Source organism: Demequina aestuarii, assembly GCF_000975095.1.
GTDB lineage: Bacteria > Actinomycetota > Actinomycetes > Actinomycetales > Demequinaceae > Demequina > Demequina aestuarii.
Genome location: NZ_BBRD01000001.1, coordinates 1,892,613 through 2,006,817, shown reverse-complemented (window position 1 = coordinate 2,006,817; position 114,205 = coordinate 1,892,613). Strand labels below are relative to the sequence as shown.

The 114,205-nt window shown below is 69.1% G+C and carries 100 protein-coding genes, 3 tRNA genes and 1 pseudogene (2 of these 104 only partly in view); 49 read left to right on the top strand and 55 right to left on the bottom strand.

Going from position 1 to position 114,205, the window contains the following annotated elements:
* Positions 1-504: the 5' portion of a GTP pyrophosphokinase gene (locus AOP72_RS09365; protein WP_238581653.1), read on the bottom strand. The gene continues 300 nt to the left of window position 1, outside the view; the window shows 504 of its 804 coding nt (coding positions 1-504); it begins with the start codon at positions 502-504; its stop codon lies beyond the left edge, outside the window.
* 126 nt (positions 505-630) lie between these two features.
* Positions 631-703: transfer RNA gene (locus AOP72_RS09360), tRNA-Arg, on the bottom strand.
* 201 nt (positions 704-904) lie between these two features.
* Between AOP72_RS09360 and AOP72_RS09355 the strand changes: the two genes are divergently transcribed.
* The 8 genes from AOP72_RS09355 to AOP72_RS09320 all read left to right on the top strand — a co-directional run bounded on the left by AOP72_RS09355 (position 905) and on the right by AOP72_RS09320 (position 12,357).
* Entirely contained in the window at positions 905-2,494 is a 1,590-nt protein-coding gene (locus tag AOP72_RS09355) for a GTPase domain-containing protein (RefSeq protein WP_062135450.1), read from the top strand.
* Positions 2,491-3,837 (top strand): GTPase, encoded by a 1,347-nt coding sequence (locus AOP72_RS09350; protein WP_062135447.1) that lies wholly within the window; start codon positions 2,491-2,493, stop codon positions 3,835-3,837. The genes AOP72_RS09355 and AOP72_RS09350 overlap by 4 nt, the downstream gene beginning before the upstream one ends.
* Complete coding sequence (gene proC, locus AOP72_RS09345) at positions 3,834-4,661, top strand: pyrroline-5-carboxylate reductase (protein ID WP_062135445.1); 828 nt, start codon at positions 3,834-3,836, stop codon at positions 4,659-4,661. Before AOP72_RS09350 ends, proC begins: the two co-directional genes overlap by 4 nt.
* 329 nt (positions 4,662-4,990) lie before the next feature.
* Complete coding sequence (locus AOP72_RS09340; RefSeq protein WP_062135442.1) at positions 4,991-6,577, top strand: serine/threonine-protein kinase; 1,587 nt, start codon at positions 4,991-4,993, stop codon at positions 6,575-6,577.
* Between the two features lie 76 nt (positions 6,578-6,653).
* On the top strand, positions 6,654-9,239 hold the full coding sequence (locus AOP72_RS09335; protein ID WP_062135440.1) for a metallophosphoesterase: 2,586 nt from the start codon (positions 6,654-6,656) through the stop codon (positions 9,237-9,239).
* A gap of 168 nt (positions 9,240-9,407) precedes the next feature.
* On the top strand, positions 9,408-9,917 hold the full coding sequence (locus AOP72_RS09330) for a single-stranded DNA-binding protein (protein WP_062135437.1): 510 nt from the start codon (positions 9,408-9,410) through the stop codon (positions 9,915-9,917).
* A 145-nt stretch (positions 9,918-10,062) separates the two neighbouring features.
* On the top strand, positions 10,063-11,745 hold the full coding sequence (gene ettA / locus AOP72_RS09325) for an energy-dependent translational throttle protein EttA (protein ID WP_062135434.1): 1,683 nt from the start codon (positions 10,063-10,065) through the stop codon (positions 11,743-11,745).
* A 132-nt stretch (positions 11,746-11,877) separates the two neighbouring features.
* Positions 11,878-12,357: an acyl-CoA thioesterase gene (locus AOP72_RS09320; RefSeq protein ID WP_062135431.1), complete on the top strand. Its 480-nt coding sequence runs from the start codon at positions 11,878-11,880 to the stop codon at positions 12,355-12,357.
* A gap of 182 nt (positions 12,358-12,539) precedes the next feature.
* Here the strand turns inward: AOP72_RS09320 and AOP72_RS09315 are convergent, their stop codons facing one another.
* The 6 genes from AOP72_RS09315 to AOP72_RS09290 all read right to left on the bottom strand — a co-directional run bounded on the left by AOP72_RS09315 (position 12,540) and on the right by AOP72_RS09290 (position 18,681).
* Complete coding sequence (locus tag AOP72_RS09315) at positions 12,540-13,460, bottom strand: glycine betaine ABC transporter substrate-binding protein (RefSeq protein ID WP_062135429.1); 921 nt, start codon at positions 13,458-13,460, stop codon at positions 12,540-12,542.
* A 143-nt stretch (positions 13,461-13,603) separates the two neighbouring features.
* Positions 13,604-14,542 carry an ABC transporter permease gene (locus AOP72_RS09310; RefSeq protein WP_062135426.1) on the bottom strand — a complete coding sequence of 313 codons (939 nt, stop codon included), beginning with the start codon at positions 14,540-14,542 and terminating at the stop codon, positions 13,604-13,606.
* Positions 14,542-15,816, bottom strand: a complete 1,275-nt coding sequence (locus AOP72_RS09305) for a quaternary amine ABC transporter ATP-binding protein (RefSeq protein WP_062135423.1) — start codon at positions 15,814-15,816, stop codon at positions 14,542-14,544. The genes AOP72_RS09310 and AOP72_RS09305 overlap by 1 nt, the downstream gene beginning before the upstream one ends.
* Before the next feature lie 421 nt (positions 15,817-16,237).
* On the bottom strand, positions 16,238-17,116 hold the full coding sequence (locus tag AOP72_RS09300; protein WP_062135420.1) for an acyl-CoA thioesterase: 879 nt from the start codon (positions 17,114-17,116) through the stop codon (positions 16,238-16,240).
* Between the two features lie 25 nt (positions 17,117-17,141).
* Entirely contained in the window at positions 17,142-17,597 is a 456-nt protein-coding gene (locus AOP72_RS09295) for a globin (RefSeq protein ID WP_084631658.1), read from the bottom strand.
* Between the two features lies 1 nt (position 17,598).
* The gene (locus AOP72_RS09290; protein WP_193746401.1) at positions 17,599-18,681 is read right to left on the bottom strand and encodes a mechanosensitive ion channel family protein; all 1,083 of its coding nucleotides are present in this window, start codon (positions 18,679-18,681) and stop codon (positions 17,599-17,601) included.
* Positions 18,682-18,773: 92 nt separating this feature from the next.
* Here AOP72_RS09290 and malQ point away from each other — a divergent pair, with 92 nt between their 5' ends.
* Complete coding sequence (gene malQ / locus AOP72_RS09285; RefSeq protein WP_152650330.1) at positions 18,774-20,906, top strand: 4-alpha-glucanotransferase; 2,133 nt, start codon at positions 18,774-18,776, stop codon at positions 20,904-20,906.
* On the opposite strand, the gene pepN (AOP72_RS09280) is transcribed toward malQ, so the two are convergent.
* From pepN (AOP72_RS09280) to AOP72_RS09270, 3 genes are all read right to left on the bottom strand, one after another.
* A complete protein-coding gene (gene pepN / locus AOP72_RS09280; RefSeq protein ID WP_062135415.1) occupies positions 20,903-23,449 on the bottom strand; it encodes an aminopeptidase N in 2,547 nt (848 codons plus the stop codon). The genes malQ and pepN (AOP72_RS09280) overlap by 4 nt on opposite strands.
* A 141-nt stretch (positions 23,450-23,590) precedes the next feature.
* The gene (gene pepN / locus AOP72_RS09275) at positions 23,591-26,179 is read right to left on the bottom strand and encodes an aminopeptidase N (protein WP_062135412.1); all 2,589 of its coding nucleotides are present in this window, start codon (positions 26,177-26,179) and stop codon (positions 23,591-23,593) included.
* 82 nt (positions 26,180-26,261) lie between these two features.
* Positions 26,262-26,735 carry a MarR family winged helix-turn-helix transcriptional regulator gene (locus AOP72_RS09270; RefSeq protein WP_062135409.1) on the bottom strand — a complete coding sequence of 158 codons (474 nt, stop codon included), beginning with the start codon at positions 26,733-26,735 and terminating at the stop codon, positions 26,262-26,264.
* Between the two features lie 124 nt (positions 26,736-26,859).
* Between AOP72_RS09270 and AOP72_RS09265 the strand changes: the two genes are divergently transcribed.
* The 3 genes from AOP72_RS09265 (at position 26,860) to AOP72_RS09255 (ending at position 30,447) form a co-directional block, all read left to right on the top strand.
* Entirely contained in the window at positions 26,860-28,224 is a 1,365-nt protein-coding gene (locus AOP72_RS09265) for an MFS transporter (RefSeq protein WP_238581652.1), read from the top strand.
* Between the two features lie 246 nt (positions 28,225-28,470).
* Positions 28,471-28,971, top strand: a complete 501-nt coding sequence (locus AOP72_RS09260) for a ClbS/DfsB family four-helix bundle protein (RefSeq protein ID WP_062135406.1) — start codon at positions 28,471-28,473, stop codon at positions 28,969-28,971.
* Between the two features lie 129 nt (positions 28,972-29,100).
* Positions 29,101-30,447 (top strand): carboxylesterase family protein, encoded by a 1,347-nt coding sequence (locus tag AOP72_RS09255; RefSeq protein WP_062135403.1) that lies wholly within the window; start codon positions 29,101-29,103, stop codon positions 30,445-30,447.
* Between the two features lie 30 nt (positions 30,448-30,477).
* On the opposite strand, the gene AOP72_RS09250 is transcribed toward AOP72_RS09255, so the two are convergent.
* The 5 genes from AOP72_RS09250 to AOP72_RS09230 are packed head-to-tail and all read right to left on the bottom strand — an operon-like array spanning position 30,478 to position 34,382.
* Positions 30,478-31,197, bottom strand: coding sequence for a polyamine aminopropyltransferase (locus AOP72_RS09250; protein WP_062135400.1), 720 nt, complete (start codon positions 31,195-31,197; stop codon positions 30,478-30,480).
* On the bottom strand, positions 31,194-31,691 hold the full coding sequence (locus AOP72_RS09245) for a tRNA (cytidine(34)-2'-O)-methyltransferase (RefSeq protein ID WP_062137110.1): 498 nt from the start codon (positions 31,689-31,691) through the stop codon (positions 31,194-31,196). Before AOP72_RS09245 ends, AOP72_RS09250 begins: the two co-directional genes overlap by 4 nt.
* 49 nt (positions 31,692-31,740) lie before the next feature.
* Entirely contained in the window at positions 31,741-32,406 is a 666-nt protein-coding gene (locus AOP72_RS09240; protein WP_062135397.1) for a pentapeptide repeat-containing protein, read from the bottom strand.
* 50 nt (positions 32,407-32,456) lie between these two features.
* Complete coding sequence (locus AOP72_RS09235; RefSeq protein ID WP_062135393.1) at positions 32,457-33,452, bottom strand: hypothetical protein; 996 nt, start codon at positions 33,450-33,452, stop codon at positions 32,457-32,459.
* 60 nt (positions 33,453-33,512) lie between these two features.
* Entirely contained in the window at positions 33,513-34,382 is an 870-nt protein-coding gene (locus AOP72_RS09230) for a CDP-alcohol phosphatidyltransferase family protein (RefSeq protein ID WP_062135390.1), read from the bottom strand.
* Between the two features lie 182 nt (positions 34,383-34,564).
* Here AOP72_RS09230 and AOP72_RS09225 point away from each other — a divergent pair, with 182 nt between their 5' ends.
* Positions 34,565-36,424 carry an ABC transporter ATP-binding protein gene (locus AOP72_RS09225; protein WP_062135387.1) on the top strand — a complete coding sequence of 620 codons (1,860 nt, stop codon included), beginning with the start codon at positions 34,565-34,567 and terminating at the stop codon, positions 36,422-36,424.
* A gap of 276 nt (positions 36,425-36,700) precedes the next feature.
* On the opposite strand, the gene AOP72_RS09220 is transcribed toward AOP72_RS09225, so the two are convergent.
* Complete coding sequence (locus tag AOP72_RS09220; protein WP_062135384.1) at positions 36,701-38,638, bottom strand: M13 family metallopeptidase; 1,938 nt, start codon at positions 38,636-38,638, stop codon at positions 36,701-36,703.
* A 133-nt stretch (positions 38,639-38,771) separates the two neighbouring features.
* Here AOP72_RS09220 and AOP72_RS09215 point away from each other — a divergent pair, with 133 nt between their 5' ends.
* Positions 38,772-39,221, top strand: coding sequence for a ribose-5-phosphate isomerase (locus AOP72_RS09215; RefSeq protein ID WP_062135381.1), 450 nt, complete (start codon positions 38,772-38,774; stop codon positions 39,219-39,221).
* A 95-nt stretch (positions 39,222-39,316) separates the two neighbouring features.
* Here the strand turns inward: AOP72_RS09215 and AOP72_RS09210 are convergent, their stop codons facing one another.
* The 3 genes from AOP72_RS09210 to AOP72_RS09200 form a co-directional block, all read right to left on the bottom strand.
* Positions 39,317-40,579, bottom strand: coding sequence for a GNAT family N-acetyltransferase (locus AOP72_RS09210; RefSeq protein WP_062135378.1), 1,263 nt, complete (start codon positions 40,577-40,579; stop codon positions 39,317-39,319).
* 90 nt (positions 40,580-40,669) lie between these two features.
* On the bottom strand, positions 40,670-41,941 hold the full coding sequence (locus AOP72_RS09205; protein WP_193746400.1) for a GNAT family N-acetyltransferase: 1,272 nt from the start codon (positions 41,939-41,941) through the stop codon (positions 40,670-40,672).
* An 89-nt stretch (positions 41,942-42,030) separates the two neighbouring features.
* Complete coding sequence (locus AOP72_RS09200; protein ID WP_202965655.1) at positions 42,031-42,540, bottom strand: CoA-binding protein; 510 nt, start codon at positions 42,538-42,540, stop codon at positions 42,031-42,033.
* Positions 42,541-42,657: 117 nt separating this feature from the next.
* Here AOP72_RS09200 and AOP72_RS09195 point away from each other — a divergent pair, with 117 nt between their 5' ends.
* Entirely contained in the window at positions 42,658-43,137 is a 480-nt protein-coding gene (locus AOP72_RS09195) for a Dps family protein (protein ID WP_062135372.1), read from the top strand.
* 312 nt (positions 43,138-43,449) lie between these two features.
* On the opposite strand, the gene cysE is transcribed toward AOP72_RS09195, so the two are convergent.
* Complete coding sequence (gene cysE, locus AOP72_RS09190; RefSeq protein WP_084631655.1) at positions 43,450-44,115, bottom strand: serine O-acetyltransferase; 666 nt, start codon at positions 44,113-44,115, stop codon at positions 43,450-43,452.
* A gap of 27 nt (positions 44,116-44,142) precedes the next feature.
* The gene (gene cysK / locus AOP72_RS09185) at positions 44,143-45,078 is read right to left on the bottom strand and encodes a cysteine synthase A (RefSeq protein ID WP_062135369.1); all 936 of its coding nucleotides are present in this window, start codon (positions 45,076-45,078) and stop codon (positions 44,143-44,145) included.
* Positions 45,079-45,445: 367 nt separating this feature from the next.
* Between cysK and AOP72_RS09175 the strand changes: the two genes are divergently transcribed.
* Entirely contained in the window at positions 45,446-45,916 is a 471-nt protein-coding gene (locus AOP72_RS09175; RefSeq protein ID WP_062135363.1) for an SRPBCC family protein, read from the top strand.
* Positions 45,917-45,975: 59 nt separating this feature from the next.
* Positions 45,976-46,395, top strand: a complete 420-nt coding sequence (locus AOP72_RS09170; protein ID WP_062135360.1) for a DUF1761 domain-containing protein — start codon at positions 45,976-45,978, stop codon at positions 46,393-46,395.
* 103 nt (positions 46,396-46,498) lie between these two features.
* On the opposite strand, the gene AOP72_RS09165 is transcribed toward AOP72_RS09170, so the two are convergent.
* A tRNA-Gly gene (locus AOP72_RS09165) sits at positions 46,499-46,572 on the bottom strand.
* A gap of 99 nt (positions 46,573-46,671) precedes the next feature.
* Here AOP72_RS09165 and AOP72_RS09160 point away from each other — a divergent pair.
* Positions 46,672-46,745, top strand: a tRNA-Pro gene (locus AOP72_RS09160).
* Positions 46,746-46,783: 38 nt separating this feature from the next.
* On the opposite strand, the gene AOP72_RS09155 is transcribed toward AOP72_RS09160, so the two are convergent.
* Positions 46,784-47,011: an RNA-binding S4 domain-containing protein gene (locus AOP72_RS09155; protein WP_062135358.1), complete on the bottom strand. Its 228-nt coding sequence runs from the start codon at positions 47,009-47,011 to the stop codon at positions 46,784-46,786.
* A gap of 183 nt (positions 47,012-47,194) precedes the next feature.
* On the opposite strand from AOP72_RS09155, the gene AOP72_RS09150 reads away from it, so the two are divergent.
* A complete protein-coding gene (locus tag AOP72_RS09150) occupies positions 47,195-49,894 on the top strand; it encodes a cation-translocating P-type ATPase (protein ID WP_062135355.1) in 2,700 nt (899 codons plus the stop codon).
* A gap of 49 nt (positions 49,895-49,943) precedes the next feature.
* On the opposite strand, the gene AOP72_RS09145 is transcribed toward AOP72_RS09150, so the two are convergent.
* Positions 49,944-52,580 carry a cation-translocating P-type ATPase gene (locus AOP72_RS09145; protein WP_062135353.1) on the bottom strand — a complete coding sequence of 879 codons (2,637 nt, stop codon included), beginning with the start codon at positions 52,578-52,580 and terminating at the stop codon, positions 49,944-49,946.
* Positions 52,581-52,830: 250 nt separating this feature from the next.
* On the opposite strand from AOP72_RS09145, the gene tig reads away from it, so the two are divergent.
* Positions 52,831-54,186, top strand: coding sequence for a trigger factor (gene tig / locus AOP72_RS09140; RefSeq protein WP_062137102.1), 1,356 nt, complete (start codon positions 52,831-52,833; stop codon positions 54,184-54,186).
* Positions 54,187-54,293: 107 nt separating this feature from the next.
* Here tig and AOP72_RS09135 read toward each other — a convergent pair whose 3' ends face one another.
* The 3 genes from AOP72_RS09135 to AOP72_RS09125 all read right to left on the bottom strand — a co-directional run bounded on the left by AOP72_RS09135 (position 54,294) and on the right by AOP72_RS09125 (position 55,862).
* Positions 54,294-54,827: a DUF4190 domain-containing protein gene (locus tag AOP72_RS09135; protein ID WP_062135350.1), complete on the bottom strand. Its 534-nt coding sequence runs from the start codon at positions 54,825-54,827 to the stop codon at positions 54,294-54,296.
* A 118-nt stretch (positions 54,828-54,945) separates the two neighbouring features.
* Entirely contained in the window at positions 54,946-55,449 is a 504-nt protein-coding gene (locus AOP72_RS09130; protein ID WP_062135347.1) for a DUF4190 domain-containing protein, read from the bottom strand.
* 101 nt (positions 55,450-55,550) lie between these two features.
* Positions 55,551-55,862 (bottom strand): hypothetical protein, encoded by a 312-nt coding sequence (locus AOP72_RS09125; RefSeq protein WP_152650329.1) that lies wholly within the window; start codon positions 55,860-55,862, stop codon positions 55,551-55,553.
* A 147-nt stretch (positions 55,863-56,009) separates the two neighbouring features.
* On the opposite strand from AOP72_RS09125, the gene AOP72_RS09120 reads away from it, so the two are divergent.
* The 4 genes and pseudogenes from AOP72_RS09120 (at position 56,010) to AOP72_RS13635 (ending at position 59,246) form a co-directional block, all read left to right on the top strand.
* Positions 56,010-56,627 carry an ATP-dependent Clp protease proteolytic subunit gene (locus AOP72_RS09120; protein ID WP_084631650.1) on the top strand — a complete coding sequence of 206 codons (618 nt, stop codon included), beginning with the start codon at positions 56,010-56,012 and terminating at the stop codon, positions 56,625-56,627.
* 17 nt (positions 56,628-56,644) lie between these two features.
* Positions 56,645-57,298, top strand: a pseudogene (locus tag AOP72_RS09115) (ATP-dependent Clp protease proteolytic subunit); the annotation flags it as partial.
* A 399-nt stretch (positions 57,299-57,697) separates the two neighbouring features.
* On the top strand, positions 57,698-58,960 hold the full coding sequence (gene clpX / locus AOP72_RS09110; RefSeq protein WP_062135340.1) for an ATP-dependent Clp protease ATP-binding subunit ClpX: 1,263 nt from the start codon (positions 57,698-57,700) through the stop codon (positions 58,958-58,960).
* Between the two features lie 127 nt (positions 58,961-59,087).
* Positions 59,088-59,246 carry a hypothetical protein gene (locus AOP72_RS13635; RefSeq protein ID WP_193746399.1) on the top strand — a complete coding sequence of 53 codons (159 nt, stop codon included), beginning with the start codon at positions 59,088-59,090 and terminating at the stop codon, positions 59,244-59,246.
* 68 nt (positions 59,247-59,314) lie between these two features.
* On the opposite strand, the gene AOP72_RS09105 is transcribed toward AOP72_RS13635, so the two are convergent.
* The 4 genes from AOP72_RS09105 to AOP72_RS09090 all read right to left on the bottom strand — a co-directional run bounded on the left by AOP72_RS09105 (position 59,315) and on the right by AOP72_RS09090 (position 64,742).
* A complete protein-coding gene (locus AOP72_RS09105) occupies positions 59,315-60,244 on the bottom strand; it encodes an endonuclease domain-containing protein (RefSeq protein ID WP_152650328.1) in 930 nt (309 codons plus the stop codon).
* Between the two features lie 203 nt (positions 60,245-60,447).
* Entirely contained in the window at positions 60,448-63,225 is a 2,778-nt protein-coding gene (gene valS / locus AOP72_RS09100) for a valine--tRNA ligase (protein WP_238581651.1), read from the bottom strand.
* Positions 63,226-63,366: 141 nt separating this feature from the next.
* Positions 63,367-64,110 carry an anti-sigma factor gene (locus tag AOP72_RS09095; RefSeq protein WP_062135331.1) on the bottom strand — a complete coding sequence of 248 codons (744 nt, stop codon included), beginning with the start codon at positions 64,108-64,110 and terminating at the stop codon, positions 63,367-63,369.
* A gap of 2 nt (positions 64,111-64,112) precedes the next feature.
* Positions 64,113-64,742, bottom strand: coding sequence for a sigma-70 family RNA polymerase sigma factor (locus tag AOP72_RS09090; RefSeq protein WP_084631907.1), 630 nt, complete (start codon positions 64,740-64,742; stop codon positions 64,113-64,115).
* 239 nt (positions 64,743-64,981) lie between these two features.
* On the opposite strand from AOP72_RS09090, the gene AOP72_RS09085 reads away from it, so the two are divergent.
* The 4 genes from AOP72_RS09085 to AOP72_RS13630 all read left to right on the top strand — a co-directional run bounded on the left by AOP72_RS09085 (position 64,982) and on the right by AOP72_RS13630 (position 67,601).
* The gene (locus AOP72_RS09085) at positions 64,982-65,398 is read left to right on the top strand and encodes a carboxymuconolactone decarboxylase family protein (RefSeq protein ID WP_193746398.1); all 417 of its coding nucleotides are present in this window, start codon (positions 64,982-64,984) and stop codon (positions 65,396-65,398) included.
* 65 nt (positions 65,399-65,463) lie between these two features.
* Complete coding sequence (locus tag AOP72_RS09080; RefSeq protein WP_062137092.1) at positions 65,464-65,859, top strand: phage holin family protein; 396 nt, start codon at positions 65,464-65,466, stop codon at positions 65,857-65,859.
* Between the two features lie 126 nt (positions 65,860-65,985).
* The gene (locus AOP72_RS09075) at positions 65,986-67,446 is read left to right on the top strand and encodes an NAD(P)/FAD-dependent oxidoreductase (protein ID WP_062135324.1); all 1,461 of its coding nucleotides are present in this window, start codon (positions 65,986-65,988) and stop codon (positions 67,444-67,446) included.
* An 11-nt stretch (positions 67,447-67,457) separates the two neighbouring features.
* Complete coding sequence (locus AOP72_RS13630) at positions 67,458-67,601, top strand: hypothetical protein (protein ID WP_193746397.1); 144 nt, start codon at positions 67,458-67,460, stop codon at positions 67,599-67,601.
* 42 nt (positions 67,602-67,643) lie between these two features.
* On the opposite strand, the gene AOP72_RS09070 is transcribed toward AOP72_RS13630, so the two are convergent.
* Positions 67,644-69,266, bottom strand: coding sequence for a cation:proton antiporter domain-containing protein (locus AOP72_RS09070; protein ID WP_062135321.1), 1,623 nt, complete (start codon positions 69,264-69,266; stop codon positions 67,644-67,646).
* Positions 69,267-69,313: 47 nt separating this feature from the next.
* The gene (locus AOP72_RS13435) at positions 69,314-71,053 is read right to left on the bottom strand and encodes an alpha/beta hydrolase (protein ID WP_062135318.1); all 1,740 of its coding nucleotides are present in this window, start codon (positions 71,051-71,053) and stop codon (positions 69,314-69,316) included.
* A gap of 281 nt (positions 71,054-71,334) precedes the next feature.
* On the opposite strand from AOP72_RS13435, the gene AOP72_RS09060 reads away from it, so the two are divergent.
* Positions 71,335-76,248, top strand: coding sequence for an HtaA domain-containing protein (locus AOP72_RS09060; RefSeq protein WP_193746396.1), 4,914 nt, complete (start codon positions 71,335-71,337; stop codon positions 76,246-76,248).
* 137 nt (positions 76,249-76,385) lie between these two features.
* Here the strand turns inward: AOP72_RS09060 and AOP72_RS09055 are convergent, their stop codons facing one another.
* From AOP72_RS09055 to AOP72_RS09035, 5 genes are read right to left on the bottom strand one after another with little or no spacing between them, the layout of a single operon-like run.
* Entirely contained in the window at positions 76,386-77,159 is a 774-nt protein-coding gene (locus AOP72_RS09055) for a heme ABC transporter ATP-binding protein (RefSeq protein ID WP_062135313.1), read from the bottom strand.
* The gene (locus tag AOP72_RS13715; protein ID WP_202965653.1) at positions 77,156-78,220 is read right to left on the bottom strand and encodes a FecCD family ABC transporter permease; all 1,065 of its coding nucleotides are present in this window, start codon (positions 78,218-78,220) and stop codon (positions 77,156-77,158) included. Before AOP72_RS13715 ends, AOP72_RS09055 begins: the two co-directional genes overlap by 4 nt.
* Complete coding sequence (locus AOP72_RS09045; RefSeq protein WP_062135309.1) at positions 78,217-79,362, bottom strand: heme/hemin ABC transporter substrate-binding protein; 1,146 nt, start codon at positions 79,360-79,362, stop codon at positions 78,217-78,219. Before AOP72_RS09045 ends, AOP72_RS13715 begins: the two co-directional genes overlap by 4 nt.
* The gene (locus AOP72_RS09040) at positions 79,362-80,000 is read right to left on the bottom strand and encodes a biliverdin-producing heme oxygenase (protein ID WP_062135306.1); all 639 of its coding nucleotides are present in this window, start codon (positions 79,998-80,000) and stop codon (positions 79,362-79,364) included. The genes AOP72_RS09045 and AOP72_RS09040 overlap by 1 nt, the downstream gene beginning before the upstream one ends.
* Positions 80,001-80,056: 56 nt before the next feature.
* Complete coding sequence (locus AOP72_RS09035; RefSeq protein ID WP_062135303.1) at positions 80,057-81,313, bottom strand: arginine deiminase; 1,257 nt, start codon at positions 81,311-81,313, stop codon at positions 80,057-80,059.
* A 222-nt stretch (positions 81,314-81,535) separates the two neighbouring features.
* Here AOP72_RS09035 and AOP72_RS09030 point away from each other — a divergent pair, with 222 nt between their 5' ends.
* Positions 81,536-81,775, top strand: coding sequence for a hypothetical protein (locus AOP72_RS09030; RefSeq protein ID WP_062135301.1), 240 nt, complete (start codon positions 81,536-81,538; stop codon positions 81,773-81,775).
* On the opposite strand, the gene AOP72_RS13955 is transcribed toward AOP72_RS09030, so the two are convergent.
* Positions 81,669-81,989 carry a DUF8730 family Cys-rich protein gene (locus AOP72_RS13955; protein ID WP_500778344.1) on the bottom strand — a complete coding sequence of 107 codons (321 nt, stop codon included), beginning with the start codon at positions 81,987-81,989 and terminating at the stop codon, positions 81,669-81,671. The two genes, AOP72_RS09030 and AOP72_RS13955, sit on opposite strands and share 107 nt — an antisense overlap.
* A 203-nt stretch (positions 81,990-82,192) precedes the next feature.
* Between AOP72_RS13955 and AOP72_RS09025 the strand changes: the two genes are divergently transcribed.
* The 6 genes from AOP72_RS09025 (at position 82,193) to AOP72_RS09000 (ending at position 88,495) form a co-directional block, all read left to right on the top strand.
* Positions 82,193-83,569 carry an ABC transporter substrate-binding protein gene (locus AOP72_RS09025; RefSeq protein ID WP_062135297.1) on the top strand — a complete coding sequence of 459 codons (1,377 nt, stop codon included), beginning with the start codon at positions 82,193-82,195 and terminating at the stop codon, positions 83,567-83,569.
* A gap of 69 nt (positions 83,570-83,638) precedes the next feature.
* On the top strand, positions 83,639-84,535 hold the full coding sequence (locus tag AOP72_RS09020; protein ID WP_062135292.1) for a carbohydrate ABC transporter permease: 897 nt from the start codon (positions 83,639-83,641) through the stop codon (positions 84,533-84,535).
* Complete coding sequence (locus AOP72_RS09015; RefSeq protein WP_062135289.1) at positions 84,532-85,413, top strand: carbohydrate ABC transporter permease; 882 nt, start codon at positions 84,532-84,534, stop codon at positions 85,411-85,413. Before AOP72_RS09020 ends, AOP72_RS09015 begins: the two co-directional genes overlap by 4 nt.
* Positions 85,410-86,888: an FGGY-family carbohydrate kinase gene (locus AOP72_RS09010; protein WP_062135286.1), complete on the top strand. Its 1,479-nt coding sequence runs from the start codon at positions 85,410-85,412 to the stop codon at positions 86,886-86,888. Before AOP72_RS09015 ends, AOP72_RS09010 begins: the two co-directional genes overlap by 4 nt.
* Complete coding sequence (locus AOP72_RS09005) at positions 86,885-87,523, top strand: class II aldolase/adducin family protein (RefSeq protein WP_062135283.1); 639 nt, start codon at positions 86,885-86,887, stop codon at positions 87,521-87,523. The genes AOP72_RS09010 and AOP72_RS09005 overlap by 4 nt, the downstream gene beginning before the upstream one ends.
* Positions 87,524-87,532: 9 nt before the next feature.
* Entirely contained in the window at positions 87,533-88,495 is a 963-nt protein-coding gene (locus tag AOP72_RS09000; RefSeq protein ID WP_062135280.1) for a ketose-bisphosphate aldolase, read from the top strand.
* Here AOP72_RS09000 and AOP72_RS08995 read toward each other — a convergent pair.
* The 5 genes from AOP72_RS08995 to AOP72_RS08975 form a co-directional block, all read right to left on the bottom strand.
* A complete protein-coding gene (locus AOP72_RS08995) occupies positions 88,492-89,289 on the bottom strand; it encodes a DeoR/GlpR family DNA-binding transcription regulator (RefSeq protein ID WP_062135277.1) in 798 nt (265 codons plus the stop codon). The genes AOP72_RS09000 and AOP72_RS08995 overlap by 4 nt on opposite strands.
* Positions 89,290-89,467: 178 nt before the next feature.
* Entirely contained in the window at positions 89,468-91,114 is a 1,647-nt protein-coding gene (locus AOP72_RS08990; RefSeq protein WP_062135274.1) for a fucose isomerase, read from the bottom strand.
* An 11-nt stretch (positions 91,115-91,125) separates the two neighbouring features.
* Positions 91,126-92,598: an FGGY-family carbohydrate kinase gene (locus AOP72_RS08985; RefSeq protein WP_062135272.1), complete on the bottom strand. Its 1,473-nt coding sequence runs from the start codon at positions 92,596-92,598 to the stop codon at positions 91,126-91,128.
* A 241-nt stretch (positions 92,599-92,839) separates the two neighbouring features.
* On the bottom strand, positions 92,840-93,826 hold the full coding sequence (locus tag AOP72_RS08980; RefSeq protein ID WP_062135269.1) for a LacI family DNA-binding transcriptional regulator: 987 nt from the start codon (positions 93,824-93,826) through the stop codon (positions 92,840-92,842).
* An 89-nt stretch (positions 93,827-93,915) separates the two neighbouring features.
* Complete coding sequence (locus AOP72_RS08975) at positions 93,916-94,743, bottom strand: DeoR/GlpR family DNA-binding transcription regulator (RefSeq protein ID WP_062135266.1); 828 nt, start codon at positions 94,741-94,743, stop codon at positions 93,916-93,918.
* Between the two features lie 230 nt (positions 94,744-94,973).
* On the opposite strand from AOP72_RS08975, the gene AOP72_RS08970 reads away from it, so the two are divergent.
* From AOP72_RS08970 to AOP72_RS08940, 7 genes are all read left to right on the top strand, one after another.
* Entirely contained in the window at positions 94,974-96,263 is a 1,290-nt protein-coding gene (locus AOP72_RS08970) for an ABC transporter substrate-binding protein (protein WP_238581650.1), read from the top strand.
* An 88-nt stretch (positions 96,264-96,351) separates the two neighbouring features.
* Positions 96,352-97,359, top strand: a complete 1,008-nt coding sequence (locus tag AOP72_RS08965) for a carbohydrate ABC transporter permease (RefSeq protein WP_238581649.1) — start codon at positions 96,352-96,354, stop codon at positions 97,357-97,359.
* Between the two features lie 3 nt (positions 97,360-97,362).
* On the top strand, positions 97,363-98,259 hold the full coding sequence (locus tag AOP72_RS08960) for a carbohydrate ABC transporter permease (RefSeq protein WP_084631632.1): 897 nt from the start codon (positions 97,363-97,365) through the stop codon (positions 98,257-98,259).
* 52 nt (positions 98,260-98,311) lie between these two features.
* Positions 98,312-99,172 carry a ketose-bisphosphate aldolase gene (locus AOP72_RS08955; RefSeq protein WP_062135254.1) on the top strand — a complete coding sequence of 287 codons (861 nt, stop codon included), beginning with the start codon at positions 98,312-98,314 and terminating at the stop codon, positions 99,170-99,172.
* A 17-nt stretch (positions 99,173-99,189) separates the two neighbouring features.
* Entirely contained in the window at positions 99,190-100,422 is a 1,233-nt protein-coding gene (locus AOP72_RS08950) for an ADP-dependent glucokinase/phosphofructokinase (protein ID WP_062135252.1), read from the top strand.
* Positions 100,419-101,423 carry a class I mannose-6-phosphate isomerase gene (locus AOP72_RS08945; protein WP_062135249.1) on the top strand — a complete coding sequence of 335 codons (1,005 nt, stop codon included), beginning with the start codon at positions 100,419-100,421 and terminating at the stop codon, positions 101,421-101,423. Before AOP72_RS08950 ends, AOP72_RS08945 begins: the two co-directional genes overlap by 4 nt.
* 98 nt (positions 101,424-101,521) lie before the next feature.
* Positions 101,522-101,929 (top strand): ribonuclease E inhibitor RraB, encoded by a 408-nt coding sequence (locus AOP72_RS08940; protein WP_062135246.1) that lies wholly within the window; start codon positions 101,522-101,524, stop codon positions 101,927-101,929.
* A gap of 31 nt (positions 101,930-101,960) precedes the next feature.
* On the opposite strand, the gene AOP72_RS08935 is transcribed toward AOP72_RS08940, so the two are convergent.
* The 6 genes from AOP72_RS08935 to AOP72_RS13625 all read right to left on the bottom strand — a co-directional run bounded on the left by AOP72_RS08935 (position 101,961) and on the right by AOP72_RS13625 (position 105,917).
* The gene (locus tag AOP72_RS08935) at positions 101,961-102,194 is read right to left on the bottom strand and encodes a TM2 domain-containing protein (protein WP_062135243.1); all 234 of its coding nucleotides are present in this window, start codon (positions 102,192-102,194) and stop codon (positions 101,961-101,963) included.
* Between the two features lie 49 nt (positions 102,195-102,243).
* Positions 102,244-102,936 (bottom strand): alpha/beta fold hydrolase, encoded by a 693-nt coding sequence (locus AOP72_RS08930; protein ID WP_062135240.1) that lies wholly within the window; start codon positions 102,934-102,936, stop codon positions 102,244-102,246.
* A gap of 12 nt (positions 102,937-102,948) precedes the next feature.
* Positions 102,949-103,953 carry a LacI family DNA-binding transcriptional regulator gene (locus tag AOP72_RS08925; RefSeq protein ID WP_062135238.1) on the bottom strand — a complete coding sequence of 335 codons (1,005 nt, stop codon included), beginning with the start codon at positions 103,951-103,953 and terminating at the stop codon, positions 102,949-102,951.
* 60 nt (positions 103,954-104,013) lie between these two features.
* A complete protein-coding gene (locus AOP72_RS08920; protein ID WP_062137083.1) occupies positions 104,014-105,342 on the bottom strand; it encodes an MFS transporter in 1,329 nt (442 codons plus the stop codon).
* A gap of 122 nt (positions 105,343-105,464) precedes the next feature.
* Entirely contained in the window at positions 105,465-105,737 is a 273-nt protein-coding gene (locus AOP72_RS08915) for a hypothetical protein (RefSeq protein WP_062135236.1), read from the bottom strand.
* 39 nt (positions 105,738-105,776) lie between these two features.
* A complete protein-coding gene (locus AOP72_RS13625) occupies positions 105,777-105,917 on the bottom strand; it encodes a hypothetical protein (protein WP_193746395.1) in 141 nt (46 codons plus the stop codon).
* Positions 105,918-106,142: 225 nt separating this feature from the next.
* Between AOP72_RS13625 and AOP72_RS08910 the strand changes: the two genes are divergently transcribed.
* Genes AOP72_RS08910 through AOP72_RS08900 form a run of 3 tightly spaced genes read left to right on the top strand, consistent with a single transcriptional unit; the run spans position 106,143 to position 108,006 of the window.
* Positions 106,143-107,177, top strand: a complete 1,035-nt coding sequence (locus AOP72_RS08910; RefSeq protein ID WP_062135233.1) for a serine hydrolase domain-containing protein — start codon at positions 106,143-106,145, stop codon at positions 107,175-107,177.
* Complete coding sequence (locus tag AOP72_RS08905; protein ID WP_062135231.1) at positions 107,174-107,815, top strand: nucleoside/nucleotide kinase family protein; 642 nt, start codon at positions 107,174-107,176, stop codon at positions 107,813-107,815. Before AOP72_RS08910 ends, AOP72_RS08905 begins: the two co-directional genes overlap by 4 nt.
* Complete coding sequence (locus AOP72_RS08900) at positions 107,812-108,006, top strand: hypothetical protein (RefSeq protein ID WP_062135228.1); 195 nt, start codon at positions 107,812-107,814, stop codon at positions 108,004-108,006. The genes AOP72_RS08905 and AOP72_RS08900 overlap by 4 nt, the downstream gene beginning before the upstream one ends.
* A gap of 257 nt (positions 108,007-108,263) precedes the next feature.
* Here the strand turns inward: AOP72_RS08900 and AOP72_RS08895 are convergent, their stop codons facing one another.
* From AOP72_RS08895 to AOP72_RS08885, 3 genes are all read right to left on the bottom strand, one after another.
* Positions 108,264-109,187 carry a hypothetical protein gene (locus tag AOP72_RS08895; RefSeq protein ID WP_152650326.1) on the bottom strand — a complete coding sequence of 308 codons (924 nt, stop codon included), beginning with the start codon at positions 109,185-109,187 and terminating at the stop codon, positions 108,264-108,266.
* A gap of 161 nt (positions 109,188-109,348) precedes the next feature.
* Complete coding sequence (locus AOP72_RS08890) at positions 109,349-109,930, bottom strand: DUF6318 family protein (RefSeq protein WP_062135222.1); 582 nt, start codon at positions 109,928-109,930, stop codon at positions 109,349-109,351.
* Positions 109,931-110,048: 118 nt separating this feature from the next.
* The gene (locus tag AOP72_RS08885; protein WP_152650324.1) at positions 110,049-110,486 is read right to left on the bottom strand and encodes a hypothetical protein; all 438 of its coding nucleotides are present in this window, start codon (positions 110,484-110,486) and stop codon (positions 110,049-110,051) included.
* Positions 110,487-110,797: 311 nt separating this feature from the next.
* On the opposite strand from AOP72_RS08885, the gene AOP72_RS08880 reads away from it, so the two are divergent.
* Complete coding sequence (locus tag AOP72_RS08880; RefSeq protein ID WP_062135215.1) at positions 110,798-112,219, top strand: glycoside hydrolase family 32 protein; 1,422 nt, start codon at positions 110,798-110,800, stop codon at positions 112,217-112,219.
* Between the two features lie 326 nt (positions 112,220-112,545).
* Positions 112,546-113,190 carry a hypothetical protein gene (locus AOP72_RS08875; RefSeq protein ID WP_152650323.1) on the top strand — a complete coding sequence of 215 codons (645 nt, stop codon included), beginning with the start codon at positions 112,546-112,548 and terminating at the stop codon, positions 113,188-113,190.
* A gap of 103 nt (positions 113,191-113,293) precedes the next feature.
* Here AOP72_RS08875 and AOP72_RS08870 read toward each other — a convergent pair whose 3' ends face one another.
* On the bottom strand, positions 113,294-113,905 hold the full coding sequence (locus AOP72_RS08870; RefSeq protein WP_062135209.1) for a TetR/AcrR family transcriptional regulator: 612 nt from the start codon (positions 113,903-113,905) through the stop codon (positions 113,294-113,296).
* A 122-nt stretch (positions 113,906-114,027) separates the two neighbouring features.
* Here AOP72_RS08870 and AOP72_RS08865 point away from each other — a divergent pair, with 122 nt between their 5' ends.
* Positions 114,028-114,205, top strand: the start of a protein-coding gene (locus AOP72_RS08865) for an ATP-binding cassette domain-containing protein (protein WP_062135205.1). The gene runs 773 nt beyond the window's last position; the window shows 178 of its 951 coding nt (coding positions 1-178); the start codon lies at positions 114,028-114,030; the stop codon falls past the right edge of the window.

Sequence of the window (114,205 nt, the reverse complement as noted above, 5' to 3'; positions counted from 1 at the left end):
CAGGAAGACCGGCACTTGCACGATCAGATGCAGTGACCGGTAGCCGTTCGGCTTGGGCTCAGCGACGTAGTCCTTGACCGTCACGATGGTGAGGTCGGGCTGGTGCGCGAGCATGTCGGCGACCCAGTACAGGTCCGAGACGAACGTCGCGGTGATGCGAATGCCGGCGATGTCGGCGATGCTGGCCCGCAGCTCGTCGACAGTGGGATCGCAGCCGATGCGGTGTGCCTTCGCGATGATGCTGTCCACGCTCTTGAGCCGCGAACGCACGTGTTCGATGGGGCTGTACTCGTGGCTGCGCTCGAACTCCCGTCGCAGGATGTCGACCTTGGTGAGGACCTCGTCGATGCCGAACTGGTAGAGATCGCGCATGTGGGCGATCTCCTCCCGGGTGGCCTGAACTCCGTCGCCCGCGACGGACGTGGGGTCGCCCTCACCGGCGTCTCGTCCGGGGGCGGTCGATGCGCCGACGTCAGATCCGCCGATCTCAGATACGCGGTGCACGGGCGTGGCCTCCAGTCTGCGGCCACGGAATGGCCGCGGCGCTGCTGAGTGAACGCGTGACTCCTGGCAGGTGTGCCCGTGAGGATGCCGTGGGCGGCCCCAGGCGTGGGGAGGGGTCAGGAGGGGTGCCCCCGGCAGGACTCGAACCTGCAACCTACGGATTAGAAGGCCGTTGCTCTATCCATTGAGCTACGGGGGCGACGGGCGTGCGCGAGGCACGAATCCCCAGCGTACTGGCACCCTCGCCACCCGGAAAAGCGACCCCGCCCGCGCATCGGCCGTCCGTGCTCGCGTTATGGGGCGGAACCAGGCGTGACGATGTGAGGCTCGGGACGTGGGCACGGTAACCTGATCACTGCGCTCGCGGCACGCCTGCGCGAGGAGGAGGGACCATACCGGCATGACGATCCGGCCGATCAAGACATGGTCGCATCCCGGCGCGCTCCTCGACGCTCTTGTGGACACCCGTGACGTCGTGGCGGGCATCGAGCTGCCGATCCCGCTCGGCGACGCCGAGAGCACCAGAGAGCTGCGGGCACATATGCTCGACCAGCTCGATCACCACCTCATTCCGCGCGTGCGCGAAGAGGCGTCCCCCGCCATCGTGGTGGTCGCGGGGTCGACAGGCGCCGGCAAGTCCACCGTGGTGAATGCGCTGCTCGACGAGCAGTTGACCGCGTCGGGGGTGCTGCGACCCACCACGAAGGTGCCCCACGTCTTCCACCACCCCCTCGACGCCGACGTGCTGAGCTCGATCGCGCACGAGGCCAAGGTCATCGCGACCGAGGCCGTGCCGCGCGGGCTCGCGCTGATCGACTCACCAGATCTGGACTCGGTGCGGGGCGAGAACCGTCACGTCGCCGAGCAGCTGCTCGAAGCCGCGGACCTCTGGATCTTCGTGACCACCGCCGCCCGCTACGGCGACGCCGTGCCGTGGGAGGCCCTCCGGCGTGGTGCCGAGCGCGGGGCGTCCATCGCCATGGTGCTCAATCGCGTGACGGTCGACGTCGCGGCGCAAGTGCGGCGCGAGCTCGTGGACCGGCTCGCGAGCGAGTCTCTCGAGGCGCTTCCGCTGTTCGTGATTCCCGAGGACACCGAGGGCGGTGCGCGCCTGCCCCACGACGTCGTGGGCGGCCTGGGCCGGTGGCTCGAGGGCGTGGCGGCGGCTTCCGCCGCGACCATCGTGGAGCGCACCATGCACGGCGCCACCGAGTCTCTCAAGGAGTGGCTCGAGACCCTCGCCGAGCGCATGGACGACCAGGCGGCTGCGGCCAAGGAGGTCCGTTCCGAGGTGCGCCGCTGCGCGGCACGGGCCGAGGCCGCCGGCGGGGAGGCCTGGTACAAGGCCGTCCCCACGGGTTCTCTCGAGGCCCGTTGGGAGACCGCGTGCGCCGAGGGAGGTCCGCTCCACAAGCTGCGCAACAGCGCCTGGACCAAGCGTCGCAGCGCGCGCGAGCTGCGCGACGAGGCGCTGCGCGTGATCGAGATCGAGGTGATCGAGGCCGTCGAGGCGACCCTCGCTCGCGACGCCGACTCGGCGTCGGAGGCCATGGTCACGGCGCTCACGCACGGCGACGAGTCGCCCGGCCGGTGGCTCGCCGCCCAACGAGACCCGCGCGACGCCCGCGTGATGCGCGAGCGCCGCGCCGCCGACGCGACCCGCGCGTGGCTGTCCAAGATCCGTGAACAGGTGATGCGCCTGCCGGGCGCCTCCCGGGGCGCCGAGGTCCTCGGTGAGGACGGGCTCGCGGCGACCCTCGCATCGGCCGCGCTGGGCGTGGAGCCGGCGCGCATGCTGCTGGGCACCCTCGTCACCCCCAGCCTGGGCGACGTCCTCCACCTGTCGCGCGCGGAGCTCACCGGGGCACGCCGCTACTGCATCAACCGCGAGGCGCTCGACATGATGCGTCCCACCGACGTCACGTCGCTGCTTCCGGAGGCCTCGTCGTCGGTGCGCCTGCGCCGCGCTGAGCTCAGGGGACTGATGTGACCATCCAGTTCGAGCACGTCGAGCCGCCTTCCGAGACGACCGTGCTCGTCGAGCGGGTGGCGCGCCTGCGCTCGTCGATGGAGTGGGCGTCCGAGGCGATTCCCGTCGGCGTGCGCGAGGAGGTGCGCGCGACCATCGAGCGGTGCGACCAGCGGCTCGCGATGGGCGTCGACTTCACCGTGGTCGCGCTCGCCGGCGGCACGGGATCGGGCAAGTCCAGCCTGTTCAACGCGATCGTGGGCCGCGAGTTCGCGGTTCCCGGCGTCGCCCGCCCCACCACCTCGCACGTGAGCGCGGCAGTGTGGGGGGACAGGGCCGATGCGCTGCTCGATTGGCTGGAGGTGTCGCCTGATCGGCGGCTCGGGCGGGAGATCGACCAGCTCGACTCCGATGACGAGGCGACGCTGTCAGGAATGGTGCTCCTCGACCTGCCCGACCACGACTCGATCAATGCGGCGAACAGGGAGATCGTGGACCGCATCGTGCCGATGGCGGACCTGCTGCTGTGGGTGGTGGACCCGCAGAAGTACGCCGATCACGCGTTGCATCAGTTCTATCTGAAGGCTGCGTCCGAGCGCGACCGTCCGTCCCTGGTGGTCCTGAACCACGTGGACCGGCTGTCCACCGAGGACGCCTGGGCCGTGGCACGAGATCTGCAGCGTCTGCTCGCCGTCGATGGGCTCACGCAGGTGCCGGTGATGCCGGTGTCCGCGCGTACGGGGCACGGCCTGGACATCCTGCGGGCCGAGCTGGCGGGAGCGGTCTCCGCGCGCACCGTCGCCGCTGAGGCAGTGCGGTCAGACCTGGTCAGCGCCGGTCGCTCACTCGCGGGGGCGCTGGCGAAGGATGCCGACCCGCAGCTGCCCGATGTCGACGAGCTGATCGCCGCGCTCGCCCGTGCCGCAGGCGTGGATGCGAGGGCCGATGCGGCGGCCGCGCGTGCGCGAGGCGCTCACGGAGACCTGAGCAGCACGTGGCGTGCGCCGGTGCACACCGTCGAGCGCGAGCGCCTCGACTGGATCGACGCCGCGACGGAAGGACTTCCGGTCGCGTGGCGACAGGTGGTCTCGGAGGCCGTCGAGGGCGCCGCCGACCTGGCGCGCCGCATCGAGGAGTCGCTCGAGGACGCGCACTGGCCGACGATCGAGCCGGTGCACGGCTGGCGGGCGCTGTTCGGGAAGCCCGCCGCCGCATCGTCCGCGCGCAAGCGCACGCTCGAGGTGGGACGCGACGCGGTCAGGCGCGAGGTGCTGCCGGCTGTGCTGGAGCCCACCGAGACTATTCACCAGGCCTACCGGGCGCTCGACGAACTCACGGAACTGGACCAGGAGGGCGCCGCATGAGTCCGCGCCGCCGCGTGATTGCGGTGCTCGGCGCCGGCAACATGGCGGGCGCGCTGGCGCGTCGCTGGGCGACCGTTGAGCCCGCGCCCGAGCTGCGGCTCACCACGGGCTCGTCCCGTCCGGCGTGGGCGCAGGGGCTCCCGCACGTGTCGCATGTCGCAATCGCCGACACGCCGACCGCGAACGTGGACGCCGTGGCCGGGGCCGACGTGGTGGTGCTGGGCGTCAAGCCCCACGCGATCGTGGCCCTCGCGAACGAGATCGCCGATGCCCTCGCGCCGGGGACGCTCGTGGTGTCCGTCGCGGGCGGGGTGCGGCTTGCGGACCTTGCGCCGGTGCTTCCTGAGGGCGTCGCGCTGGTGCGCACGATGCCGAACACGCCCGTGGCGGTGGGGCGCGGGGTGACGGCCTTTGCGGTCGCGGCGGGGGCGCCGGAGGGGGCCGCTGCGCGGGTGCGAGAGATGTTCGCCCCGACGGGCGCCGTCGAGGCCCTGGACGAGGAGCTCATTGACGCCTTCTCTGCCGTCGTCGGCTCCGGGCCTGCCTATGTGTACGCCGTGATCGAGGCGCTGAGCGCGGCCGCGGTCTCTCAGGGGCTGTCGGCGGAGCAGGCGGCGCGCATGGTGCCCGCGATGATCGGGGGAGCGGTGGCGTACCTCGAATCGACCGGCCGCGACCCGGGCGACCTGCGCGACGAGGTCACGAGCCCGGGAGGCTCGACGGCGGCCGCGCTCGGGGCCTTCGCCGACCACGGGCTGGCCGAGGCGCTCGCCGCCGGGGTGGGCGCCGCGACCGCGCGTGCGCGCGAGCTCGGTCGCGGCTGAGTCCCGCACTGCGTCGCCTCGCCCTGCGACTCGCGGACACATGACTATTCCGTGAAAGTTTCATGACGGCGGACACCTGATCGCTACCTTCGGTGCGCTGACACGCCGCCCGAATACCACAGGGCGACCCCTGCAAAAGCCCAGGTAGGCCGTCACTTTCTCGTAACCTCGCGCGTTGCGTGTGTGACGGATCACACCTAGCGTTCCGGGTGTCGTCATCGCGTGTCATCCCCCCCCCGGCCGCGGTGCCGACTCACTTGTGATGGCGCGAGTCTCCCTGCGCCGGCGACCGTCCGCGCGGGCGGCTCGCACAAGGAGACAGGACCCTCATGCACCTTTCGAAGCGCTTCACAAGCGCCGCCGGCATCGCCGCCGGGCTTGTGTCACTCATCGGCCTGGGGGTCGGCGCGTCAGTCGCCGGCGCGAGCCCTTCGCCTTCGCCGACACCGGAGGTGACGGCCTCCGCCGCCCCCGTGGCGAGCCCCTCCCCGACCGCCTCCCCGGCGCTCGAGAGCGCGCTCGCTGCGCGCGCATCGGGCGTCCTGGCCGATGACGCAACGATGACGGTGGTGCTCGAAAGCGTGCACGCGCCCGGCAAGGCCGCCACGATCGCTGACGCGACCTGGCCCCTCGAGAGCCGCACCATCGGCGCCGACGCCACCACGCTCAGCGGGCAGGTGATCCACCTGCACGCGCTCGACGGCGAGGCCGACACGTTCGTGCTGGCCGACTCAGCCGGCCGCGTGCTGGCGCGGGTCGACGGCTCCCGGTCCCTGGAGGTGCTGGACCTCCCCGTGACCGAGGCCGCCGCGCTGCCGCGCGCGACCTGGATCGTCACCAGCAACGGCTCGGCGTCGAAGGTCGTCAACGGAGAGCCGCTGGACGGCGTCGACCAGGCGCTGGACCTCTACGACTGGTCCACCGCCGAGGGGGCCCGGATCGCGACATACGACGACAACGACTACGGCACCAACCAGTCCTGGCGAGTGCACACCCCGGTGGCGGTCGCGGACGCAGTGGGCGAGCTCGTCGCACCGGGCGCTGCCCCGCTGGTTCCGGATGCCATCACCGGCCGCTACGGCTGGGGCGCCACGGTCGAGCTCGCGGGCATCGACTGGGACCTGCCGTCCGCCTCGGCCTGGCAGAGCGATGGCGTGGTGGCCTTCACGGGCACCGCGACCGGTCTGCTCGGAGAAGAGGTGGTGGTCGAGGCCGAGTACACGGTCGGCACCGTGGGCGATGCCGTCCCCGCCACGATCGACAGCTTCGCCGGCGTGCGCGTCGAGTCGCTGCGGCTCGACGCCCCCACCCAGGTCCAGCGGCGGATCAGCGGCTCGAGCATGACGGTGACCGCTGACGTCGCGTGGGACTGGGACGCTCTCACGCCGGCGATGCTCGCCAACCCCGGCACCGTCACAGTCCACGCCGTCGCGGATCTCGGATTCGCCGCCACGCTCGAGATCACCCTCTCCGAGCCCGCCCGCTCCAATGTGCTGCGCGACACGAACGTGCGCGGCTGGAGCTTCTCCGCCAGCGACCCCAGGCCTGGCCTGACCGACGGCGACCTCACGGCCGAGGGCTTCGGCGACTGGAGGGCCGGGGGAGCGGCCAATCGCATCAACCCCAACTGGGTCGCGTTCTACTTCGACCAGCCGCGACAGCTCGATGCGGCGGCGATCTACGAGATGTCGTCGGCGGACAACATCGGGGCGGTCACCTTCCAATACCGGACCATGGGCGGCGGCTGGGTCGACACCTCAGCCGGAACGGTGCAGAACACCGGCGGTCGCCTGGTGCTCGAGACGGACTTCGACGCGGTGCTGGCCACGGGGTTCCGCGCCGTGATCGAGCACAAGTCCGACGCTTCGTGGATGCAGTTGGCCGAACTCGAGGCATGGGGGCCGGTCGCGCCGTGAGCGCCCGACCTCACTCCCTTGCGCCCTGCGCACCACCGACGACACCCCTCCTTGGCAGACGAGAAGAGACTTCGACATGCTGACCTCCCCCCTCACCCCACGCTCCGCCCGCGGCTGGGCGGCGATCCTCGCCGGTGCCGCGCTCGGCACGGCCGGCGCTCTCACGCCTGCCGTCGCCGAACCCCTGAGCGGCGCCGCCCTCGACGCCGCCGGGCTGACCGCCGCATCGGCCGTGGAGGACGGCGGATCGCGCTTCTCCGTGGCGGTCCTGCCCGACACCCAGTTCTACTCGCGGTACTCCGCAGAGCAGTTCTTCCCTCAGTACGGCACCGACCCGTTCGAGGTGCAGACCAGCTGGATCGTCGAGCATGACGAGGAGCTCAACACTGCGTTCACGCTGCACCTGGGCGACGTGGTCGACCAGCAGGGTGTCGCAGGCGAGTGGACCGCAGCGGACCGCGCCATCTCGCGGCTCGAGGACGGCGGCGCTGACTTCTCGATCCTTCCCGGCAACCACGATGTCGCGAACATGGGCGCGCGCAGCTCCGAGGCCAACGCCGCCAACTACCTCGCACGCTTCCCCGCGAGCCGCATCGACGACGGCGCCACCTGGGTCTCCTCCCACCAGAACGGCTACTCGAACGCGTATGTCTTCGAGGCCGAGGGCCAGGAGTTCCTGGTGCTCGCCATCGGGTGGTTGGCATCCGCGGACACGTGGGCCTGGGCTCAGGGCGTGCTCGACGCGCACCCGACCCTGCCGACCATCCTCACCTCGCACGCGATCATCGACGCGGACAAGGCCACGGGCGGGGCGACGGACTTCTGGTTCGGCCAGGAGATGTGGCAGCAGCTGATCCGCACCAATGACCAGATCTTCATCACGCTGAACGGCCACTTCCACGGCCAGACCCGGCGTGTGCTCACCAACGATGCGGGACACGAGGTGCACCAGCTGCTGCTCGACACCCAGATGGCGGCCGACGGCGGCAACGGCATCATGGGCGTGATGGAGTTCGACCTCGACGCGGGCGTCATCGACTTCGCGACCATCTCGCCGTGGGTGACCGTCAAGCGCGACGCGTCTCTCACCCCGGCCGACACACCCGTGTTCAGCGGCCCGCAGGCCGACTTCACCCTCGACATCGACTTCGAGGAGCGGTTCGCGGGATTCGCGCCTGACTTCGGGCCCGGTGACGGCTCGTTCGGCGACCTGTCCGAGCGTGCGAAGGAGATCGCCTCCGAGGGCTGGGAGGGCGGCGATGGTGCCGGCGCGCTGGTCGCCGCGGGCAGCCGCGCCGACTACCCCGAGGTGGAAGGCACTCTCGCGCACTGGCGTTTCGGTGCGATCGACGAGGGCGTGCTGCCCGAGGGCGGTGTGGTCCCGGATGAGACCGGCGACAACCCCATGCACCGGCTCCCGCTCGACCAGATCAACGCTCCTGCGGAGGTGGAGCAGACCACCATCACGCACGAGAACGTGGCCCACCTCTCGTCGGACCGGGGCGCAATCTGCTTCGCGGACACCTCGCGCCAGGACGGCACGCTCAACTACGTCACCACCGACTACGAGGTGCCCGTGACGCGCGCCGCGTTCGAGGCCGGCTACACCGTCGAGTCCTTCGTGTACCTGTCCGAGGAGTGGACGGTTGAGGACAACCGGTGGGGCGGCTGGCTCACCCGTACCGGGCGACGGTCCACGCTTCCCATCGAATGGGAGCGGTACGACTTCGAGATGGGCCCCGCGTTCTTCTCGGTCTCCGACCTGCGCGAGTTCCAGTGGGGCACGTCGCAGGGGGCCTCGTGGACGGGCACCACGTCCGTATGGTCGGGCGAGATCATGACCGGGAACTGGCACCACGTGGCCGTGGTCAACGACCCGACGGCGCACACGACGATCATGTACGTCGACGGAGTGCCCGTCCTGCGCAACGCCGTCAATCACGACGGCATGACCTTCAACGACGGCTACCCGTGGGCGATCGGCACCAACTGGAACTACGACGAGGCGAACAACGGGTGGAACGGCTGCGTGGGCGAGACGCGCATCGTCGACCACGCCCTCGCGCCCTCCGAGTTCCTCATCCAGCGCGCGGACCTCGACAGCGCCTTCGAGCTCGGCGAAGTGCCGACGGGCGACCTGCCTGCAGGCACGGTGGTGAAGGAGTTCTCCGGGACGGGGCACCCCGGTGCCGAGGTGCGCGTCGAGACTCCCGGGGCCGTGGGCGCGGCGGGCATCGCCTCGGCGACACCCGGCGCGACGGTGCTGGGGACCTCGACGGTCGCGCAGGACGGGTCGTGGACGATCGTGCTCGACTCTCCGATCTCGGCCGCTGGCACGTACGCGCTTCAACTGGTCCCGAGCATCGGCACGCGTGACGGGTCGCCCGTCGCGATGTCGTTCAGCATTGCGGCCGATGCGGGCACCGGGTCTGGGGACGGCTCGGGCGATGGCTCCGGCGCCGGGGCCGATGGCGGAGCTGGAGGCGGCGCGGATGGCACCGGCGGTTCGGCGGGCGGCGACGGCGCGGGGTCGGCTGATGGCGGAGTGAGCGGCGACCTGTCGAGCACCGGTCCCGCCAGTGCCGTCTGGTGGCTCGTCGTCCTGGCGTTCTCCCTGCTGGCGCTCGGTCTCGTGCTGCGGTCGCGCCGCCGCGAGGAGTGACGAGTCCGCGCGGCACTCGGAGCGCGTGCTCCGGGTGCCGCGCGGCCGTCCCCACTGCGGAGGCGCCGACAGCTCTCCACGAGACGTGACGGACGCCCGCGCGGAGCGCGACTCTCACGGATCAGCCTGGGCTCAGCCGCAGACAGCGGCACGAGTCGAGGAGGCAGCATGAAGGATCTGACCATGACGGTGACCGGGTGGGTCGCCACTGACCCGCGGCTGGTGGTGACGCGGGACGGTGCAGGGCCGACCATGTGCACGTTCAGGCTCGCGCAGACGTCCCGATACTTCGACCGCAGCACTGACAAGTGGACCGACGGCAACACGGAGTGGTTCACGGTGCGGGTGTTCCGCGACAGCGCGCGTCTCGTCGCGGAGTCGGTCCGCACGGGACAGCCCGTGATCGTCGAGGGCCGGCTGCGCACCAACGAGTGGACGGATGCGCAGAAGGTGACGCACTGGGGCCTGCAGCTCGACGCCACGTGCGTGGGCCACGACCTCACCAAGGGCCTCGCGACCTTCACCAGGGCTGTCGTCACCGGCGGCGAGGAGGAGGCGCCGGAGGACGAGCCGGTCGACTCGCTTCCCGACGACGACACCGCACCGATCACGGACCCGGCCGAGGACAGTGAGGATGCCGAGGAAGAGGCCGACGGACGACCAGCGGCACTGGTGTGACCAGACTCCCCGCGCGTCGGCAACCCCTCGTCGGCGCGCGGGGCTCCGGGCCCTCTTCCGTGAGGCGGCGAGCGCAGACCGCGTAGGCTGGTGGAGGTATGTCAGCAGGCGCATCGGCGCCACCCAAAGACCTCACGGAGTTGCAGTGGCAGAGTTCATCTACTCGATGTACAAGACGCGCAAGGCGCACGGCGACAAGGTCATCCTCGATGACGTCACGATGTCGTTCTACCCAGGCGCGAAGATCGGCATGGTCGGCCCCAACGGCGCCGGTAAGTCGACGATCCTCAAGATCATGGCGGGGCTCGAGCAGCCGTCCAATGGCGAGGCCCGGCTCAGCGACGGGTACACGGTGGGCATCCTCCTGCAGGAGCCGCCGCTGAACGAAGAGAAGACCGTCCTCGGCAACGTCGAGGAGGGCGTGGCCGAGATCAAGGGCAAGCTCGACCGCTTCAACGCGATCTCCGAGGAGATGGCGAACCCCGACGCGGACTATGACACGCTGCTGGCCGAGATGGGCACTCTCCAAGAGGAGCTCGACCACGCCGACGCATGGGACCTCGACAGCCAGCTCGAGCAGGCGATGGACGCACTCCGGTGCCCGCCGCCCGACGCCGACGTCTCGGTGCTCTCCGGTGGTGAGCGCCGTCGCGTGGCGCTGTGCAAGCTGCTGCTCGAGAAGCCCGATCTGCTGCTGCTCGACGAGCCCACCAACCACCTTGACGCCGAGTCCGTGCTGTGGCTCGAGCAGCACCTCTCCAAGTATTCGGGTGCGGTCCTGGCCGTCACTCACGACCGGTACTTCCTCGATCACGTCGCCCAGTGGATCTGCGAGGTCGACCGCGGCCACCTCTACCCCTATGAGGGCAACTACTCGACCTACCTGGAGAAGAAGCAGGAGCGCCTGGCCGTTCAGGGCAAGAAGGACGCCAAGCTCTCCAAGCGACTCAAGGAAGAGCTCGAGTGGGTGCGCTCCAACGCCAAGGGCAAGCGCACCAAGTCCAAGGCCCGCCTGGGTCGCTACGAAGAGATGGCCGCCGAGGCCGAGCGCACCAAGAAGCTCGACTTCGAAGAGATCCAGATCCCGCCGGGCCCGCGTCTGGGCTCGCTCGTGCTGGAGGCCAAGGACCTCAACAAGGGGTTCGGCGACCGCACTCTCATCGACGGCCTGTCCTTCTCGCTGCCGCGCAACGGCATCGTCGGCGTGATCGGCCCCAACGGCGTGGGCAAGACCACGCTGTTCAAGACCATCGTCGGCCTGGAGCCGCTCGACGGCGGCGACCTCAAGATCGGCGAGACGGTCAAGGTCAGCTACGTCGACCAGAGTCGCGGCGGCATCGACCCCAAGAAGTCGTTGTTCGAGGTCGTCTCCGACGGTCTCGACTTCATCAAGGTGGGCAACGTCGAGATGCCCTCGCGTGCCTACGTGGGCGCGTTCGGCTTCAAGGGACCCGACCAGCAGAAGGCCGCCGGCGTCCTGTCCGGCGGTGAGCGCAACCGTCTGAACCTCGCACTCACGCTCAAGGAGGGTGGCAACGTCCTGCTCCTCGACGAGCCCACCAACGACCTGGACGTCGAGACGCTCGGCTCGCTCGAGAACGCGCTTCTGGAGTTCCCCGGCTGCGCCGTGGTGGTCTCGCACGACCGGTGGTTCCTCGACCGCGTCGCGACCCACATCCTGGCCTACGAGGGCACCGACGAGAACCCGTCCAACTGGTACTGGTTCGAGGGCAACTTCGAGGCGTACGAGGAGAACAAGATCGAGCGCCTGGGTGCCGATGCGGCCCGTCCGCACCGCGTGACCTACCGCAAGCTCACGCGCGACTAGCGCCTGCCTCCAACGCTCGCGACACCCACCCCGTCTTCCGCCTTAGCGCGGTGGAGGGCGGTGGGTGTCGTGTTTGGCGCCCCTGTGAGTCCTGGAGCGCGCTGAGTGTCGTTCGGCCGCTAGCGTGACCACATGAGCCGCATTCACGTCCCGATCTCGCTGCGCTGGTCCGACCTCGACGCCTACGGCCACGTCAACAACGCCGAGATGCTGCGGCTGCTCGAGGAGGCGCGCATCCGGGTCTTCTGGGCCGATGCGGGAGCCGTTGACGGCGACGACGTCGCCTCCACGGCGGTGATCGCGGGCGGGCCGGGCGCGGACACCATCACTCTGATCGCCGGCCTGCAGATCGAATACCTCGCGCCCGTGCCGTTCCTGCGCCGTCCGCTCGACGTGCAGCTGTGGATCGGTCGGCTCGGAGGAGCAAGCATCGAGATCTGCTACGAGGTGTGCTCGCCGGTCGGCCCGGGAGAGCAACAGGTGTTCGCGCGGGCGTCGACGACTCTGGTGCTGATCGACGCCGCGTCTGAACGACCGCGCCGGCTGACGGAGGACGAGCGCGCGGCGTGGGCGCCACATGTCGAGGAACCGGTGCAGTTTCGCAAGCGCTGAGCCCCGGGTGGCGACACTCAGCGCCCTGCAGGAATCGCGTTGGCGCCCAATCCGACACTGAACGCCCACTGGGGCGCTCAGGCGGAGAGTGGGCGGGGGTGAAGAGTGGGGGGAGGGGCAGGGACGCGAAAGCGCCGGCCGCCCCGAAGGGCAGCCGGCGCTCTCGATGAAGCAGGTGAGACTTACGCGGTGAGCGAGTCGACCCACTCCTGGTTCTCGGCGATCCAGTCGGCGACGACGGTCTCGAACTCGGACTCGTCGGCGTCGTTCAGCTTGTTCTCGAGGTCGTACAGCACCTCGGCGTCCATCGTGAAGTTGCCGAACCACTCGGCGACCTCGGGGAAGTCCTCGGAGATTCCGGTGCGACCGTAGGTCACGATCTCCTCGGCCTCGCCCATGGCGCCCTCGGGGTCTTCGAGGTTCTTGAGGTCGTACGCGCCGTAGGCCCAGTGGGGCTCCCACAGGGTCACGACGATGTTCTCGCCGTTGGACGTCGCAGTGTCGAGCTCCTGCAGCATCGCGGGGGTCGAGGAGGTGATGAACTCCATGCCGCCGAGGCCGTAGGTCTCGATGGCGCCCTCGGTGGCGGCGGTCAGTCCGGCGCCCGGCTCGATGCCGACGATGCGGTTTCCGAACTCGTCGGCGCTGTCGGCCAGCTCGGCGAGCGAGTCGACGGGAGCGTCAGCGTTTACGGCGATGGTGAGGGCGGCCGAGTCGAACCACGCGCCCAGCTCCTCCATGTCGTCGCCGAACTCCTCGACGTAGGACTCGTGCGTGAGGGGCAGCCAGACGTCGGTCACGATGTCGTAGTCGCCGTCCGCGATGCCCTGGAACACAGGCGCGGGGTCGGCGTACTCGAGCTCGACGTTGTAGCCCTGCTCCTCGAGCACGGCCTCCCACAGCAGGGAAGTCGCGAGCGACTCGTCCCAGCCGTTGAAGACGGCCAGCGTGAGGTCGCCGCCTGCGGCACCCTCAGTCTCTTCGCCGCTTGCGGCGCCGTCGGTGGGCTCCTCCGTGGCGTCGTCGTCGGCAGATGAGCAACCGGCGAGCACGAGGCCCGCAGCAGCAGTCACCGCGAACGCGGTGGCAGTGCGCTTATACATATGTTTCCTTTCCCAGCGTGCGGAATCTCCGCCGCCGTGAGCATCCCTGGCCGCGTCCTGCGGCCCGATGCGCGCGGCCGTTGGGGGAACGGCCGCGAGGTCTGTGGTTGTCGCGTCGGCATTTCGCCGATGCAGAGAAATGCTTAGGAGCCGGGGTTCCGACGCGGGCCCGTGTCCTGGATCTGCTGCGACTCAAGGCGAGCCAGCTCGTCCTCGGTCTTCTTGGCGCTGTGGCGGTTGCGCAGCCACGCGTACATTCCGAGTCCCTGACCGAACGATCCGGTGAAGCGGTCGAGGATGATGGCGAGTACGACGACCGCGAGACCGGCTTCGAAGCCGAGCGGGTAGTCGAGCGAGCTCAGCGACCGCACGACGTCGCCACCCAGGCCGCCCGCGCCGACGAGGCCAGCGATGACGACCATCGAGAGCGACAGCATGATGATCTGGTTGATGCCGGCCATGATCGACGGCATCGCGAGGGGAAGCTGGATCTGACGCAGGATGCGACGCGGGGAGGCGCCGAAGGCCTGACCGGCCTCCACCACTTCCTTGTCTACGCCACGAATGCCCAGCTCGGTAAGGCGCACACCCGGCGCCATCGCGAACAGGATGGTCGCGAAGATACCCGGAGCGACGCCCACCCGCAGCAGCGCGAGGGCAGGCATGAGGTATACGAAGGCGGGCATCGTCTGGAGGAAGTCCATCACTGGCTTGAGGATCGCGGACACCGTGTCGTTGCGCGCGGCCCAGATGCCTAGTGGGATTGACAGGGCGATGGCGATGAACGCGGCGACGATGACCAGCGCGAGGGTGTCGACGGCGTTGTCCCATTGGCCGACGCTCACGATGAACAGCAGGCCCACGGTGACGCCGATCGCGAACTTCCAGCCGCGTGCGAACAGGGCCGCGATGGCGAGAACCGCGATGATCGCAAGGGTGGGCGGCGAGGAGAACAGCCAGTCCATGCCGTCATACATGCCCTTGAAGGTGGAGCGCATGCCCTCGAAGAAGACTTCGAGGTTGATCTCGATCCACTCGAGACCGTCGTTGATCCAGTTTCCGACGGGGATGCGAAAGTCCATCACACGCCTCCCTTCTCAGTAGATGAGCCGAGCACCTTGTCGACCACCGAGGTCGGCAGGGGATCGACGCGGGGGATCGCGGACGATGCGGCTTCGGGCTCGCCGCCCAGGGTGGCGAGCAGCGTGACGCGGGGGATGACTCCCACCAGGCGGCCACGCTCGTCGGCGACGCCGAGCGGAAGCGCGGCCTCGAGCGACGGAATGAACAGGTCGGCCAGCGCGGTGTCGGTAGACACGGCGCCGTGGTCGGTCTTGATCGCGGGGGTGAGCGACTTCTCGCCGCTGCGGACGAGGTCGAGCACGTCGCGGTCGCGCACCCAGCCCACGAGCGTGCGGTCGCGCTTGGTGACGTAGGCGGCGGACATCTGCTCGTCGCGCATGGTGGCCAGTGCCGCGTGCGGTCCACCGGTCTCATGGATGACCACGCGGGGCTTGCGCATGACCGACTCTGCGGTGAGCACCTTGGTGCGATCCACATCCTGCACGAACTGCTCGACGTAGTCGTTCGCCGGGTTCGTGAGGATGTCCTCTGGCGAGCCGATCTGCACGATGCGGCCGTCGCGCATGACCGCGATCCGATCGCCGATGTACATGGCCTCGTTGAGGTCGTGAGTGATGAACACGATGGTCTTGTTCAGCTCGGACTGGAGCTCCAGGAGCTGGTCCTGCATCTCGCGGCGGATCAGCGGGTCGAGGGCGGAGAACGCCTCGTCCATGAGCAGCACGTCGGTGTCGGCGGCGAGCGCACGGGCGAGGCCCACGCGCTGCTGCATTCCACCGGACAACTGCGACGGGAACTTCTCCTCCCAGCCTGCCAGGCCCACGATGTCGGTGACCTGGCGTGCCCGACGCAGGCGCTCGTCGCGGGACTTGCCCTGGATCTCGAGGCCGTAGGCGACGTTGTCGATCACGGTGCGGTGGGGCAGCAGCGCGAAGTGCTGGAACACCATCGACACCCGGTGGCGGCGCAGGTCTCGCAACGCGGCTGTGCTCGCGTCTGTGATGGAGTCGTCGCCGATCTGGACGGTGCCCGCGGTCGCCGGCTGAAGGCCGTTGAGCGTGCGGATCAGGGTCGACTTTCCGGAGCCGGACAGGCCCATGACGACGAAGATCTCGCCCCGCTTGACCTCGAAGGAGGCGTCGATCACGGCGGCGGTCGCGCCACCGAGGTCGTCTCGCGAGGCGCCGTCGCGAAGGCGCCGCACGGCGTCGTCGGGATGCTTCCCGAAGACCTTGTACAGTCCATCAGCGCGCAAGGCGATGCTGTCGTTCACTCGTTACCTCAGCTCCCCGTGGTGACACGGGCGTCGTTGGAGGACTCGGTGGGACGAGGGGACTCGCAGCCGTCGTACGGCAGTCACGGGCCCGCGTGGTGGCGACATGGTGCCGCCGCCATCGCTCGCCGCCAGGGCGCGCTCCACACTCGGGCGCAGCCAAGAGGCCTGGGCTGGTCATTGGCGCTTCGGTCGCGACTGACGCGGACCCCGAAACGGCTCCTCGACGCTACCAACCCCCGGGGGGCAATCTCAAGCGACGAGCGTGATGAACGCCACTCTCGTTGCGGTGGGGTCGAGCAAAGAGCCTGCTAGATGGTGATTGAACGGTCAACTGTCACGGTTTGGTAAAGAGAGGAGATCGAGTCGGAAAAGTCCGGTCCGTGCCGGTCAACGACTCCATGAGGTCGTCAGGAGGGGGTCATTCCGGCATGCGGATCATGCCCTCTTGAGACGCCGACGCCACCAGGCGACCGTCCTCCGAGAACACCCACGTGCCGCCCAGCCCGCGGCCACCCTGGGCCGTCGGAGCGTCCTGCACGTACAGCAGCCATTCATCGGCGCGGGCGGGTCGGTGCCACCACATCGCGTGATCGAGGCTCGCAAAGTTCAGGCCGGGCGTCATCCACGACGCGCCGTGCCGGCGCAGCAGCGGCTCGAGCATCACCTGGTCGCACTGGAATGCGAGCAGCGCGCGGTGCAGCAGGTCCGAGCCCTCGATGGGCCGGCGCAGCCGGATCCAGGTGGTCTGGTACTGCTTGGGTCGCTTGTCCGGCTGGAGCAGCAGCGAGCCCTCGACGTGGCGCAGATCGAACGGCGTGCGCTTGAGCCAGTAGTCGGCTCGCGCGTCGCCCACGAAGGGCGCGAGGATGTCGACCGACGAGACCACCGCATCGGGCCCCGGCACCTCGGGCATGGTCACGGAGTGCTCGGGCCCGTCCTGGGGCAGCTGGAACGAGGCGATCATCGACAGGATCGGCTTGCCGTCCTGGAAGGCATGGGTGCGCCGAGCCGAGAAGGAGCGGCCGTCGCGCAGGTTCTCGACCTCGAAGGTGATGGGGCGCGACGCATCACCCGGGCGCAGGAAGTATCCGTGCATCGAGTGCATCGGCCGCTCGTCCTCGACCGTGTGGCCCGCCGCCAGCAGCGCCTGCGCGAGCACCTGGCCGCCGTACGCGCGGCCGCCGGGCATCGGCAGCGAGTCGCCCTCGAACTCGGTCTCACCCAGCCTGCGGAGGTCGAGCACGGCCATGCCCGATGCGACGGCCTCTTCAGCCCAGATGTCCTCGACGTGGTCCATAGGTGCTCCTCAGATTGAGTGTCGGCTAGTCGGGCTGGCCGGACTCGGCTGCCGGCGTGGGCTCGAAGGTGTTGATCATCGAGTGGGCGGCCCGCTCGAGGTAGTCCATCAGCGTGACCGCGTGCAAGGGCGCGAGGTCGGCCGATGCGACGGCGTCCCGCATGAGCGCGATCCAGTGGTCGCGCGCCTCGGGGTTCACATGGAACGGCTGGTGACGCATGCGCAGGCGGGGGTGGCCTCGCTGGTCCGAATAGGTGGTGGGCCCGCCCCAGTACTGCTCGAGGAACATGGTGAGCCGCTGGGTCGCGCCCTCCATGTCGTGCGCAGGGTACATCGGCGCCAGCACTGGATCCTCGGCGACGCCCGCGTAGAAGCGGCGGACGATGCGCTCGAATGTGGCGTGCCCGCCCACGGCTTCGTAGAAGCTCTGGCCTTCGGCGTGGGGCGCTCCGGCCCCGACGTTCATTCCTGGCGTGGTCATCTCAATCCTCATCGTTCGAGGGGGGCAGGGGGCGGCCGTCCTCGCCCTTGGGGGCGGTGTCCGACCCTGGACGGGCGGAGTCGTGCAGGCGCACCTTGTCGGGGTTGGCCTTCGAGTCGAACATCATCGCCTCGCCTGGCACCGCGAGCGCGATGCCACGCTCGGCGAACAGCCGGCGCATCTGGCGGTGGACCTCGCGCTGCACGTCCCACTGGGTGGCGGGGTTCACCTGGCACATGAGGCGCAGCATGATCGCGTTGTACTCGAGAGACTCGATGCCCGCGACCTCGGGCTCGCCCAACAACGCAGCGGCGACCTCCTCGCGCTCCTGCTTGGCGGCCAGGACGGCATCGATCATGGCCTGACGTGCGGCCTCGACATCCGTGTCGTACGCGAAGCGCACCTCGATCATGGCGCGGCTCCACATGCGGGTCATGTTGCCCACGCGGCGGATCTCCCCGTTGGGGACGTACCAGACGGTGCCGTCGAGCGAACGGAGCCGCGTGCACCGCAGCCCCACCTCTTCGACCGCGCCCGTGGCCTCGCCCAGGTCCACGACGTCGCCCACGCCGTACTGATCCTCCATCAGCATGAAGATGCCGGACAGGATGTCCTTGACCAGCGACTGGGCTCCGAAGCCGAGCGCGACGCCCAGGATTCCGGCCGAGGCGAGCATGGGACCCACGGGTACTCCCAGCGTGGCGAGCCCGGTCATCACCACGAGCGCCGCGAGCAGTACCGCGAGCGCAGACTTCAGCACCTTGCGCAAAGTGCCTGCACGTTGGCGGCGACGTTCGGCCTCGAGCCGCTCCTCGACGGTGTCCGGCTCCGCGACGCTGATGCGCGCCTTCGACAGCGCGCGCCTGGCCCGGGCGTCCGCCAGCGGCGCACCGCGCTCGACCGCGCGAGTGAAGCCGTTGATGGCGGCACGACCCACGAACCACAGGATCACGGCGACCACCAGCAGCACGCCGAATCCGACGAGGTTGGCGGAAACGTCGCTGAGCCACTTCTCGACCTCGTTCCCGCTGGGAACGGGACCGGGGGACGTAGCGCGCTCAGGGGCGGGAGTCAGGAGAAGCACGCCTCCCAGGGTAACCATCACGCGGGCCATGGTCGGCGCATCGGCCTGGCTGTGCCTTTCGAGCGTGCGGCGCGACCTGGCAGGATGGGCATGTGACTGACGCCGACCGACCGCTGCCCACTCCCGCACTCTCGGCGCTCGCGCGCGCCTGCGGGGTCTCGGTCGACTACACGGCGTGGAACGGCGACCGGGTGCCGTGCTCGCCGGCCGCCATTCGTGCGGCGCTCGAGTCCATGGGTGTTGACGCACGGGACGACGACACGTGCGAGCGTTCGCTCGCCGACCTCGAGGACCTGCCGTGGCGACGCATGGTGCCGCCCATCACCGTGGTGATCCAGGGCCAGAGCGTCCAGGTCCCCGTCCACGTGCCTCACGGTGAGCCCGTGGCAGCCAGCCTCATCCTCGAGAGCGGCGAGGCCCGCGAGGTCGCGCAGCTCGACGTCTACACGCCGCCGCGACGGATCGACCACCGCGACGTGGGCCGCGCGACCGTGCAGATCCCCGGAGACCTTCCCCTCGGGTGGCACCGGCTCCACGCCGGCACCACGGGCAAGCGCGCGCGCGGCTGGGTCGTCGTCACCCCCGAGCGCATCTCCGTGCCCGACCAGATCCGACGCGCTCGCCCGTGGGGCCTCGCGGCTCAGTTGTACTCGGTGCGCTCCGAGCGCTCCTGGGGCATCGGCGACTTCGCCGACCTGGGCGACCTGTGCGCGCTCGCGGCCATCCGTGAAGGCGCCGACTTCATGCTCATCAACCCGCTGCACGCGAGCGAGCCGGTGCCGCCCATGGAGCCCTCGCCCTACCTGCCCACGTCACGGCGCTTCCTGAACCCCCTGTACATCCGCATCGAGGACATCCCCGAGGTGGCGTACGTGCCGTCGCAGCAGCGCGCCGTCATCGAGTGGGAGTCCGAGCGACCGCGCCGCGCCAACACCGAGGTGGACCTCCTGGACCGCGACGCATCGTGGCGTGCCAAGGCTCCGGCCCTCGAGAAGGTGTTCGAGGCGCCGCGGTCGGCCGCCCGCCAGGCCCGCTTCGAGGCGTTCTGCCTGCGCGAGGGCGCCGCCCTGGAGGAGTTCGCCACCTGGTGCGCGATCTCCGAGGCGCATAAGGGACTGCCGTGGCCCGACGAGTTCTCGAACCCGCGTTCGCCGTCCATTGAGGCGTGGCGCGAGGAGAACAGCGAGCGCGTGCTGTTCTACGCGTGGCTGCAGTGGGTCGCCGACGAGCAGCTGGCCCGCGCACAGGCCGATGCGGTCGAGGCCGGCATGTCGATCGGCATCATGACGGACCTCGCCGTGGGCGTGCACCCGCACGGCGCCGACTCCTGGTCGTTGGGCCGCGTGCTCGCGACGGGCATGAACGTGGGCGCCCCGCCGGACATGTACAACCAGCACGGCCAGAACTGGTCGCAGCCGCCGTGGCAGCCGCGCGCCCTCGAGGCCGCCGCGTACCTGCCGTTCCGCGACGTGGTGCGGGCCGCCGTGCGTCACGCGGGAGCGCTGCGCGTCGACCACATCCTGGGGCTGTTCCGCCAGTGGTGGATTCCGGACGGCCACGGTCCCGACGACGGCGTGTACATCCAGTTCGACCACGATGCGATGATCGGCATCCTCGCTCTCGAGGCGCACCGCGCGGGCACCATCGTGATCGGCGAGGACCTGGGCACTCTCGAGCCGTGGGTGTCCGACTACCTCAACCACCGGGGCCTGCTCGGCACCGTCGTGGCGCTGTTCGAGAAGCAGTCGGACGGCTCGCCCACGCCGCCTGAGCGCTACCGGGCCGATGCGCTGGTCTCGGTCACCGTCCACGACCTTCCGCCCACGGCGGCGTTCCTCGCGGGCGAGCACATCGAGGTGCGGCGACAGCTCGGCCTCCTGGCCGGCGACGCCGGCGCGGAGAAGGCGGAGTCCGATCGCCAGCGCGACTCGCTCGTCGCGTACCTGCGCGAGCGCGACTGGATGATCGAGGACTGGAACGAGGACGACCTCGTGGCCGGCGTCCACACGCTTGCCATGCACTCGCCGGCGCTGCTCACCGCGGTGTCCTTGGCCGATGCGGTCGGAGAGCGGCGCTCGCAGAACCACCCCGGCACCCACACCGAGTACCCCAACTGGCAGGTGCCGCTGGCGGACTCCAATGGGCAGGCCGTGCTGCTCGACGACCTGTTCAACCACCCCCGGCTGCAGCGACTGCTGGAGGCTGTGCGGGGCGCTCGGCGCTAGTCCTGGGGCGCGGCCTGGGCGCGCAGCGCTCGCCGCACCTCGTCGGCTCCTTCGGTCACCACCTTGCGCAGCACCGACGGCGCGTCCGGGTGCCCGGTGAGCCACGTGTCGAGGATGGAGTCGAGCCCGTCGATGCGTCCGGCCGCAAACGCCGGGAACACGTATGCGGCGACCCGCTTGCCCACGAACCCTTCATTCTGCCCGTAGTACTCCGTGAGTTCGTCGAGGATCGTGGGGACGAGCGGGATGAGCAGATCCGGGTCTGCAGCCCGGACCAGGCCCAGCGCCACCTCGTACTGGACGGCATTGGGCACCGGCGCGTCCGGTCGCACCAGCATCTCCCAGGCCTTGCGCTTGGCCTCCGGCGTGGCCCGCGCTGCCTTCACTCCGGCCGCACGGCGGCGCCCGATGGCGCCCTGGTCGTCGGCGAGCGCCGCCTCGGCACGCGCGTCGACATCCTCCCCACAGGCCGCCATCCCCGCCAGCAGCTCCCACCGCATGTCGGTGTCGATGTCGAGGCCGGCAAGCTGCTCGTCGCCATCGGCCAGCGCGGCGAGGTGGGCGGCGTGCTCCGGGGTCGACGCGAGCCGCGCGAAGCCCTTGAGCGACTGAAGCTGGAGATCCGAGCCGGCGGGCGCGTCGGCGAGGATGCTCCACAGCCGTGCGGCCGCATCGGCCGTCTGTGCGGCGGCGGCCGCAGGTGGCACGTAGCGTGACAACGCGGTGACGACCGAGCGCAGGTGCGACTGCATGGTCTCGGAGTTGGTGATCCCCGGCAGCGACGTCAGCACCGCGTCGATGTAGGTGGCGGCGGGGAGCTGAGCGTCGCGCACCATGTGCCACAGCGCGTCCAGGACCAGGCCGAGCGCCATGGGGTCGCGAAGGTCCGCGAGGTGCGCCGTGACCGTCGCGAGCGAGGTGTCGTCGAGCACGATCTTGGCGTATGTGAGGTCGCGGTCGTTGACCAGCAGCAGGTCGGGACGGACCTCGCCGGCCGCGGACAGCACCTCGGTGAGCGAGCCGTCGACCGTGACGTCGGCGGACCACGCCTCGTTGAAGCGGCTCGCGCCGGCATTGTGCACGTATCCCGCGACGCGCACCTGGTGCGGACGGTACTTCGGGTACGCGGCGGGGACGTCCTGCGCGATCCACAGCGCGGTGATGACCCCGTCGCGATCCTCGATGACCGGGCGCAGCGTGGACGGGCCGGGGGTCTCGAGCCACGCGCCGGCCCACGCGTCGAGGTTGTGCCCGGCGATCTGCTCGAGTTCGTTGAGGAAGTCCACGAGGGTCGCGTTGCCGTGCGAGTAGCGCGTGAGGTAGGCGTGGACGCCGGCGAAGAACCGGTCCTCGCCCACGAACGCGACCAGCTGCTTCAGTGCGGACGCGCCCTTGGCGTACGTGATCATGTCGAAGGCGGAGACCGTCGCCTCCGTGTCAGGGACTTGGGCCACGATGGGGTGAGTGGTCGGGAGTTGATCCTGGACGTATGCGATCGACTTGCGTTCCGCGGTGAAGGTCACCCACGAGTCGGTCCATGGGGTGACCTTGGACGTGGCCCAGGCGCCCATGAACTCCGCGAACGACTCGTTGAGCCACAGATCGTCCCACCAGCGCATCGTCACGAGGTTGCCGAACCACTGGTGGCTGAGCTCGTGGAGCGTGACGTTGGTGCGGAACTCGCGCATCGCATCGGACGCCCGCGAGCGGAACACCAGGCGATCCTCAGAGAACGTCACGCAGCCCGCATTCTCCATCGCGCCCAGGTTGTACTCGGGAACGAAGATCTGGTCGTACTTCTCGTACGGGTACGGGACTCCGAACACGTCCTCGAACAGCGTCAGCCCGGCCTGCACCGTGGCGATCATCTCGTCGGCGTCCAGGTGGTCGGCGAGGTTCGCGCGCCCGTAGACGCGGGCGGGGATCTCGCCTTTGGCGGAGGTCAGGGTCCCTCCGGCCGATGCGTAGGGTCCGGCCACGACGGCGGCCACGTAGCAGGGGAGGGGCACGGTGGGGGCGAACGTCCAGCGGTTCGCCTGCTCGCCCTCGAGGGCGGCGGGCTCGGGCGTGGGGGAGTTGGAGACGACCGTCCACGCGGTGGGGGCCGTGACGGTGAAGGCGAACGTGCCCTTGATGTCGGGCTGGTCGAAGCACGCGAAGGCCCGGCGTGCGTCGTCCGCAGCGAACTGGCTGTAGAGATAGACGCTGCCGTCCTCGGGGTCCACGAAGCGGTGGATGCCCTGGCCGTCGGTGCGATAGTCGCAGTCCGCCTCGACCGTCACTGTGGTCGCGCCGTCGAGGTGCACGAGGGCGATGCGCCCATCGCGGTGCGCTTCCTCCGCGTTGGCGACCCGACCGTTCACCTCGAGGTGCCGGACCTTGCCTACGAGGTCGAGGAACGTGGTGGCGCCAGGCGTGGCATCGAACGTCACAGTGGTGACGGACCGGAAGGTGTCGCCAGGCGGGGTGAAGTCCAGGTGCACGTCGTATGCGGCGGCGGAGACGCATCGAGCTCGGACAGTGGCCTCTTCGCGAGTGAGCATGAGCTCAGTTTTTCATGCATCCGCCCTCACCACGTTCGTGCAGTGCGCAGTGAGGCCCGGCGCGAGGGCCAGGGGGTGGGGATGCGAAAGGGCGGCGGCCTCATCGGCCACCGCCCTTTCGAAGACTGCTGACGTGTCGAACTACTGGTCCTTGGCCTGGTTCTCCAGCGCGCGCCGCACGCCGTCGCGGCCCTCGATCACCAGGCGCTTGAGCGCATCGTGCGCGTCCTCGTTCTCGGTGAGCCACGCATCGGCCTTGTCCTGAAGGCCCTCGTAGCGGCCGGCCAGAAGCACGGGGTAGAGACCCTCGATCAGTCCGGTCGCCATCTCGTTGGTCTTCTCCGAGTAGATGCGGCGGATCGACGCGAAGTAGTCGTCGACGAACGGCTCGAGCAACTCGGTGCTGTTGACGTGCATGAACCCGGCGGTGGCGGAGAACTGCAACGCGTTCGGCATGTCCTTCTCCGCGTTGACCAGCGAGTCCCACGTCTTGCGCTTGCCCTCAGGCGTGGCGATCGCGGCCATGGCGTGCGCGGCACGGCGCTGGCCCGATGCGGTCGCATCCCTGGCGAGCTGCAGCTCGATCGCGTACTCGCCCACGCGACCGCCGATCGCCAGACCGATGATCAGGTCCCACGCGAGATCGGAGTCGATCGGCAGGCCGCCGAGGCTCAGCTTGCCGTCGAGCAGGCCCTGCAGGTTGTCGAGCTGAATGTCGGTGCACGCGAGCGAGGCGAACGAGCGCACGAACTGCAGTTGGTGGTCGGAGCCCGCCTCGGACTCGATGGCGAGCAGCCACAGGGTCTCGGCCGCCTGCTCGCAGGCGTCCTTTGCGTGATCGGGGTGCACGTAGAGCGACAGTGCGGTGTCGAGCTGACGCAGCAGCACCATCACGGTCGTCGACTGCGACTCGTCGGCGATGTTCTTCAAGACAAGGTCGACGAAGGTGCGCGCGGGCATCTCGCCGTCGCGGGTCATGTCCCACGCCGCGGTGAGCACCATCGACCGCGCGAGCGGATCGGTGAAGCTGCTCACGTGCTCCACGGCCGTCGCGAGAGACTGCTCATCGAGCCGTACCTTCGCGTAGGCGAGGTCCCCGTCGTTGACGAGGATCAGCGCGGGACGGTGCTTGCCCACGAGCTCGGGGATCTCGGTGCGCGGCCCACTGATGTCCGTCTCGACGAACATGGTCTGCTCGAGGCGGGTCTCGCCCGACTCGGACACGACCACGTCGTAGCCGCCGATGCCGATGCGGTGGGGGCGCTGCGTGGGCCACTCGGCCGGGACCTCCTGGCGCACCGCGAACACGGCGATGTCGTCGTGGGTGTCGACCTCGATCTCCGGGCGCAGCGTCGTGATGCCGGCCTTCTGGAGCCACACCTCGGACCATGCCGAGAGGTCGCGGCCGGAGGTGGCCTCGAGCTCGACCAGCAGGTCGTTCAGCGTGGTGTTCGAGTGGTGGTGCTTGCGGAAGTACTCAGCGACCCCCGCGAAGAACTCGTCCTGTCCGACCCACGCCGCGAGCTGCTTGAGCACCGACGCGCCCTTGGCATAGGTGATGCCATCGAAGTTGACCTCGACGTCTTCCAGGTCCCTGATGTCCGCCATGATCGGGTGCGTCGAGGGCAGCTGGTCCTGACGCGCGGCCCACGTCTTCTCGAGCGAGTTGAACGTGACCCAGTTGTCCTTCCACTTGGTGGTCTCGACAGTCGCGACGGTGGAGACGTACTCCGCGAAGGACTCGTTGAGCCACAGGTCGTTCCACCACTTCATGGTGACCAGGTCGCCGAACCACATGTGGGCGAGCTCGTGCAGCACGGTGACGGTGCGGCGTTCGATGCGCGCCTCGGCTGCCTTGGAGCGGAACACGTAGTCCTCGAGGAACGTGACGCAGCCCGCGTTCTCCATGGCGCCGGCGTTGAACTCGGGCACGAAGATCTGGTCGTACTTCTCGAAGGGGTAGTCCATCTGGAACTTGTCTTCGTAGAACGTGAAGCCAGCCTGAGCGTCGCCCCGGATCACGTCCGCGTCGAGGAACTCCGCGAGGGCGTTGCGGCAGTACACGTCGGCACCGATGGTGCCCTTGCGGGACTCGATGGTGCCCTCGACCCGGTGGTACGGACCGCCGACGATCGCCGTCACGTAGCAGGGCAGGCGAGTGGTCTCGGAGAAGTCCCAGCGTGCCTTGCCGCGGGCCTGGTCGGCGATGACGACCTCCCCGTCGACCTTGGTCTTCTTGCCGGGGTTGTTCGACAGCACGTGCCAGTGCTCGGGCGCGACCACGGAGAACGTGAAGGCCGCCTTGAGGTCGGGCTGCTCGAACACCGCGTAGACGCGGCGGGTGTCGGCCACCTCGAACTGGCTGTAGAGGTAGACCTCGCCGTCCTCGGGGTCCACGAACCGGTGCAGGCCCTCTCCCGTGTTCATGTACTCGCAGTCGGCGACCACGGTGAGCTCGTTGCTCTCTCGCAGGTCCGGCAGCGCGATGCGACTGTCCGCAAAGTGCTCGGCGGGGTCCAGCTCGACCCCATTGAGCGTGATGCGGTGCACCGTGGGTGCGATCAGGTCGATGAAGGTCGATTCTCCAGGGGTGGCGGAGAAGCGAACGGTCGACGTCGAGCGGAACGTGTCCTCGTGGGTGGTGAGGTCAAGCTCGACGGCGTAGGTCTCGGTGGAGATGACGGCGGCGCGGGCCTCGGCCTCTGCGCGCGTGAGGTTCGTACCAGGCATGCGCCGATTCTGTCATGACTGGCCGACACGCGAAGGCCGATGGGCTACGGGCCACTCCCGGTTCCTGATTGCGGAGGGGGTATCAACGCCGCGACGTCGAGGCGTGGCGCCATGGGGACGCTGCGCCGATGCCCTCGAGGTCTGATATCAGCTGAGCAGGCATTCCGCGCATGCAACCAAGTGACAGCCGGCGTTCGTATGCTGCCCAGCGTCGTGAGAGCACCTCGAACTCTGCATAGCCGCGAGCAGTCAGCGAGATCAGTCGGCTGCGTCCATCAGTGGGACTCGGCTCCCGAGTCACCAGCCCCCACCGCTCCATGCGTGAGGCGATCGCCGAGATGTTCGCCATCGTGGTGCCGGTGCGTCGAGCCAGTTCGGACATCGGCATTCCGTAGACGGAGTCCGCGAAGTGACGTGCGTAGAGCACTTGCTTCGCGGTCATTGAGGTCCCGAGTTCGAGGCCCTCGGCCTCGAACGTCACGGCGCGCTCGCACGAGTAGAGCGCATCGACGACCGGCAGGTCCAGGTCTGGTGCCGGCACGGATTCCTCCTCCATGCTTCACACGTTAAGCAACCGCAGGTACGGGGGTCGGCCGACTCCGCAAGCCTGTGGAGGACCCTGACGGCCAGCGTGCAGGGGACAGCAAGGCAGGACCCTAGGTGGTCCGTAGAATGCTTCGGTGACCCAGACCGATGCCGCGGGCCAGCGTCGTCGGCGCATGGTCGATCCCGCCCCTCTCAAAGCCAGCCCCGCGTTCGCGCGACTGTGGGTGGGCGGTGTGGTCGCGGGCATCGGCTCCCAGATGTCGATCGTCGCCGTCGGGCTGCAGATCTATGAGATCACCGAGTCGACGTTCGCCGTTGGACTCGTCGGCGGCATTGCCCTGATCCCGATGATCGTCGCCGGCCTGTGGGGCGGGATGCTCGCCGACGTCTTCGACCGCCGTCGCCTGCTCATCGTCTCCTCGCTCATCGCGTGGGTCTCGGTGCTGGGACTGGTCGCGCTCTCGACGTGGGACGCCGTCCTCAGCTCCGGCCCTGACGGCACCCACGCGCCGGTGTGGCCGTTCTACCTGGTCACCACCATCAACGCCGTCGCGGCGACCATCTCCGGCGCCACGCGCGGGTCCGTCGTGGGTCGCATCCTCCCGCCCGAGCTGATCTCGCGCGCCACCGCGTTGAACGGCATCGGCTTCGGCACCCAGCTCACCGTGGGCCCTGCGCTCGCGGGGGTGCTCGCCGCCAGCATCGGCCTGCCGTGGACGTTCGCCGTGGACGCCGTGCTGTTCTCCGTCGGGTTCCTGGGCGTGTGGATGCTGCCGTCGCTGCCGCGCCTGGGCGAGCGCGTCGAGGCGGGCTGGGGGCAGGTGCGCCAGGGCCTCGGCTTCCTCAAGCGCAGCCCCAACATCCGCATGAGCTTCATTGTGGACATCGTCGCGATGACGTTCGGCCGTCCCTACGTGCTGTTCCCAGCGCTCGGCGCGACCATCGTCGGCGGCGGGGCCCTGACCGTCGGCGCTCTGACGGCGGCGGGCGCGGTGGGCACGATCCTCGTCAGCCTCTTCTCGGGGCCCGTCGCGCACATTCACCGTCACGGCGTCGCGATCACCCGCGCCATCACGGTGTTCGGTGGCTTCGCCTTCCTGTTCGGTGCAGGCATTCTGCTGATGACCGTCGTCGAACACGACGCGGCGCCGGGGTGGTCGGGCATCTACTGGCCCGCGCTGATGCTGCTCGGGGTCGCCATGGCCGGCATGGGAGCCTCCGACGAGGTGAGCGCGATCTTCCGCCAGACCATGATCATCAAGGCCGCTCCCGACGAGATGCGCGGCAGGCTTCAGGGCATCTTCGTGGTGGTGGTGACGGGTGGCCCGCGCATCGGCGACATGTACGCCGGCATCCTCGCGACCGCCGTCGCGCTGTGGTGCCCGCCGCTCGTGGGGGGCCTCGCCATCATCGGCCTCATCGCGGTGCTGTCGCGGCTGCGGCGCTCCCGCGACGGGCAGCGCTTTCGCGACTACGACGACCGGCACCCGGTCGCGTAGCCGCGCCGCCGATGCGCGGCACACGGCACCGATGCGCGCATCGGTGAAGGCGCCACCGTCGTCAGAGACCGCCGAGACCGCCGAGACCGCCGAGACCGCCGAGACCGCCGAGAACGGCGTCGTCCACATGACGTTCGCACGCTAGGCGAGGAGCCCGCGCCTCGTGATGCCTCAGCGCTTGGCAGGTGGCGCGAGCGGTGCCAGGATGACAGGGATGTCCCCGCGTCAAGGATCCGGGGGTGCATCATGGCGAGGCCGACGAGCAAGCACGAGCTGCTGAAGGAGTGCAAGGCCAGCAGACGGCGGGTACTCGAGCTGATCGACGCCCTTCCGCCACACAAGCGCGAAGCGGAGTTCGCCTTCGACGACCGCGACCGGTGCGTGCGCGACGTGCTGGTGCACCTTCACGTGTGGCATCTGCTGCTGCTCGCGTGGGAGCACGCAAACACTCACGGCGACGGGGCGTCGTTCCTCCCCGACGGCTACACCTGGAACTCCTACGCCCCCATGAACGTCGCGTTCCGCGACGCTCATGCCCACACGAGCCTGGACCGTGCCCTGGAGCTCTACGGGGAGTCCTACGACCGCGTGATCGCCATGATCGAGTCGCACACCGATGGCGAGCTCTTCACCAAGAAGCACTACCCGTGGACGGGGTCGACGTCGCTGGGCGCCTATTGCGTCTCATCGACCTCCAGCCACGACGAGTGGGCGCTCAAGAAACTTCGCCGCCACGCTCGCGCCTGACAGTGACGCTCGGCTAGCCCCGCATCGGCCGATGCGCCTGCCCGCTCTACGATGGTGGGAACCTGACCTGCTCGGGACAAGGCTCGACGGTGAGCGCACCCGACGCTCACCCTCGACACGAAGGCGACGATGACTCACCCTGCCCCCGGCGCAACGACGACAGTGGAGACCCCCGACGGTCCGGTGGTCGCGCATCGGAACGCTCGCGTGATGCGTGCGCACGGCGTTCCCTACGCCACCGCCGAGCGCTTCCAGCCGCCCGTCGCCCCCGAGCCGTGGACGGCGCCCCATGAGGGGACGCCCGGCCCGCTCAGCCCGCAGCTGCCCGATGCGCTGCTCACGGCCGTCGATCCCGGCTACGCCGAACGGCAGGGACTCGACGAGCACTGCCAGTTCCTGAGCGTCACCTGGCCTGCGGATGCGCCGGACGACGGCCGGACGGGTCAGGGTCTTCCCGTCGTCGTGTGGATCCACGGCGGCAGCTACGCGACCGGCGGGGGAGAGCTGCCCGCCTACGACCCGGCGCTGCTGGTCGAGGAGCAGCGCGTGATCGTGGTGTCGATCACCTACCGCCTGGGCGTGCTCGGGTTCCTGGGCGACGGAGCGACGGCGCCGGCCAACCTGGGGCTGCTGGACATCATCGCCGCGCTCGCGTGGGTGCAGCGATCGATCTCGGCGTTCGGCGGCGACCCCGATCGCGTCACCGCGATGGGCCAGTCTGCGGGGGCCGATGCGATTGCGTCGCTGCTCGCGACGGAGCACGCGGGCACGCTCTTTCAGCGTGCGATCCTGCAGAGCACCCCGCTGGGGATCGCCCGTGGACGCGAACCGATGACCGCAGCGATGCTGCGCGCCGCCGGTCCCGTGGCGCCCGATGCGCCCGTGGCCGAGGTGCTCGACGCTCAGGCGAGCGCCTCGAAGGCCGCGCGCACCCACGGGCTCACCAGCCTGATGCCCTTCGGCCCGCAGTGGGGTCACGCGCCGCTGCCTCCCGAGGCCGAGCGAGACGCGCTCACCGCGAACGCCGCTGGTGTCGACGTGATGATCGGCCACCTGGCGGACGAGGGCGCACTTGTGGGGATGCGGTACCCGGGCCTGCGCCGCGCATTCGCCCTTCCCGGCATCGGCCGGGCGCTCCACCGGGTGACCGCCGGCGCGTTGGCGCGCGCCGTCTACGAGCGCCCCGCCGCACAGTTCGCGCGCGCCCACCGGGAGGCGGGGGGCCGTGCAATCCAGTACTCGCTGCGGTGGCGGGCCGAGGGGTCGCCCATGATGGACGGCCACGGCATGGACCTTCCCCTGCTGCTGGGAGACCCCGAGTCGTGGGCCGCGGCGTCCATCCTGGGAGACGAGAGCGCGGAGCGGATCCTCGAGGTGGGGCGCGCCGTGCGTGGCGTATGGGGAGACTTCATCCGCACCGGTGACGTCGCCGCAGTGAGCGCAGCGCGCGCGCCGGTGCTGACGATTCAGGACTAGCCAGACGGACGGCGCCAGCGGGCCTGGGCGCTACGCGCTCGGCTTCGACGCCAGGTAGATCGTTGCGGTGGCGTCGCGGCCCTGGAGGGGGTTGGGGAACGTGATGACCTCGGCCTCGACGTCCACGAACACCTGCTCGAGGATGGCGACGTACTGGGCGTCCGGCGGGTCGTTGGACCACATCGCGTAGACCCCGCCGGGGGAGATCCGCGAGGCGACGGCCCGCATGCCCTCGAGCCCGTAGAAACCGGCGCTGCCGTCGTCAAGCACGTGCCGGGGCGAATGGTCGATGTCCAGCAGCACCGCGTCGAACGTGCGGTCCGGCGCCGTGGGGTCGTAGCCGCCGTCGTGGCTCATCGCGAAGAAGTCGCCCTGGACAAACCTGCACCGCGCATCGGCCGTCAGCACCTGTCCCAGGGGGACGAGCCCCTTCTCGTGCCACTCGATGACCGGCTCCAGCAGTTCCACGACGGCGAGGTCACGGACGGCGGCGTGCTCGAGCGCGCTCGCGGCCGTGTAGCCGAGCCCGAGGCCGCCCACCACCACATCGGCGTCGCGGTCGGTCAGCCGCGCGAGGCCGTGGTGGGCGAGCGCCTCCTCCGCGACGGTGAACTGACTGGACATCAGCCACTCGTCGCCCAGCTTGACCTCGAACACGTCCACGCGTGTCACCGGGTCGAGTCGCCGCCGCAGGCTCACCTCACCGATGGGCGTCGGGCCCCATCCCAGTTCCTCGAAGCGTGCGCTCATGACGGGTCTCCTCCGGTCGGTGCGGTCTCGACGCCGAACCCCGCCTGGCGCCACGCCTCATATGTCACCAACGCGGCCGAGTTGGACAGGTTCAGGGACCGGCGGCCCGGCAGCATCGGAATCCTCACGCGGTCGGTGATCCGGGCATGCGTCATGGCCTCCTCTGGCAGGCCCGTGGGCTCGGGGCCGAACAGCAGCACGTCGTCGGGCCGGTACTCGAGGTCGGCGTAGATCGTGGTGGCGCGCGCGGTGAAGGCGAACACCCGCGACGTCGGCATCGCGTCCAGCAGCGCGTCGAAGTCGCGGTGCACGGTGACCGTCGCGAGGTCGTGATAGTCCAGCCCGGCGCGCCGCAGCTTGGGCTCGGACAGGTCGAAGCCCAGCGGTTCGATGAGGTGCAGGTGAGAGCCGGTCACCGCCGAAAGCCGGATCGCGGCGCCGGTGTTCTCGGGGATGCGGGGCTCGTAGAAGGCGACGTGAGGGGCGGCGGACATGCCGCCCATCATCCCAGGCGCTCGGGCCCGCTGGTGCGCGTCGCCGTGGTCACGCCTCCGCGTCGTCGACGAGGACCCCCAGGTGCGCGGCGAGCATGGGCGCCAGATCCATGAGTTGCTGCCCCGACACGGCTGCTCCGCGCAGTGACTCCACGTCGTCGAGACCTGAGAACTCGAGGCCGCGCATGTCGACGTCCGTCATGCTCGCCCGGCGGATGGTCAGGGTCCGGGCGCTGCAGCCCCGGAAAGCGACGCGGGCCAGCGACGCGTCCATGAGGTCGAGGTCATCGAACACGCAGTCCTCGAACACGACGTCCCTCAGTTCCGAGCCGCGCAGGTTCAGGTATCCGACCTTGCAGCCGGTGATGACGGACTCCGTCCATTCTCCGCTGTGGAGCTCCGCGGCGCCGATGCGCGAGCGGGTGATCTCGCAGCGTCGCCATCGGCTCGCCGGAGCGTCGAGCGACGCCGCAGCGAGGGCCTCGGCACGGCAGCCGGTCACGCCGACCCCGCGCAGCGTGGCCTCTCCCAGGTGTGCGCCGCTCAGATCGCAGTCAGTGAACGCGGCGTCGGTCAGGTCGCGGCTCCCGAAGTCCAGCCCGGCCAGGTCGAGATCGTCGAAGTGCGGGCCATCGTCGAGGTCGGAGGAACCCGCGCGCGTCAGGTGGGCGAGCGACACGGGCTCGGGTCGGGGTGGGGCGATCAGGAACGGCATGTCGTCACTCTAGGTCGCGGCTCTGACGGCCGGCGGTGTGGCGCGAGGACTCAGTCGGCGTCGGCCGCGGGGGTGTCGCGCATGCTCCGCGCGGCAAAGAGCACGATCCCCACCATCACCGCGACGACGACGGCCACGAGCATGTGCTGAGGGGTCCCCGCCGATGTCAACGAGCTGCGGAACACCTGAGTGCCCGCGGGGATGAGCTCGGAAGGATACTGCAGGTAGATGCGGCTGCCGACAGCGTAGTTGAAGGCGACGACGGCGGAGGGCACGATCCACAGCGCGAGGAGCGACACGACACTCGCGACCGCGCGCCTGACCGTCGCCACCCCGCACCATCCGATGGCCACGGCGATGATGAGGACGGGCAGCCACCGCACCGCGTCGGACACGAGCTGCGGGGTGTCGTACGAGGGCATCGCGCCGATCGGGTGGATCAGAACCGGCAGCCACTGAGCGAGGGCGAGTGCCGCGAACGTGAGCGCCACTGTGGTGCCCGCCACGCCTGACCGCCCCAGGCCGGTCATCACCAGGAGGCCCACGACGATGCCGACGCACACTCCCGCGATCATGCCCGCGAGGTAGACCCGCGCCCGGGTCGAGTCCTCGAGCCCGCCCTGCAGCACCACGGCGGTCTGGGCGAGAGCGACGCCCTGCACGGCGACAGCCCCTGCCCCCATGAGCCAGAGGCGGACTGGTCGCCCACGACTCGCGGCGAGTCGCCCGATCACGCCCGCGAGAGCGGAGCCCACCACGACCATCGCCACCGATGCGACCAGGGAGTACTGGCTGAGCGGCAGCAGCGCGAGTGGCATGCCGTCGGGGAGAGTGTCCGTCTGCCAGATGTTCTGCAGGGGCAGGGTCATGCCAGTGACGAGCCACGGCGCCAGCCCGAGCACAGCGGACACCACGCCCACGAGCACGGTCGATGCGGCAGACAGCGGGCGCATCGGCGTGGCGTGGGCGGGGGAGCGGCCGGTGCGGTCACGGGCGTCGACGTCGTGACCAAGCGCAGGGAAGCCGTTCTCAGGATCGGGAGTCATGCGCCCACCCTAGGGAGCACACGGCCAGAGCGCGCGGTCGACGCGCGTCCGAGGCGGCGGTCAGCGAATGGGGCGGAGCTTGGGCGACGCCATGATCGCCACGAAGTGGCCCGCGAGGACGAAGGGCGTGATGGCCACGAGTGCGATGAGGGTCCACCACAGCACAGGCGCGCCCACCACGGTCTGCACGAGCGCGGCGATGAGGATGAGGTGCGTCATCTCGACCGAGTGATACACGCGGTGCAGCGGCACCAGATTGAAGGCCTTGCGAGCGAGCCTGAGAAGCGGGCGTCCGATCTCGCGAGCCTCGTGGGAGTCCGGAACGTTCGGCATGCCCACGGCCCCGCGAGCGACGTGAACCGCGTCATTGAGGAGCTTGTTCATCAGCACCATCGAACCGAGCAGGGCGCCGAGTGCGAGGGGCAGCACGTCACCCATCGAGATCGCCACGGAGGCTCCGAGCGTGATCGGAATCAGGCCCTCGGTCGTGTAATGCGCAATCTTGTCGAGGAACACGCCGCGTGGACCGGAGGTGCCTCGCACGCGCGCGACCTCGCCGTCGGAGGCGTCGACGAGCATCTGCGACTGGGCGAACACCGCCGCGAGGAGCGGTCCGGCAATCGACGGGATGAGCAACGACAGCGCAGCCATCCAGCCGGTGAGGATCACGCCCACCGTGACGGCATCGGCGCTCAGGCCCGCGGCAAGGAACCGCTGGGTGAGTCGCGGCGAGACCTTGCGCCAGTACAGCGAGGCACTCCAGTGCTCGGCCGTTGCGCGGCCGCGAATAGCGGGGGGCTGACCGACCGCCCGGATCGTGTCGAGCGGCACGTCGATGCGGGCCGGATCCACGACGCGTCGAGGGTGCAGACGGACGGAGCCCTCGCCAAAGAGGTACCCGCTGTCGTGCACCGGAGTGTGGATCGCCATCTGTCGATTTTAGCAGGGGCTTCACGCAAAGTTAAGAAACTCGTCATTCGCTGTTGTTCCCCCTGGTTGTGCGCGAGTTGCCGGACGCCGGATCCAGGGCCAGCAGCGCTGACCACGACACGGCGCGCATTACGCTGGCGACTATGAGCCTGCCCGCACCCCCCGGATCGCGCCGCGCCGCGATGGGCGGTGCCGGTCACGGTCGAGGGACCGCCGGTCGCGACGAGTCGGCGCAGCGCGCCGCGAATGCCGATGCCCCCGACATTCCCGACCTGTGGCGCCGCGTGGGCGCCCTCTTCGCCCCCTACCGGCGCCAGCTGGCGCTGACCGCCGCTCTCGTGGTGACCACCGCATCGGCCGGCGTGATCCCGCCCCTCATCGTCGAGCGCATCTTCGACGATGCGCTGTTCCCGCCCGGCGGACCTGACGTGACGCTGCTGATCGAACTGGTGGCGCTCGTGATCGCCATCTTCTTGGCCGTCGCAGTGCTGGGCGTGTGGCAGACGTACGTGACCGCGTCGGTCGGCAACAGGGTCACCGGCGACCTGCGCATGCGACTGTTCGACAAACTGCAGTCGATGGACCTCGCCTTCTTCACGCGCACCAAGACCGGCGTGATCCAGTCGCGGCTCCAGAATGACGTGGGCGGCGTGTCCGGGGTGCTCACCACGTTCATCTCGAGCATCGTCGGCAACTCCGTCACCGTGCTCGCGTCGCTGGTCGCCATGATTCTGCTGGACTGGCGCCTCACCCTGATCGCGGTGGTGCTCATGCCCGCGCTCGTCGTGGTGCAACGGCGGGTGGGCCAGGTGCGCGCGCGACTCGCGTCGAGCACTCAGGAGTCGCTGTCCGAGATGACCGCCATCACCCAGGAGACGCTGTCGGTCAGCGGCATCCTGCTCTCCAAGGTCTACAACCGGCAGCGGCTCGAATCCGAGCGCTACGGTGCGGAGAACCAGAACCAGATCGGTCTGCAGGTGCGACTGTCGATGTCCGGGCAGTGGTTCTTCGGCGTCGTGACAGTGATCATGAGCTCCGTGCCCGCGGTCATCTACCTGGCGTCCGGGATTCTCATCGCGCGCGCCAATGGCCAGGGCGTCGAGCCCGCCATCACCGCCGGCACCGTGGTCGCGTTCACCGCCATCCAGGCGCGCCTGCTGTTCCCACTGATGGCGCTCATGCGCGTCGCCCTCGAGGTGCAGACCTCGCGCGCACTCTTCGCCCGCATCTTCGAGTACCTGGACCTGACGCCGGCGATCGTGGATGCGCCCGATGCGCGGGACGCCGCCGAGGCGCCGGGCCCGGTGGGCAGGATCGAGTTCCGCGACGTCACGTTCCGCTACCCCGACGGGGCGGCCGATGCCGTCCCCACCTTGGATGGCGTGTCGTTCGTGGCGGAGCCGGGCCAGACCGTGGCCTTCGTAGGTCCCTCGGGAGCGGGCAAGACCACGGTGGTGTACTTGGCGGCACGGCTCCACGAGGCGAGCTCGGGGGCGGTGCTGTTCTCGGGAGCGGACGTGCGCGAGCTCACCCACGAGTCGATCGTGGACAAGATCGGTGTGGTCAGCCAGGAGACATACCTGTTCCACGCGACCATCGCGGAGAACCTGCGCTACGCGAAGCCGGACGCCACCGACGACGAGCTCATCGAGGCGTGCAGCGACGCCAACATCCACGACCAGATCCAGCGGTTCGAGCACGGCTACGACACGGTCGTGGGGGAGCGGGGATACCGGCTGTCCGGCGGCGAGAAGCAGCGCATCGCAATCGCGCGCGTGCTCCTCAAGGACCCGCCGGTGCTGCTCCTCGACGAGGCGACCAGCGCGTTGGACACCGTGAGCGAGCGCATCGTCCAGGTCGCCCTCGACCGTGCCGCAGAAGGGCGCACCACCCTGGTGGTCGCGCATCGGCTGTCCACCATCGCCGACGCGGACGTCATCCACGTGGTCGACGGCGGGCGCATCGTCGAGTCCGGCACCGCGGCCGAACTCACCACTGCGGGCGGTCTGTTCGCGCGTCTCGCGGCCGAACAGCGCGACTGAACCCGCGCATCGGCCGTCCGTCGTCGTCACGAACGCCACAGACGCGAACGGCGGGACCGGGCCCGTAGGCCCGATCCCGCCGTCCGTCTAGAACTGTTGGGTCGACTAGTTGCCGCAGCCGCAGCTGCCGCCGCAGCATCCGCCGGTGTTCTCGGCGGCGGGCGTCTCAGCGCCCTTGTCGATCAGGTCGATGCTCTGCTTCTCAGCCATGCGTGCCTCCTAGAGGTGGGCGACAGCCCCACAGCGGGGCCTGCATCCAGGGTAACCCCGGAGTGGCTACCAGATGCTCACGCGCGCCTCGGGGGCGAGCCACAGCTCGTCCTCCTCGGTGACCTCGAAGGCCTCGTACCACGCGCCCACGTTGCGGACGATGCCGTTGACGCGGAACTCGCTGGGCGAGTGGGGGTCCATCGCCAGGCGCGTGACGAGCGCCTCGTCTCGCGTGACCATGCGCTCGGTGAGGGCGTACCCGATGAAGAAGCGCTGGGTCGCGGTGAGCCCGTCGACGTCAGGGGCGTCGGCGATGGGGTGGCCGAGCGAGATCTCGTAGGCCTTGAGCGCGATCTCGACTCCCGCCAGGTCGCCGATGTTCTCGCCGACGGTGAGCGCGCCGTTGACCACGTGCTCGTCGCTCAGCTGCTGGGGCGAGTAGCCGCTGTACTGCTCGATGAGGCGGTTGGCGCGCTCCATGAAGGCGGCGCGGTCGGCCTCGGTCCACCAGTCCTCGAGCTTGCCGCGGCCGTCGTACTTGGAGCCCTGGTCGTCGAAGCCGTGGCCGATCTCGTGGCCGATCACGGAGCCGATGCCTCCGTAGTTGACCGCGTCGTCGGCCTCCGGGTGGAAGAACGGCGGCTGCAGGATCGCGGCAGGGAAGGCGATCTCGTTGGCAAGCGGCAGGTAGTACGCGTTGACCGTCTGCGGCGTCATCAGCCACTCGGAGCGGTCCACCGGCTTGCCGATCTTGGACCACTCCCAGTCCTCGTCGAACGTCGAGGAGGAGCGCATGTTGCCCACGAGGTCATGCGGCGACACCTCGAGGTCGGTGAAGTCGCGCCACTTCTCGGGGTAGCCGATCTTGGGCGTGAACTGCGCGAGCTTGTCGAGCGCGCGCTGCTTGGTCGACGGCGTCATCCAGTCCAGCTGGGTGATGGACTGCCGGTACGCCTCGATGAGGTTCGCGACCAGGCGATCCATGTGCTCCTTGTGGGTGGGCGGGAAGTGCGCCTTCACGTACTCCTGGCCCACCAGCTCGCCGGCCACGGCCTCCACGAAGCCCACGCCGCGCTTCCAGCGCTCGCGCTGCTGCGTGGCTCCGGACAGGACGGTGCCGTAGAACGAGAAGTTCGCCTGGGAGATCTCCTCCGTGAGGTACGGCGCGCGAGAGTTCACCACGCGCCAGCGCAGGTACGCCTGCCAGTCCGCGACGTCCGTCTCGGCCCACAGCTGCGCGAACGCCTCGAAGAAGCTCGGCTCGCTGGCGATCAGCAGGTCGTGCGCGGCCTCGGGAAGGTGGATCGCGTCGGCCCATGCCCGCCAGTCGAAGCCGGGCGCCTCCGCGACGAGCCGGTCGAGCGTGGTCGGGTTGTGCGTGAGCTCCGCCTCGCGGGTCTTGACGTTGTCCCAGTGGTGGCTCGCGAGCGCCGTCTCGAGCGCCATGACGCCCTGCCCGGTGAAGCCCACGCCGGTCAGTTCCGCCATGCGGTCGATGTGCGCGACATACTTCTCGCGGGTGTCCGCGTGAGCGTCTTCGCGGTAGTACGCCTCATCGGGAAGGCCGAGCCCGTACTGCGACAGGTAGACCACGTTGGTGTCCGGGTCGTTCTTGTCCGCGAACACGTAGTAGCCGACGGCGCCGGCCACTCCGGTGCGCTGCAGCGCACCCATGGTGACGGCGAGCGCGGTGCGGTCCTGCGCATCGGCGATTGCCACGAAGTCCTCTTCGAGCGGCGTGGTGCCCAAGGCATTGACGCGCTCGACGTCCATGAAGCTCGCGTACAGCCCGCCGATCTGCGACTCGGGCTCTGCGGCCTCGATGATCGCGCGGGTGTGCTTCTCCGCCTCGTCGCGCAGCGTGTAGAAGCTGCCGTCGGCGGCGCGGTCGTCCGGGATGACGTGCGACTCCGCCCAGGGGCCGCTCACGTAGCGGAAGAAGTCGTCCTGCGGACGCACGGTGGGGGAGAACTCGGACTGGTCGATGCCGGAATGAAGTGCCATGTCCTCACCCTATGGGGGGCCGATGCGCGGGCTGGGACGGTTTCGCTGTCGGCGAGGTCGCGCCGAGGCGCGTGCGGGACGCCGTCGGGGCCGCGAAGCGCGCGCCTGCGGACGAGCCTGGCAGGATGGACCCATGCGCATCCACATCGCTGCCGATCACGCCGGATTCGAGCTCAAGGAGCACCTCAAGGCCCACTTCGTGGCCGCGGGCCACGACGTCGTGGACCACGGTGCCGAGCAGTACGACGCTCAGGACGACTACCCGTCGTTCTGCATCTCTGCCGCTGAGGCCGTGCGTGATGAGCCCGGAGCGCTCGGCATCGTGATCGGTGGCTCCGGCAACGGTGAGCAGCTCGCCGCCAACCGAGTGGCGGGCATCCGCGCCGCGCTCATCTGGTCAGAGGAGATCGCCCGGCTCGCCCGCCAGCACAACGACGCGCAGGTGGGGTCCATCGGCGGCCGCATGCACTCGCTGGAGGACGCCACCGCGATCGCGGACGCCTTCGTGGCCGAGCCCTTCAGCGGAGACGCGCGTCACCAGCGCCGCATCGATGCGATGACGGCGTACGAGCGGCAGCGCTAGGCCTCACCCGGCCGCGCGTCCTAGAGGGACATGAGTGCAGGATTCACGCCGGATCCCGCACTCACGTCCCTCTAGCGCGCAGTGATGGGTTGAGGCTAGAAGTCCCAGTTCGCCAGCGGGGCGATGGGCGACATCATCGCCACCGCGAGCTCGCGCGCCTGGCCCGGGGTGTGCTCGCGCACCTGGCCGGCCGCGGCGAGCGACTCGACGCTGGTGCCGCCCAGATACACGGTGGACAGGTGGCGCACGTCCATGGTCAGGTCCGGCTCGGCGCTCTCGGCCCTCGTGACGCTGGCCTCGCCGTCGCGGACGAGGATGCGCCAGGTGCCGGCGTTGTCGGGGACGTGCTTGTCGGTGAGGCCGACGGTCACATCGCAGTCGTGGAAGTACTCGCGGGACTGGAGGGCTGTCGGCACGTCCAGCAGGCGCACCCACAGGTTGTCGATGACCTTGGAGCGTGCGCCGCGGGCGTCCTTGAGCTGGTGCAGCAAGGGATCGTCGGTTGCGAGGTTCTCGGTGTAGGTGGTCTCGACCAGGTCGAAGTCGGTGAGGGTCTCCCACAGCCGCTGGGAGGCGGCAGGGGTCAGCGCGCCGTGCTCTCGGACCTGGCAGATGCCGTCGTGGATGCCGATGTCCGAATCGGCCTTGCGGCGGAAGAATGCGTAGGCCACGGGCTCGCCTCGGTCTTCGACGATGGCGATGCGCCACTTCTCCATGCCCTTGCGGTTGCCCAGCGGGTCAGTGAACCGCGCGTTGCGACCGGAGCCTTCTGGGTTGAGGATCGTGCCGGGCCGGGTGAGCTTCGCCTGCAGGTCCGCGACCAACTGGTCGTGGGCTTCGAAGCTTGCTCGCTCGAGACGCACGGTGAGCTCGTCCGCGCCCTCGACCTTCCACATGCGAGGGCCGCGGGGGATCGACGCCTTCACGGTCTGTGCGCCCATCCCGTAGCCGAAGCGGGCGTAGATCTCCGCCTCCATCGCGTACAGCGTGCTCACGGCCTCGCCGCGCTCGAGGCACCGGCGGAAGTGGTCGTGCATCATCTCGGTCATCAGGCCCCGGCGGCGGTGCGACGGGTGGACACCCAGCCAGGACAGTCCTGCCGCGCTGACGCGACGGCCTCCCGGCGTGATCATCTCGGTCCCGAAGCTCGCGTGAACTGCAGCGATCTCTCCGACGGCGCCGCGGCGCTCGTCGGTGACCTCGAGGCCGCGTGCCCGCTCCACGGGCAGAGCGTCGATGTAGTCCTGCCGGTCTTCGATGAGCCACTCGCCCACGAAGGCCCACTGGACCACCTGGAAGAACTCGTCGAGTCGCGCCTCGGGGACGGTGATGGACTGGTAACCCTCTGCCTTCTTCATGCCCCTAGGGTTCCAGGTTTCCGCCCGGTCCCCAAACCCTGGCGGCCACCCCACGCCTGAGAACGTTGCGGAGGGCGGGGCGCCGGGTCTCTAGAAGCCGAAGTTCGCGACGGGCTTGATGTCCGACGCCATCGCCCGGGAGAGCTCGCCTGCGGCGCCGGGAGTGCGCTCGTCGACGAGCCCCGCGCGCAGCAGCTCGGTGATGGTGGTGCCGCCCAGGTACGCAGCCCCCAGCTCCTGAATGTCGATCCGGAGGTCAGCGGAGGCGGGATCTGCGCCATCGTCTCTCGTGACGCGCGCCTCGCCGTGGACCACGTGGACCCTCCAGACGCCCGCGTTGAGGGGCAGGAACGCATCCTCGAGGTGGATCGTGACATCGCAATCGGCTGCGTAGCCGCGCGCCTGCAGTGCCTCTGCGACGTCGAGGATGCGCACCCACAGATTGTCGGCGATGCTGACCTTGGCCGAGCGGATGTCCTTGAGGCGGAGCAGCAGCGGGTCGTCGAGAGCGAACTTGCCGGCGTAGGTGGTCGCCATCAGGTCGAAGTCGACGAGCACTCCCCAGAGGCGCACCGTGGCCGCGGCGTCGAGCGCACCCCAGGCGCGCACTCTGACCTTGCCATCTGGCCCCGAGTCTCCCCAGTCGCCCTTGCGCTGGAAGAGCGCCCACGCGACGGGGTCCGACCCATCGCGCACGACTGCGATCCGCAGCTCTTCGCCGCCCTCGCGGTCGATCTCGAGATCCATGAGCACGTCCGCGAGGGTCTGCGGGGCCAGGGCGGTGACGGTCCCGGGCCGCGTCATGCGCGACTGGATCGACCGGATGGCGTCGCCGTGACGCTCGATCGACGCGGAGTCGATCTCGACAGCGAGGTCATCCGAGCCCTCGAGCGGACGGATGTCGGCGCCGCGCCCCAACTGGACGCGAGCCTCGGTGGCAGCGAGACCATAGCCGAACCGCTGGTAGATCTGGGTCTCAGCGGCGAACAGGGTCGAGATGACCTCGCCTCGCGCGAGTGACCGGGAGAAGTGGTCATGGATCATGGCGCGCAACAACCCGCGGCGCCGATGACCGGGGTGGACGCCCACCCAGCTGAGGCCCGCAGTGGGGACTTCGCGGCCGCCAGGCACGCAGGTCTTGAACTCGAACGACGCGTGGACCGCGGCGAGCGTGCCGACGCGTCCGCGCAGAGGATCGACCACCTCGATGGCGCGAGTGCGGTCCCACGGGAGGATGTCGTGGATGAACCCGGCGTCCTTCTCGGGGACCGTGAACGCGAACGCGAACGCGTCGACGTGCAGGACCTCGCTCGCGCGGGAATGGTCAACGGAGAGGACGTGATAGCCCTGGGGTGTAGTCACGGATCGATTGTGGCACCGGACGGTGACATCGCGCTCGCGCAGTGCGGTGCTGTGCGCAGGCATTCACCATCCACACGCGCGCGGGGCGGCTACTCGGCGGCTGCCTGCTCCACGGCGTCGCGGAGGCGCTCGTACTCGACCTTGATGCACCGGTCCTGGACGACGTCGAGCCCCGCATCGCGTGCGAGCGCCGCCGACTCTGGGTGCGAGACGCCGAGCTGCATCCACAGCGCGTGCGCCCCCACCGCGATCGCGTCGTCTGCCACCGGGGGCACGTGCTCCGAGCGTCGGAACACGTCGACGATGTCAGGGACGACCGGAAGCTCGGCGAGCGAAGCGTAGAAGCCGTGGCCGCGGATCTCCTGGCCTTCCGCCATCGGGTTGACCAGGTAGACCTCGAAGGGCGTGCGGGTCATCAGCCACGCCGCGATCGAGTAGCTGGTGCGGTGGTCGTTCGGTGACGCGCCCACGACGGCGACGGTGCGCGCGCCGGCGAGCATGTCCACCAGTGCGTCGTCGTCGAGTGCGTGCGTGGAGTCCGCAGATCCAGGCGTGGGGCAGGCCTCGCCTGACGGCTGTCCGGGCAGCTTGATGCTCATACTTCCGGAACGTACCGCCATGCCGGACATTCCCGAAATCGGGGTGGGAATGGCCCACGGCGGCGGCTCGTTACCTGGGTGTCCGACCCAGAAGGAACAGACGTGAAGGAGAAACCCATGGCGACCAAGTCAAGCCCCGACATCGGCATCAAGGAAGAGGACCTCAAGTCCATCAACGCGGGACTCGGACAGGCGCTGGCGGACACGTTCACCCTCTACCTGAAGACCCAGGGCTACCACTGGAACGTGACGGGCCCCCACTTCCGCTCGCTGCACCTGATGCTCGAGGAGCAGTACAACGCGCTCTTCCTCGCCGCGGACGACCTCGCTGAGCGCATGCGTGCCCTCGGTGTCGAGGCACCCGGTTCGATGGCGGAGATGCTCGAGCTCACGACTCTCAAGGATCACGAGCCCGCTTCGGACGCGATGACGATGGTGAAGAACCTGCAGCGCGACCACGAGGCCGTCGCCGCGGCGATCCGGCCCCTGTCAGAGGCGGCGGACGAGGCCGGCGACGGCGCGACGGCGGATCTCTACAACGGCCGCCTCGACTTCCACGAGGAGACGGCCTGGATGCTTCGGGCCTTCGCCTCCTGACCGCGCCAGCCGCGAGCTGTCCAGGCGCCTCGTCGAGATGGCGATGCTGACGTGACAGGTCGCGGGCCACGGCACTGAGAATGTCCCCTCCCGGGACGAGTCCCCGACCCCCCTCGGGACTCACGGGCCCTCGCCGCAAGGCGGGGGCCCGTTCTCGTGTCCGGACATGACAACGGGCCCCCCGCCATATGCGAGGGGCCCGTCGTCCGTGGCGCGGCTGAGGGGCACGCCAGGTCTATGTTGTCTGAAACTGTTGTCAGGCTAGCGCCTTCCTGCGGCCGACAACAGAGGCGCGCACAGAAATCTTCGCCTCTAGATGTAATACATCGCCGGTTCGTGCTGCTCGTGAGGCGAGAGAACGCCTTCCGGCATGGCATCGGGGTCCGGGTGGCGGTACGAGTCACCGGCGTCGACCGACGACGCCGCCGTGCCTGCCTCGCGCGAACTCGGGTGCTCGCGGATCTTCGCCGGGATGCCCACCGCAGTTGCGCCATCGGGGACATCCTTGACCAGCACGGCATTCGCGCCGATGCGCGCGTCGCAGCCGATGTGCACGGGGCCGAGAACCTTCGCGCCCGCCCCGATGACCACGCGGTCGCCGACGGTGGGGTGGCGCTTGCCAGGGCTCATGGTGGTGCCGCCGAGCGTCACGCCGTGGAACAGCAGCACGTCGTTGCCCACCACGGCGGTCTCGCCGATGACCACGCCCATGCCGTGGTCGATGAACACGCGACGCCCCAGCGTCGCACCGGGATGAATCTCGATCCCGGTGCGACGGCGGGCGTACTGGGACCACAATCGTCCGTAGGTGCGCAGGCCCTTGTTCCACAGCCAGTGGGCGGCACGGTGGTGCCAGATGGCGTGGACCCCTTGGTAGGACAGCACGATGACGATCCACGAGCGCGCGGCAGGGTCGCGTCTCATGGCGGTGCGGACGTCCTCGAGCGCCAGCGCGAGGAATCCTGTGCGGTCAGACATGCGGGGACGCGCCTCTCGTCGGTGTCGTCAGTCCATCAGGTCGGCGTAGAGCACCGAGGAGAGGTAGCGCTCGCCGAACGACGGGATGATGGTGACGATGGTCTTGCCGGCGTTCTCGGGACGCTTGGCGACCTCGATGGCGGCGTGCAGCGCCGCGCCGGATGAGATGCCCACCAGGAGGCCCTCCTTGCGAGCCGCGGCGCGGGCAGTCGCCACCGACGTCTCGGAGTCGACGTCGATGACCTCGTCGTAGATCTCAGTGTTGAGGATCTCGGGCACGAAGTTCGCGCCGATCCCCTGGATCTTGTGGGGGCCGGGCTCGCCGCCGTTGAGGATGGGGCTCTCGGCCGGCTCCACCGCGATGATCTGGATGCTGGGCTTGCGGGCCTTCAGGACCTCGCCCACACCGGTGATGGTGCCACCGGTGCCGATGCCGGCGACGACGATGTCGACCTCGCCGTCGGTGTCGTTCCAGATCTCCTCCGCCGTGGTGCGGCGGTGGATCTCAGGGTTGGCCTCGTTCGCGAACTGGCGCGCGAGCACCGAACCGGGGCGCTCCTCGGCGATCTTGTTCGCGGCCTCGACGGCGCCCTTCATTCCCTCGGGCCCGGGGGTGAGGATGAGCTCGGCGCCGAAGGCGCGCAGCAGCGCGCGGCGCTCCTTGGACATGGTCTCGGGCATCGCCAGCACCACGTGGTAGCCGCGGGCGGCGCCGACCATGGCCAGCGCGATGCCGGTGTTGCCGGAGGTCGCCTCGACGATGGTGCCGCCAGGCTGGAGGTCGCCCGACTTCTCTGCGGCGTCGACGATGGCGACTCCCAGGCGGTCCTTCACGGAGTTGGCGGGGTTGTAGAACTCGAGCTTGCCGAGCACGGTGGCGCCGGCGCCTTCGGCGAGGGCATTGATCTTGACCAGGGGAGTGTTGCCGATGAGGGCCGTAGCGTCCTCGTAAATCCTTGCCATGAGTGGTCTTCCTTCGGTGATGAGGCCCTGAGAGGGCGTGTCCGGTGAGAACAACAGGAGTGCATCGGGATTCGATACCGGGGCGAGCGCTGGCGTGCATCGAGCCCGCTCGTGGCGGGCGCGCGCTAGCGCTCTACAGACAGCAGCAGCACATGCAGTTGCTGAGGGTCGCGCACATCAGCGGGGCAGGCGAGAACGGCGCGTCGGCGCTGTGCTCGGTGCTCATCTCGCTGACCTTTCTGTGCGGACGTCAGTCAGAGTAGCGCCGATGCGCGCACGGGAGCAAGACGCGCGGGCTTCGCAGGACGGCGAGGCGGGCGGGGGCTAGGGTGAAAACGAGCCGCGCTCGCGGCGAAGGGGCGAAACCATGGCAGTGTCGACAGTGCTCGCGCAGCGCGAGATCAATGCTCAACCGCGCGAGGTGTGGAACGTCATCACGGACATCGACGGCGCCGCCGATGTGCTGTCCGGGGTGATCGCGATCGACCGTCTCGAGGGTCAGGGGTATGAGGTAGGAGTGCGGTGGCGCGAGACGCGGCGCATGTTCGGCAAAGAGGCGTCGGAGGAGATGTGGGTGGCCGCCGTCGACGCGCCCCGGTCGACCACGATCGAGGCTGAGTCGAGCGGCACGCGCTACTCGACCGTCTTCACCTGTGAGCCCCGCGGCCTCGGGACGCTGCTCAGCGTCGCGTTCACCGGGGAGACCGTGAATCCCTCGTTCGGCCAGAGGATGGCGTGGGCGCTGTTCGGCGCGATGGGGCGCAAGGCCTCGGAGAAGGCATTGACGCAGGACCTTGAGGACATCGGCCGAGCAGCGGAGGGTCTCGGTCGTCCCTAGACGCGGCCCCGATTCGGAGCGCCGCGGCGGCAGCGGGCCCGTCCCGCGAGGAGGGTGACATGGAGTGGTTCAGTCTTGACGGCATCCCGTGGCTGGGCGTGCTGCTGGCGTTCGTCGCGACGTTCGCGCTGGGGTTCTTCTGGTACTCGCCCCAAGGCTTCTTCCGACCGTGGCAACGCGCGGTGGGATTCACCGACGAGCAGATGAAGGACGCGAATATGGGCCGCGCGTTCGGCCAGATGGTGGTGGGCAACGCGCTCGGGCTGCTCGTTCTCGCAGTGCTGCTGGTGGCGCTGGGCGTCGACAGCTGGTGGGGCGCGGCCGTGACGGGAGCAGTGCTCGGGTTCGCGTTCCGCGGCGGGGCGCACCTGCTGCACGACGGCTTCGCGATGCGGGGTCCGGTGGCCACCTGGATCGACACGGCGCACGATGCGATGGCGCTCGCGATCTCGGGCCTCATCATCGGGCTGTTCCTCTAGCCCACTCCCCACCTTGGCGCCCCAGAGTGCGCTCAGTGTCGGATCTCGGCCTTCCGCGTCACCTGAAGAACGGTGAGTGTCGGTGCGGTATCGAGGGACTTCGTGGAGCGGGTGACGGGAATCGAACCCGCACCATCAGTTTGGAAGACTGAGGCTCTACCATTGAGCTACACCCGCGAGCCGGGCTGAGCGACGTGCGGTCGCGATCCCGGCGCGTACTAGAGTAGCCGAGCCCGGCCGATGCGGGTACCGCGCACGCTGACAAGCGTGCGCGGACGGGGTGTAGCGCAGCTTGGTAGCGCATCTGCTTTGGGAGCAGAGGGTCGCAGGTTCAAATCCTGTCACCCCGACGGGTGGGATGGCCGACGCAGGCAGCGCGCCCTGATCGCTACGCGCTGACGCGGGCCGCGCGGCCACCCACCGTGACCACGTCGCCCCCCTGGAGCTGGCGCCCCCGGCGGTCGTCGACCTCATCGTTCACGCGCACCGTGCCGGAGCGGATCGCCTCCTTGGCCTCTCCGCCAGAATCGACCAGCCCCGCGAGCTGCAGGAACTGGCCCAGGCGGATGCCGTCGCCTCCGACGGTAACGTCGGGGATCGGATCGGGGGCTGCCATGCCGCCATGCTAGCCCGCGTCCTCGCCCCAGTCCGGTGTGATCAGCGTGCCGTTGCCGCGTGGGTCACGGCAGGCGTGGGCCCATGTGCCTAGTGGGTGTGAGTCGAGCTCCCTTACGATCAAGAGGCGAGCCCTGTACGCTCTGGTCCCGGCGCTGCGGCGCGCCGAAGGGGTGTCACAGTGATGACGGGCAACGCTGCTCCCTCACCCGCGACGGACACGCCGGTCGTCGGCTGGCACGCGTGCACGGCGGATCAGACGCTTGAGGCGTGGCAGACGGATGCAACGATCGGGCTCGATGCGCACGAGGTGCGGCGTCGTCTTGGGGAACACGGTCCCAACGTGCTCCCGGAGGCGCGACGGCGGGGGCCGCTGAGCAGGGCATTGGCGCAACTCAACAACCCCTTGATTCTGGTGCTGATCGTCGCTGGCATGATCACCACTCTGGTGCAGCACCACCTCGACTCCGCCGTGATCGTCGGCGTGGTCGTGATCAACGCGGTCATCGGCTTCGTCCAGGAGGGCAAGGCCGAGAACGCCCTCGACGCCGTGCGAGCGATGCTCGCCAGCCACGCGACCGCGCTGCGCGGCGGGAGCCGTCACCGCATCGAGGCCAGCGAGCTCGTCCCCGGCGACATCGTGCTGCTCGAGGCCGGCGACCGCGTACCGGCGGATCTGCGGCTGCTGCGGGTGCGCAGCCTGCGAATCGAGGAGTCTGCGCTGACGGGGGAGTCAGTGCCGGTCGACAAGGGCGTCGAGTCCGCCGCGACGGACGCGAGCATCGGCGACCGCACCTGCATCGCCTATTCGGGCACCCTGGTCGTCTCCGGACAGGCCCGTGGCGTCGTGGTGGCGACGGGAGCCCGGACTGAGGTGGGGCAGATCGGAGCGCTGGTCAGCGACACCGCGTCGTTGGCGACGCCGCTGCTCAAGCGCCTCGACCAGTTCGCCCGCCAGATCACGGGATTCATCCTCGCCGTCGGCGCGCTTGCGTTCCTCTATGCCCGCTTCCTCGGGGGGTACGCCTACCTCGACGCGTTCCTCGTGGTCGTAGGCCTGAGTGTGGCCGCGATCCCGGAGGGGTTGCCGGCGATCATCACGATCGTGCTGGCGATCGGCACACGCACGATGGCGGGCAAGCGTGCGATCGTGCGCCGGCTCCCGGCCGTCGAGACTCTCGGCTCGGTGACGGTGATCTGCTCGGACAAGACGGGAACGCTCACTCGCAATGAGATGACGGCGGTTCGCGTCCTGCTTCCCGATGGCGACCTGACATGCAGCGGGGTGGGGTACGTTCCCGACGGCGGGTTCTTTGATGCCGACGGTGATGTCCAGCCGTCGACGCACCCCGGCCTGCAGCAACTGGCCACTGCAGCGCTGCTGTGCAACGACGCGGTGCTGCATCGGGGTGACGATGATTCGTGGAGCGTGACCGGCGACCCCACCGAAGGCGCACTGGTGACGCTGGCGCTGAAGGCTGGCCTCGATCAGCACGAGGTGGCAGCCGACTTTCCGCGCGTGGACGAGGTGCCGTTCGAGTCCGAGAACCGGTTCATGGCCACGCTGCACCACGACCACCACGGTCACGCGTTCGTGATGCTCAAGGGCGCGCCGGAGCGGGTGCTGGACGTGTGCGGGATGGCGGACGATGAGGAGTGGCAGGGCCGTGTCCGCTTCGCCGCCGCCGAGGGCCAGCGAGTCATCGCGGTGGCCCGGGGAGAGGTGGAGCCGGACACCGACCGGCTCGACCTCGAGGAGTTGCCACACTGTGGGTTGCTCGGCATGGTGGGACTGCTCGATCCACCTCGCGCCGAGGCCGTCGTCGCGGTTGCTGAGTGCCAGGCCGCCGGGATCACCGTGAAGATGGTCACGGGCGACCACGGTGCCACCGCGGCGGCCATCGGGCGGGAGCTCGGACTGCAGGCAGATGCCGTGCTCACGGGCGAAGCCATCGCGGCGATGGACGATGACGAGCTGCAGGCCGCGGCCGTGAGTCACGACGTGATCGCGCGCGCAAGCCCGCACCACAAGATGCGGCTGATGGCCGCCCTTCAGGCACGCGGCAACTGCGTCGCCATGACCGGCGATGGCGTCAACGACGCCCCGGCCCTCAAGGCGGCAGATATCGGCGTGGCGATGGGACACCGCGGCACGGACGCCGCGCGGGAGGCCTCCGACCTGGTGCTGACCGACGACAACTTCGCCACTATCGCGCGTGCGGTCAAGCAAGGGCGCGTGGTGTTCGACAACATCAAGAAGTCCCTGCTGTTCATCCTGCCCACCAACGGCGGTGAGGCAGGCTTGATCCTGGTGGCGCTGCTCTTCGCCAAGACCATGCCCGTCACGGTGGGCCAGATCCTGTGGGTCAACATGGTCACCGCCGTGACCCTGGCTCTCGCGCTGGCCTTCGAGCCGCCCGAACCCGGCGTCATGCGGCAGCCGCCCCGTGCCCCCACGGAGCCGCTGATCACCCGCCCGCTCGGCATCCGGATCGCCTACGTGAGCGTGCTGATGGCTCTCATCACCCTGGTGGGGTTCGAGTGGGAGCTGTCGCGGGGGAGTTCGATCGAGGTGGCGCGAACGACGGCGGTCAACGTGCTCGTGTTCGCCGAGATCCTGTACCTGTTCAACGTCCGGCACTTCACTCGGTCGGCGCTCAACGTCGAGGCGTTCACCGGCAACCGCGTGGCGCTCGCCGTCACCGGTGTGCTCATCGCATTGCAGATGGCGTTCACGTACGCCCCTCCCGTCCAGCGGGTCTTCGCCAGCGAGGCACTCGGGTGGACATCGTGGGCCGTGATCATCGGCCTGGTCATCGCCAAGTTCCTGGCCGTCGCCGCAGAGAAGGCGCTCTGGCGGCGCCGGGGTGTGGGACGCATGTGACGCACGCGCCGAGAGCGACACTCAGCGCCCAATAGGTGGCGCGGACTCGTCAGGACCGACGCTCGTCGCCCACTGGGACGCTAAGGCGGGGTGGAGAGGGGTGGCGGGCGAGCGCTGACCGCACGGCCCGTGTGGCCTGGACCGCCGCCAGCGGCACGAGTGCCAGCAGGAGGGCGACCATCCATGCCACGCCCGGGATCGCCGCGATACCGAGGATGTCACGCAGCGGGGGCAGCGTCATCGCGGCCATCGTCAGCGTCCCCACCACCGCGAGCGCGCCCCACAGCCACGGGTTCTGGCGCGCACCCCGCAACCCGGATCCCGACTCCGAGCGGGCGTTGAAGACGGCGAGCGTCTGCGCGACGGACATCGTGAGGAACGTGACGCTCTGTGCCTGCGGGTTGCTGAGGTCGAGCCACAGGTGCGCGGCCCCATAGGCGGCGAAGCCGGTCGCGGCGACGAGCAGGCCGTGGAGCGCGATGCGCCTCAGGACCGCGCGCGAGATCACCGGCTCGCGCGGGTCTCGCGGCGGCTCCTTCATGACGTCGGTGCGACTCGGCTCGAGCGCCAGCGCGAACGACGGCACCACGTCGATGACGAGGTTGTTCCACAGGATCATCAGCCCCGCCAGCGGAGGGGACCAGCCAGCGAGCACGGCGACGGTGATGACGGAGACCTCGGCGACGTGCCACGAGAACAGGTACTGGCCGAACCGGCGGATGTTGGTGAAGATGCGCCGCCCCTCCTGCACCGCGAGCTCGATGGTGCCGAACTGGTCGTCGAGCAGCACCACATCGGCTGCGTCCTTGGCGACGTCGGTGCCTGACCCCATCGCGACCCCGACGTCGGCCTGACGCAGTGCGGGGGCGTCATTGACGCCGTCCCCGGTGACCGCCACCACTTCGCCCTGGGATTGGAGCGCCTCGATGATCCGCAGCTTGTGCTCGGGCGCGACGCGCGCGAAGATCGCGTCGCCCTGCAGCGGCGCGCTGAGCTCGTCCTTGTCCATCTCGGCGAGTTCGGCGCCGGTGAAGGCGCCCTCGGTGCGGAAGCCCAGCTGTCTGCCGATCGCCGTCGCGGTGTCCGGACGGTCGCCAGTGATCATCACCACGCGCACCCCCGCACCGTGCAGCGCCTCCACGGCGGCGCTGGCCTGAGTGCGGGGTGGGTCGTGCATGCCGACCACGCCGACGGCCTGCAGTCCCTCGAAGAGCTCGTCGCCGTCGCCGGAGGCCTCTCCACGCGCGAAGGCCAGGGTGCGCAGCCCTCGAGTCGCCCATGTCCGGGCCGCGTGAATGAGGGCCTGATCGCGCGCGGGCTGCAGGATCACCTCGGGGGCGCCCTTGGCATGCACGATTCCGTCGACCACCACCGCCATGCGCTTGCTCGCCGAGTCGAAAGGCACCTCGTGGTCTCTTGCGGAGGCCTCGCGCAGCCCCCTCCAGTCGAGCCCGGCCTTGCCCGCTGCCTCGAGCAGCGCCACCTCGGTGGGGTCTCCGACCGGATCGCCCTCCTGATCGATGTCCGCGTCATTGCACAGGGCCGATGCGTGCCACAGGTGGTCGTCCTCGGCGCCTTCCGCGACGTGCGTCTCCACTACCGTCATCTCATTGCGGGTGAGCGTGCCGGTCTTGTCGGTGCACACCACCGTGGTGGAGCCGAGCGTCTCCACGGCCGGCAGCCTGCGCACCAGCGCGTTGCCTCGAGCCATGCGGCGCATGCCCACGGCCATGGTGAGAGTGGCGACGGCCGGCAGGCCCTCGGGCACCACGGCGATGGCGAGCGCTACTGCGATCTCGACCATCTCGGTGACGTCGTTGCCGCGCCACCACCCGAGGAGGAACAGCACGATGGAGCCGATGACCACGCCGATGGCGAGCCTGCTCGACAGGTGATTGAGCCCTGCCTGGAGCGGCGCCTGGGTCTGCTCGGCCGACGACGTGAGCTCCGCGATACGGCCCATCTCCGTGCGCGCTCCGGTCGCGACCACGACGCCGCGCCCGCGGCCCGCGAGCACGGTGGTGCCCATGTAGGCCATGCAGGTGCGTTCGGCCAGCGGGGTGCTCGCGTCGACGGGAGACGTGTCCTTGGTGGCCGATGCCGATTCGCCCGTGAGGCCGGCCTCGTCGATCTGCAGCCCCTCGGCGTCGATGACGCGCAGGTCGGCGGGCACCTGCTCGCCGGACTCGATGCCCACGATGTCGCCGGGAACCAGGTCCGCGGCGTCGATCTCTTCCCGCCGGTTGTCCCGCTCGACCTCCGCGACTGTACGCAGCAGGTCCTTGAGCGCCTCCATGGACGTGGTGGCCTTGAACTCGGTGGCGAACCCCACCGTGATGTTGACGATCAAGGCGATGAGGATCGCGATCGCCTCCACCACTTCGCCGACGACCAGCCCCACCACGGCGGCGCCGAGCAGCAGCACGATGACGGCCTGGGCGATCTGCCGCCACAGCAGGACCCACCACGGGGTGGTGCCGTCGTCGGCGATCTCGTTACGGCCGATGCTCTCGCGGCGTCGGCGCGCCTCCTCCTCGGTGAGTCCCACGTCGCCGTCGACGTCGAGAGCGGCCAGCACCTCGTCAGCCGACTGTGAGTGAGACGACGAGGGTACGGCAAGCGGTGGCGACGCGCCGTCGCCCGGCCCCGAGGCGTCGCGGGGCTTCCGCACGAACAGGGCGGCCACGACAGTCCTTCCGCCAGGGGTGGATGGATCGTCTCCAGTCAACCGTGCGGCCGCGACCGGCTCGCGGGACCTAGGTCGCACCGGTGCGAGCGCATCGGCCCTCCGTGCAGGCCCGGGCATCGGCCACCTCATCGCCCAGAGCGAACCCGTTTGGGCACGAGCCTGCATCGCGACTAGACTCGATGGGTTGCCCGACTGCGGTATGCCCGCATACGGCGAGGCCATCACCCCCATTCACAGGAGCACATTCGTGACCAGCGCCATCGAGAAGATCGACGCCACGACCGTCAAGCTGACGGTCAACCTGACCGAAGAGGACATCAAGCCCTCGCTCGACCACGCCTACCAGCACATCGGCGAGCAGGTGCAGATCCCCGGCTTCCGCAAGGGCAAGGTGCCGCCGAAGATCCTTGAGCAGCGCGTGGGCAAGGGCGCCGTCATCGAGCACGCCGTCAACGATGGTCTGCCCGGCTGGTACTCGGCCGCGGTCGAGGAGCAGGGCATCCGCCCGTTCGGTCAGCCCGAGGTCGAGGTCACCAAGGTGCCCGGCGCCGAGGACGGCGACGACAGCCTGGAGTTCACCGCCACGGTGGAGATCCGCCCCGAGGTCGAGCTGCCCAAGGCCGAGGACATCACCGTCGAGGTTGAGCCCGTCGAGGTCTCGGACGAGGACGTGCAGGAGCGCCTCGACCAGCTGCGCGAGCGGTTCGGTTCGCTCAAGACCGTCGACCGCCCCGTCGCGGACAACGACTACGTCACCATCGACTTGGCCGCCAAGCTCAACGGCGCCGACGTCGACACCGTGCAGGGCACCTCCTACCAGGTCGGTGCCGGCAACATGCTCGAGGGCCTGGACGACGCCCTGATCGGCCTGTCCGCCGACGAGGAGACCACGTTCGAGGCGCCGCTGGCCGCCGGCGACAACGCCGGCGAGAAGGCGCAGATCACCGTCAAGGTCACCGCCGTCAAGGAGCGCGAGCTTCCCGAAGTGGACGACGACTTTGCTCAGCTCGCCTCCGAGTTCGACACCGTCGACGAGCTGAAGGCGGACCTGCGCGAGCAGGCCGGCCGCATCAAGGCGAACAACCAGGCCGTCGAGGCCCGCGAGAAGCTCATCGACGCGCTCAAGGATGCCACCGACTTCGAGCTCCCCAAGAAGGTCATCGAGAACGAGGTCCACACGCACCTCGAGAACGAGAACCGCCTCGAGGACGACGAGCACCGCGCCGAGGTCACCGAGGAGGCGCACAACGCGCTGCGCGCGCAGATCCTCCTCGACCAGCTCGCCGAGGACCTTGAGATCGAGGTCGAGCAGAACGAGCTCCTCGACTACCTGCTGAACGCGTCGCGCCAGTACAACATGGACCCGAACGAGTTCATCCAGCAGGTGGAGAAGTCCGGCCAGATCCCCGCGATCGTCGCCGAGGTCGCGCGCTCGAAGGCCACCGCCTTCGCCCTGCGCCGCGCCACCATCAAGGACACCGCCGGCAACGCCGTCGACCTGTCCGCGGTGATCGGCTCGGTCGAGGACGAGAAGAAGGACGACGACATCGACGAGGCCGCCGTCGCGGCCGCCGTCCAGGAGGCTGCGGGCGACGACAAGTAGCCTTCCCTACGCATCAAGAGCCCGGGCGACCACTGGTCGCCCGGGCTCTTTGCTCTCTGTCGTCCGCTTGAGGTGTCGGCCCGCATCCGGCCGATGCTCGGGCCGGGTCAGGCGGTCAGTCCGGCAGGGCTGCCGAACGCCTGTATCTCGACCGAGGTGCTCGAGTCGGAGCACCAGTCCGCGGGGTTGTCGCCGCCGCACTCCGAGCCGAGCCAGCCGACGAACGCGATGGTGGCGATGATGCCGAGGACTCCCAGCACGATCACCACGTAGCTGATGATCAGGCCGGCGAGGCCCAAGCCGCCGTTGTCCGCCTCGTCCTTGCGCGCGGCGCTGCGGCCCAGGTGCCCCAGGACCACGCCGCCGATCGCGGTGATCCAGGTGACGAGACCGACGATGGCGAGCACCAGCGACGTGATGTTCATCCAGTTCTTCTCGGTGCCCGGCCGTGGGCCGGTCGGCACCATCGCGGGCCCCGCGCCGTAGGGCTGGCCGTACTGCGGCTGCGCGTACTGCGGTTGCGCGTACTGCGGTTGCGCGTACTGCGGCTGCTGCTGACCGGGCTGCGGCACTGGGCCGTCCTGAGGTGCTGAGCCGCCCTGGGGTGGCTGCTGCATGGGGTCGTCTGGCGTGGTGCTCATGGGATGCTCCTTGGGTCTCGTGATCCCTCCCAGTCGAGCGTAAGCCTGCCGCCGACAGCACGCATCGGCCGAGCGCCCGAGATCTGTGCCGCAGACATGAGGGTTGGCCCGGAGGGAATCAGGAGGCGGAACTCTCCGCCGCGATGATCACTCCGATGAAGATGATGTACGCGACGATTGCGAGCAGGCCCAGGGCGAGGAACACGTACCCCGTGATGAGGCCCGCCAGGCCGAGGCTGCGGTTGTCCGCCTCGCCCTTCTTGACGGCGCTCAGGCTGAGGTGGCCGAAGATGATGCCCGCGATGCAGCCGATGCCCGTCACGATCGTCGAGAGCGACGCGACCAAGGCGACGATGCCCATCCAGTTCTTCGCCTGGCGCGGGTTCGGTCCGGCGTACGGCAGCGGATAGCCCTGCTGGTACTGGCCCTGCTGGTATCCCGGCTGTGCGTACTGCGGCTGGGCATGCTGAGGCTGCGCATACGGCGGCTGCCCGTTCTCGGGCTGGCCGTACTGAGGTGCCTGCGGCGCAGGCTCGCCCCACGCCTCCGGCTGCGGCGCCGAGTGCGGTGCGCCGCCGCCGTCGGAGCTGCGGGCGAACGGGTCTTCTGGCGTGGTGCTCATGGGTGCTCCCTGGTCTGATGGTCGTTCATCGACGAGCGTAGCGGCGCGCTCGGCCGTCGGTGGAGCCGCCGCGCACGAGAGGCACCGTCGGCGTTGCGCGGTCAGTCCAGATCGGCGATGCTGTTCGCAAATGTCGAGGCGAGCCACAGCATCACGGCGATGGAGAGGAGTCCGAACAGGATCCCCGCCACGCCCACCCATGCCAGCCGGGCCTGACCCCGCCGCGATGCCCGCACGCCCATCAGGCCGAGGACGATGGCCGCGATGGCCGCTCCCGCGCCCACGACGGCGAGTGCCAGACTGGCGCCGCCGGTACCCGCCGCGAGGATGTTCAGCACGGTCCTGTCGGGCCGCGCTACCGTCGCGTTCTCGGTGCCTGCCGCGTGGCGGTCCTCGCTCGGTCGGATGGTCATGCGCATCGCCCCCCAAGGTGACGACGCCAGCCTAGCCGGGCACCCGCATCGGCCGTTCACCCCGTAGCGAAAACCAGGGGGAACTGGCATGGATGCGCGTGCGTCGCCGTTAGGTTTGACGCAAGACCACAGGACGAGAGGACGAACGTGAGCGACACGATCACGGCACGCGGCGACGGCGGAGGGATGGGTCTCAATGACTCGATCTTCAACCGGCTGCTGCGCGAGCGCATCATCTGGCTGGGCGACGAGGTGCGCGACGACAACGCGAACGCCATCTGCGCGCAGCTCATGCTGCTCGCCGCGGAGGACCCGGACAAGGACATCTACCTGTACATCAACAGCCCCGGTGGCTCGATCACCGCGGGCATGGCGATCTACGACACGATGAAGTACATCAAGCCCGACGTCGCTACCGTGGCGATGGGCATGGCGGCCTCGATGGGACAGTTCCTGCTCTCGTCCGGCGCCCCGGGCAAGCGCTTCGCGACCCCGCACACGCGCGTGCTGATGCACCAGCCCTCGGGCGGCATCTACGGCACCACCACGGATGTGCGCATCGGCGCCGAGCTCATCATGCACATGAAGAAGGTGCTGTCCGAGCTGACGGCCGAGCAGACCGGCAAGTCGGTCGAGCAGATCACCAAGGACGCGGACCGTGACCGCTGGTTCACCGCCGAGGAGGCCCTGGAGTACGGCTTCGTCGACAAGGTGATCATGCACGCGGCGGATGCCGGCGACGAGTCCCAGGGAGGCAACGCGTGAGCGACATCACTCAGGCCATTCAGGCGGCTGGCCGGACCGGCGGCTACGGCGGCTCGGCCCCTGCTGGCCCCAGCTCGCGGTACATCCTGCCCTCATTCGAGGAGCGCACGGCCTACGGCTTCAAGCGTCAGGACCCGTACGCGAAGCTGTTCGAGGACCGCATCATCTTCCTCGGCGTGCAGATCGACGACGCCTCGGCGGACGACGTGATGGCGCAGCTGCTCGTGCTCGAGTCCCAGGACCCGGACCGCGACATCACGCTGTACATCAACTCGCCGGGAGGCTCGCAGACCGCGCTCACCGCGATCTACGACACCATGCAGTACATCAAGCCGCAGGTGCAGACCGTGTGCCTGGGCCAGGCGGCCTCCGCGGCTGCCGTGCTGCTCGCGGCGGGCCAGCCCGGCAAGCGTCTGGCACTGCCGAACGCCCGCGTGATGATTCACCAGCCGCGCATCGAGGGCGGTGCACGCGCGCAGGCCTCGGACATCGAGATCTACGCCGAAGAGATGGTGCGCATGCGCGAGTGGCTTGAGTACACGCTCGCCAAGCACACCGGCCAGACCGAGGAGAAGATCCGCGACGACATCGAGCGCGACAGGTTCCTCTCGGCGCAGGCCGCGAAGGACTACGGGCTCGTGGACCAGGTGCTCGAGTCCCGCAAGGGCGTCGACACGGTGGCTCCGGATGACCGTGCCTCGGCACCCGTGCTCGGGTCCGCCAAGGACGGCGCCGTCAAGGACGCTGGCAAGAAGGACGGCGGCTCCCCGGAGCCCGACGCCACGCCTGAGGACACCAAGTAGTCGAAGGATCCCGAACCGCGCCGACGGCCGCTCCCGATTCGTCGGGGGCGGCCGTTCGTCGTCGGTCAGAGCGGTTGCTCACCCATCCGCGAGTGCGGCCGATGCGAACGTCAGGTGAGGCGTGGCGATCGCCTCGCGACCGCATCGGCCGGGTGCACGGTGGTGCTGTGAGCCAAGGGCGAACGGGCGGGGCGGCGAGTCGCCCGGCACGTGTCGGACAGCGTGGGTAGCCTGGACGGAGATGGCCACGGCCAGAAGGAGGCCTTGATGACTCGACCGGCGGACAGCGGCGACCTGCTGAAGTGCTCATTCTGTGGAAAGACGCAGAAGCAGGTGCGCAAGCTCATCGCGGGCGGTGGGGTGTACATCTGCGACGAGTGCATCGAGCTGTGCAACGAGATCATCGAGGAGGAGTTCGCCGAGGCGGCGCAGACGGAGTTCACCGAGCTGCCCAAGCCGCGGGAGATCTTCGACTTCCTGGAGCAGTACATCGTGGGGCAGGAGTCCGCCAAGCGCGCGCTGTCGGTCGCGGTCTACAACCACTACAAGCGCGTGCGTGCGGGCGAGGGGACCTCGACGGTCGCCGAGGACGGCATCGAGATCGCCAAGTCCAACGTCCTGTTCATCGGGCCCACCGGAACCGGCAAGACGTACCTGGCGCAGACCCTCGCACGGATGCTCAACGTCCCGTTCGCGATCGCCGACGCCACCGCGCTCACCGAAGCCGGCTACGTGGGCGAGGACGTCGAGAACATCCTGCTCAAGCTGCTGCAGGCCGCCGACTACGACGTCGAGAAGGCGCAGCGCGGCATCATCTACATCGACGAGATCGACAAGGTCGCGCGGAAGGCGGAGAACCCGTCCATCACCCGCGACGTCTCCGGCGAGGGAGTGCAGCAGGCGCTGCTCAAGATCCTCGAGGGCGCGCAGGCCTCGGTGCCGCCGCAGGGTGGTCGCAAGCACCCGCACCAGGAGTTCATCCAGATCGACACCACCAACGTGCTCTTCATCCTCGGCGGTGCCTTCGCGGGTCTCGAGGAGATCATCTCTTCCCGTGTGGGGCGCAAGGGCATCGGCTTCGGCGCCCAGTTGAAGGAGGCCGACAACTCGGACCTCTTCTCTCACGTGACTCCGTCCGACCTGCACAAGTTCGGGCTGATCCCCGAGTTCATCGGGCGCATGCCGGTCATCGCGACCGTCTCGCCGCTGAACATCGACGCCATGGTCTCCATCCTCACCGAGCCCAAGAACGCGCTGGTCAAGCAGTACCAACGCATGTTCGAGCTCGACGGCGTGGAGCTGGAGTTCGACCGCGAATCGATCGAGGCGATCGCGGAGCAGGCGCTCGAGCGCGGCACGGGAGCGCGAGGGCTGCGCGCCATCATGGAGGAGGTCCTTCAGGGTGCGATGTTCGAGGTTCCCGGCCGTGACGACGTGGCCCGTGTGGTCGTGACTCGCGACGTCGTGATGGACCGCATCACGCCGGCGTACATCGAGCGCGAGGTCGAACGCGAAGAAGGCGCGGCCTAGCCTCCTCCGGCCAGCGGCCTGCCCTCCGTGCGCACATTCGCCTACGTGGTGCTGCAGCGCTGGGGCACGGTCGTCACCGCGAGTGGGCTGACGACCCTGCTGGCCATCACGTCCGTGGGGTGCGCTCGTGTTGAACGTGGCGCTGGTCGCGGCGATGGTGCCGGCGTGGTTCGCGCTGGGACCCGTCCCGGCGAGCGACGATGCGGACGATGGCGAGCAGGTGGAGTTCCCGTGGGAGCGCCCCGAGGGCGGTGGCATCCCGCCCATCGACCTCTCTCCGCCTTAGCGTCGCAGCGGGCGATGGGGTGTCGGTTCTGGCGCCTTGGGTGATCCTGGAGGGCGCTGAGTGACGGTCTAGCGATCCATACGGGCGGTGCGTGCACGGAGCACGATGTCTCGGCACCACTGCGGACGCTCGACGAGGTCGGTCGTCGCGAGTCGAATGGTCTGGATGCCGATCGTCGCGAGATCCGCATCTCGCCTGATGTCGCGCAGGCGCTGCTGGTCGCTTCGATGCCACGTGGCTCCGTCCAGCTCGACCGCGAGCCGTGAGAACGGGTCGTACATGTCCAGGCGATAGCGGCTGTCGTGGCAGCGAATCCGATGCTGGCGGACGAACCCATCGAAATCGCGCCCCGTGAAGACCGACTGGAGGCCCACTTCCTCGAGCCAGCTCTCGGCGCCCCTCTCCGCGGCCTCGACTCGGCTGGTCAGACGGCGACGCTGGCGTATGCGCGGCATCGACACGAGCACTGCCCGCAGTTCGCGAGTGGTGACGAGCCCTCGCGCCACCGCCCCGAAGACCGCATCGGACTGCTGGCCGGGCGACAGGTCGCCGTACCCTTGCGCGATCGCCGTGGCCACGGGCGCAACGCTATGACCATTGACGTGCCGCGACGCGATGTCGTAGGTGGGGCACTGCACTCGCAGCCATGGTGGCGGGCTCAGGTGGCGCCTCTCGACGGTGGCGATGTCGATGGTCTCAGGGGGTTCGTCGAGCAGCGTCCACACGTACAGTGCGCTGGCGCCGATGAGCATCGCGTCAGCGCCCGCCCACGTGAGCGCGGCGTCGGCGCGCGCCTCGAATGACTCGGAGTGCTCCGCGGCGACGTAGACGTTGGGGAGCAACCGAACGATGGCGCCGCGCTCGATGGCGGTCCTCACCTTGCGTGGTGACCACAACGCCTCGAGCTCACGTCGGGTGAAGGCCTGGGGTCGACCGCGCGCGAGACCGTCCGCATCGTCGGTCGACGCCGGGCTGGGCAGCGCGCGGAGTGTTCGCATGGGACCGTCGTAGTGCGGGCGGACCATGACACGCGCTCGGCACTCCGCCGGCCTGCGGGCACACCAGGCGCGCAGGGCCATGGGGACGCAACGGGAGCACCGACACTGAGCGCCCGCCAGGATTTCCCCGCCCCCCGAATCCCGACACTCAGCGCCCCCTGGGACGCTAAGGCGGGGAGGGGGGAGAGAGAGCCGGGTGGGGGCTAGTCGGCGAAGACCACGTTCTCCGTGCGCATCACCGTGGTGTCCGCGATCGAGACACCCGAGCCGTCCTCAGGTCCCTCGCCGTCGACGCCCGGGTCGAGCGCCGCCTCGGCGTCCACGATCTGCAGCGCACGCACGCGGCCCGCCGCCATCACATCGGCCTTCGCCGCGAACACGGCCGCGACCTTCGACTCAGGCACGAGCAGATCCACCGACACCAGCTCGGTGCGCTGAGAGACCTTGGCCTCGGACTTGATCTTGCGCAGCGTCGCGAGTGCGGCGCCTGCGGCGTCGACCAGTGTCGCATCGGGGGCGTCACCGGCGACGGCACGCAGCGGCTCGGAGGTGGGCCACGGCGCACGATGCACCGTCGCGGGCCGGAACCATGACCACACCTCTTCGGTCGCGAACGGCAGCACCGGTGCGAACAGCCGCAGGAACGTCTCGAGCGCGATGGTCAGCGCGGCACGGGCCGATGCGGCCTCGGGCGAGCACTCGGCGAACGGGTCGATCGCCTCGCCCGGCGCGGCGCCGTCGTATGCGCGCGTCTTGACGAGCTCCACGTAGTCGTCGCAGAAGGTCCAGAACAGGGACTCCGTGAGTTCCAGCGCGCGAGTGTGGTCGTAGGCCTCGAGCGCGGCGCCGGCCTTGTCCACCACGTCCGCCAGCCCTGCCAGCAGCGCGCGGTCGAGCGGCTGCGTGACGAGGCCAGCCGGGGCGTCACCGCCATCGAGCACCCCACCGCTCACGTGCGCCGTCGCGCGCAGGCCCTCCTCGAGCGACGCATCGGCCGCCGTCGCGATGCCGGTCGCCCCGAGCACGAACTTCGAAGCGTTCAGCACCTTCATCGCGAGGCGACGGCCCACCTTCATCTGGCCCTCGTCGAAGGCGGCGTCGGTGCCCAGACGTGCCGAGGCCGCCCAGTAGCGCACCGCATCGGACCCGTGGGTCTCGAGCAGTCCCATCGGCGTGACGACGTTGCCCTTGGACTTCGACATCTTCTTGCGGTCGGGGTCGAGGATCCAGCCAGAGATGGCCGCGTGCTTCCACGGCAGCGTGCCGTGCTCCAGGTGCGAGCGCACCACGGTCGAGAACAGCCAGGTGCGGATGATGTCCTGTCCCTGGGGGCGCAGGTCCATAGGGAAGACCTTGGCGAACAGCGCGGGGTCGGTGCGCCAGCCGCCGACGATCTGCGGTGTGAGCGAGGACGTCGCCCACGTGTCCATGATGTCCATCTCGCCCACGAAGCCGCCGGGCTGGTCGCGCTGGTCCTCGGTGAACCCGGGCGCGGCATCGACCGACGGGTCCACCGGCAGGGCGTCCTCCGCCGGCACGATGCGCGCGTCCCACACCGGCTCGCCGGCGTCGTCGAGCGGGTACCACACCGGGATCGGCACGCCGAAGAACCGCTGGCGCGAGATCAGCCAGTCGCCGGTGAGGCCGTTGACCCAGTTCTCATACCTCTTGCCCATGTGCGCGGGCACGAAGTCCAGATCGGCGCCGCGCTCCAGCAGCGCGCCGCGCAGCGACTCGTCGCGACCGCCATTGGCGATGTACCACTGGCGCGAGGTGACGATCTCGAGTGGCTTGTCACCCTTCTCGTAGAACTTCACGGGGTGTGACACGGGGCGCGGGTCGCCCTCCATCACGTCCGCCTCACGCAGCATCTCGACGATGCGCTGCTGAGCCGAGAACACGGTCTTGCCCGCGAGTTGCGCGTACGCCGCCACCGCATCGGGCGTGTCCACGCCGGCCGGCGCATCTGCCGCAAACCGGCCGTCGCGCCCGAGCACCGAGCGCATCGGCAGGTCGAGCTCGCGCCACCAGATCACGTCGGTGACGTCGCCGAACGTGCAGATCATGGCGATGCCGGAGCCCTTCTCGGGCGAGGCGAGCCGATGCGCCACGACGGGCACCTCGACGCCGAACAGGGGAGTGCGGACGTGCTTGCCGAACAGCGGCTGGTAGCGCTTGTCGTCCGGGTGCGCCACGAGCGCCACGCACGCGGGCAGCAGTTCGGGACGGGTGGTCTCGATCCACACGGAGTCGTAGCGGCCGGTGGCCTCCTCCATGTCCGCTGCGGGCTCGAAGGCGACGCGGTGGTAGGCGCCGGGGCGTTCGCGGTCCTCGAGCTCGGCCTGCGCGACTGCGGTGCGGAACGTCACGTCCCACAGCGTGGGCGCCTCCGCCTGGTACGCCTCGCCGCGGGCGAGCGACCGGAGGAACGCCTGCTGCGCGACCGCCTGAGCGTCCGGTTCGATGGTCTGATAGGTGCGCGACCAGTCGACGGACAGGCCGAGGTGACGCCACAGCGCCTCGAACTGCTTCTCGTCCTCCTCGGTCAGCCGCTCGCACAGCTCGACGAAGTTGCGGCGGGAGACGGGCTGCTGGTCCGCGGCCTTGATCGACTTGCCCTCGCCGCCCACGTGCGGGGGCTCGAAGCCCGGCTCGTACGGCAGCGTCGGGTCGCATCGGACGCCGAAGTAGTTCTGCACGCGGCGCTCGGTGGGCAGCCCGTTGTCGTCCCAGCCCATCGGGTAGAACACCTCGCGGCCGCACATGCGCTGGTAGCGGGCGACGACGTCGGTGTGCGTGTACGAGAACACGTGGCCCACGTGCAGCGAGCCGGAGACGGTGGGGGGAGGGGTGTCGATCGAGTAGATCTGCTCGCGATCCTTGGTCTCGTCGAACCGGTACGTGCCCTGGGCTTCCCAGGCCTCGTTCCAGCGGTCCTCGAGTCCGTCGACGGTGGCCTTCTCTGGGATGCGCGCAGTCATGGGGGCCATTCTTTCAGAACGCGGCCGGTGCGCGGGCACGGGTGGGTGGCGACACTGAACGCGCGCCAGGATCGGCGGGCGCGCATATCCCGACACTCAGCGCCCGCTGCGACGCTAAGGCGGGATATGGGGGGCGTGGGGCTAGAGCTCGACGGCTGTGACGACCTCCGTGGGGGTCTCCGATCCGCCTTCCGGTTCGACGCTGATGGCCACCGCGGCCGCGCCGTCCAGCTCCGTGATCCACGCCAGCGCGAGCTCGCCGTCTCCGAGCACCGGACCGGGCACGGGAGCCGAGCCATCCGCCGGGACCACCCACACCTGGTAGGTCTCGCCGTCGGGGAGGTCGGGGGTGTCGCCGATCAGCGCGACGCCCCCCTCTGCCTGGGACACATGCAGGGTCGCGGCACCCAGGCCGAGGGCATACTCGATCGAGTCGTCGGCCGTACGGACGCGCTCGGCCTCGTCCGCGAGCGCACGCTCGTCGGCACCGCTGGCGAAGAACCCGACGCCGACGGCCACGACAGCCAGCAGGCCAGCGGCGGCGACCAGCAGGCGCGGGCCGAGGCGGCGCGGACGGCGCGCGGCCGATGCGCGGGCCGCGTCGAGCGACGCGGGCTCAGCGGGGGAGTCGGGTGCGGTCGTAGGCTCGGGTGCTGACACTTGCGTGGTGTGCGCGATCTCGTCGAACACCGAGGCGTGCAGGCTCACGGGAGCGACCGCCGACTCGTCGTCGCCGGGCTCGGCGAGAGCGTCGAGAGCGCCCTCGAGGCTCGCCAGCTCTGCCTGGCACTCGTCGCAGTGGGCGAGGTGCTCCTCGAAGCGACGCGCGTCGTCGTCGTCGAGGGCGTGGAGGGCGTAGGCGCCGACCATCTCGTGCAGATCCATGGCTATCCCTCCTCCAATGCGTCGCGTAGCCGTTTCATGCCGTCTCGTATTCTGGTCTTGGTGGTGCCGAGTGGCACCCCGAGCTGTGCGGCCACCTCTGTCTGCGTACATCCCCCGTAGTAGGCGAGTTCGATCGCCTCACGCTGGATGTCCGTCAGCGTGTCGAGCGCTCCTCGCACTCGCTCCGACTGCCAGCGTCGGAAGTCGACCTCCACCACCGTGTCCTGGTCCGCAGGCGTCGCTTCACGTTCCGCGACGGCGGCCTCGGTCTCCATCTGCTGACGCTGGCGCTGCTCGCGGCGCACGCGGTCGACGGCACGCCGGTGCGCGATGGTGAGCATCCACGTCTTGGCGCTGCCGCGGCCGGGCTGGAACTCCGGAGCCTTGCGCCACGCCTCGACCAACGCCTCCTGAGCGATGTCCTCGGCCATGCCGGGGTCCCGCACGATCCGCAGCGCGAGCCGGTACACCGGCGTCGCCATCGCGCTGTACACCCCTTCGAATGCCTGAGCCGATCCCCGTCCCGAGGCCGCGAGCAGGTCGTCCAGGCTCTGAGCAGCGGTGGCGTCCGGTTCGTGGCGCGACACTCGCGGCACGTCGTCGCTGACGGCGTGCAGGTGGCGTCGCTCCATGGGCGACCTCCGTTCGGGGCGGACGGCGGCGTTCATCTTGGCTCCCCCATCGAAGCATCGATGCAGTGGTTCTCGGTCCATCGCCGCGCCGCACCCCCGCTCAGGAAGGGGCACGGCGCCGCGACTGTGACGGAGGTTCGCGCGCGGATGCGTGGCGGATTGGTCGCAGTCAGCCGAGGCCCCGGAAGATCACCAGGGACGCTGGCGCGGCGTCGGTGCAGGTTGGTAGCGTCGCCGTCGTGAGTGTCGCGAAGGTCAGTGCCGAGTTCCTCAGGTCCCTCGAGGGCTTCGACGCGACGGCGGGCAGCGAACTCAAACCGCGGCTGCGGGAGATGATCCGGCTCCGTTGCTCGCACATCAACGGCTGCACCTTCAGCGTGCGGCTTCACTCGGAGCAGCTGGCGTCGATGGGCGAGCGACCCGAGCTGATCGCCGCGCTCGCGCGCCCCGTCATGCTGATGCGGGAGGACCTGGTGAGCGAGGGCGATGTCGCCGCTCTTCGGTTCGCGGAGATACTCACCGACCCCCCGCGCGGGCTCGAGCCCGCGGCGCGCGACGAGGCCGGGCAGTTCTTCACGAGGAAGCAGCTCGGCGCCGTGGTGGAGACCGTCGCGCTGGTCAACGCCTGGAATCGGGTCACGCGCGGGATGGAGTAGAGGGCCGCTCATGGGGTCGTCCCTTCGCCGCGCGCACGGGGCGGCTCAGGAGTAGCGTGCTGATCATGATTCGATTCCTGATCCGTGTGCTGATCTTTGTCGCGTCTGCCGCTCTGGGGCTATGGGTCGCGTCCCTGCTTCTCGAGGACTTCGAGATCACCGTGTCCGGCTTTGTGACCGCCGTCGTGGTCTTCGCGATCGCCCAGTCGATCCTCTCGCCGTTCATCCTCAAGATGTCGATGCGGTACGCCAACGCGTTCACGGGAGGCGTGGGCCTCGTGTCGACATTCGTGGCACTGCTCATCGCCACCTTGGTGGGCGACGGTCTGGAGATCACGGGCGTCACCACGTGGGTGATCGGCACCCTCATCGTGTGGCTCGTCACGGCGATCGCCACCCTGCTGCTGCCCCTGTGGTGGCTCAAGGAGCGACGCGACTCGAATACTGACGGCCGCGCCTAGACCCCGCGGCCAGGCCTCTCGCGCCCCTGGTGGGACTTCGGTCCTGCGATGCGCGACGCCCAAGGGCGTATACCGGAGCTGTGTCGTGGCGTTCCACGCCGTGATCAGCGAAGAAGGTGATCGAGCATGGCTCGTGTCGTGGTTCTCGGTGCGGGAGTCTCGGGTCACACCGCAGCCCTCTACCTGAAGAAGCGTCTCGGCAAGGCCCACGAGGTCGTGGTCGTCTCCCCGAACGCGAAGTACAACTGGATCCCCTCCAACATCTGGGTGGGCGTGGGCCGGATGACAGCGGACGACGTGGTCTTCCCCTTGGCCCCCATCTACGCCAAGCACGGCATCACCTTCGTCCAGGCGAAGGCCTTCGCGCTCTGGCCCGAGGGCGACGCGGACGACGACCGTCCCGCCGTCGAGGTCGAGTTCACCTCCGCCGAGAAGGCGGGGCAGACTGACAGGCTTCGCTACGACTACCTCGTCAACGCCACGGGCCCCAAGCTCAACTTCGGCGCCACGCCGGGTCTGGGCCCGGACGAGGGCAACACCGTGTCGGTGTGCACCCCTGCCCACGCCGAGGACGCGCAGGCCAGGCTGCAGGAGGTCATCTCCGCGTGCAGGAACGGCGAGGACAAGCGTGTGGTCATCGGCGTCGGACACGGCACGTGCACCTGCGAGGGTGCGGCGTTCGAGTACACCTTCAACGTCGAGCATGAGCTGCGCGAGGCCGGTGTGCGCGACCGTGTCGAACTCGTGTACCTGACCAACGAGAACGAGCTGGGCGACTTCGGCGTGGGAGGGATGCAGTTCGAGCAGAACGGCTTCCGGACCACGAGCCAGCTGTGGACCGAGTCGCTGTACCGCGAGCGCGGCGTCACGGCCATCACGGGCGCCGCTGTCACGAGCATCGACCCGGGCGTCATCCACTACGACCAGCTCGACGGCTCGCACAACGACCTGCCGTACGACTTCGCGATGCTGCTCCCGCCCTTCAAGGGCGCCGACTGGAAGGCGTACGACCGGGCGGGCGAGGACATCACCGACGCGGTGTTCGCGCCGTCCGGGTTCATGAAGGTCGACGCCGACTACGAGAAGCGGCCCTTCGAGGAGTGGAGCGCGAAGGACTGGCCCCGCACGTACCAGAACCCCACGTACCCGAACTGCTTCGCGGTGGGCATCGCGTTCGCTCCGCCCCACCAGATCTCGAGGCCGCGTGCCACACCGGAGGGACTGGCCGTCGCTCCGAGTCCGCCCCGCACCGGCATGCCGTCGGGGACCATCGGCAAGGTCGTCGCGTTCTCGATCGCGGACATGATCCTCAAGGGCGCCCCGGCCCCCACGCACTCGGCCTCGATGGCGGAGATGGCCGCCGCCTGTGTGGCATCGGCGGGCACCGGGATGCGCTCCGGCACGGCGGCCGCGATGACCATGAGCCCCGTGGTGCCCGACTGGGAGAGATATCCCGAGACGGGGCGCAACCTCAAGGAGACGTTCGGAGAGATCGGTCTCGCCGGACACTGGGTGAAGCGGCTGCTGCACACGCTGTTCATCTACAAGGCCAAGGTCAAGCCCGGCTGGACCTGGATTCCGGAGTAGAGAGGCACGCCATGGACACCACCAACGAGCGCATCGCCCAGGCGCCGCTTCCCACGACGCAGGAGCTGCGGCGCCGGCGCAACCCCGTGCTTCAGTTCTTCCGCTTCATGCGCATCAACTGGACGATGTGGAGGCTCGCGCGCACGTCCCACTGAGAGCGCAGGGCTGAGCTGTCGCCGCTGAGTCGCGAGCGAGGCCTAGGAGCGGGAGTCCGCCTCCGCGACCATCAGATCGGCCGTCTCATGCACGCCCACGATCACGCGGTCGGCGCCCATCTCCGTCAGATACTCGACATCCACCTCACGGTGACCGCGGCCGATGATGCGCGCCTCCGGTCGCATCGCGCGGGCCTTCGAGACGATGGCTCCGGCGTTCAAGGGGTCGGGGATGGCCACGATCACCACCGTCGCGTTCTCGATTCCCGCTGCCTGGAGCACCTTCGCCCGCACGGCGTTGCCGAGGATCGCTTCGCGCCCCTGCTCCCGCAGGTTCTCGACGCGTCGCTCATCATCGTCGACCACGACGGTGGGCACACCACGCGCCCACAGGCCCTCGGCGACCCGCGCGCCCACGCGCCCAAAGCCGACGACGAGCACGTGGTCCTCCCCCTCGTACTCGCGTGGCGCATCGGCCATCGGCACCACGTATTCCATCTCGCGGTAGGCGCGGGTCGCCCACGCGAACAGCAGCGGGTTCGCGATGATCGACAGGATGGCTCCGCCGAGCACGAGGTCACGGGCGTCGCCGGAGAGGATCTCGAGGTCGGCGCCGAGCGTCACGAGGATGAACGAGAACTCGCCGATCTGCGCCAGCGCTGCCGCGACCACGATCGCCATCTGCTTCGAGTACTTGAGGCCTCGGACGATGGCGAAGGCCACGACGGTCTTGCCCGCCACGATCACCAGGAAGGTGCCCAGCAGCGCCAGCGGCTGCTCGATAATCACGCGCCAGTCGAACAGCATGCCGACGGCCACGAAGAACAGCACCGCGAAGGCCTGCCGCAGCGGCAGCGAGTCCTCGGCGGCGCGGTGCGAGAGATCGGACTCGCGCAGGATCATGCCCGCGAAGAACGCTCCCAGCGCGAACGAGACGTCGAACAGGTAGGCCGCCCCCACCGCGACGCCGATGCCGAGGGCGAGCACGCTGAGCGTGAAGAGTTCGCGCGAGCCGGAATCGGCCACACGCGCGAGCAGCCACGGAACGACCCGCCGTCCCACGACGACCATCAGCGCGACGAACGCGCTCACCTTGACGACAGTCCACGCGAGCTCTCCGGCGAGCGCCCCAGGGCCCCCGGCCCCAGAAGCCAGGACGGGGATCATCACCAGTGCGATCACCATCGCGAGGTCCTCGACGATCAGCCAGCCGACCGCGATGTGGCCGCCCCTGGTGTCGAGCAGCTGCTCGTCCTCCAGCGCGCGGAGCATCACCACCGTGGAGGCCACCGAGAGCGCGAGGCCGAACAGCATCGACGCCCCGAGACCCCAGCCGATCCACAGGCCCAAGCCGGTGCCGAGCGCCGTCGCGGCCGTCATCTGCGCGATCGCTCCGGGGAGCGCGACCTTGCGCACGGCGAGCAGCTCGCGGAACGAGAAGTGCAGTCCCACCCCGAACATCAGCAGGATCACGCCGATCTCCGCGAGCTCCATCGCGAGCTCGGTGTCCGCTTCGTAGCCGGGCGTGAAGGGGCCGATCACGATCCCCGCAGCGAGATAGCCCACGATGGGAGACAGGCGCGCCTTCTGGGCGAGGAATCCCAATCCGAAGGCGACGACCAGACCCGCAGCGATCGTGGTCAGGAGCGGGGCATGGTGCAACATGGGGAGATTCTACGTGGTCGATAATTCGCGCAGAATGCGTCGGCCGGTCAGTCGGCGAGCAGGGATCGCTGGTCGTCGAGGCGGTCGGCGCGCCGCTGGAGGTGCTCGCCGAGCGCGACCGCATCGGCCTCATCCCAGTCCGCTGGCCGGGTGACTCCCGCCCACGCGTCGAGGTTCGCGCGGTGCGTGTAGAGGTGCCCGTATCCCTCGGGCACCGAGCCGGCCGCGGGCATGTCGAGCAGCACCTGCCACATGGTGACGATGGGGTACCAGGCCATCGTCTCGGCGACGTCGGGTGCGCGCTGTCCGGGCTCCAGCCACTCGGGGCTCGTGAAGGCCAGCGTCCCGTCGAACCACGTCACGGGGTCGGAGCCGTGCTGCAGGTACACCAGGCGCGTGGGTCCCCACGTGCCGCCTTCCTCCAGTCCGTACTGCTCTGCGGTGAAGCGCACCGTCCTGCCCTGGTTGAAGGCCGGCTGCCACGGTGGCGTGCCGGTGTCCCGTGCCGCCGTGATCTCGGTGTGCATCTCATTGATGAAGGGCGGCCCCACCATCAGCGCTCCGTCGATGGGCTCATTCAAGATGTCCACGCTCGACAGCACGGCCTCCACGCCGGTGGAGCCGAGCGACAGGCCGTAGAGGTAGAACTGAGGGCGGTCGTCCTCGGGGAGAGTCGCCCAGTAGTCGTGCACCGTGCGGAACACCACCCGCGACGTCTCTTGGACCACGTCCTGGTCCGCGAGGAGCGAGATCCAGCTGGGCAGGTAGGAGTACTGGACCCCTGCGATCGCGGTGTCGCCGTTCCACAGATACTCGAGCGGGTCCACCCCGGCGGGGTCGAGGTATCCGGTGCCGGTCACGGTGGCGAGCACCAGGATCTCGCGGTCGAAGGCGCCGGCCCGCTGGAGCTCGTCGAGCACCAGTTCCGCACGCTCCTCCAGGGTGTCCGCCGACCTCAGCCCCACGTAGGCTCGGATCGGTTCGAGAGCGCCGCCGCCCGTGTACTCGTCGATCTCCTGCGCCGAGGGTCCGCTCGCCACGAACGACCGGCCCTGGCGTCCCATGTGCTCGAAGTCGACGGCCGATGCGGGGGAGCCGGAGCGCTCGGGCTGCAGTGGCTGCTCGTCGCCCGGGTTGGATTGGAGGTCGCGCCCGGAGAAGATCCAGTTGGAGGTGGTGAAGAAGGCGTTCACGAAGGCTCCGGACAGGACCCACCACAGCGCGGCGACCAGGATGATGCCCGCGAGCGTCACGGCCAGGCGCCGGGGCAGCCACCGGTTGAGAAGGTCGTCGGCCGTGCGGAACAGCAGGCGCAGCGCTCGCGCGATAACGAGCAGCGCTGCCGCGATGGCCACCGCCACGATCGCGATCACGGGCCACACGAGGGGCGACAGTGGTTCCATGCCGAATGCCAGCCGGGTCTGGTTCTGCCATCCCACGTAGCGCCAGATCGCCAGGGACGCCTGGACGGCGATCAGAGCGAGTGAAGCGGACAGCAGCAGGGCGCGTCCACGGCCGCGCGCTTGCGGCACGCTCAGGAACCGCATCAGCGCGTACGCGCCCGCTCCGAGCCCGTAGCCGATCATGAACGCGACACCCGAGTTGAGCCCCTGGGCGTAGCCGGCGCGGGGCAGCAGCGACGGCGTGAGGGAGAGGGCCAAGAAGTACAGGCCCACGACGATGCCCACCGCCGAGAAGCTCGGCTCGAACACGCGCGGAGCCTGCCGGCGCGGTGCCGGGGGTCCGCTGAGCCGGGCGTAGGTGCGATCCCGGATTCCGGTGCTCACGGCGCCTCCCCTCTGATGGTGCGGGGTCGTCGAATGGAGACCTGAACCGATGCTATTCGATGTGCCGAGGTGGGCCGTGACGATCGGCCTCGACGTGCGCTCCTCGCACGGGGATTCCTGGTAGATGACCGATGCGCAGGCATGCCTGAAGGCGCCGGCTGCTGCTGCAGGGGCGCCAACGAATAATGACACTACCATGTTGCGTTTTTCGAGAACGAGGCCCTAGAGTCACCTCGACGGCCGCAGCCAGCACCACCCTCAGGCGGCCGAGACTCACGACGATGGAGCCCCCCTTGGACGTATCGCCCCGGCCCGTGCGCCTGTTCACCGCCGCGATCGCAGTCGCGCTCACCGCGACGCTGACGCTTGGCCCGCCGGCCTCCGCCGCAGTCGACGACCCCGCCCCTTCGGCGCCGGAGACGACCGCATCGGCCGCCTCGCCCGAACCTTCCCTCGCACCGACTCCCGAACCCTCGGCGACGCCGGACGCCGACCCCTCGTCCGCGTCCGAGCCGGCGTCGGAGCCATCGCCCGCACCGAGCGCGTCTGAGTCCGAGTCCGCGGACTCCGCGTCGGCACCCACGCCCGAGCCCTCGCCCGAGGCCTCGGCCGATGCGCCGGAGGAGACCGCATCTGCCCCCCTCGCTCCCGAGACGCGGGCGGCGGCCGCGCTCGCGACCATCGAGGGGCCGTCGCTCACGTGGGGCGTGAAGGAATCGTTCCGCGCCTACGTGCAGGGGTCGGTCGCGCACGGCGAGATCACGGTGGGAGACGACACCGCGTGGCTCGACTCGGGCGAGTTCGAGTTCGGCCAGAGCTCGAGCGCTCTCGACGAGACGTTCACCGGCACCGCTTCGTACGCCGGCTCGGTGCACTTCTCCGGACACGACGGCGTCCTTGATGCGACGCTGGCCGATCCGCAGATCGAGGTGCTCGACGACAGTGCCGCGGAGCTGTCCGTGCTGTACGGCGGCGAGCGCATCGTGCTCGCCGACGTCGACCTCGACTCCGCCGCACGCTCGAAGGACGCGACCACGGTGACGTGGACCGCGGCCCCGTCGACCATCACTGCCGAGGGCGAGCAGGTGTTCTCCTACATGGGCAGCGCCTTCTACGCCGAGGGCACCGTGCTGGATCCGGTGACCTTCACCGCCGAGTGGGAGCAGGCCGCACCGGAGTTCGACGACGGCCTCGAGTGGGGCGTCAAGCAGTCGTTCCGCAGCTACATCACCGGACCCATCGCGCACGGCAGCATCACGGTGAACGCCCCGGCGGTCGAACTCGACGACTCCTTCGGATTCCCGTCGGCAGGCTCCGCGACGGACGGCACGACCGGCACCGCGGACTACGACGGTTCGGTGGCGTTCTACGGCCACGACGGTGCCCTCGACCTGACCTTCGAGGACCCGCAGGTGCGGTTCGACGGCACCTCCACCGCACGTCTCGTCGTGGAGGTGAACGGCACGAAGGCCGCGCTCGGTGACATCGACCTGGACGCGGGTGACTACAGCGAGAACGACGGTCGCGGCACCTACTCCGCCGCGCCGGTCACCCTGACCGCAGCCGGATCCGAGGTGATGGAGGGCTTCTACCAGGCCGGACAGGAGATGGACCCGGTCACCTTCACGTTCGATCTCTCCGCAGCCGAGTACGGCGTCGCCGTCGCGCCCACCGGCGCGGTCCTCGATGGCGGCACCGTCACCGTGACGGGAACCCTGCCCGCGCAGATCGATGGACAGACGACCGCCGTCTACCTCATGTTCTGCGCCGAGGGTGATGGCGAGGTGGGCACCGCCGGCGGGCGCCTGACCGGTGACGACTGCGATGCGGATGCGCAGCAGTTCCTCGCCGCGGAGGCGATGTACGGCGGTTCGGTGCCCGCGACGGGCACCGTCGCCGGCGGCGTGTGGAGCTTCGAGCAGGACATGCAGGTGCCTGCGAACTTCGGTGAGCACGAGTGCGCCACCGATCCCGCGGCGGACGGTGCCGAGCAGTGCGGCGTCTTCGTGCGGCTCTACCACGGCTTCAACGCGGGCAACACGGCTGATCCCTACGCGTACGACGCATTCTTCCCGGTGACCTTCAGCGCGGTCGAGGAGCCCGAGCTCGGTCTCGAGTGGACCCTCGATTCGCTGTTCCTGTTCTACGCGCAGTACATGGACGTGACGCTCGACGTGCTGGATCCCGCGATCGCGACCGAGGGCAGTTACGCGCACCACCCCCAGTCGGGCGGCGCGATCGACGCCGCGGGCAACGGCACCCTCACGTTCGACGGCGGGTTCAGCATGGTCCGGACCGGAGGCGGGGCCCCCTCCGACTACACGTCTCCCCAGATCACTCTGGTGGACGGTGAGACCGGCGTGTTGTCGATCGTCGGCGCCGACGGCAACCGCCTCGACTACGCGACGCTGGACCTCGACGGCGGCGCGCGATACGAGTTCGGTGAGAAGGTCGCCTACGTCGACGTCCCCGCGACCTTCACCGCTGCTGGCGCGGCCGCGATGTCGCAGGCGAGCAACGCGGGCGGCGAGACGGATCCCGTGAGCTTCTCCTATGTTCCTGCGCAGCAGGAGTTCGGCCTGACCTCGGCGACTCCCGCCGAGGACCTGGCCGACGGCGACACCGTGATGGTGTCCGCCTCGTACCCGGCCGAGGTCGATGGCCAGGCGACCGGCGTGTACGTGATGGTGTGTGCCGAGGGCGACGGCGAGATCGGCACGGCCGAGGGCCGTCTCACCGGCGACGACTGCGACGCCACGGCTCAGCAGTTCCTCTCGTCCGTTCCGCTGTACGGCGGTGTGGTGCCCGCGACGGGCGCCGTCACCGATGGCGTGTGGAGCTTCGAGACGCCCGTGCAGGTGCCCGCATCCTTCGGCGATCACGAGTGCGCCGATGCAGGCGACGCGGTCGCTGACGAAGCACAGTGCGGCATCTTCGTGCGTCTCGCGCACACGTTCACCGCAGGCAACACGACGGACCCGTACCTCTACGACGAGTTCGTTCCGCTGATGTTCGCGAGCGAGACCTCAGCGGACGGCGACCTGACGTGGGGAGTGAAGAAGTCCTTCGTGACCTACGTCGAGGGCGGCGTGGCTGCGGGAGAGATCACCGTCTCGAACGGTGCCACCCGCACCGGCGACGAGTTCGCCTTCGCGCTGTCCGATTCCACCGTGGATGACTCGTACGTGGGCACCGCGTCCTACACGGGGTCCGTGAACTTCTGGGGCCACGGTGGAGACCTCGACGCCACGTTCTCCGACCCCCGCATCTCCGTGCGGGACGCCTCGACCGCCTTCCTCTCGGTCGACGTGGATGGCGAGCGGGTCACGATGGCAGCGCTCGATCTGACCGATGCCGAGCGTGACGCGAGTGGCGGCGTGGTCTCCTGGACCGGCGCATCGGCCGCGCTGACCGAGGACGGAACCGTGGTGTTCGCGTACAACGGCAACGGATTCTACGAGGCCGGCACGGCGCTCGACCCCGTCACGTTCCAGGCGACGTACGCCGCCGACAACTCCGGTGGCACCGACGGTGGCGGCGACGGTGGTGGCACCGGAACCGGCGGAGGCACTGGCACGGGTGGCGACGGCGGGACCGTCGGCACGGGCGGCTCATCCGGGGCTGGTTCCGACGTCGCGGTGGGAAGCCTGCGGTGGGGCGTGAAGTCGTCCTTCCGCAGCTACATCACCGGACCGATCGCGAACGGAGGCTTCACCGCCTCGTCCGGGGCGACGTACTCCGGCAGCCAGTTCGTCTTCGTTCAGGACGGCGGCAGCCCTGACACGACCACGGGGACGGGCACTGCGACCTACGACGGGTCGGTGCGCTTCACCGGCCACGGAGGCGTCCTCTCCCTCACCATGGCGGACCCGGCGGTGCGCCTCACGGGCACGTCGAGTGCCGCGCTTGTGATGACGGTCAACGGCAGCCGCACCACGGTGGCCACGCTGAACCTGGGTGCGGGCGCTCGCTCGACCCAGGACGGCGCCGTCACCTACCGCGGCGTGCCGGCGACGCTCACCTCCTCCGGAGCATCGGCCTTCTCCTACAACGGCTCCGGCTTCTACGCCGCGGGAACGGCGATGGACCCCGTGACCGTGACGTTCGGTGCTCGGTCGACCGCGACGCCCACGAGTGCGCAGAGCGTCGGCAGGTCCTCGTCGAGCGCACAGGGCCCGGACAGCCCTCAGGCGGGCGAGTACGAGGCCTTCGACATCGACGATGACACCCTCGATCGGCTGCTCGCTGGCGAGGTCGTGACCATCACGGCGACGGGCTTCACCCCCGGAGAGAGCGTCCAGGTGGTGGTGTTCTCGGATCCGGTGGTGCTGGCGACTCTGACGGCCGATGCGAGCGGCTCGGTCACGTGGACCGGTGCGCTTCCCGCTTCGTTGAGCGGCGAGCACGACCTGGTCTTCATCGGCAAGGACTCGGGCACCCGTGTGGGCTTCGCGCTCAGCATCCCTGAGCGGACGGCCGCAGGCGGCATGTGCGTCGCCGAGGGAGGCGAGCTCACGTGGGCCTTCAAGGACTCCTTCCTGTCCTACATCGACTCCGGGATCGCGAACGGCACCTGGGAGGTCGCGGGCGGCGTCGAGGATCTCGGGACCGGATTCGTCTGGCCGTTCGAAGCCGCGGCGGTCGACCCGCAGCTCGTGGTGGGCACCGCGTCCTACGGCGGCTCGGTGCGTTTCACCGGCCACGACGGCGTGCTCGACACCACGGTGGCGAACCCCACGATCGAGTTCTCGGCCGATGGGGCGTACCTGCTGCTCGACCTCCTCAGCACCACTCAGGAGGGCGAGGCGGTGGACGTCACGCAGGTGCGCTTCGCCGAGCTCGACCTCGACGCCGGCACCGTCACGGGTGCCGAGGGCGAGATCGTGATCGAGGGCGTGCCTGCCGTGCTGACGGAGGCGGGGGCCGATTCGTTCGGCACCTACCCGGCCGGCGAGGCGCTCGCGCCGGTGAGTGCGACGCTCGCGGGCGACGACTGCCTGCTGGCGCTCGCGGGTGAGGAGGTTCCTGCGGAGGAGCCGACGGACGAGCCCGCGCCTCAGGCGGTGGAGGACGGCGAGTTCGCGGCGGAGGCCGGCGACGACTCCACGTCGAGCGCCCTGTGGTGGGCGATGGGTCTGGTCATCGCGGCTGTCCTCGCGGGCGCCGTGGTGCTGATCGTGAGACGGCGCGTGTGAGAACACTCGCCTGATCACCACGGATGGGCCCCCGGCGGGGCGGCGCGCAGGGACACGTGCGCTCCCGCCGGGGGTTCCTCTGCGTCTGGGCGTGCGAGAGCGCGGGGTGGACGATGCGGCGGCAGGAGCCGGTGGGCCTAGGCGCGCACCGGAACCACGAGGGGCGAGCCATCCGGGCCATCGACGATGTGCACGTCGATGCCGTACACGTCTCGCACCAGTGCGGGCGTGAGGACGTCTCGGGGAGCGCCGTGCGCCGCCAGCCGAGCACGCGACATGATCGCGATCGAGTCCGCGTAGGCCGCCGCGAGTGTGAGGTCGTGGACGACGATCACCACCGCCCCGCCGCGCCGCGCCTTCTCGCGAGCCATGCGCATGACCTCCTCTTGGTGCCGGAGGTCGAGCGCGGCGGTGGGCTCATCCAGCAGCATCACGGGAGTCTCCTGGGCGAGAACCCGTGCGAGCGAGACGCGTGCCTTCTCGCCGCCGGACAGCGACGGGAACGCCCGCTCGAGCAGGTGGCGGATGTCCGTCTCGTCGATCGCGGTCTCGACGGCGTGGACGTCGGCCTCCTCGGTCGCGAGGCCGCGCCACGGGTGCCGCCCCATCTCCACGACGTCCCGCACCCGGAACGCGAAAGCCATCTGGTTGGCCTGCGTCAGCACCGCGCGCCGGCGCGCCAACTCGGCTGCCGGCCACTCCCGCACGCCCCGCCCGCTCAAGGTCACCTCGCCTGCGCTGGCACGGAGGTCGCCGGACATGAGGGACAGGAGCGTCGACTTGCCCGCGCCGTTCGGTCCCAGGAGCGCGAGGAGATGGCCGGCGGGGGCCTCGAGCGTGACGTCGTCGACGAGAGCTGCCCCGGACGGCGCGCGGTAGGTGACGCCCTCGGCGCGGTAGGCGGCCGTCAAGCCCAGCCTCCTTGGCTGCGGCGCGCGCGGCGGAGGAGGTAGAAGAAGAATGGTCCGCCGATGAGCGAGGTGAGCATGCCGATGGGCAGGTCCGCACCGGTCACCAGCGTGCGCGCGGCGATGTCCGCGAGGCACAGCAGCACGGCTCCACCGAGGGCCGATGCGACCAGCAGGCCACGGTGCGACGGCCCCAGCAGCAGTCGCATCAGGTGGGGAACGATGAGGCCCACGAAGGCGATCACGCCGGCGAACGCGACGGCGCCGGCGGTCAGCACCGCGATCACGATGATGGACAGCGCTCGCAGCCTCTCGACCCTGACGCCCAGGTGGCCGGCGGTCCGTTCTCCCAGCGCGAGGAGGTCGTACTGGCGCGCCCACATCAGCAGACATGCGAGCCCGGCGACCGTCAGGCCGGCGACCAGCGCGACCTCCGCCCAGCGTGCGCCGTTGAGGGAGCCGAGCTGCCAGAAGATGATCTGCTCGCGGGCCGACGTGTCCGACGAGAACACCGCGAAGGCAAGGCCGGCGGCCGCGAAGGCTTGGACGGCGATGCCCGTCAGGAGCAGGGTGACCACTTCGGTGCGGCCCTGTGAGCGGGCCATCGCGTAGACGAGCACTGTCGTCGCGACACCACCCGCGAAGGCAGCGCCGGCCGTCCCGACCACGCCCACCGACGCTCCCGTGACGATCACCGCCGCGGCTCCGAGCGCCGCTCCCGACGAGACCCCCACGACTCCTGGCTCCGCGAGCGGATTGCCGAAGATCGCCTGCATCGCGGCGCCGCCGAGCGCGAGCGCGGTGCCGACCAGGATGCTCATCGCGACGCGCGGGAACCGGATCTGCCACAGCGCCTGGTACACGATCTCGTCCGCGGGCGCCCACGCGTTGTCGACGCCGATTCCGCGTCCCAGCGCGCCGATGACGTCCGTGATGCCCACCCCGAGCTGACCCACGGCCGCCGACGTCACCGCCGCGACTGCGAGCACGGCCGCGAGCGTGACGAACGTGACCCAATGCGGGGTGCCGCCGATCCAGCCTCGGAGGCGGGCGACCGCCGTCACGACGCAGTGTCGGGGGCGTACGTCGCGACCGCGAGGGCCTCGAGAACCTGAGCGGAGCGGGGGCCGAAGGACAGCACCACGGCATCGTCCATGTCCACGAACCGGCGCTGCTGGCCGGCCGTCGTGAGCGCGATTGCGGGCTTGGACGCGAGGAGTCCGTCGATCCCGCCCACCGACTCGATCCCCGAGGTCATCACGAAGATCACGTCGGGATCCATCGCCAGCATCGCCTCGTCCGTCATGGGCTGCTCGCCGACGATGCCGGCCTCTGCGCCGGCGTCGATGCCGCCCAGCGCCTCGAACAGTGCGGTGGTGCCGGCGCTCTCGCCGAACAGGTAGTAGACGCCCGCGCTGCCGCGCAGGTAGACGAACGCCATGCGCATCGGCTCGCCGGGAGCGATGGCCGTGATCGCGTCGCGGGTGGCGTCGACGTCGGCGAGGATCCTCTGCGCAAGCGTCTCGCCCGCATCGTCCGCCCCGTAGATCGCGGCGACGTCGCGCGCCAGCTGGGCGGCGCCCTCGAAGCTGGCGGTGTTCTCGACGAAGACCACGGCGACCCCCGCGTCGGCCAGCTGCGTGACGGCCCTGCGTGGGCCGATGGACCCGTCGGTGATCAGGACCGTCGGGTCCAGGGCGAGGATGGCCTCGATGTTGACCGAGTGCGACGACCCGGTCACGACGGGGATGTCCTCGGTGCCAGGGAAGTCGGCGGCGACGTCGCGGCCCACCAGGGTGTCGCCGAGGCCCAGGCCCCACACGGTGGCGGCGATGGATCCGGCGATGTCCATCGCGACCACGCGAGAGGCGTCGGTGATCTCCACCGGCTCCGTGCCGTCGGGGGAGTGCGAGGTGACCTGCGTCGGGAGCGTGGGCGTGGGACTGGCCACAGGCACGATGGCGTCCGAGACGAGGGTCGCGGTCGAGGGGCCGACGTAGGCCGCGGGATCGTCGAGGGGGTCGATGCCCACGAGGGGCTCGTGGTTCTCAGCGGGCGCATTCGGCGCGGCCGATGCGCCGGTGGCGTGTCCGGCCGAACTCGCGGTGGGCTCGGTGGGGGCGGCGGTGCAGGCGCTGGCGGAGAGCGTCAGTCCCAGCAAGAGGGCTGCCGCGGCGATGCCGCGGCGGCGAACGTGCCCGCCCATCAGGCAGGCGAGGGGACGGCGTCGCCCAGCTGGTCGAAGATCGCGCCATTGAGCCGGAAGGCCACGAGTGACTCGTCGACGAACGCCTGCTCCTGCGCGGGCGTGAATTCCAGCGCGTCCAGTGCCGCCCGGTACTCGTTCTTGAACCGGGGCGCGGCGGCGATCTGCTCGAACCGGTAGAACGACAGCTGCTCAGGAGTCGCGCCGTAGTGGCGCGCCATGAGCGCGCCGATCGCCTGTCCCCCCGAGAGGTCGCCCAGGTACCGCGTGTAGTGGTGCGCGAGATAGCGGGGGACGTCGTCCACGGGAAGCGTCTGGAGGTGGGTGGCATACGCGACGGCGGCGTCGATCGGCTGCTCGGACTCCCAGTCCTCGGCTCCCAGGTGCGCGAGGTCGCTCGCGATCGACGGGAAGCGGTCCAGGCGGGCGTCGTTGATGAGCGCCGGATCCCCGGGCTGTGCGGGCCGCGCCTCGAGCGCCCGGTACACGTGGGCGTACTGGATCAAGTACGTCGTATACGTGGGGAGATCGAACTCTCCGTCCATCAAGCGGGTGATGAAACCACGGGTCTCGGCGGCTCGGTGCTCGATGGCGGTGGCCTCGCGAATACGGACGGAGAGGGTGCTCGAGGGCGTCATGCCGCCGAGTGTAGCGCTATTTCGTCACGCGTAGGTTGCGAAATTGGGAGACCTGTTCAGGCCGCGTCTCTGACGAGCGGCTGGGTCATGCAGTGCGCGCCGCCGCGACCCCGTCCGAGCTCGGCACCCACGATCTCCAGCACCTCGATGCCGGCCTCGCGCAGTCGCGTGTTGGTGTGGGTGTTGCGGTCGTACGCCACGACCACGCCGGGCTCGAGCGCCAGGACGTTGTTGCCTGAGTCCCACTGCTGGCGCTCGGACGCGTAGCGGTCGCCGCCGGTGGCGATGGTCCGCAGCGTCTTGAGCCCGAGCGCGTGGGCGACGACCTTGGTGAAGGGCAGGTTCTCTCGCACCACGTCCAAGGTGACCGGCGCATCGGCCGGAAAGAGGGAGTAGGTCTCGATGCCGTCGACGATGCCGGGGAACACCGTGGCGACGTCACGGTCCGCGAGAGTGAAGACGGTGTCCAGGTGCATGGCGGCGCGCAGCTTGGGCATCTTGGCGACGACCACGCGCTGGGCCGCGCCCGCGGAGAACAGCGACGTGGCCACCTGGGTGATGGCCTGTCGGCTGGAGCGCTCCGACATGCCGATCAGCACCACCCCGTCGCCGATGGGCATGACGTCGCCGCCTTCGAGCGTCGCGAGTCCGTGGTCCCGCTCGGGGTCGCCCCACCAGGTGTTGACCTCGCCCGCGAAGTCGGGGTGGAACTGGTAGACGGCCTTCATGATGAGCGTCTCGGCGTGGCGCGCGGGCCAGTACAACGGATTGAGCGTGACGCCGCCGTAGATCCAGCTCGTCGTGTCTCGGGTGAAGAGGGTATTGGGCAGCGGCGGCATCAGGTAGTCGCGCATGCCCGACTCCTCCCGCACCAACTGCAGGCTGGGCGCCGCGAAGTCGATGGGCAGGTCCGAGGTGGACAGGCCTCCCAGCACGTAGCGCGCGAGCACATGGGGGTCGAGCAGGTCGAGGAACGCCCGGACGTCCGGCACCAGGCCGAGTCCCACCTCGTCCGGGGTGATCTTGCGGTCCATCAGCCAGGTGCGGGCCTCGGGGATCGCGAGGGTCTGCGCGAGCAGCTCGTGGAGTTCGAGCACCTCGATGTCCCGCTCGCGCATGAGCGACACGAACGCCTCGTGGTCGCGGCGGGCATTGTCGACCCACATCACGTCGTCGAACAGCAGCGCATCGGCATTGGAGGGCGTGAGCCGGTTGTGGGCGAGTCCAGGGGAGCAGACCAGCACCTTGCGCAGCCGTCCCACCTCGGAATGAACGCCGTAGTGGTCCTGCGCCTTGACGGGTGCCTGGGTCATGGGGAAAACGTAACACCGCGGGCGGGGGACCGACCGGGTGATCGTCACTCGGGGCAGATCGCCTCGACGCCCGCCGCCGCCAACGCGTTCATGCACGCCGTGCCCGGCATCTGATCGGTGATGGCGCAGCCCGCCATCGATGACCGCACCGATCGCCCCGAGGGGCCGTTCGATCAGTGTTCGTGAGGACGAGCGGCCCGCCGGAGGTCCGGGAGTCCGTGCATGGCTGACCACGACGCCACGGCGAGAGGATCGGGAGTCTCCTCGCTCACCGGCCGCGCCGAGCCGCGGATGGAGGATCAGCTCAGCGACGCCGATCAGGTGGCGGACACGGTGGGTCGGCGCGGGTCTCCTGTCAACGTGCTGGACTTCGCGGAGCTCGCCCGCAATGCCGGTGAGCCGGTCGATGCCGTCGAGCGGGGTGAGCGAGGCGTGCGGTCTGCCATGGGATGGTCACGTTGACCGGACTGGTGCGCCCGTCGTTCTCAGCCGTGTCCTGCCGCCACGGCCTGGCGTCGCGCTGCCCGCCACGCTCCCGGTGGAGGGGGCGACGTTCGCAGGCGCAGCGCTCGCCTTTGCTTACGCCAGCGGGCGCCTCGTCGATGTGCGGGACGCTGCCGGTGCGGGTCGTCTTGCCGCACGCACGGCATCCGATGGTCGAACACGCGCCTGCCATGGCGCCCGATCGCGGCGGCTGCGGCGCCTCGCGCAGTTTGCGTTTCGGCAAGGACCAACGGCTTCGCGAACGCAACCAAACGCAGAGTTGTGACGAATACGCAGGCAAACGTTGTAATCGATTTCACTTGGTGCCTACACTCGCGGCAGGCAACCGTGCACGACGGAGCCTCGCCACAACGAAGTCACGATGGAGGAGAAACAATGAAGTTCTCTCGCAAGCTCGGCGCCACCGCCGCTCTCGCGGCCGCCGGAGGCCTAGTGCTCGCCGGTTGCGCCGGAGGCGGCACCGCCGAAGAGCCCAGTCAGGGTCAGACCGGCACCAACGGCACCAGCGCTGAAGGCGCCGACCTGTCGGGATCCGTCACGTTCCGGTCGTGGAGCCCAATCGAGCAGACCACCGCGCAGATGGTGAGCGCATTCGAGAGTGACAATCCCGGCACCACGATCGACGCCACGATCTTCAACTACCCCGAGTATCTCGTGGACTTGCAGACCCGAGCCAGTTCGGACACCTTCCCGGACATCGTGGGCCTGCAGCCGGGTGCGCTCACCCAGCAGTACCGCAGCAACCTCATGCCGCTCCAGCAGTGCGCTGCCGACACGTGGGGCGACGACTGGCAGGACATGTTCTATCCCATCGGTCTCGAGCAGGCGCGCGCCGGCAACCCGGAGGGCGACGACAACTTCTACTCGCTGCCCATCCTCGTGCAGACCGTGAACCTGTGGGCCAACACCCAGCACTTCGCGGACGCCGGTCAGGAGATCCCGCAGACCTGGGACGAGCTCAAGAGCGTGGTGGACGCGATGGAGGGCAACGACTACGCGCCCTTCCTGCTGCCGGCCAAGGATGGCTGGCTGCGCAACGCCGTGTTCTTGCAGATCGCGAACAACGTCGAGCCCGGACTGGTGTACCAGGCCGAGTCAGGAGATGCGTCGTGGACGGAGGCCTCGATCGTCGAGGCGTTCGACTACTTCGGCCGCCTGTTCTCCGAGGGCATCGCTCAGGAGGGCGCGATCGGACTCGACGCCTACCCCTCTGGCGCGAACCAGTTCGAGGCGGGCAACGCGGCCATGATCCCGCTCGGCGCCTGGTGGATCCAGCAGTCGGACCCCACCAAGGACCAGTCGACCATCCCCGAGCTGTCGCTCGGCATGGAGGGCTACGAGCCGTTCCTGTTCCCGACCATCCCCGGTGGAGCGAGCGAGTCGCAGTTCGTGGGCGGCATCGATGTCTCCCTGGGCATCTCCGCGAACACCGAGAACCCCGACCTTGCATGTGCGGTCCTCACGGACTGGATCGCGGGCTCCGGCGGCCAGAAGCTCATCGACACGATGAACGACATCCCCGCCGTCCAGGGGCTCAACCCGAGCGAGTTCACCTCCGCCAAGCAGGAGGAGATCTGGAACACGTTCGTCGAAGACTGGCTGCCGCAGGTCGAGTACTCCCGGTACTTCGATGACCCGCGCATCGACCAGGCGGTGGCGGATGCTCTCGCCGCCGTCGCGACGGGCCAGCAGACGCCCGACGAGGCCGCGGCCGCAGTCCAGTCAGTGCAGGACGAGGTCCTCGCGGGCTAGCAGCCGCCACGGAGGCGCCCCGGGTCCGCGCAACCCCCGGGGCGCCTCCGCCGGCTCTCGCGCATCGCTATGAGAGAGAGAATCGCCAAGGCCGGGCCCGGACTCCTGTTCCTGCTGCCCGCGCTGATCCTGTTCGTCGTCTTCGTCGTCTACCCCATCGTCTACAACGTGCAGGCAAGCACCCTGCGGTGGGACGGGGTGAACCCCGGGGTGTTCATCGGACTCGACAACTACGCGGACCTGTTCCGCGACCCGGTGTTCCACACGGCACTCAAGAACTCTGCCCTCTGGATTCCGCTGACCATCGTCCCCCAGGCGCTCATGGGCCTGTTGCTCGCACTCGCACTCAACCGCGGGGTCTTCGCCTCGACGTTCTACCGCGCGCTGTTCTTCATCCCGGCGATCCTGTCGCCGATCGTGGTGGGAATCGTGTGGCAGCGGATCATGGACCCGTTCAACGGCGTACTCACGGAGGTGGGGAAGGCCACGGGCCTCGACTGGCTCGGTGGGAACTTCCTGTCGGATCCGTCGACCGCGATCTTCGCGGTGATCGCCGTGAACATCTGGATGTGGACGGGCTTCTCGATGCTCTTCTACCTCGCGGGACTTCAACTCATCGACACCTCCGTGCTCGAGGCGGCCAAAGTGGACGGTGCCAGCTGGTGGCAGACCACGACACGCATCGTCTTCCCGCTGCTCAAGCACACGCACCTGTCGCTGCTGCTTCTCGGCATCATCGGGTCGCTCAAGACCTTCGAGCTGGTTTACGTGCTCACCCAAGGGGGCCCCAACCATGCCTCGGAGATGCTCCCCACCTTCGCTTTCCAGGAGGCCTTCCAGCTGCAGAGCGTGGGCTACGGCTCCGCCATCAGCGTGGTCCTGATCGTGGTCGCCGTGACGGCGTCGTTGTCGATGGTGCGCGTCTTCGGATCCGGATTCATCACAGGAGAGGAGAAGCGGAAGTGAGCGCCACCACTGATGCGTCAACGCCCGAGGCCGCCGCGAGCGAGCCGCCGCGCCGGATGCGCCGCAAGCGTTCGGACTCGTGGCTGCACGCCGCCCTGATCCCGATCGCGCTGCTGTGGATGCTGCCGGTCATCATGGTGATCGGGCTGTCGCTGATGCCCGCGAACGATCCCTCGACCACCTTCTTCGGCATGCTTCCGGAGAGTCCGTCGCTGTCGAACTACACGCTGGTGTGGGAGCAGAACCCCATTCTCCAGCACCTGGTGAACAGCCTGCTCATCACCGTGCCGTCCGTGATCATCGTGGCCATGGCCGGGTCGATGGCGGCGTTCGCGCTGGCGAGACTCCACGTGCCGGTCAAGGCTCTGGTCTTCGGACTGCTGATCCTCGGTCTGGTGCTGCCGATGTCCGGCATTGTGGTCGCAGCGTTCAAGATCCTCCAGGCCATCGGCCTGTACAACTCGATCCTCGGCGTAGTGCTCGTGTACTCCGCCCTCGGGATGCCCTTCGCGGTGATCATCCTGCGCACGGGCTACCTCGCGATTCCGGATGAGACCTACGAGGCGGCCCGGATGGACGGCGCGAGCACCTGGGCCATCTTCTGGAAGATCTACTTCCCGCTGGGCAGGCCCGCTCTCTCGGTGGTCGTGATCTGGCAGGTCATGATGTCCTGGAATGACTTCCTGCTGCCACTCGTGGCGCTCGGCGACAATGATCTCAAGCCACTGACGCTCGTGCCGCTGGCATACCGGGGCGTGTTCCTCAGTCAGCCCGGAGCGCTGTTCGCGGTCCTGGTGCTCATCTCGATCCCCGTGATCCTGGTGTTCATCGCCGTGCAGCGCTACCTGGTCAACGGGCTCGCGGGAGCGGTCAAGTGAGCGTCCTGGGTGTCGATCTGGGCACCAGCGGCGTGCGCGTGGGTGCCTACAGCGCCGCAGGCGACGAGCTGAAGACCCATGCCGTGCGGCTGGACCTGCACCGTGACGGCGGATGCGTCGAGCTCGACCCGGCGCAGATCATGGCTGCGGTCGAGGAGGGGCTGGCTGCTGTCACCCGGTCCTCGGCCGTGCTGGACGACGCGCCCGAGGCGCTCGCGTTCAGCGTGCAGGGTGAGGCGGTTGTCCCGATCGACCAGCAAGGCGATGCCCTTGCCTGGGCACCGGTCAGCATGGACCGCCGTGGGGTGCGCGCGGCATCCGCGTGCGGCGCCGTGCTCGGCGACTCCCGGTTCCAGGAAGTCACGGGGCAACCGCTTCATCCCATGTTCTCGATCTTCAAGATCGCCGGCAGCGAGGCTGCTGCCTGGACGGTGGACGGCGTCCGGTATGCGTGCCTCGATGCGTTCGTCGCCGGCCAGCTGGGCGCGCCGCTGTGCACGGACATGTCGATGGCGGCGCGCACCGGCGCGTTCGACGTGGACCGACGTCAGTGGTCCGAGGACGTGCTGAATGCGGTGCCTCTCGCGTCAGGAGCGGTGGTCTCCGTCGATCAGCTGCCTGCCGTGGTCGAGTCCGGCACCGTGATCGGTGCCGTGAGCGCCAAGGCCGCGCAGCGGTGCGGTCTCCCCGAAGGGCTGCCCATCGTCGCCGGCGCGCATGACCAGGCGGCGTCCTGGTTCGGCGTGGGCGGACGACCGGGAGCGGTCTCGGTCTTTGCGATGGGAAGCAGCGACTGCCTGACGTTCGGGACTGAGGGACGACCAGGAGGAGTCGCAGGCACCGGGCTCGCGACATACCCGCTGATCTCCGACGCCTGGGTCACCCTCGCGGGCACGGCCGCAGGAGGCTGGGTCCTGGAGTGGCTCGCGGAACTCGTGGGTGCAAGTGTCGAGGACCTCTTCGACGATCTGCTCGACGGCCCTTCTCCCGTGCTCGTGCTCCCGTACTTCGCCGGATCCGGCACTCTCGACAACGACCCGCACGCCCGGGGAGTCATCGCCGGCCTCGACCTTGGGTCGGGTCGCGACCAGATCGCCAGGGCCCTGGTCGAGGCGGCAGGGCTGGAGCTCGCGGCGATCCTCGCCGCCCTCGCGGCGCTCGATCTCGACACGGGTCGCCTCATCGCCACCGGCGGCGGCGCCGCGAATTCTGCGGCGCTCCGTGCCCGCTCCGACGCGGCCGGAGCACCCCTGGCCGCGTACCTCGGCCACGCCTCGCTCAGGGGAGCGGCGATGCTCGCCGCCATGGGCATCGGCGCGATCGACTCCCCGCCCCCGCCAACAGACCTGCTTCCTGCCCCCCACCCCCTGAACAACCAGGAGTGGTACGCCGAACGGCGTGCCGACTACAGGGAGCTGTACGACGCCACCCGGCGCCTCACCACCTCACGATCCGACAAGGAGAACCAGTCATGACCTCGTTCGACCTGGCCGCCGCCAAGCGCGACATCCTCGACTACTGCCTGCGCTCGATGGAGTACGGCCTGAACTTCAACACTCAGGGGAACATCAGTGTGCGCATCCCTGGCGAGGACGATCGGTTCCTCATCACCCCCACAGACCTCGAGTACGACAAGATGACCCCCGAGGACATCGTCGTGGTCGACTCCGAGTCGCGGCTCATCGAGGGACCGCACGAGCCCTCCTCCGAGGTCACGGTCCACATGGCGATCTACCGTCGCCGCCCCGATGTGAACGCGATCGTCCATACCGAGCCGATCTATTCGAATGTGTGGGGCGTCATCGGGGAGCCCATCACGGGCACCCTCGTCAACATGGTGATCTACTCCAAGGGCGACGTGCCGATCATGCCATTCGAGCTGTCCAACAACACCGCTTTCGGCGACCACATGTGCGACACGATGGGCGACCTCAACGCCGTCGTGTGGGCCAACCACGGCCTGCTCACGGTGGGCGAGAACCTCCGCGATGCGTTCAAGACCTCGGTCGCGGTCGAGTCCGCTGCCAAGGTGCTCCTGCATGCGCGTGCCGTGACCGACAAGCCGATCGTGCTCGAGTACGACAAGCTCGGCATCACGTCGGCACTGTAGGGGCGCGCGATGCCACTGAGAACGCTGTCCGAGGTGCTCGCGAAGGCCGAGGTCGGAGGCTATGGCGTGGGTGCGTTCAACGTCTCCGATCTGAATCAGGCAGCTGCCGTGATGAAGGCAGCGCGGTCCGAGCGGTCGCCCGTGATCGTTCAGGCCATCGCTGGCATGCACCCCTATGAGGACGAGGGGTGGTGGTGGGATCGCCTGCGGGAACTCGTCGCCAGCTACCCGGACGTGGAGGCGGCCCTCCACCTTGACCATGGCCGGACCTTCGACGACTGCGTGCGCGCGATCGATCATGGCTTCACGAGCGTCATGATCGACGCCAGCCGCCGCGTCGAGGATGACGAGCCGTCCACGCTCGAGGAGAACATCGCGGCCACGGCGCGCGTCGTCGAGCACGCCCACGCCCGCGGCGTGAGCGTGGAGGGGGAGCTTGGCACGATCGGCGGCGCTGAGGCGGGAGTGTCGGGCACGGTCGAGGAGATCGTGTTCGCCGATCCCGACGCGGCGGCGGACTTCGTCGAGCACACGGGGGTCGACGCGCTCGCCGTGGCCGTCGGCACCAGTCACGGCGCTGTGAAGTTCACCACGGCGGAAGCGGGTCAGCGACTGCGCATCCCCCTCATCGAGTCCATCAAGGCGCGGCTTCCCGACACCTACCTGGTGCTCCACGGCAGCTCGTCGATCCCGGCCGATGCGGTGCGCACCATCAACGCGCACGGCGGACGCCTCGACGAGTCGTACGGGGTCAGCACTGAGCAGAAGCAAGAGGGCATCGCTCACGGGATCCGCAAGATCAACCAGGGAACGGACTCTCACCTGACCTGGACGGCGGCCATACGCGAGTTCCTCGACGCCCAGCGCTCCGTGGTCGAGCCCAGCGAGGCACAGGGCGTCGCGATGCGTGCCATGAGCGGGGTCGTCGCGCAACGCATGCGCGAGTTCGGCTCCTCAGGAGCCGGGGCCTAAGCCAGCTCGACCTCGAGTCCGGCGTCGCGCAGTGTCGCGGCGCCGGACGTGCCGGCCTCCACGCCCGTCACGAGCAGCTCGATGTCGTCGACGGCGCAGATCCGACTCGCTCTCACGACCCCGAGTTTCGACGAATCCGCCACCACGATGGTGCGCGCCGCGGTCGCGAGCATCCGCCTCTTCACATCGGCCTCGCCAATGGACGTGTTGGTGATGCCCGCGTCCACATCGACACCGTTGCACCCCAGGAACGCGATGTCCGCGCGCACACGTTCGAGCACGGCGTCGGCCAAAGGGTCGATCAGCGAGTGAAGTGCCGGCCGCAGGGTCCCGCCGGTCACCACGACGGTCATCCGCGGGATAGCGGGCTCCAGCTCGAGTGCGATGTTGAGCGCGTTCGTGACGATCGTCAGGTTCTCAAGATCCTCACGTGCCGCGAGAGCGCGCGCGACAGCGGTCGTGGTGGTGCCGACGTCGAGCGCGACCACCTGATGACTCTCGACGAGTGCGGCTGCCGCTCGGCCGATGCGCGCCTTCTCCTCGACGCGCCGCTCCGCGGCCGTGTCGAAGGTGGGTTCGAGCCAGGGCGACTTGTCTGCCGACATCGCGCCGCCATGGACCCGCCGCACGGCGTGGCTCTCAGCGAGCGCGTCGAGATCCGTGCGGACGGTGACCTCGGAGATCTCGAACATGGCGGCGAGGTCTGAGACCCGTGCGAAGCCGCGCCGCTCGATCAGGTCCCGCATCTTTGCGCGGCGCGCCGCCGCAGGCAACGCTCGCAGATCGCCATGCATGCCTGGCATCATTCGCCTCCGATGATCGCGGTGTCAACTGCGGACGGCAGATGCCTAGCCGGCCGGGTGCGAGCGGGGGGGAGTTCGCACCCGGCCGACAAGCGCATCCGCCGTCCGCCTCGCGCGGCGCACGTGGGGGCGAGCGCCGCGCAGACGCCCCGGGGGAGGGGCGCCGGGGTCAGCGTTCGAGCAGCCGTGCGGCGTCGCCCACGAGGTTGATCCGCACGCCCATCGCTTGGAGCATCGCGGCCTTCGCGAGCAGTCCTCGGTCCGCGGCGTCAGCGTCCGGGGCATAGACCATCTGCGCGTGGTTCGCCTTGTGGGTGGCCATGAACTGGTCGCGGCCCACCCCGGGGATCACCACGTGGGCGATGGGCCACTCAGGGTTGGTGGCCTGCTTGCGACGCTCGGTCTCCTCCTCGGGCAGCTCGACCACGCGTGCGCGGTACAGATCCGCGTTCAGCACGTCATCGGCGATGTAGACGCGGCTGAGCACCACCTCCCCGGGAATCGAGACGCCGTTGATAGTGGAGCCGCCGGCGGGGAAGAAGACGTGTCCCTGACGCCATCCCTGGGCCTTGTCGTAGCCGCCGAGGTGCGAGGCGGGCACCGAGCCGGAGATCTCATAGACCCACACGTACTCATCGCCGTACTCGTCTCCCCAGCGCACGTCGTGGAGCGTGTTGTCGGGCAGCATGCCCATCGCCGTCCAGACCCGGTGAGTGACGAGGCCGTCCACGGCGGCGCCTTCGTCAACCTCGTTGAAGTGGGTGAAGGCCTCGCCCTCTCGGATCACGCGCGAGCCGTCGCGCGTGGTGACGGGGGGCCGATGCGTCGCGTTCAGCAGGCCCTCGGGCAGGTCGCTGGCCGGCACCAGGTCCTTGAGTCCCTGCTGGTACTGGATGCCGACGGCGTCGAGGCCGAAGTCATCCGCGATCCGCAGCGCCGCGACGTACATCCGGTACTGCGCTGTGAGCTGTGCCTCGGTGAGCTCCGTCTCCTCGTCCTCGCCGAGCGTGAAGGTCATGCCCTGCTCGCGAAGCCAGGCGCCCACCGCCTCGGCGTCGGCGTCCGAGACCGTCAGCATCTCGGCATACAGTGCGGACTGCGACAGTCGCTCCTTGTAGATGCCCAGCGGGTTGAGCAGCTCGTCATCGAAGATCGCGTTGTACATGCCCATGCATCCCTCGTCGAAGATGCCGATGATGGCCTTCTCGCGGCGCAGCTGCTCCCCGAGGGCGATGCCCAGGCGCGTCTCCTCGACATCCGGCAGCGTGGTGGCCGGCACCACGTGGCTGTGGTCGTGGGTCACCGTGCCTGTCTCGACCCACTCCGTCATCCTCTCGCGAGCCCAGTCGTCGGTGAAGTCGACGCTCCACAGCGTCGAGTACGGCTTGTTCATCTTGGTGAGCCCGGCGTTCAGTCCCAGCAGTCCCACGAGTCCCGGCCATTCGCCAGCGAAGTTCGCGACGGTGAGGATGGGGCCGGTGTGATCACGCAGTCCCGCGAGCACGTGGTGGCTGTACTGCCACACGGCCTCCGCGACGATGAGCGGAGCGTCCTGGGGGATGCTGCGGAAGATCTCGAGGCCCATCCGCTGGCTCGAGATGAACCCGTGGCCGGTCGCCGGGTCGACGTCGTTGGCGCGGCGCACCTGCCACCCGAGCGATTCGAGGAGCCTGGTGACCGCAGTCTCGAGCTCGACCTGGGTGGGCCAGCCCGCGATGTTCGCGGATTCACGCAGGTCGCCGGACGCGATCAGGTACGCGGTGCGCGTGGGGGCCTCGAGGGCGGGCGCAGAGGCAGGGAAGGAGTAGGTGGGCATGGGTGCTCCCTTCAGAGCGTCGCAGCGGTGGAGACGAGGCGATGCGTGAGGTCACGCGTCGCCGGATAGAGCTCGCGATACAGGGCGTATCGCTCGTCGTAGAGCGCCGATGCGCGGGCATCGGGTTCGATGTGCAGGGCCGGGGGGTTCCAGACGTCCGTGTCGACCTCGCCCGTACCGCGGGCGGCGATGCGGGCGGCGCCGTAGCTGGCTCCGATGGTCACGGTGGGGATCTCCTGCCTGAGGCCGGTGACGTCGGTGACGATCTGGGGCCACAGCGCGGAGGAGGTTCCCCCGCCGGCGGCGATCACTCGCGACAGCTCTGCTCCTGCATCGTTCATGGTCTCGACGTTGTGGCGAACCGCGAAGGCCGTCGACTCGAGGGCGGCGCGGTAGAGGTCGCCGCGCAGGTGCCGCGTGGTGAGGCCCAGGATGGTGCCTCGGGCATGCGGGTCCTGGATAGGGGTGCGTTCTCCCGCGAAGTACGGCAGCATCAGCAGGCCCTGGGCTCCGGGGCCGGAGATCTCGGCTTCTGCCATCAGCGCGGCATACGTGGGACGCCCGTAGATCTCCCTGAGCCAGCCAGTGATGGCCCCGGATGTCGCGAGCCCTCCCGCCACGCAATGGAGGCCCGGGGCCGTTCCGAGCGTGCCCCACATGCTGGGATGTCTCATGGGCTGGTCGCCGGTGGCGATGAGGAACATGGTGGTGCCGTACATGAGGAACAGGTCGCCTGGACGGTGCCCGTCCACGCTCGCGGCCTCCGCCCACGCATCGATGGTTCCGAGCACCACCGGTGTGCCCGCCGCGATTCCCGCCAACGACTGCGTCGTGGCCCCCAGGACGTGATCGGCCCACGCGAGCGGAGGCGGCTCGATGCCTGGAGCGAGGCGGGTCCACGCCTCTGGATCCCACTCCTGCCGGGTGATGTCGAGGAGGGGGTTGCACTGGCTGGCGGAGTGATAGTCCATCGCATACTCGCCGGTGAGCCGGTGGCCCAGCCAGGTTGCGGGCATGAAGAGGCGGCGCGCCGCCGCCATGGCATCGGGTTCGCATCGTGTCAGCCAGGCGAGCTTGGGACCCACCGCCTGGGTGGTCAGCGGGGACCCGGTGTGCTCGATGAGGTGCCGCTCGCCGTAGTGCGCGGTCAGGCTGGCGATCTCCTGCGCCGCGCGCGTGTCGATTCCATACAGGATCGCGTCGCGCACGGGGGAGCCGGCCGTGTCGGTCAGTACTACGCAGGGGCCCATGCCTGACAGCCCCACGGCGGCGACCTGGTACTCGCCGTCTGCGGTGAGCTCGTGGGCGATCTCGCGGAACTCGCGCCACCAGATCTCGGGGTCCATCTCGACGTGACCGGGCGAGGGAGAGGCCGGTGAGTGCTCGCGCACCGCTGAACGCATCACCACGCCCGTGGCATCGGCCAGCACACCCTTGCTGCTCGAGGTTCCCACGTCGAACCCGAAGTACGCAGCTGTGGCCATGCTCATCCTCCTTGACGGTCAACTGAAATCGATATTACAGAAATCGATGCCAGTTGCAAGCGCACAGGTGAGGTGAACTCCGACGGCAGACCGCTACAGGGGAGCATTCACGGCGGATTCTCGCGCCTCGCATCCCCGGCTTCGAGATCGCCTCTCTCGCTGGAACCGCGCCGCGGCTCTCGTCGCGGCACCGTTGTCGGGGCGTCGGATGTCGGCGCCCCGGCACCGTGCTCAGGTGCTGTCAGCGCGGCTCACGGGAGCGGACATCGGCGCCATCCGAGTCGAGGACGATGGTCCGTGCCGGCTCGGTGTCGCCGTCGATGCGGCCCAGGAGCAGGCGTGCCGCACGCTCGCCGATCTCTCGAGCCGGCAGGGGCACCGTATGCACTCCTGGGGGAGCAGAGATCACGTAGGGCAGGGTTCCGCACACCGAGACGCCTATGTCGAAAGTGCTGACGCCCAGCTGCGCGAGGGCGGTGAGCGCGCCGATGGCCATGAGGTTGTTGGCCACCACCACCGCGTCCGGCGGATTGGGCAGGGACAACAGCCTGCGCATAGCGCTGTCGCCGCCCAGAACGTGATAGTCGGACCAGATCAGGTACTCGTCCGGCGCTCCACCAGCGCGATCCACCACTTCACGCCACCCGCGCACACGCTCCCGCGCGGTCTCGACTGACGGTTGTCCCGAGATGCACGCGATGCGTTCGCGTCCTTGCCTCACATGCCACTCTGTCGCCTCGATGGCCCCTGCGAGGTTGTCCGCCATCACCGCGTCGGCACGCGGGTCCTCGATGTGGCGGTCCACGGCGACCAGCGGACGTCCCTCGTCGAGCAGCGGCGTGAACGAGTGCCCGCTGCCTGTCGCGGCGACGATCGCGCCCGGCATGTGCTCGGCTTGAACAGTCTCGACGTACTGCACCTCGTTCTCCGGTGAGTCGTCGGTGTTGCACAGCACCAACGAATAGCCGGCCTTGCGCGTGACGTGCTCGGCACCACGTGCCAGCGACGTGAAGAATGGGTTCTCGATGTCGGGGATGATCAGCGCGATCATCTCGGACTGCTTGGTCCGCAGGGAGCGAGCGCGGCGACTGGGACGGTACCCCAGTTCAGCGATGGCCGCCTTGACGCTCCGCTCGTGAGGGGGCCGCACGGTCTTGCCGTTGAGGACGCGGCTCACCGTCGCAGGGGACACCCCGGCGAGTTCCGCGACCTCATAGATGGTGGCCATGGGGGTCACAGTACCGTCGGCGCGCTCAGGGGTCGGCGGGATCCGGCGGGTCGCGTGATCGACTCCGCGCCAGCGTCGGTGGCCGACGCTCAGTCGGGGCAGATCACCTCGACGCCCGCCGCCGCGAACGCGTTCATGTACTCCGTGCCCGGCATCTGATCGGTGATGACGTAGTCCGCCATCGCCAGGGGAGCGAACTGGGCGAACAGCTTGCGGTTGAACTTCGAGGAGTCGATCATCACCGCGACGGTGTCGCCCGCCTCCATCATGTCGCGCATCATCGTCGCCTCGGCGACGTTCGAGGTCGAGAAGCTCGTCGTGTTGACGCCGCCGACTGCGATGAGCGAGAGGCGGCAACGGACGTCGAGGTCGACGCCGCCCGCGAGACCCCCAAGGTGGACGGGTCCGATGCTCACGTGATCGTGAGGTCGCACCGTGCCTCCGAAGATGTACAGGTTGCGGAAGCTGTCGGGGTTGAGCTCGGTGGAGAGCAGCAGGTTGTTGGTGGCGATGGTGAGGCTGTGGTGATCGGCGAGGTGGCGCGCGAGCGCGAGCGCCGTCGTGCCGCCGTTGATCATGATCGTGTCGCCGTCGTCGACGAGGCCCGCCGCGAGTTCGCCGATGATCTCCTTGGCCGCCATCTGCACCTGCTTGCGCAGATCGAGCGCAGTCTCCGGCTTCGCTCCGGACTGCGGGCTCACTGCCCCTCCATGGGTGCGAATCACGAGACCGTCGGTGTCGAGGCGGTCGAGGTCCCGTCGGATGGTGTCGGGAGAGACGTCGAACTTCTCGGCGAGCTCGGCAACCGTGACCTGTCCCGCCTCCGTGACGGCATCCACGAGAGCGGCCTTGCGCCCGGCAGGCAGGCGTCGTCCCACGTCTGTGCGTGTTCGGTGCACGGAGTCGGCGCTTGTCATGACTGAAGTTGTAGCACAAAAGTGCACGAAACAGCAGAGCGCGCGCGCGTATCGGCACGCGTACGCGGAGTCTCGCGCCGTCGCCGTTGCGGGTTTGTGACCTTTAGCGCTTGACAATCCGCAAGAGTCGGCACTAGCGTGAGTAAAACCGCAGAAAAGCGCAATGTGGCGCAGGCGCACTCCGCGTCAGAGCGGTCACTGATTGGAGAGACATGAGCAAGGAAGCTCGTATGAGGAAGTGGATCGGGGCAACGGCAGCGGTCAGTGCACTCGCACTCGTCACCGCCTGCAGCTCCGAAGGCGCCTCGGATGGCCCGAGCGATGGTGACGGTGGCGGCAACGGCGAGACCGTCACGCTCGAGTTCGCGCAGTGGTGGGAGCCCGAGCTCCCTGAAGGCGTGCTGCGCGGTCTGATGGACGATTTCGAAGAGGCCAATCCGGGAATCGAGGTGGAGCTGCTGTCCGGCCCCTACGCCTCGACCCGCGAACAGGTGGTGGCTGGTGCGGCGTCCGGCACGATGTCCGACGTGGTCGGGCTCGACGGCGCGTGGGTCAGCGACTTCGTGGACCAGGGTTCGATCGCGGACCTGACGGCGCTGATGTCCGACGCCGGCTACGACGACGGTGAGCTCGCCAGCCAGGTGCAGCTGGGCGGCTCGACCTACATGATCCCCGTGGTGAACTTCGCGTACATGCTGTTCACTAACGATGGCCTGCTGGCCGAGGCCGGGGTGGACGCAGCCCCGTCCACGCGCAGCGAGTTCGAGGCTGCGGCGATCGCAGTGTCCGAGAGCGACGAGAACACCAGCGGATGGATTCTGCCGCTGTCGCTCGAGACACCGAACGGCATCCAGAACGACGTGATGTCGTGGGCATGGGCCTCCGGCGGATCGATGCTCACCGACGACGGCGCACCGGACGTCAACAACGCCGACGTCCAGAGCGCGGTCGACTTCGTGGTCGGTCTGGATGAGGCGGGCGCGGTTGCACCGGGTGCCGCCACGCTCAAGGAGCAGGACAAGGTCGAGGAGTTCAGCAGCGGCCGCGTGGGAATGATGATCTCGTCCCTCGCCCACATCAACACGCTGCGCGAGTCCAGCCCGGACCTCGACTTCTCGCTCCACGCGGTTCCGGCCGAGGACGGCTACTCGGGAGAGCGCGGCACGCCGTACGCCTCCTGGGGCATCGGCGTCGCCGAGAACTCGGAGAACAAGGAGGAGGCGTGGAAGCTCGTGGAGTTCCTCATGAGCGCCGACGCCAACGGCGAGCTCGCCAACGCGGCCAACGCGTTCCCGGGCAACAGCACCGCTGTGCCGGAGTTCGTGACGCAGGACGAGATCTTCCAGTCCGCGTTCGACGTCTGGAACGAGGGCTACCCCGCCAACGAGTTCGTGGGCCTGCCCGTCGCTGAGCAGCTGATGCGCGACATGGCCGAGGAGCTGCAGCGCGTCCTCAACGGAGACATCTCCGTCGAAGACGCCCTCACCGCGACTCAGACCAAGTGGGAGTCGCAGTTCTAGTCCACCACTGACCCCGTCGGCCGCGCCCAGGTCCCCCCCACCAAGGGGCGCGGCCGACGGACCCTTCTCAACAGATCAGGTGAAACTCGTGACACACCCCCCCGAGACCACGGAAGCAAGGGCCGCAGCGCCTCTCGCGACCGCGCCGGCCAGCGCCGGCTCCGGCGACGGCGGCACCGACAACGGAGCCGACAAGACTCGCGGCGGCTGGCGTGGCCGACGGAGCTATCGCGGCACCGTTGCGCCGTACGGCTTCCTCACCCCCACGTTCGTGCTGCTGCTGGTCCTGATGGTGACGCCCATCACGATGGTGATCGGCTACTCGTTCGTGGACCGCGTCATCATCAACCCCAACTCGGAGTTCGTGGGCTTCGAGAACTACGCCCAGGTGCTGGGCGACCCGGTGTTCTTCAAGGCGGTCAGCAACACCGCCATCTTCGCGGGCGCCTCCGTCATCGCGCACTTCGTGCTCGGCATGGGATTCGCGCTGATGCTCAACTCGCCGATGATCGGCAACCGGCTCAAGGCCGTCTACCGGGCGATCTACATCCTGCCGTGGCTCTTCACGGTCGCGATCGTCGCCGTCCTGTGGCGCATGCTGCTCTCGCCGAACGGGATCGTCAACTTCTTCGTCACCGAACTGGGGTTCGCGGAGGAGCAGATCGCGTGGCTGTCCGACCCGTCGCTCGCTCTGCCCGCGATCACCTTCATCAACATCTGGGCCGGCTACCCCTTCTTCATGGTGTCGCTGCTCGCGGGGCTGCAGGGCATCTCGAGCGAACTCTACGAGGCCGCACGGCTCGACCGCGCGGGACCCGTCAAGCAGTTCTTCAACGTCACGCTTCCGCAGCTCAAGCCCATCATCATCTCGATGGCCCTGCTGGACTTCATCTGGACCACCCAGCAGTTCGCGCTGATCTGGATGACCACTGGCGGCGGCCCCATCGACGCCACCGAGATGGTCTCCACCTACACCTACAAGCTGGCGTTCTCCACCTACGACTTCGCCGTCGCATCGGCCTCCGCCGTGATCATCTTCCTGCTGTCGATGACGCTGGCCTTCTTCTACGTCCGCCACCAGAAGTCGAGGGACTGAACCATGACTGCCACCAAGACTTCCCTGTCCGCCCCGACGCAGCTCGAGGTGCCCACCCGTGCGCACGTGATCCGCGCACGCAAGCGCAAGAAGATCGCGCTGATCGCAGCGCTCACCGTCGGTGCGCTGTTCCCCGCGCTCCCCGTGGTGTGGATGCTGTCGAGCTCCTTCAAGCCCAACGGACTGATCTTCGAGTACCCGCCGCGGCTCATCACCGAGGGATTCTCGTTCGACGCATACGTCGCCATCCTGACGGACCCCGAGAAGCTCCGGTTCTTCTTCAACAGCTACTTCATCGCCGGGTCGGTGACGGTGCTGACCCTGTTCGTGGCAGTGCTCGCGGCCTACGCGTTCTCGCGGTACGACTTCAAGGGCAAGCGCATCATCAACGTGGTGGTGATCTCCGTCCAGGCGGTGCCGCCGATCACGCTGCTGATCCCGTACTTCGGGCTCGTGGTCGTGCTGGGGCTGTACAACACCTACCCAGGCCTGATCCTCACGTACATGGTCTTCACCCTGCCCTACGCGATCATCATGATGACCGGGTACTTCAACACCCTGCCGCGCGAGCTGGACGAGGCCGTCAAGGTGGACGGCGGCAGCCCGTGGACCGCGCTATGGCGCGTGCTCGTACCGATCTCCGTGCCCGGCATGGTGTCGGTCGGGGTCTACACCTTCATGATCGCGTGGAACGAGTACCTGTTCGCGCTCACCCTGACCCGCACGAACGACATGCGCACCGTGCCCATCGGCATCCAGCTGCTCATGGGCCAGCACGCCTATGACTGGAACCAGATGATGGCGATGAGCGTGCTCGGCTGCATCCCCGTGCTGATCCTCTTCCTGTTCTTCCAGCGGTACTTCATCGGCGGTATGACCGCCGGTGCCGTCAAAGCGTGAGCCACCCCGAGCTCTCGACATCCCCCAGCACATCACCCGAAAGGAAACACTCATGCTTGTCACCGGCGACGACCTTCTGAAGGTCGCCAACCAGCACTCCTTTGCCATCCCGGCATTCAACATCTCGGACTGGGCCATGAATCGGGGGATCTTCGAGATCGGCGAGGAGCTCCAGTCGCCGCTGCTCATCGCGATCCACCCGGACGAGCTCGCCCACCTGGGAGACGAGCTGGTGCTCGCGATCCGCGAGCGCGCGCACCGGTCGAGCGTCCCGGTGGCGATCCACTTCGACCACGGCGCGACCATCGACCAGATGCTGTGGGCCATTCAGTCCGGCTTCACCTCGGTGATGCTCGACGGCTCCATGCTGCCGTTCGACGAGAACGTGGACCTCACGCGCCGTGCGGTCGAGGCCGCGCACGCGGTGGGACTGTCCGTCGAGGGCGAGCTCGGCACCATCGGCAAGACAGACTCCGAGGCCGAGGACGGCGCGGACGAGATCATCTACACGAAGCCAGAGGAAGCCGTGAAGTTCGTCGAGGCCACGGGAGTGGACTCCCTCGCGATCGCGATCGGCACCTCGCACGGCATCTACCCGTCGTGGATGAAGCCCGAGCTGAAGCTGGACCTGCTGCGGGACATCAAGGCCGCGGTGAGCGTGCCGCTGGTGCTGCACGGAGGCTCCAACAACCCCGACGCCGAGATCGGCCAGGCTGCGAAGATGGGCATCAACAAGATCAACATCTCCTCCGACATCAAGGTGGCGTATCACGTGAAGATGCGCGAAGTGCTGGCCGACGGGTCGGTGCGTGAGCCCAACACGATCCAGCCGCCCGCCGTCGAGGCGATGAAGGCGGAGGCCGCGCACAAGATCCGCCTGTTCGGCTCCGACGGCAAGGCCAGCCTCTACTGAGGCACCCTGGCAGCACGATGACCTCCTCCACCACGCCGAGCCCGAGCGCCACTGTGCTCGGGCTCGGCGGCTGCCTTGACTACGAGACCGTCTGGGACTCCCAGGTGATGACGGATCTCGCACGCGACCACCGCATCGGCGCAGACGACCTCGTGCGCGGCGAGATGATCGCGTCCGAGCGCGACCTGGTGCGCTCGATCCTCTCGTTCGTGCGTGACGGCGTGGGCGGCGAACGGGCCGTCTCCAGCCATGACGTGGTCGAAGCGGTCGCGAGCAGGCACGAGCGCCGCGTCACCCTGGGCGGCAGCTCGGTGCGTGCGGCGCTCGCGATGAGCGCGGTCGGCGTCCCCTCGACGCTCCACTTGGTCGCGGAGGACGATAACGTCCGCGCGCTGCTCCCTCCCGATGTCGAGTACATCTGCTCGCGCGACGGGGACGCCATCAATCCCCACCTGATCATGCAGTTCCCCGCGGGCGCGCGCGTCGAGCTCGCCGACGGGACCGCGATCGAGTCGCCGCGCGCGAATCGACTCATCTATGTGTGCGACCCACCCAACCGCGAGATGGCGCTCGCGGACGAGCTGGGCGATCTGCTCGCGGGCGCGCAGGTGTTCCTCGTCTCCGGATTCAACTCGATGACGGACCAGCCGCTGCTGGTGCGACGCATGCGCGACCTGCGGGCGGCGATGAACCGGCTTCCCGAGGGCGCCACCGTGGTCTTCGAGGACGCCGGCTACCACGTGCCGGGATTCGAGCGGATCGTGATCGACGCGCTCGCGGACCGCGTGGACGTCTACGGCATGAACGAGGATGAGCTGCAGGCGTATGTGGGTCGGAAGGTGGATCTGCTGGATCCGGAGGATGTCGCCTCGGCGTTGCGCCGCGTGCGCACCATCGTGACGGCGCCGACGCTCGTGGTGCACACCCAGCACTGGGCGCTCGCGCACGGTGACGCTGCGGCCACGATGACCGCCGCTCTCGAGGGCGGCATCGACATGGCGAGCGCCCGCTACCTGCACGGCGACGGGCTCGACATCGGGAGGCTCGCCTCCGTGCGCGAGGTGCCGCGTCAGAGCGCAGGCGAGCAGTTCGCCGGCGGTCTCGCCGATGTGCTCGGCGCAGAGGTCTCCTGTGTGGCAGCACGCGAGCTGGTGACCGATGCGCCCACCACGATCGGGCTGGGCGATGCGTTCGTGGGCGGCCTCGTGGCGTCGCTCGCGACCGGTGTCGCCGATGGACGCTCGTCGTGACCGCCGCGTCGCATCCGTGGATCCTGACTGCCCACCAGCCGCCGGACCGCTTCTACGCGGGAGGGGAGCGGATCGCGGCCTTCCGGGGCGCCGGCCCGGTCCGTCCCCACACGCCCGAGGACTGGGTGGCATCCGTGACCACGGTGTTCGGCCACGAGCGACTGGGGCTGAGCACGCTGCCCGACAGCACCCTGCTTGCGGACGTGGTGCGAGCGGACCCGGACGGGTGGCTCGGTGCGGACCACGTCGCGCGGTATGGCGACGACCCCGCGGTGCTGGTCAAACTTCTCGACGCGGGCCAGCGCCTGCCGGTCCACGTGCATCCGGACGTGGCGTTCGCGCAGCACCACCTGGGGCTCGGTCACGGCAAGACGGAGGCCTGGATCTTCCTCGAGCCCGCGCCGGTGTGGCTGGGGTTCATGCGCGACGTGTCGCGGGACGAGGTCCGATCGTGGGTGAGCGGCCAGGATGTCGACGCGATGCTGTCAGCGATGCACCGGCTCCAGCTCGCGGCCGGTGACGCGGTGCTGGTCCCGGCCGGCACTCCTCACGCGATCGGGCAGGGCGCGCTCATCGTCGAGCTCCAGGAGCCCACCGATCTGTCGGTGCTGATGGAGTGGAAGGACTTCGCGATCGACGGCGAGCGCGACGGCCACCTGGGACTGGGATTCGACGTCGCCCTGGAGGCGCTGGACCGCCGCGGGCGCGACCTGATCGAGGTGGCGTCGTGGCGCGAGTCGAGCGCGGAGGACGACGGTGCGCTGCTGCCGGGCGCCGGGGACTTCTTCCGCGCCGAGCGGCTGCGCGGCGACGCGAGCGGCGACGCGGGGTACTCCGTGCTGGTCGTCGAACGAGGGGTGGGGGCGCTGGTGCCGGGGCAAGGACAGGCGATCCCGTTGCAACGCGGCATGACGATCCTGACTCCGCACGCGGCCGGCGACCTGACGCTGGTGGATCACGGCGAGCTCGAGGTGCTCCGCTGCCGACCCCCCGCGGCGTGAGCGCCCGCAGGCCGAGCCGGCCCACGCATCGGCAGCATGCCACCACGCCCGGCCCGCTCGCGTGTCGCGTCCCGGTCGCGAGCGACTAGCGTTGGCCCATGGGATTCCTCTCGCGGTTCACGGGCGCACGCAAGCGTGTGGATCCGTACGGCCTCTACGAAGACGACTCGGCGCAGTTGCAGCGATTCGTCGATGCGGGGGCGGACATCTCCGCGCCCCGTGACAGCGAGTTCTCCGTGACCTTCACGGACGAGGACAAGGCCCGCGCTGCCGCGAAGGAGCTCGGCGAGCGCCGGTTCCCCGGCGAGCTCGTGGAGCCGAGCCACGGCGTCGACGAGTGGTCCATCATCATCTACGGACGCGACGAGCCGCTGGTGCCCGACTTCCTGCGGGAGACCGTGGACGTTGCGGAAGGCATTGCGACCACGCACGGCGGCGAGTACGAAGGCTGGGCCGCGCTCTACACCGCGGAGGAGAAGGCCGGCTGGGGCATCGATCCCCTCTAGCCGGTTCCGCGGACTGCGGTGGACGTCGCGGTCAGCGGATGCCGACCGCGCGCTGGGCGTTGATGGCCCGCGTCTGCGACGGCAGCGTGAACAGGTCGATGAGCCAGCCCACGCCGAACACGCCCGCGGTGAGCAGGTAGAGCAGCCCGCGACCGATCTTGCCCAGGTAGAAGTGCTGCACGCCGAACAGCCCCAGGAAGAACCACAGGACGTAGGCGAGCAGCAGGCTCTTGGGCGCGTGGATGGCGGTGGAAGGCAGGCTCATGGGCCCAGGCTACGCCTATGGGTGGCGACCAGTGTGGGCGGCGTCCGGCTCACGACGTGAGGTGCGCGGCGGTGGCCCGATGCGCGGGAGGCAGATCGTGCGGCCGGTGCTCCGCGCCGGGCACGACGAGGTGGGTGGCCCCGCGACTCTCCAGGTGCGTCGCGACGTCCTCGTAGATGTCGTCCCAGCCGCCGGTGATCACCAGGGTGGGCACTCGCATGGTCCACTTGCGGTCCAGCGGTGCCTCCCACGGGGCGCCTGCCTGGCGCATGGTGCGGCCCACGGCGGTCGTGAGCGGGTCCTCGCGGTGCATGCGGCCGCCCATCGCGGTCAGCAAGTCGTACCCCAGCTCCGCATCGGTGCAGTCGAGGTCGCCGCGGCAGGCGAAGATGGGGCCCACCTGGGCGATGTGGGCCTCGGTCGCGGGAGTGTGACGGGTGAGGGCGAGGGCCGCGGGCTCGAACAGCGTGAGGCTCGCGATGCGCTCGGGGTAGTGCTGCGCCGCGAGCAGGGCGCCGTTGCCGCCGAAGCTGTGCGCGATGAGGTGCACGGGGTGGGTGGCGCTGGCACCGTCGACGGCCCAATCGGCGTGGTCCGCGAAGCCGCCGTTGGGCTCGCGAAAGTCGTGGAACCGGGCGCGAGTCGAGTCGAAGCCAGGCACGGCGCTGTCGAGGTAGCGCACGAGGTGTCGCCACGCCTCGGGGCCACCGGAGGCGATGCCTGGCAGGAACGCGACGTCCATGAGGTCAGTGTGTCAGGTGGCCGGTGGGGTCGCGGAGTGCGACGGCGCGGGGACGACCTCGCCCTCGGAGTTCAGCACCACGTTCTTGGCGGGACTGGTATCGCCCTCGATCCTCGCGAGCAGCAGTCGTGCCGCGTGCTCGCCGATCGCGCGGGCGGGCAGCGGCACGGTCAGCAGGCCCGGAAGCGGCATGGAGAAGTACGGCAGCATCTCGCAGGCGGACACCGTGATCTCGCCCGGATTGATGCCGCGCCGCACCATCGCCCCGAGCATGCCCACGGCGGTGAGGTTGTTTGCTGCCACGATGCCGTTCGGAGGGATCGGCAGGTCGAGGAGGTAGTCCAGCGCGTCGGCGCCGCCCCCCGGCTGGAAGTCGGTCCAGACCAAGTACTCGTCGAGCGCTCCGCCGTTGCGTGCGCAGACCTCGTGCCAGGCGTGTGCGCGCGCACGGGCGGTCTCGACCTGAGGCGGACCAGTGATGCACGCCACGCGGGTGCTGCCCTGATCGAACTGCCATTGGGTCGCCTCGACCGCTCCCGCGAAGTTGTCCGCCATGACCGCATCGGCCCGCGGGTCCTCGATGTGTCGATCCACTGCGACCACGGGCCGGCCCTCGTCGAGCAGAGGCAGGAAGGTCGTGCCGGTGGTGGACGGCGCCACGATCGCGCCCGGCATGCGCTCGTCGTGGATCACTTGGACGTACGAGGCCTCGTAGTCGGGGTTGTCGTCCGTGTTGCACAGCACCAGCGAGTAGCCGGCCTGGCGCATCACATGCTCGGCGCCGCGTGCGAGCGCCGTGAAGAAGGGGTTCTGGATGTCGGGGATGACGAGCGCGATCATCTCGGACTGGTTGGTGCGCAGCGACCGGGCGCGCCGGCTCGGCCTGTACTCCAGCAGAGCGATGGCCTCGCGCACACGTGTCTCGAGCTCGGGACGGACGGCGGTGCCGTTCATCACTCGACTCACGGTCGCTGGCGACACACCGGCGTGCGCGGCGACCTCGTAGATCGTGGCCATCCGCATACTTTAGGACGCCTTCTCTGAGTGTGAGAGGACCTTGGGCCCCGGATCGCCGCGCTACGTCGCCGCCTGATCGTCCGGAGCCACCGGGTTGCGGATCCCCAGCCACGAGATCGCGCCGCCCAGTGCCATCGCGATCGCGGTCGCCCACATCGCGCGGTGGAATCCGTCGAGGTTCAGCGCGCCGCCCACGATCGCCCCGACGGCCGCGATGGCGATGAGTCCCGCGATGCGGGAGATCGCGTTGTTCGTGGCCGATGCGATGCCCGCGCGGGACGGCTCGATCGCACCCAGGATCGCGGCGGTGAGCGGCGACACGGTCAGGGTGAGGCCCAGGCCGAACACCACGACGCCCGGCAGCATCTGCCACCAGTAGTTGAAGTCCTCACCGACGGCCAGCATCATCAGCGACCCCGCCGCCATGCCCAGGGGGCCGGCCGTCATGAACAGCCGGGGCCCGAACCTTCCGGCCCACGCGCCTGCACGCGAGGACAGCGCGATCATGATGAGCGTGATCGGCAGGGTCGCGAGACCCGCCAGCGTCGCGGAGACACCCGCCTGCTCCTGCAGGTAGACCACGATCACGAAGCCGCTGAGCGACAGCGCGCCGTAGATCATCCACGTGGAGAGGTTGCCCCATGCGAAGTTGCGCACGCGGAACATGCTGAGCGGGAGCATCGGCTGTCTGGCCGTCGCCTGCCGCCACAGGAACCCCGCGGAGGCCACGGCTCCCACCACCGCAGGCACCCACACGAGCGGATCTCCCCACCCCAGGTTCGGCTCCTCGATGAGTGCGAACACGATGCCGCCCAGGCCAGTGACGCACAGGAGGGCGCCCAGGTAGTCGATGTGCGCATCGGGCAGGCGGGCATCGCGCTGCTGGAGCGTGGTGAGCAGCCACAGGCAGGCGGCGATGGGCAGTACGTTGATGAGGAACACCAGGCGCCACGACGCGAGGTCCACGAAGAGCCCGCCGATGATGGGGCCAGCGATCATCGCACCGGCGGTCGCTCCGGTCCAGGTGCCGATGGCCTTGGCCTGCGCGGGTCCGCGGAAGTTCGAGGTGATGAGCGCGAGCGAGCTCGGCACCAGCATCGCGCCGGCGATGCCCTGCAGCAGGCGCGCGATGATCAGGAACGGCGCACTGGGAGCGACGGCGATCAGCACCGACGTGAGGCCGAAGCCGATCAGTCCCCAGCGAATCACGCGGATGCGGCCGTAGGTGTCCGAGATCGACCCCGCGACCAGGATGAACGCTCCCAGCGTGATGAGGTAGGCGTCCACGGTCCACTGCTGAGTGGTGATGCCGCCGCCCAGCTCGTCGACGATCGCGGGCAGTGCGACGGTCACCACCGTGCCGTCGAGGAAGCTCACGAAGCTCGCCATCACGGCGATCCACAGGACGAGCTTCTGCTCGCGGGGGACGTCGGTCACGCCGGGCAACCCGGCCGATGCGGGGGAGGGCACGCACACAGCGTACGGCCGATGCGCGGGCCAAGCGGGCCGGACTACACGGACGGCGCTGGCGCAGGCGACGACTGTGCGCGACGACCTCTCAGGTGAGCCACCAGGGCCCACGCCAATACCGCGATGCTCACCGGAACCAACAGGCCACCCAGGCCGAACAGGAGCCAGTCTGCATCGGAGACGACGGTTGATCCCTGAGCGCCGTCTTCCAGCTCCTTGACCGTCTCCTCGTCGAAGATCATCCAGAAATTGACGACGAGGGCGATACCGACCATGAAGGTGAGAGCGCCCGTCGCGAGGAGAACTCGAGCCATGGTTGATTTCTTCACGTCATCTCCTCCGGGTTGCATTCTTCACGCAGCATCGTCGCGAGTCTCATCGACCTCACCCTGATCGTCCGTGGGCGCGAGAGACGCGGAGGCGGGGGAGGGAATCGCGGTGACGGAAGCGAGCGCGGGCCCGGCGGTGGCCGCGAGCAAGCGGGTAGATTTCACTGTGGGTCCCTTGGTCAGAATGCAATCCGGACACTCGGGGCCATCTCCCGCCAGGAGAGACTATGGCGGGGGTCGCGGCGCGTCAATAGCGATCTCTCTCGCTTCTTGGTGGGTCCACTGAGGTTCACGACGGGCGTCGAGCATTCGCATGCTGGGGGGTGCTGCGCCCCCTCGTTGGAAGTCGTGACCTTTCTCGCTCGGGTCCGGAGAGGTAGCGTCAGGAGCATGAGAATCGACGAGCCAGACCTTGCTGCGGCGATCGATGCGGCGGCACGTGAGGACGACTTCAGCGGCCTCGTGTCCGTCCATCGGGACGGTGAGCCGATGCTGGCTCGGCCGTACGGCTACGCGCATCGAGCGCACCAGGTTCCGGTGACGTCGCTGACCCGGTTCGGCATTGCGAGTGGGTCGAAGGCGTTCACTGCGCTCGCGGCCGTGCGCCTGGTCGAGAGCGGCACGCTGTCGCTCGAGGCGCCCGTGCGGCGCTGGCTCGGCGACGACCTGCCGCTGGTCGACGAGAGAGTCACGCTGGAGGAGCTGCTGACCCACACGTCCGGCATCGGCGACTACCTCGACGAGAGCGGCGACGGTGACGTTTCGGACCACGTGCTCACCAGCCCGGTGCACACGCTGGTGACCGCCGAGGACTTCCTGCCCGAGCTCGACGGTCACGAGCAGCGCGAGACGCCGGGCGAGACGTTCCGCTACAACAACGGCGGCTTCATGGTCGCGGCGCTGGTGATCGAGCGCGCCTCCGGCGAGCCCTTCCAGGACGTGGTGGCGCGGGAGGTGTGCGGCCGGGCCGGTCTGCGGGAGACCGCGTATGAGCGCTCCGACCGGTGGCCGGGCGACGTCGCGCTCGGGTATCTCGAGGAGAGCGGGGACTGGACCAACGTGCTGCACCTGCCGGTGCGCGGAGGCGGCGACGGTGGCGCCGTGACGAGCGCGGCGGACCTTGACCGGTTCTGGAGAGCGTTCGCCGACGGGCGCATCGTCAGCTTGGACTTCGCCGCCGAGATGACGCGCGCCCGCCACGACGTGCCCGACGAGGGCATGCGGTACGGCATGGGCTTCTGGCGCCACGCGACCGGGCCGCAGTGGATCATCGAGGGCTACGACGCGGGGGTGTCGTTCCGCTCGACGTTCGACCCCGAGACCCGCGTGACCGCCACCGTGTTCGGCAACACGTCCGAGGGTGCGTGTCCGGTGATCGGTGCGGTGGCGGCGCACCTGTTCCCGGACGTGGTCGAGGGCGTGTGACGTCGGTTGAGTCGCTGCTGACGCGGGTGCGTTCGTTGGCGGCCGATGCGCGTGGCGGCCGGGTCGTGCTCGGCATGGTGGGTGCGCCGGGAGCCGGCAAGTCGACGCTCGCCGCCGCCTTGGCGGCCGGTCTCGGTGCGGCCGATGCAGTGGTGGTCCCCATGGACGGGTTCCACCTCGCGCATACGGAGCTCGAGCGTCTGGGCCGGGTCGAGCGGAAGGGCGCGCCGGACACGTTCGACGCCGCGGGGTTCGTGTCGCTGCTGCGCCGGATCGTCGCGCGGGACGAGGACGTGGTCTACGCGCCCGAGTACCGCCGGGACCTCAGGAACGGGGTCGCCGGCGCAATCCCGGTGCCGCGTGACGTGCCGCTGGTGATCGTCGAGGGCAACTACCTGCTGCTCGAATCGCCCCCGTGGAACCAGGTCGCTGGCCTGCTGACCGAGTCGTGGTTCGTGGAGGTCGACGAGGACACCCGGCTCGAGCGACTCGTCGCCCGGCACGTCAGCTTTGGGCGGAGCCTTGAGGCCGCGCGGGCGCACGCCCTGGGCAGCGACCAGCGCAACGCCGTGCTCATCGCCGACTCCGCGCATCGGGCGGACCTCCGGATTGACCTGTCGCTTACGGTGGAGCGATGAGCGGACGTTGGAGCCTGTCCGTGTGGGTGCCGGGCGTGATCGTCGCCCTCTACCTGGTGATCATGGCCGACGTGACCGTGTGGCGCGCGATGATCTTCCTCGGGCTGTGGGTGATCGCGGGCGCTGCTGCCCGGATCTTGGTCGAGTACATTCGCGTGCGGCGCAGGGCCCGGGACCTGACAGAGGGCTGACCGCTGCGGCCATGACTGCTCCGCACGATGGCCAGAGTTCTCGAGAACGGCCTACTCTCGCGTTCCGAGCGTTGGGCGGGTACGTGCAGCGACGGGTGTCGAGAGGGTAAGGAGTGCGGCGGTCGCGTCGCCGTTGACACGACCACCGCAGTCCTGCGCACGGCTCAAGGCTGTGCGACTGACCGCCATCGTCTCAGTACTGCGCGGGCTGTGTGGCCGTTGTGAGGGTTCACACGCGAACCGTGACCTGATCGTTGCTATTCGGTCGCTGGCTTGCGTTCGCGGGAGCTCCAGGTGCGGCCGTCCGCGCGGGTCGCAAGATAGGCGCTGATGGCGTGGTCGGGGATCAGGTGGTTGTCGATGCCGTCGGCGTCGGGGTCGGTGAGGGTGGGCGCCACCTGCGCCGGTCCCGTTCCGGTCGCGCAGTTGCCGCTCGTGTCGCAGTCGACCAACTGCACGCGCGGGTTGAAGACGTGGATCGAGGTCGAGTCGGAAGTGGTGGTCGCGGTGCCCGGCGCCTCGGTCCAGGTGGCGCCGTCGTTGAGGCTGTAGTGCCCGGTCCACGTGGTGGTGAGCGTGACCTCGGTGCGGTGCTCGCGGCGGTCGAAGGTGAGGGGTTCGCCTCCGTCGTCGTAGCCGTGGCTGGCGCCTGTGGTCGTGAGCTCGGTGCCGTCGGACGTGGTCCATGTGAACGTCGTGGGCGTCGCTCGCAGCAGGACAGGTGTGCCGAGGACGGTGACGGCGCTGGTCTGCGGCTCGGTGCTCGCCACCGGGATGACGCCCATCGACGCGATGGCCCAGCCGGTGGCGGGCTGGGTGGTGTAGCTGGTGGGGGTGATGTTCATGGCGCGCCAGGCGCGCGCGATGGCGGCGGGGAGCGGGTCGGTGGGGCACTGATAGCCCGATACCTGTTGCCACGGACCGTAGCCGCCACCTTCGAGAGCCGGGGAGACCCACAGCGGTGCAACAGGTGTCGCATCGGCGACGCACTCCAAGTCGGGGGGAGTGTAGGGCTCTGCGCAAGCGGGGATCTCGCCGGCCCACGTGCGCGTCGTTGGCGTTGTGCCCTCCTCGAGCTGGAACCAGTCGGCGCACATCTCCCGCCGTTGGTAGCGGTCTTTCGGGGTGTCTGGTGAGGAGACCGGGGTGGTGGTGGTGGGTCTACCGTTGTCGGTAGTCATCCCCAGTTCGATGACGCTCTTGCATGTGCCTGCGTAGAACGCTGAGTTCGGGTCGTCGGCACACTCACGCGGCGAGGCCAAGGCGGTGTTGGCTGGAGTGCAGCATGTGATCGCTAGGAGGAATGTGGCAATCGCTGCTCTCGTCATGGTTGGGGTCCGTCTCATTGCTGCTCCGCAGAGACTTCCAAGACCACCCAATGATCCGTATAGCTAAGGAGCAAGGTCGCGCTACCAGGCCCCCCGGCGGTCTCCTCGACTTTGGCGCCGTCGGCGTCCACTTCGACGAGAGTGTCCACTGAGATATCAAGAACAACCCCCCAAGTGCCGTCTTCCTGAAGGCCGCCCTTCGCGGCGTCAGAAGTCACGGTCACGTGACCGTCTGTGAGTTGGTGGCCGTTCGCAGCAACTTGTCCATAGTGCTCCTGAACGACAGAGCAGAAGCGGCACGATGGCTTTGAGAGCGCATCAAACAGTTGAGGTTCGGTGCGCATCAGTGTGTGGTACTGCGTCAAGAAGTACTTCGCGAACTCCTGCGCTCCGATGAAGTCCTCTTGGCGCGCGAGGGGTGGGATCGCCGCGATGACCTCTTCGTCCGTGAGTGGCGTCGCCGACGGGGACGGCGTGGGCGAGGGGGTCGGCGAGTCGCTCAGCGCGGGCGTCGCGGTGGGTGTCTCGGTCACGATCGGCTCGGGGTCGCCCCCGCATCCGCCCGTCACGAGTCCGGCCGCGACCAGCGCGACCACAACCCTGGACCGTCCCCACCCGCGGTTCATGCGCCAGACATTACCGACATACCGTGTTGAGCGACAGGGTAGGCGCGAACCTGGGGATAGTGAGAAGGCAGGCGCGGCAACCGTCATGTCATGGCTGCTCGTCGTCGAGCCGCACCGCGACGTCGTGGACTCGCCAGTAGCCGTCACCGAACTCCAGGACGGTGATCACCGTCGCCTGTCCACCGGGTTGCCTGTCGAGCTCAACGCCTTCCGGGCTGTAGGTATACATGTCGGTGACCTCGGCACGCTCCTCGACCCACCAGAGCCCGGCGTCATCCTGGCCGCCCAACGGACTCGCGTACACGTCTCCCCACGCGTAGGAGCCGCCCTCTACGGTGGCCTCGGCGGTCCTCGCACGATTAGAGGTGTCGAGCGACTCGACACAAGTCCCGCATTCCGGATGACTGAGATGCGCGAAGAGGACCGCGTCGCGGTCGGACTCGAAGATCCTCGGGCTGAGGTCGAGGTAGAACCGAGCGAAGACGGCGGCACCGAGCAGGTCCTCGGTCCGCGCCAGTGGGGGCATGGACTCGATGATCTCCTCGTCGGTGAGTGCAGAGAGGGTCGGCGCCGACGTCGGAGTGGGTGCCGCGCTCGGGATGCTGGGCGACGGCGAAGCAGCATTGCCAGGGTCAGGGCGCGGCGAACACGACGTTGTGGTCAGGGTTGCCGCAGCGAGCACAACCGCGATCGCGGACTGTCGAAGCCGGAAGTTCATGGCCGCGACGCTAGTCGTGTGGCTGGAGCGGCCGCGGCCGGGCCGTTGGAACTGTGGACAACCCCTGAGCCACCCGCTCTGTGCACGCGCATCGTCCGCCGTGAAATAGGGTCTGAACGGTGGATTCTCCGACGACTGACGCTCCCGAAAACGACTCACCCGACGAGCGCATCGGCCCTTCGTCGCCGCGTCCCGCGTGGCACCTGACGCCCGAGCGCAACTGGATGAACGACCCCAACGGGCTGGTCCATGTGGACGGAGTGTTCCACGCGTTCTTCCAGTACAACCCCGGCGGCGCGGGCTGGGGCAACATGAGCTGGGGCCACGCGGTCAGTGATGACCTGCTGACGTGGAGCGAGCTCGACGTCGCGATCCCGTTCACCGACACGGAGCAGGTGTATTCGGGCTCGGCGGTCGTGGACCACGGCAACACCTCCGGCCTGGGGGACGGGGTGACGGACCCCGTGGTCGCGATCTACACCGCCGCGACGAGCGACGGCATGCAGGCCCAGGCGCTCGCGGTCAGCCAGGACCGGGGCATGACGTGGGAGCGGTTCGCGGGCAACCCCGTGCTGGACCGCGGATCGCGAGAGTTCCGCGACCCCAAGGTGTTCCGCTACGACGGCGGCGACGGTCGCGCTCGCTGGATCATGGTTGCGGTCGAGGCGCGTGCGCACGAGGTGCTCGTCTACTCCTCCGAGAATCTGCGCGACTGGACGTGGGAGAGCAAGTTCGACCACCCTCTGCCCGCCGACGAGATCTGGGAGTGCCCGGACCTCTTCCCGTTGACTCTCGACGGAGAGCAGCGCTGGGTGATGCTGCTGTCCACGCACAGTCACGAGCCGGGCCATATCCAGGGCTCGACCATGCGCTGGATCCTGGGCGATTTCGACGGCCACCGGTTCGCGCCTGCACCAGGCGAGGACTGGCGGCTGCTCGACCACGGGCGCGACCTCTACGCGGGCGTGACCTTCTCAGACGTGCCGGACGGTCGCCGCGTGATGCTCGGCTGGGTGTCGAATTGGCAGTACGCCCGGGACGTCCCCACGGTGCCCTTCCGTGGCGCGATGTCGTTGCCGCGTGAGCTGTCACTGCGGCGGGCCGATGCGCGGGTCGAGCTGGTGCAGACCCCGTTGGTCCCGGAGGAACTCGCGCGGCGTCCGGTGGATGTCGTCGCCCACGAGCCGGTCGAGGTGGGGCTCACGGGGGCGATCTCGGTGCGGGCTGCAGGCGCGGTCGCTGTCGAGCTGTGCTCAGGTGACACGGTGCTCGCGACCGTGACGTTCGACGGCGCATCGGGCGAGGTGGTGTTCGATCGGATGGCGGCAGGCGGCGTCGATGACACGTTCTCGAGCGTCCGGCGCATGCCATGGGACGGCGGACTCGTAGAGGTGTTCGTCGATGCCCACCTGGTCGAGGTGTTCGCGTGCGACGCCGCTGCGGTGATGTCGCACCAGGCGTTCGTCGGGCCGGAGGGCTGGAGCGTGCGGGTGATCGGAGATGAGGCGGCCGACGTGACGGTGGCGCTGCCGCGCGCGTAGTGCCTGGCTGATGCCGGATTCGCGATGCGATAACGTGTCCACGACTACTCGCCTCACGGCGCGAAACGAGGGCACATGACTGGGATTGCGACACACGACGCTGCTGCGGAGGGTGTGAGCATGACGCGCCGCCGAGAGGGCGCATGCCGCGGGTGCCGCACGAGGGACGCGTCATGAGCGCGCGACGAGTCGCCTCACGAGCGCGGCCCGGGGGCTCGGTGCGATGGGACCGGCTTGAGGACGCGGCTATCGCCGAGCAAGTCCCGGCCAGTGGCGCGCGTGGGCGTCTCCGAGCTGCGAGCGGCAGCAACTGGAAGATGGTGGGCGTGCTCATTTGGGCGATACCCGCTGTCATCGTGTACCTGGCGGCGTACCTGGCGCCGGTCTGGGGCCTGGCCTCGGTGTACACCGGCCGGATCGCCAGTGCCGCCCCCGATCCCGACCCTGAGACGGCCATTCCGCGCTCGGGAGTGTTCTTCTTGATCGCGGCGGGACTGATGCTCATCAGCATCGTGCACTGGCTGGTCAGTGGACGGCGCCGCAACGGTCTCTACCAGACGCAGGCCGCGCTTTCGCTGGTGCTTGGTCCGGCATCGGCTTTTCAGGCCATGGTGTTGGCGCGGGACGAGGACGTGTCGGGCTGGGAGCAGTGGCTCATCCCCAGCCTCGGCGCAGCTGTGCTTGGGGGGATGTTCTTGATTGCGCACCACATCCTTGGGGTCGCGAAGGAGCCTCGCGATGGCGGCGAGGGAGGCGAGCCCGTGAGTGTTGCCTCCGAGCAAGACAAGCGCCGCCAACAGGTGGCGAAGCTCTCGGTCGCGCAGCAGGAGAGCATGAGGAGCGACCTCGATGCCGCAGTGGATGACCTTGAGCGCAGACGTGTCATCGCGTCTGCGGATGCGAACCACGCACGGAGAGCCGATCTCGGCGACCTGACGCGGCACATGACGAGGTCCGCGAACGAGCGGTAGCCGCCTCTGAGTCGACACTTCGCGCCCGCCAGGATCGGCGCGACCCCCTGAACGCGACACTGAGCGACCACAGGGGCGCTAAGGCGGGATAGGGGAGTGGAGGCTACGACGCCTGGGCTCGGTACGCCCGGACGAATACTGCGACCCCGTCGATCAGGATGCGGTCGACTTCGCCGTCGTCGTCGTTGGCATGGTCGAGATGGACCAGCGCCAATTGCAGCGTCAGCGCCACGAAGTGCTGCGCGGCCCGGCTCGCGTCGGGCACATCGAGCTCTCCGGATCGCGCATATTCGTTGAGCCGTTCCTCGAGAGCCGCCTCGGGCCGCCCCAACGCGGGGTCGCCGCCCTCGACGGTGTTCTCGAAGCGGCGAAACACCACGTGGTCGGACGAGGAGAACGCTTCGGTGGTGATGCGGCGGGCGAACGCCAGCAGGGCGACCTCCAGGTCGCGACCCGGGCGTAACTCGTCGTCGATCGCCCCACGGACCGTGGCGACGAGCGTCTCGGTGCTTCTCCGCAGCACCGCTTCCAGCACGCTCGCCTTGTCGCCGAAGTGGTCGTACACCGTGCGCTTCGAGACCGCCGCGCGGGCGGCGATGGCGTCGACACTGGTGCGGTCGTAGCCATCCGAGAGGAACAGTGACGTCGCGGCTTCGAGGATCGCCTCGTGCTTTGCCGCGGACTGCCCACGCCGTCTTTGCGTCTCGTCGACCATTCGCACAGTCTCTCACCTCGTCACTACACTACACCGTGTAGTGTAGTGAGCGGAACGGCGGGACCCCGTCCGCTCTCCGAACGGTGACCACGTGCGCGGCAGCGCACAGAGAAGGAAAAGGCATGCGAGCCACACAAGTGTCCGTGCAAGCACACGACCTGACCAAGCACTACGGGACGGTGGTAGCCGTCGATGCGCTGAGCTTCACCCTGCGACCAGGAGTCGTCACGGGGTTCCTCGGGCCCAACGGCGCGGGCAAGAGCACCACCCTCCGGATGATGTTGGGCCTCGACAGGCCCA

What these genes read in the sequence shown, in the direction of transcription:
- AOP72_RS09355 (WP_062135450.1), top strand. Translation starts at nt 905, where the DNA reads ATGACGATCCGGCCGATCAAGACATGGTCGCATCCCGGCGCGCTCCTC.
- proC (WP_062135445.1), top strand. Translation starts at nt 3,834, where the DNA reads ATGAGTCCGCGCCGCCGCGTGATTGCGGTGCTCGGCGCCGGCAACATG.
- AOP72_RS09340 (WP_062135442.1), top strand. Translation starts at nt 4,991, where the DNA reads ATGCACCTTTCGAAGCGCTTCACAAGCGCCGCCGGCATCGCCGCCGGG.
- AOP72_RS09335 (WP_062135440.1), top strand. Translation starts at nt 6,654, where the DNA reads ATGCTGACCTCCCCCCTCACCCCACGCTCCGCCCGCGGCTGGGCGGCG.
- AOP72_RS09330 (WP_062135437.1), top strand. Translation starts at nt 9,408, where the DNA reads ATGAAGGATCTGACCATGACGGTGACCGGGTGGGTCGCCACTGACCCG.
- AOP72_RS09320 (WP_062135431.1), top strand. Translation starts at nt 11,878, where the DNA reads ATGAGCCGCATTCACGTCCCGATCTCGCTGCGCTGGTCCGACCTCGAC.
- AOP72_RS09315 (WP_062135429.1), bottom strand. Translation starts at nt 13,460, where the DNA reads ATGTATAAGCGCACTGCCACCGCGTTCGCGGTGACTGCTGCTGCGGGC.
- AOP72_RS09310 (WP_062135426.1), bottom strand. Translation starts at nt 14,542, where the DNA reads ATGGACTTTCGCATCCCCGTCGGAAACTGGATCAACGACGGTCTCGAG.
- AOP72_RS09300 (WP_062135420.1), bottom strand. Translation starts at nt 17,116, where the DNA reads ATGGACCACGTCGAGGACATCTGGGCTGAAGAGGCCGTCGCATCGGGC.
- AOP72_RS09295 (WP_084631658.1), bottom strand. Translation starts at nt 17,597, where the DNA reads ATGACCACGCCAGGAATGAACGTCGGGGCCGGAGCGCCCCACGCCGAA.
- pepN (WP_062135415.1), bottom strand. Translation starts at nt 23,449, where the DNA reads ATGCTCACTCGCGAAGAGGCCACTGTCCGAGCTCGATGCGTCTCCGCC.
- pepN (WP_062135412.1), bottom strand. Translation starts at nt 26,179, where the DNA reads ATGCCTGGTACGAACCTCACGCGCGCAGAGGCCGAGGCCCGCGCCGCC.
- AOP72_RS09270 (WP_062135409.1), bottom strand. Translation starts at nt 26,735, where the DNA reads ATGGAGGAGGAATCCGTGCCGGCACCAGACCTGGACCTGCCGGTCGTC.
- AOP72_RS09260 (WP_062135406.1), top strand. Translation starts at nt 28,471, where the DNA reads ATGGCGAGGCCGACGAGCAAGCACGAGCTGCTGAAGGAGTGCAAGGCC.
- AOP72_RS09255 (WP_062135403.1), top strand. Translation starts at nt 29,101, where the DNA reads ATGACTCACCCTGCCCCCGGCGCAACGACGACAGTGGAGACCCCCGAC.
- AOP72_RS09250 (WP_062135400.1), bottom strand. Translation starts at nt 31,197, where the DNA reads ATGAGCGCACGCTTCGAGGAACTGGGATGGGGCCCGACGCCCATCGGT.
- AOP72_RS09245 (WP_062137110.1), bottom strand. Translation starts at nt 31,691, where the DNA reads ATGTCCGCCGCCCCTCACGTCGCCTTCTACGAGCCCCGCATCCCCGAG.
- AOP72_RS09240 (WP_062135397.1), bottom strand. Translation starts at nt 32,406, where the DNA reads ATGCCGTTCCTGATCGCCCCACCCCGACCCGAGCCCGTGTCGCTCGCC.
- AOP72_RS09235 (WP_062135393.1), bottom strand. Translation starts at nt 33,452, where the DNA reads ATGACTCCCGATCCTGAGAACGGCTTCCCTGCGCTTGGTCACGACGTC.
- AOP72_RS09230 (WP_062135390.1), bottom strand. Translation starts at nt 34,382, where the DNA reads ATGGCGATCCACACTCCGGTGCACGACAGCGGGTACCTCTTTGGCGAG.
- AOP72_RS09225 (WP_062135387.1), top strand. Translation starts at nt 34,565, where the DNA reads ATGGGCGGTGCCGGTCACGGTCGAGGGACCGCCGGTCGCGACGAGTCG.
- AOP72_RS09220 (WP_062135384.1), bottom strand. Translation starts at nt 38,638, where the DNA reads ATGGCACTTCATTCCGGCATCGACCAGTCCGAGTTCTCCCCCACCGTG.
- AOP72_RS09215 (WP_062135381.1), top strand. Translation starts at nt 38,772, where the DNA reads ATGCGCATCCACATCGCTGCCGATCACGCCGGATTCGAGCTCAAGGAG.
- AOP72_RS09210 (WP_062135378.1), bottom strand. Translation starts at nt 40,579, where the DNA reads ATGAAGAAGGCAGAGGGTTACCAGTCCATCACCGTCCCCGAGGCGCGA.
- AOP72_RS09200 (WP_202965655.1), bottom strand. Translation starts at nt 42,540, where the DNA reads ATGAGCATCAAGCTGCCCGGACAGCCGTCAGGCGAGGCCTGCCCCACG.
- AOP72_RS09195 (WP_062135372.1), top strand. Translation starts at nt 42,658, where the DNA reads ATGGCGACCAAGTCAAGCCCCGACATCGGCATCAAGGAAGAGGACCTC.
- cysE (WP_084631655.1), bottom strand. Translation starts at nt 44,115, where the DNA reads ATGTCTGACCGCACAGGATTCCTCGCGCTGGCGCTCGAGGACGTCCGC.
- cysK (WP_062135369.1), bottom strand. Translation starts at nt 45,078, where the DNA reads ATGGCAAGGATTTACGAGGACGCTACGGCCCTCATCGGCAACACTCCC.
- AOP72_RS09175 (WP_062135363.1), top strand. Translation starts at nt 45,446, where the DNA reads ATGGCAGTGTCGACAGTGCTCGCGCAGCGCGAGATCAATGCTCAACCG.
- AOP72_RS09170 (WP_062135360.1), top strand. Translation starts at nt 45,976, where the DNA reads ATGGAGTGGTTCAGTCTTGACGGCATCCCGTGGCTGGGCGTGCTGCTG.
- AOP72_RS09155 (WP_062135358.1), bottom strand. Translation starts at nt 47,011, where the DNA reads ATGGCAGCCCCCGATCCGATCCCCGACGTTACCGTCGGAGGCGACGGC.
- AOP72_RS09150 (WP_062135355.1), top strand. Translation starts at nt 47,195, where the DNA reads ATGACGGGCAACGCTGCTCCCTCACCCGCGACGGACACGCCGGTCGTC.
- AOP72_RS09135 (WP_062135350.1), bottom strand. Translation starts at nt 54,827, where the DNA reads ATGAGCACCACGCCAGACGACCCCATGCAGCAGCCACCCCAGGGCGGC.
- AOP72_RS09130 (WP_062135347.1), bottom strand. Translation starts at nt 55,449, where the DNA reads ATGAGCACCACGCCAGAAGACCCGTTCGCCCGCAGCTCCGACGGCGGC.
- AOP72_RS09125 (WP_152650329.1), bottom strand. Translation starts at nt 55,862, where the DNA reads ATGACCATCCGACCGAGCGAGGACCGCCACGCGGCAGGCACCGAGAAC.
- clpX (WP_062135340.1), top strand. Translation starts at nt 57,698, where the DNA reads ATGACTCGACCGGCGGACAGCGGCGACCTGCTGAAGTGCTCATTCTGT.
- AOP72_RS09105 (WP_152650328.1), bottom strand. Translation starts at nt 60,244, where the DNA reads ATGCGAACACTCCGCGCGCTGCCCAGCCCGGCGTCGACCGACGATGCG.
- valS (WP_238581651.1), bottom strand. Translation starts at nt 63,225, where the DNA reads ATGACTGCGCGCATCCCAGAGAAGGCCACCGTCGACGGACTCGAGGAC.
- AOP72_RS09095 (WP_062135331.1), bottom strand. Translation starts at nt 64,110, where the DNA reads ATGGATCTGCACGAGATGGTCGGCGCCTACGCCCTCCACGCCCTCGAC.
- AOP72_RS09090 (WP_084631907.1), bottom strand. Translation starts at nt 64,742, where the DNA reads ATGGAGCGACGCCACCTGCACGCCGTCAGCGACGACGTGCCGCGAGTG.
- AOP72_RS09080 (WP_062137092.1), top strand. Translation starts at nt 65,464, where the DNA reads ATGATTCGATTCCTGATCCGTGTGCTGATCTTTGTCGCGTCTGCCGCT.
- AOP72_RS09075 (WP_062135324.1), top strand. Translation starts at nt 65,986, where the DNA reads ATGGCTCGTGTCGTGGTTCTCGGTGCGGGAGTCTCGGGTCACACCGCA.
- AOP72_RS13630 (WP_193746397.1), top strand. Translation starts at nt 67,458, where the DNA reads ATGGACACCACCAACGAGCGCATCGCCCAGGCGCCGCTTCCCACGACG.
- AOP72_RS09070 (WP_062135321.1), bottom strand. Translation starts at nt 69,266, where the DNA reads ATGTTGCACCATGCCCCGCTCCTGACCACGATCGCTGCGGGTCTGGTC.
- AOP72_RS09060 (WP_193746396.1), top strand. Translation starts at nt 71,335, where the DNA reads ATGGAGCCCCCCTTGGACGTATCGCCCCGGCCCGTGCGCCTGTTCACC.
- AOP72_RS09045 (WP_062135309.1), bottom strand. Translation starts at nt 79,362, where the DNA reads ATGGGCGGGCACGTTCGCCGCCGCGGCATCGCCGCGGCAGCCCTCTTG.
- AOP72_RS09040 (WP_062135306.1), bottom strand. Translation starts at nt 80,000, where the DNA reads ATGACGCCCTCGAGCACCCTCTCCGTCCGTATTCGCGAGGCCACCGCC.
- AOP72_RS09035 (WP_062135303.1), bottom strand. Translation starts at nt 81,313, where the DNA reads ATGACCCAGGCACCCGTCAAGGCGCAGGACCACTACGGCGTTCATTCC.
- AOP72_RS09030 (WP_062135301.1), top strand. Translation starts at nt 81,536, where the DNA reads ATGGCTGACCACGACGCCACGGCGAGAGGATCGGGAGTCTCCTCGCTC.
- AOP72_RS13955 (WP_500778344.1), bottom strand. Translation starts at nt 81,989, where the DNA reads ATGGCAGGCGCGTGTTCGACCATCGGATGCCGTGCGTGCGGCAAGACG.
- AOP72_RS09025 (WP_062135297.1), top strand. Translation starts at nt 82,193, where the DNA reads ATGAAGTTCTCTCGCAAGCTCGGCGCCACCGCCGCTCTCGCGGCCGCC.
- AOP72_RS09020 (WP_062135292.1), top strand. Translation starts at nt 83,639, where the DNA reads ATGAGAGAGAGAATCGCCAAGGCCGGGCCCGGACTCCTGTTCCTGCTG.
- AOP72_RS09005 (WP_062135283.1), top strand. Translation starts at nt 86,885, where the DNA reads ATGACCTCGTTCGACCTGGCCGCCGCCAAGCGCGACATCCTCGACTAC.
- AOP72_RS09000 (WP_062135280.1), top strand. Translation starts at nt 87,533, where the DNA reads ATGCCACTGAGAACGCTGTCCGAGGTGCTCGCGAAGGCCGAGGTCGGA.
- AOP72_RS08995 (WP_062135277.1), bottom strand. Translation starts at nt 89,289, where the DNA reads ATGCATGGCGATCTGCGAGCGTTGCCTGCGGCGGCGCGCCGCGCAAAG.
- AOP72_RS08990 (WP_062135274.1), bottom strand. Translation starts at nt 91,114, where the DNA reads ATGCCCACCTACTCCTTCCCTGCCTCTGCGCCCGCCCTCGAGGCCCCC.
- AOP72_RS08985 (WP_062135272.1), bottom strand. Translation starts at nt 92,598, where the DNA reads ATGGCCACAGCTGCGTACTTCGGGTTCGACGTGGGAACCTCGAGCAGC.
- AOP72_RS08980 (WP_062135269.1), bottom strand. Translation starts at nt 93,826, where the DNA reads ATGGCCACCATCTATGAGGTCGCGGAACTCGCCGGGGTGTCCCCTGCG.
- AOP72_RS08975 (WP_062135266.1), bottom strand. Translation starts at nt 94,743, where the DNA reads ATGACAAGCGCCGACTCCGTGCACCGAACACGCACAGACGTGGGACGA.
- AOP72_RS08970 (WP_238581650.1), top strand. Translation starts at nt 94,974, where the DNA reads ATGAGGAAGTGGATCGGGGCAACGGCAGCGGTCAGTGCACTCGCACTC.
- AOP72_RS08960 (WP_084631632.1), top strand. Translation starts at nt 97,363, where the DNA reads ATGACTGCCACCAAGACTTCCCTGTCCGCCCCGACGCAGCTCGAGGTG.
- AOP72_RS08955 (WP_062135254.1), top strand. Translation starts at nt 98,312, where the DNA reads ATGCTTGTCACCGGCGACGACCTTCTGAAGGTCGCCAACCAGCACTCC.
- AOP72_RS08950 (WP_062135252.1), top strand. Translation starts at nt 99,190, where the DNA reads ATGACCTCCTCCACCACGCCGAGCCCGAGCGCCACTGTGCTCGGGCTC.
- AOP72_RS08940 (WP_062135246.1), top strand. Translation starts at nt 101,522, where the DNA reads ATGGGATTCCTCTCGCGGTTCACGGGCGCACGCAAGCGTGTGGATCCG.
- AOP72_RS08935 (WP_062135243.1), bottom strand. Translation starts at nt 102,194, where the DNA reads ATGAGCCTGCCTTCCACCGCCATCCACGCGCCCAAGAGCCTGCTGCTC.
- AOP72_RS08930 (WP_062135240.1), bottom strand. Translation starts at nt 102,936, where the DNA reads ATGGACGTCGCGTTCCTGCCAGGCATCGCCTCCGGTGGCCCCGAGGCG.
- AOP72_RS08925 (WP_062135238.1), bottom strand. Translation starts at nt 103,953, where the DNA reads ATGGCCACGATCTACGAGGTCGCCGCGCACGCCGGTGTGTCGCCAGCG.
- AOP72_RS08920 (WP_062137083.1), bottom strand. Translation starts at nt 105,342, where the DNA reads ATGGCGAGCTTCGTGAGCTTCCTCGACGGCACGGTGGTGACCGTCGCA.
- AOP72_RS08915 (WP_062135236.1), bottom strand. Translation starts at nt 105,737, where the DNA reads ATGGCTCGAGTTCTCCTCGCGACGGGCGCTCTCACCTTCATGGTCGGT.
- AOP72_RS08910 (WP_062135233.1), top strand. Translation starts at nt 106,143, where the DNA reads ATGAGAATCGACGAGCCAGACCTTGCTGCGGCGATCGATGCGGCGGCA.
- AOP72_RS08900 (WP_062135228.1), top strand. Translation starts at nt 107,812, where the DNA reads ATGAGCGGACGTTGGAGCCTGTCCGTGTGGGTGCCGGGCGTGATCGTC.
- AOP72_RS08895 (WP_152650326.1), bottom strand. Translation starts at nt 109,187, where the DNA reads ATGACTACCGACAACGGTAGACCCACCACCACCACCCCGGTCTCCTCA.
- AOP72_RS08885 (WP_152650324.1), bottom strand. Translation starts at nt 110,486, where the DNA reads ATGCCCCCACTGGCGCGGACCGAGGACCTGCTCGGTGCCGCCGTCTTC.
- AOP72_RS08870 (WP_062135209.1), bottom strand. Translation starts at nt 113,905, where the DNA reads ATGGTCGACGAGACGCAAAGACGGCGTGGGCAGTCCGCGGCAAAGCAC.